Genomic DNA, 115,343 nt, shown 5'->3' on the forward strand with positions numbered 1-115,343 from the left:
CCGGCAGCGGGGTGTACGTCAGATGCGCCGGCGAGAGGTCCCCGAGATCGGTGACGAGGAACGAATGCCGCTCCACGATCTTCTCCGAGGAGCGCAGTCGCAGCACCGGCCAGGACGAGCAGTCCTCGCCGGACGGCGGCGCCGGCACCGGACCGGTGACACCGTCCTTCGAGACGTCCAGGTCCCCGGCGGGCGTGTCGGGCGCGAGCAGGTCCCGGGTCGTCGACTCGGCGATCCACGGGGCGAGGAGATAGCGCACACCGTCCGGACCACGGCTCACGACGACGGCCGCGGCCGTCGTCACGTCGGCGTCATCCGTACGGGCGAAGTCCAGGGCCGGCGCGCCGTCGCCCGACAGCGGCTCGGCGTACCGCGCGACGCGCTGACCGTCGTGCAGGAGGACCACCGCGGCGCCGCCCACCTCGCCCGCGTACAGCAGGCGCGGCGGCTGCGCGGGCGGCACCGTGCCCGTTCCCGTGGTCGCCGAGACCCGGACCGCCGGGCCCGGCCCGCCCCAGACCCGCAGCGCCCGCTCCAGCAGTGCCGCGTCGCCGGTACGGTCGCCGCGCGCCGGCCAGACGGAGAAGTCCACCCGCGAGGTGTCGGACCAGGCGTCGTCGTCCGCCCGCTCCAGAAGCGCCGGGTCCAACGCCCGCGCCAGGGCGGCGCCGTCGGCCCTGCCCGCGACGGCCGGCGGCTCCGGCCTGTCGTGGTCCGGGATGGCCAGCAGCACCGAGGCCGCCAGCGCCACGACCACGGTCGCCGCGCCCGCCACGCGCGTACGGTGCCGGCGCCGCAGCAGGTCCGTCGGCCGGGTCTGCACCGTGCACGGGTCGAACTCCGGTGCGCCCAGCAGAGCTTCGGTCCGCCCGCCGCGCTCCGACGCCAGCCGCTCGGCGGTCCGCAGGGCGCCCGCCGGGTCCCGTACCCCGGCCGCCGTCAGCAACGCGCGGACCTCGGCCGGGGCCATGCCCTCCAGCACGCGCAGCGCCAGCGCGGCGCGGGCGGCCGATCCGACGGCGAACAGCGCCTGGTCCAGGGCCAGTTCCTCGCTGCCGCCGGCGCGCGGGAACAGCCGCAGCCCCGCGACGGCGGGCAGCCGCGGCAGTCGCCGGGAGACGAACGCGCGCCAGTTGCGGGGCCGCCCGTCCCGGTCCAGGGCGTCCCGGACCACCCGTTCACGTATCCAGGCGAACGCGGCACCCGTCGTGCCGCGCTGCGCGGGAACGGGGGAGGACACGTCACCCTTGCGCGACCGGGGCAGGACACGCTGGACCACGGCGTGCGCCGCCAGAACCCGCCGGTGGCGGCCGAGACGTGGCGGGAGGGTGAGATAGGCCAGTCGTACGAGCCGTGGATAGTGCTCGACCAGGGCGGCCTCCGCCTCGTCGACGCCGGGTCGCTTCCCTGGCAGGGTGTCGTCGGTCGCTCGCCGGTGTGTCGGCATCGGGGCTCTGCCCTTCCGAGGTGCGGATGCGCGGTCACTCGACGGGGAAACGAGTGAATCGTGCGAACGTCACACCGGCCGTGCGGGCGGCTCTCGGACAACTGCCCGACATCTCACGGGAGTCGAGCGCGCTCAGCGCCCCTGACCACCCAGAAGACCGTCGACGACCCGGCCGAAGACAACACGTCCCGTCCGCGCGGTCACCCGGTCGAGGAAGCGCGGCAGGAAGCCGACACGCAGCTCCTCCGCCCAGCACACCAGCGTGCGACCCTCGGGCGCCGACGCCGACGGCGTTGCCGCCTCAGGTGCCGTCTCCGTGATCTCGATCTCGGCCCAGCCCGTGATCACACGGCCACGCTTCTCCAGCCGGCAGCGCCCGGGACTCCCCGCCCCGGGCGGCTCCCACCGCACGACCTCCATCGGGTCGTCGAACCCCAGCCGCCCGAGTCCGGTACGCGCCACGAACACCGTCCCGGTCCCGGTCGGCCCCGGCGTCTCCACGCGGATCCGCGTCAACGGCACCCGGCGCCCGTGCGCCGGCCAGTCGGTGATCCGTCGCCAGGCCTCGTCGGCGGACAGCGCCGTACGGCGTGCGACACGGAAGACGGTCACCGGTCGGCCGATTCCCCGGCGACCACCAGGCCGGGCAGATGCTCCATGATCTCCTCGCGCACCTCGGCCGACAGCCCCGCGTCCGTGACCAGGGTGTCGACCTGGTCCAGCGTCGCGAACGAACTCAGGCCCACCGTCCCCCACTTGGTGTGGTCGGCGACGACCACCACCCGGCGCGCGGAGCGCACGAAACGGCGGTTCGTCTCCGCCTCGGCCAGGTTCGGCGTGGACAGACCCGCCTCGGCGGAGATCCCGTGGACCCCCAGGAACAGCACGTCGAAGTGGAGCGAGCGGATCGCCTGGTCGGCGACCGGGCCGACCAGCGAGTCCGAGGGCGTACGGACCCCACCCGTGAGGACCACGGTGGCCGCGCCCGCGCGCTGACCGCCCGACGTACCGGCGGGCCGCGCGGCGTGGAACACGTCGGCGACCCGCACCGAGTTCGTCACCACCGTCAGATCGGGCACGTCCAGCAGATGGTGCGCCAGGGCGTACGTGGTGGTGCCACCCGACAGCGCGATCGCCCGGCCGGGCACGGCCATGGCGGCGGCCGCCCGCGCGATGTCCTCCTTCGCGCTCAGCTCCAGCTCCGACTTGGCCTCGAAGCCCGGCTCGTGCGTGCTCGCCTCCACCACCGGGACGGCGCCGCCGTGCACCTTCTCGATGACGCCGAGCCGGGCGAGCGCGTCGAGGTCCCGGCGGACCGTCATGTCGGAGACGTTGAGCTTGCGCGTCAGCTCGTTGACGCGGATACCGCCGCGCCGCCGTACCTCGTCGAGGATCAGGGCCCGTCGCTGTTCCGCGAGGAGGTTCTGGTTGTCGCTCACCACCGGGGCCTGTCCTTCCACGTCGGCGTCGTGCGCGGCCGCCGTACACAGCTGATCATCAGGGTTCCTCATCCTCCCACGCTGTTGGGCCCCGTACGCAGGTGTCGGCCCGCCCCGGCCCGGGGAGGTTCGCTGAGGGCGGCGGCCACCGCCCGCCGGACGCCAGCTGAGAGCGAGTCACCGACGTGTCCCCTGAGCCCCCAGTCCGCCGGAGCGACGGCGCCGCGCTCGAACTGCTGGTCCACGGGGTCGGCGGCGCCACCCCGCAGGAGATGCTCGCCGATCCGTACACGGTGCGGATCACGGGCGACGAGACGGCGGCCATCTACCGGCGCCCCGTCGACGAGGAGGCCGAGGCCCACCCCGAGCGGTACGAGGACGGGCCGGTGCCCGAGGCGTACTGCTGGTCCAACCTCACCTCCGGCAACGGCACCCGCGCCCTGTGGCTGCTGCTGCTTCCCTTCATGGTCGTCAACCTCGCGCACTGGATGCGCCCGGCGACCAACGGACTCGCCAGGACACAGCGGCTGTACGGAGTACTGGTACGGCTGCTCGCCCTCACGCTCACCGTGCTGCTCACGGCCGGCGCCTGCGAGGTCGCGCTCGACCTGGTGGCCTGGCAGTGCGCGGGCGCCGCCGGCTGCGCGGACGACCGGGCCTGGCTCGGCTTCCTGTCCGCCGCGCGGGACGGCTGGTGGGCGCAGCCCGGCCGCCGCCTCGCGCTGGCCGCGCTGCTGCCGGCCGCGCTGGTGGGTCTCCTCTGGTATCTGTCCAACCGGACCTGGAGCGCCTACGAGGCCCAGCGCCCGCCGACCGACACCGGTCCGGGCGGGAGCCTGCCGGGGCCGGGGCCGGGGCCGGGGCCGGAGCAGGAGGCCGCGACCGCCACCGACGCCACGGACGCCTACGAAGGACCGGCCGAGCCCACCCCCGAACCCACCCCCGAGGCAGGCCGCGCGCCGACCGTCCGCCCCGCACTCGCCAGGCCCGGCTTCTGGTACGGCCGCCGGCTCGTCGCCCGGCTGCGCGCCGCGCACACCGCCGCCGGATTCCTCACCGTCGCGGGCGCGGTCACCGGCGCCGCCGCCCGCTACGACCGCGGCACGTCGAGCGCCGCCCGCGAGAGCGTCGGCTGGCTGCTCCAGGCAACTCTCGTCGCCGGCGCGCTCGTTGTGCTCTGGGTGGTGTGCAGCAGGGGCCGCAGCGAGCGCAGGCGCGACGGCACGCTCGACAAGGCGCTCATCAGCCGGCTGCCCGCCGGCTCCCTCGTGCTGCTCGGCCTCGCGGTCGTGTACGCGGCCTGGTCCCGACCCGGCTGGCACTCCTCCGGCACCCTCCCTGGCGCCATCACGTTCCCGGTGCTCGTCCTCGCCCAGGGAGCCCTCGTCGTCGCACTCGCGGCGGCGGCCCTCGTCCTGCACCGCCGCGCCCCGCACGCCAGGATCGCGCTGTACGGCCTCGGCGGCCCCGCCGTCGCCATGCTGGCCTGCGCCCTGGCCGGAGTGATGACCGGCGGCGTGGCGCAGCGCGTCGGCGACTGGCTCGACGGGTCTGGCACCCCCGGCATGGGGGAGGGCTCGATCGCCGGACCGCCGGTGCTGCTGAGCTGGCAGGCGGCCGTCATCCCCGTGCTGCTCGTGCTCCTGCTGATCCCGGTCGTGTTCCTCGCCGTACGCACCGTGCGCACCGGCCGTCGTCTCGCGCCCGTCGTGGAGGCGGAGTACGGCTCGCGGGAGAAGCAGGTCACGCCGGACTCCGTCCGTACCCGCCGGATCGCCGGTGCCCGCGCCCGCGCCGAACTCACCGACGCGGCGCCCTGGTTGGTCGGACTCGTCTCCGGCGCGACGCTCCTGCTCGGCATCGGCGCCGTCCTCGGGGCCTGGCTGAGCGGGGACGTGCCGGGCCGGGCCGCCGAGGGCGAGCCCGCGCTGATCCAGTCGATCGCCGACACCGCGCAGGCGCTCGGCTCCTGGCTGATCGGCCTCGGTTTCATACTGTTCGTGACCTGGGGCCGCCGCGCGTACCGCGACCCCTCCGCCCGGCGCACCATCGGCATCCTCTGGGACGTCGGCACCTTCTGGCCGCGCGCCTCGCACCCCTTCGCGCCGCCGTGCTACGCGGAACGCGCCGTACCCGACCTCACCTGGCGGATGGCCTCCTGGACATCCCGCACCGGCGGACGCCTCGTCATCTCCGGCCATTCGCAGGGCAGCGTGCTGGCCGCGGCCGCGGTCTGGCAGCTGCGCGAGGGCACCCGCCACCAGGTGGCGCTGCTGACGTACGGCTCACCGCTGGAGCGGCTGTACGGCCGCTGGTTCCCCGCCTACTTCGGCGCCGCGCCGCTCGGTGACCTGGGCAGGGAGGTGCACTGCTGGCGCAACCTGTGGCGCGCCACCGACCCGATCGGCGGCCCGGTCCGCCTCGGCGGCGAGGGCGACGAGCCGGCCGTGGACCACGGGCCGCTCAAGGACCCGCTCGCCTACGGCCGCACCGAACGCCACCCGCTGCCCGAGCCGATCCTCGGCCACTCCGACTACCAGGCCGATCCCGACTTCGCCGTCGAACGCGCGGCGCTGCTCGACCGGCTGCCGCCCGCACTGCCCGCGCAGCGCGACGGAGCCGCCACGGAGCGGCGGAGTCACGGCAGTTCAGGCAGATCGTCCGCGTAGAGGAGCGTCAGGTCGTCCGTGCTGGTCTCCGGCAACTGGGCGACCCTGCTGGCGTGTTGCTCCACCATCGACTCGAACGTCTGCCGCGCCGTGCGGCCGTTGCCGAAGGCCGGCCCCTTGGGCAGCGCGGCGAAGTACTTCAGCAGCGCCTCCGGCGTGCCCGCGCCGAGCCGGTACTCGTGCTCCTCGGCCTGCCGCTCCACGATCCGCAGCAGTTCGTCGGCCTCGTAGTCGTCGAAGGTGATGGTGCGTGAGAAACGGGACGCCACACCGGGGTTGACCGCGAGGAAGCGCTCCATCTCCGCCGTGTACCCGGCGACGATGACCACCACCGCCTCCCGGTGGTCCTCCATCAGCTTCACCAGCGTGTCGATGGCCTCACGCCCGAAGTCGCGCCCCGAGTCCTCGGGCGACAGCGCGTAGGCCTCGTCGATGAACAGCACGCCGCCACGGGCCCGGTCGAAGGCCTCCTGCGTACGGATCGCGGTGGAGCCGATGTGCTCACCCACCAGGTCGACCCGGGAGACCTCCACGAGATGACCGCGCTCCAGCACTCCGAGCGAGGCCAGGATCTCGCCGTACAGCCGGGCCACCGTCGTCTTGCCGGTGCCGGGGGAGCCGGTGAAGACCAGGTGGCGGCGGGCGGAGGCGGCCTTGAGACCGGCCTGCTGCCTGCGCCTGCCGACCTCGATCATGTTGGTGAGGGCGCGGACCTCGCGCTTGACGCTCTCCAGGCCCACCAGCGTGTCGAGTTCACCGAGGACCTTGCCCGGTTCGCGTACCGGCTCGGCAGGCGGCGCTTCCGGCACCGGCGTCGCGCTCTGCGCCGGGACGGAGCCCAGCAGCCCCGTCGTCTGCGTGGCCGTCAGAGCCGCCGTCGGCTGCGGCACGGCGGCCAGCACACCGCTCTCGTCGCTGGTGCAGTCCTCCACGGTCGGCCCGGCCCCGGAGCCCTCGGCGCCCGACGGACCGCCGTCCGGGAACTCGTAACCCCCGCGCGCGCAGCGTTCGGTGCGACAGCGCGTCAGCGTCGTACGGCAGCCGTCCATCACATGGAAGCCGTAGCCGCCGCTGCCCGTCACCCGGCAGTCGTGGAAGGTGCCGCGGCCCTCGGCGGAGACGTAGAAACCGGCCTCGGCGGGCGAGGTGATCGTGCAGCGTTCGATGGTGGGGTCGGCGCCCTTGGTGACGATGACACCGGTCTGCACACCGTCGATGGTGCAGGAGTTGAGCGTGCCGCCGCTGCCGTGGTCCCGGAACCACGCGCCGGTGGACGCCTCCCTGATCCGGCAGTCGTCGAGCTGCGCCGTCGCGCCGTCGCTCACCGACACGGCCGTGTTGCGCACCTGCGACAGGTCGCTGTCCACGACGTCGGCGCGCGAGCCGCGGTCCAGGACGAACAGCGCGTCCGGTACGTCGTGCACGCGGCACGAGTCGAGGACGACGGTCGCCCCGTCGCTCACCCAGACCGCCGGGTAGTCGCCCGTACTGTCGTGGATCTCGCACTGGTTGGCGTCCACGCGGGTGCCCGGGTCCCAGACCGAGAGACCGTTGCGGCCGAAGCGCCGCACCGTGGAGCGGGTCAGTGTCAGCACGGAGCGGGAGCGCAGATCGACCGCGTTCTCCGGGATGTCGTGGATGTCGCAGTCGGAGAGCGTCAGCACCGCGTCCGTGTCGAGCGTGATGCCGTCGGCCGATGTGCGGTGGACGCTGGAGTCGGTGAGATGGGCGGCGGCGCGGGCGGCGATCTGCACGCCGGTGCCCTTGATCTCGTACACCTCGCAGCCGACGGCCTCCAGACCGCTGCCCTCGCCGGTGACGGTCAGGCCGCCGCCCGAGGCGTGGTGGATCCGGCAGCGTTCGAGCCGGGGATGTGCCCCGCCGCGTACGGAGACGCCGGACTGCCCCGCCGCGACGACCTCGCAGTCCTCGAAGACCCCGCCGGCGCCGTCGAGTACGGCGACACCGACCCCGGCCGGATTGTCGACGGTGCAGCGGCGGACGGTCGGACGCGCCGCCCCGCGCACCTCTATGCCGGCGGCCGAGCGCGTGACGATCCGCAGATCCGTCAGCTCCGGGGTGCCGTCCTCCACGAGCAGCGCGGGCGCGGTGGTGTCCTGGCCCTCCACATGCAGGTCGTGGACGGTCGCCGACGCGCGCACCGTGAGCGGTACGCCGTCCGGCGGCGCGATCCGCACCGAGCCCGACGAGCCCTCGGGTCCGCGCAGCGTGACGGCGCGCGTGACGACGAGATTCTCCCGGTAGGTGCCCGGCGCGACGGTGAGTATGTCGCCGTCGCTCGCGGCCTCCAGGGCCGCGGCGAGAGAGGCGTACTCGCCGGTACGGCGGCGCCAACGCGAGGTGCCGGTGTGCGTCACCTGGACGGTGCCCTGTGCCATGGTGTTGTTCTGTCCCCACCTCGTGCGCCTGCGCGTGCTGTGCCGACCGGACCCGCTCGGGGGTCAACTCAAGGAAGTCCCGGCCGCGACAGAGGACCGGGTCGCACCACCGTAGCGCGCGCGGCACCGGTGAGTTGACCCAAGAGCGGTTCCGGTCAGCTTCCCGCGCCCGTACGGCCCCAGTCGGGACCGGCCTGGGCCCAGGCCAGGTCGAGCCGCGCGTACCGGACTTGGTGGAGTCTCCACACCACCAGCCGTCGGACGGCCTCGACCAGACCGGCGACGCCCGCGGCCACGCCGAGCCCCGCCAGCACGGCGTGCGTACGGGCGGTGGCGAGGTCCGTCGGACGCTTGGCGAGGTGCCCGCCGCCGTCGGTCCAGACCGGGAAGGTGTCGCCGGCCCGGAGGGTCTGCGGGGCCGAGTGCACGAGCCGGGTGTGCCGACTGCCGTCCGGCGCCGTCCACTTGGCGATCACCGGCTTGCCGGAGTCGCGCTGGGTCGGGGCCTCGGGGTCGGACGCGACGCGGGTGGGCGCCTTGGCGGGGCGGATCATCATGGCTTGCGTGCGGTGCCGGTCCTCGTGCTGGGCGTGGATCGTCCGGCGGAACGCGTCGTCGGTCAGCGCACCCGAGATCCAGCCGATCGCCGGCACGGCGAGAAGCATCAGGAGCAGGGCGCCGAGCGCGACCCACGCCTCGACGAGATCGGTCTTTCTCCGCAGGGGGTTGTGCCGCCAGCGCCGGAGCCCCACGACCGCTCGCATCGTGTCGTACCCCTTCCGTCTTCCGTCCGTTCCCCTGTCCGTCTTAGCCCCACGGAGGCCCGCTCACGCACAAAAGGGCGGAAGGGAGAGCGAAATCACCCGTCCGTTCGACGGGTCGGATCCGGGTCGCCGTCGAATCGGCGGTGCCCGGGCAAGGGTACGCGGCGGTGCGCGCCGGGGCGCTCGTGCGTGTCAGCCGGACCTCCACCCCGAGGTGGCGGCTGAACCGGTCGCTCGCTGTGCTCGCCCGCGCGCGCGTCGGCGAGCGACGCGTCAACCGTGGTCCCGAAGACGTTCACCACGAGGGCATGCGCGGGTGGGTCCGAACGAGTGACGAGTGACGTCAACGCCCGTTCCCCGTGCGCCTGTTCACGGGCCGTCCGGTCCCGGGGCGCGCCGTCGCCGACGGCCTCCCCGGGCTCCCTCCGGCCTGCTCCGCTCCTCCCCGGCTCGTCGTGGCTCGTCCCGGTGTGCCCTGTGCTTCCGGTGTTCCGGGATGTCCCCGTGTGTCAGTAACCCCGGCTCTGGTAGGGCCGGTTGTACGGGTCGTCGTACTGCACCGGCGCGGGCGCCGGACGCGGGGAGGCGGGGCGCATCGCCTCGTACCCCGTCGCCGAACCCGGTCGCTGCTGCTGCTGCGGCGGGCGGGGCTGCTGGGGGCGCGGCTGCTGTTGCTGCTGCTGGGGCTGGTAGGGCTGAGCACCCTGGTATCCGCGAGGCGGCTGCGGTGCCTGCTGCGGAATGTAGGGCGCCGGGGCGTGCTGGAGCGGCACGGGGTGCTGCGCCGGCTGCGGCTGGTAGCCGCCGTAGGACGGCGTGGGCTGCGAAGGAGCCGCCGGAAGAGCGGGAAGCGCCGAAGGCAGCGCCGGCAGATAGCTGTTGCTCTGGTAGCTGCTGCCGGTGTCGTAGGCGGAAGGCACTCGGATCGGGGCGATCTGAGGCGTGCCCCGCTCCGCGACCAGGGAGTCGTAGATGGGGGTGTCCGGGAACGACGGCGCGGTGTAGTAACCGCCGCCGTAGGTCGAGCGGGGGGAGGTCATGGAACCTAAGTTAAGCCCACGATGTGCCAAGAGGGGAGTCCGATAAGGGGGTTCTTTCGGGAGCTCTGGGCCACTTCGGATCCCCAATGCGAGCGAACTTGGGAAAATCGGTCGTCCGGCAGCGTAGTGATCGTGTAAAGGGCAAGCTCCAGAGGGGTTACCGGTGGGTCCTCGTGGGTGCGATGACCTCCGCAGCGATTAGGTTTGGCGCAACAGAAAACTTTCGGTCACCCGACTCTCGATGGGGGCGAGCATGTCCATGCTTAAAGGAGCCAATGTTCCGGTGTCGGCACCCGGTGTGCGTGTCGAATTGGGATGGCGTTCGGCGCCCGGGACGCCGGATGTCGACGCCTCGGCCCTTCTGCTGAAGGCGGGAAAGGTCCGCTCGGACGCGGACTTCGTTTTCTACAACCAGGCGGCCCACGCGTCGGGCGCCGTGCGGTACGACGGGAAAGGCACCGGCCCCGGCACCGTGACGGACACCCTGTCCGTCGACCTGGCCCGGGTGGAGGCCGACATCGAGCGGATCGTCGTCGCCGCGTCGGCGGACGGCGGTAACTTCGGCCAGGTGCCCGGACTGTACGTACGCGTCCTTGACGCGGCGTCGGGCGCCGAGATCGCGCGGTACGACAGCCAGGACGCGACCGTCGAGACGGCCTTCGTCCTCGGCGAGCTCTACCGGCGGCAGGGTGCCTGGAAGTTCCGCTCGGTCGGCCAGGGCTACAGCAGCGGACTCGAAGGACTGGCAACGGACTTCGGCATCAGCGTCGACGAGCCGCAGCAGGCGGCGGCGCCCATGACCCCCGCGCCGCCGGCCCCGGTCGCGGCCCCCGCCCCGCCCTCGTACACGCCTCCCGCGCCGGCGGCGCCCCCGGCCGCGCCCGCCCCGGCTCCGGTACGGCTCAGCAAGGTCACACTGACCAAGGAAGCGCCGACCGTCTCCCTGTCCAAGCAGGGCGGGAATTCCGGTGAGATGCGCGTCAATCTCAGCTGGCAGGTGCGCAAGCAGTTCAAGGGCTGGGGCGCCAAGCTCGGCCGGGCCGTCGCCATGCACGGCGACCTCGACCTCGACCTGTGCGCCCTCTACGAACTGACCGACGGCCGTAAAGGCGTCGTCCAGGCACTCGGCAATGCCTTCGGAGCGCTTCACCAGCCGCCGTTCATCCATCTCGACGGCGACGACCGCACCGGCGGTTCGGCCAACGGCGAGAATCTCAGCATCAACCTCGACCACAAGAACCAACTGCGCCGCGTCGTCATCTTCGTGACGATCTACGAAGGCGCGCGCAGCTTCGCCGATCTCGACGCGACGGTCACGCTCCAGCCGCAGAACGGCGCCGCGATCGACTTCTCGCTCGGCGAGTGCACCGTTCCCTCCACCGTGTGCGCGCTCGCATTGATCACCAATACCGGCTCCGATCTGCTGGTCCAGCGCGAAGCGCGCTTTCTCGTGCCGGAACGCGGAGTCAGCCCGCAGCGCACCATCGACTACGCCTACGGCTGGGGCATGAACTGGACGCCCGGCCGGAAGTGACCCCGGGGCCCGGCAGCGACCCGCCTCAACGCTCCGGTGCGGCCTCCGGACGGGCGTACGTACGCCCCTTCCAGGCCGCACCGCGGCCCCGGTAGTGCCGCACGGCCGAGTCGACGGTCATCAGGAGATAGAGCAGGGCGGTGAAGGGCAGCAGGGGAGCGAGCCAGAGCGACTGCCGGTAGTACCGCAGCACCGGTACGTACGTCCCGGCCATCACCGCCCACGCGGCGCCGCCCAGCAGACCGGCCGCCGTGTCGCCGCCCGACAGGCCCGCGTACACACCGGCGGGCGGCGCCAGATACACGACCGCGAGTCCGGCCACCGTGCCGACCAGCAGCAGCGGGCTGTGCAGGAGTTGGGCGTACGCGCTCCGCGCCACCATCCGCCACAGATCGGTCAGCCGCGGATACGGGCGCACGCTGTCCACCCGCTCGGCGAGGCCGAGCCAGATCCGGCCCCCGGCGTCCTGCACCGCGCGCGCCATCGACACGTCGTCGATCACGGCCTGCCGGATCGAGTCGGGAATCCGCGCCCGCTCGGCGGTCTCCGTCCGCAGCAGTACGCAGCCGCCGGCCGCCGCCGCCGTACGCGCCCCCGGCTTGTTGACCCGGCGGAACGGATACAGCTGTGCGAAGAAGTAGACGAAGGCGGGCACGATCAACCGCTCCCACGCGGTCGCCACCCGCAGCCGGGCCATCTGGGAGACCATGTCGAGTCCGTTCGACCCCGCGGCGGCGACCAGTTCGCGCAGACTGTCCGGCTCATGGGCGATGTCCGCGTCCGTAAGGAGGAGGTAGTCGGGCCGCCCCTCCCGCGCCAGTTCGATGCCATGACGCAGCGCCCACAGCTTCCCCGTCCAGCCGGGCTCCGGCTCCGGCGGGGAGACCACCGTCAGCGGCAGCCCGCCGAACCGCTCGGCCAGCTCCCTGGCCAGGGCGCCCGTACCGTCGGTGCTGGAATCGTCGACGAGGAAGATCTCCGCCCGCCCCGGATAGTCCTGCGCCAGCAGCGACGGCAGGCTCACCGGCAGCATCTCCGCCTCGTCACGCGCGGGCACGACCACGGCGACGGACGGCCAGAGCGACGGAGCCGCACGCGGCGGCAGCCGCTGATCCGTACGCCAGAAGAATCCCTGACCCAGCAACAGAAAGCCCCACGCGGCCAGTGAGACCGCGGCGATCCAGGCGATGGCGCTCATTCGCCGCAGTCTGCCCCACATCGGCGGGACCGCAAGGGCGGTCGTCTATGGTGACCGGGTGAAGATCGCGCTGATGGACTCCGGTCTCGGGCTGCTCGCCGCCGCCGCCGCCATGCGCCGGCTCCGGCCGGACGCCGGTCTCGTGCTCTCCTCCGACCCCGGCAGCATGCCGTGGGGACCGCGTACCACGGAGGACATCGTCGGGCGCGCGCTCACGGTGGCCCGCGCCGCCGCCGAGCACCGGCCCGACGCGCTGATCGTCGCCTGCAACACCGCCTCGGTGCACGCCCTGCCCGCGCTGCGCGCCGCCCTGGAGCCCGGTCTGCCCGTCATCGGCACGGTCCCCGCGATCAAGCCGGCGGCGGCCGGGGGCGGGCCCGTCGCGATCTGGGCCACCCCGGCCACCACGGGCAGCCCCTACCAGCGCGACCTCATCCGTACCTTCGCCGACTCGGTCGACGTCACCGAGGTGCCGTGTCCCGGTCTCGCCGACGCGGTGGAGCACGCCGACGAGGCGGGCATCGACCGCGCAATCGCGGCGGCGGCGATCCGCATCCCGCGCGAGGTAAGGACCGTCGTCCTGGGCTGCACCCATTACGAACTCGTCGGCGAACGCATCCGGGCGGCCCTGCGGCAGCCCGGACTGCCGGAGGTGACGCTGCACGGCTCCGCCGACGCCGTCGCCGCGCAGGCGCTCCGCAGGCTCGGGGACATACCGGCTCCCGCGGCGGACGCCGGGCCGGGCGACCTCACCGTCCTGCTGGCCGGCCGGCGCGCCACGCTGCAGGACGCGGCACTGACCTACGCGGAGGGCCGGCTGCTCGCGGCCGTCACCCACGCGCACTAGGTCCTGTCCGGGCCGTCTGTGGCCATCGTCACTGTGGTGCGCGGGGGCGGGCGACGTAAGGGTCTCCGTGGACGTCAACATTCCGGATCCCGTCGCGGCGGTGCTCCCCGGGCGGTTCGTGAGTACGCTGCAACCATGACGGAGCACCCCCGACGAGGGGGGCCTGGCACAGTGCCCCTCCCCGAAATCTGGACCGGCCGGGCGACCAACCGCATTCAGTGGCTGTTCGCCGTGGTGGGTGTCGCCTGCGTCGCGCTCGGCGTCGAGCTGGCGATCCAATCCTCCTGGGAAGCCGGCGTCGTCGCGCTGGCCGCCTCGGTGGTCGGCTGCGTGGCCGCCGGACTGCTGATTCTCTTCGGCACGCTGGCGTTCGTACACGTGGCGGTCAAGGTCGATCACGAGCACCTGGAGGTGCGCTGCGGCCACGCCGGGCTGCCGCGCCGCCGTATCCCGCTCACCCATGTGACCGGCGCCGACTTCGAACCCAGCGTCACGCCCCGCCAATGGGGCGGCTGGGGCTACCGCTGGCGACCCGAGCAGGGCACGGCCGTGGTGGTACGGCGCGGCGAGGGTGTCGTGCTGCGCCTGGGCGACGGCAGGACGTTCACGGTGACGGTCGACGACGCCGAGGCGGCGGTCCGCGTCATCCGCGACCGGCTCCGCGCGGCGGCCACGGGCAAGGTGGGCCTCAGCAAGCAGGCCCTGGGCAAGCCCGGTCTGGGCAAGCCGACTCTCGGCAAGCCCGGTCTCGGCGAGGCGTCGGGCGGCAGAACGGTCATGGGCGGGTCCGCCGACATCTGACCGCCCCCGCCGGTCTGTTCCGCATCATCCGCACCGCCGAGATCAGCCCGGCCTGCCCTCCGGCGTCGCCCCGTCGGCCGGCCGCGCCGTCGCCAGGCCCGCGAGGAGCCCCGCGCCCGCCGTCACCGGTGTGAAGCTCAAGGCATTGCCCACGGTCGCTACAGCGGCCAGTGCCGTCAGCGCGGCTCCGGCGGTCAGTACGACGGGAGTGGCGCGCGGTGAGCGCCACAGGGCGTACAGCAGCCAGCCGAACGCGGCTCCCAGCAGCAGCGCCCCCACGACACCCTGCTCCGCCGCCAGCTGGAACAGCGCCGAGTGCGGCTTGCCGTCCGAGTTCAGCGACTCCAGCGCGGTCGGACTCAGTTCCCCGAACCGGTCGGGCCCCGCGCCCAGCAGTGGATTCGCCCGTACGAGATCCACCGCGTCCTCCCAAAGAAGCACCCGGTGCGCCGTGAGCTGCCCCTCCAGCGACGCCGCCAGCCCTTCGGGAACCGCCCGTACGGCCACGGCCCAGGACGCACCGACCATCAGACACGTCGCGCCGGCGAAACCCGCCAGCCCCAGCGATCGGTGGCGCATTCTCGCCGCCGCGAGTGCGCAGAGCAGCACCCCGACGGCGGCCACCAGCCCCGCCACGGAACCGAGCACGGGACCCGTCACGGCCGCCACCGCCGCCACCACCAGCAGCGCGGTCCGGGACCTGGGCGCTTCCGCGGCGGCCGCCGCGCAGCAGGCGGCGCCCACGGCGAGGATCAGCAGGGCCGCGACCGCGCCGGTGTCACCCGGCGCCGCCGCGCTCTCCGCCGTGTCGCCCGGTACGTCGTGGCGCGCGACGACGGCCAGGATGTACGCGGCGACGGCCAGCGTGACCGCTGTGGCGACCGGCGCCAGGGACCCCGCGATGCGTCCGCACGTATAGCCGGCGGCGACCGCGAGCAGGGCCAGCAGAACACCTTCCGGTCTGCCCTCCCGGCCGGCCGCGCTGACCAGCGCCCACACCGCGCAGCCGACGAACACCGCCGCGCCCACGACGTCGGAGGTGCCGCCCTGCTCATGCGCGACGGACCGGCTTGCCGGTACAGCCATCCCGTAGACCCCCCGACCCGAGACGGCCCTGCCGGCGACAGCCGGAACGGTCGGGGCACGACCACACCGGCCCCAGGGCTGCCGTACACGCTAGTGGCAGGGGAGGGGTTATGTGGACATCTCGCGCAGAAACGTCGCGCGGGCAGCTCCACGGCAGCTTCGCGGTGACCCCGTGGCGGCTCCCGGCGGCGTCCCGCTCGTAGCCGGACTCCCGCCTTCCTACGGCGCCACCGTAGACTCCGCCGGGTGAGCACCACCATCACCCCCGTCGAACCCGTCGAGCCCGCACCCGCGCCCGGCGGGAGGCGGTGGCCGCGCCGGTTCGTACGGCCCGGCGCCGCCGCACTGTCCGGGCTGCTGCTCTTCGCGAGCTTCCCGCCCCGCCCGCTGTGGTGGCTGGCGCTGCCCGGATTCGCCCTGCTCGGCTGGACGTTGCGTGGCCGCCGCCCACGTGCCGGGTTCGGTCTCGGCTTCCTCGCCGGTCTCGGATTCCTGCTGCCGCTGCTGAAGTGGACGGGCGAGGAGGTCGGCCCGCTGCCGTGGGTCGCGCTGGCCGCCGTGTCCGCGCTGTTCGTCGGCGCCGTCGGCGTGGGGATCGCCGCCGTGTCGCGGCTGCCCGCGTGGCCGGTGTTCGCCGCCGCCGTATGGATCCTGGGCGAGGCGGTCCGCGCCCGCGTGCCGTTCGGCGGCTTCCCCTGGGGCAAGATCGCCTTCGGCCAGGCCGACGGCATGTTCCTGCCGCTCGCCGCCGTGGGCGGCACGCCCGTACTGGGCTTCGCCGTCGCGCTGTGCGGCTTCGGCCTCTACGAGGCGGTCCGCCAGGTCCTCGCCCACCGCGCCGCGCGCGCTGCCGGGACCGACGGCGCGGCGCGGCCGGTCCGGCGTGCGGCCGTGGCCGTCGCCGCGCTGTCCGTGCTCGTCCCCGTCGCGGGCGCCCTCGCCGCGCTGCCCCTCGTGGACGACTCGGCCGAGGACGGCACCGCGACCGTCGCCGCGATCCAGGGCAATGTGCCGCGCCTGGGTCTCGACTTCAACGCCCAGCGCCGCCAGGTGCTCGACAACCACGCCGCGCGCACCGAACAGCTCGCCGCCGACGTCAAGGCGGGCAAGGAGCCGCAGCCCGACTTCGTCCTGTGGCCCGAGAACTCCTCGGACCTCGACCCCTACCGCAACGGCGACGCGCGCCTCGTCATCGACGACGCGGTCAAGGCGATCGGCGTCCCGACGGTGGTCGGCTCCGTGCTCTCGCCCGAGACCGGCAAGCTGCGTAACACCCTGATCCAGTGGGAGCCCGGGAGCGGGCCCGTCGCGACGTACGACAAGCGCCATGTCCAGCCGTTCGGCGAGTACATCCCGATGCGTTCCTTCGTACGGATCTTCAGCTCCGACGTCGACCGGGTACGACGTGACTTCGGCCCCGGAAACAAGGTGGGCGTGTTCGACCTGGCCGGGACCAAGGTCGGTCTCGCCACCTGCTACGAGGCGGCCTTCGACTGGGCGGTGCGCGACACCGTCACCCACGGGGCGCAGCTCATCACCGTGCCGAGCAACAACGCCACCTTCGGACGCAGCGAGATGACCTACCAGCAGCTGGCGATGTCCCGGGTGCGGGCCGTCGAGCACAGCCGGGCCGTCGTCGTCCCCGTCACCAGCGGTGTCAGTGCGATGATCATGCCGGACGGCAAGGTCGTCGAGCAGACGAAGATGTTCACGCCCGACGCGCTCGTCCGGGAGATGCCGCTGCGCTCCTCGCAGACGCCCGCCACCAGGATGGGCACGCTGCCCGAGGCGCTGCTGGTCGCGATCGCCGTCGGCGGTCTCGGCTGGATCGGTGTACGGGCCGTACGCGCCCGCAGGAGCCCCGCCACTGACGAGGCGAGCTGACCCACGCATAGGGTCGTGGCATGGGAACGCCAGACTTCATCCGAGAGATCCGTGCCACCGCCGGTCACCAGTTGCTGTTCCTGCCCGGAGTCAGCGCGATCGTCTTCGACGACGACGGACGCGTACTGCTGGGCAGGCGGGCCGACACCGGCGACTGGTCGATCATCGGCGGGATCTCGGAGCCCGGGGAGCAGCCCGCGGTGACGGCGGAGCGCGAGGTGTACGAGGAGACCGCCGTGCGCTGCGAGGCCGAGCGCGTCGTCCTCGTCCAGGCCCTGCCGGAGCCCGTCACGTACCCCAACGGGGATCAGTGCCAGTACATGGACATCACGATGCGCTGCCGCGCGATCGGCGGGGAGGCCAGGGTCAACGACGAGGAGTCCCTGGAGGTCGCCTGGTTCCCCGTGGACGCGCTGCCGGAGCTGCGGGAGTTCGCCCGGTTCCGTATCAAGCAGTCACTTGAGAACGAGCCCACCTGGTTCCAGCCGGGCACGGGCGGCTGAGGACCCGGTTGCCCGGTCCGGCGGGAGGGCCCCGCTACTGGAGCGCGTGGACCGCCGCGGCGAAGACGGCGGGGAGCCGGGCCGCGGCGGGCACGACCAGGCGTGCCGTGCGCGGGCTGCGGGTGGCGTACAACAGGCCCTCCGTGAGCAGACGGTGACGTCTCGTCAGCTTCGACCAGGCCGCCGGATACGACTGCGGCCGGCCATCCGCCAGCGCGCGCACCGCCGCCCCGGCCGTCGACAGGGCCAGCGCGACCCCCTCCCCGGTCAGCGCGTCCACATAGCCGGCGGCGTCGCCGACGAGCAGCACCCGCCCGGCCAGCGGCCGGCTCACCCGCTGCCGCAGCGGACCCGCGCCGCGTACGCCGCTCGCCGGGCGTTCGCCCAGTAGCGGCGTCAAGTCCGGGAATCCGGCGAGGTGTTCGCCGTACCCCCGGCGCTCGCGGCTCAGCACGGCCACGCCGACGAGATCGTCCCCCACGGGTGTCACATACGCCTCGCCGTACCGCGACCAGTGGACCTCCACGAAGTCCGACCACGGCGCCACCTGGAAGTGCCGCCGCAGCCCGTAGCGGGACGGCGCGCGGTCCGGCAGATCCAGGCCGAGGCCCCGGCGGATCGGCGAGTGCAGCCCGTCGGCGGCGATCAGCCACCGCGCGGTCCTGCCCCCGGCGCTGACCCGGTCGGCGCTCTGCCGTACCTCACCGACCTTGCCCCGGACCGTCTCCACGCCGAGGGCGTCCGCCCGCCGCCGTAGCGCGGCGTGCAGCTCCGTACGGCGCACACCCAGCCCCGCACCGTCCCGGAAGCACGCCTCGGCGCCGCGCACACCGTCCCGGTAGTGGATGCCGCGCAGTTCGCGCCCCGACACCTCGACGCCCATCGCGCGCAGCGCCGCCACGCCGCCCGGCATGATGCCCTCCCCGCACGCCTTGTCCACCGGGGTCGCGCGCGGCTCCACCACCACGGCCCGCAGCCCCGCCAGGGCGGCGTGGATCCCGGCGGCCAGACCGGCGGGGCCACCGCCGGCGATCAGTACGTCGATCACGCGGGGGCCCCGGCCGGCGCGGCCCCGAGCGCCGCGTTCTCGCACCGGATCCGGACCGTCATCAAGGCGGCGTTGAGCCCCGTGAAGGCGACGGCCGTCACCCACGCCCCATGGACCAGCGGCAGCGCCAGGCCCTCCGCGACGACGGCGACGTAGTTGGGATGGCGCAGCAGCCGGTAGGGCCCGCCGGAGACCAGCGGCAGGCCGGGCACGACGATCACCCTCGTGTTCCAGCGCGGCCCCAGTGTCCGGATGCACCACCAGCGCAGCCCCTGGGCCGCGACGACCACACCCACCATCGTCCAGCCGAACGCCGGCACGAACGGCCGTCCGGCCAGGGCCGTTTCGGCGAGCGCGCCGGCCAGCAGACCGGTGTGCAGGACGACCATCGCCGGGTAGTGCCCGCGCCCGGTCTCCGTACCGCCGCGCGCCAGACTCCAGCGGGCGTTGCGCCGGGCGACGACGAGTTCGGCGATCCGCTCGCCGGCGACAGCCAGCACCAATGCCGTGTACCACCACATGTGTTCTCCAACTCACCAGCGAAGCAGGACGAGTTCGCAGCAGAATCCGGGGCCCATCGCGATCATCAGGCCGGGGCTGCCCGGCTCCGGGGCGCGCCGGGCGAGGGTGTCACGCAGGACATGCAGAACTGATGACGACGACAGGTTCCCCACCTCGGACAGGGAGCGCCACGTGACGTCGAGGGCGCCCTCGGGCAGGTCCAGCGACTCGCCCACGGCTTCCAGGACCTTGGGGCCGCCGGGATGGCAGACCCACGCGGTGATGTCGGCGGGTGTCAGGCCGTGCTCCGCGAGGAAGGCGCGTACGTCGTCGGCGAGAAAGCGGCGGACGACGTCGGGCACCGACGGATCGAGGACGACCCGGAAGCCGGATCCCGTGACGGCCCAGCCCATGACATGGCCGGTGTCCGGGTACATCCGGCTGCGCGTGGCGACGACCGAGGGACCGGCGGCGGTGATCCCGGGTGTCGCGGGAAAGCGTTCGCCCACCGCCACGACGGCCGCCGCCCCGTCGCCGAACAGCCCGGTCGCCACCAGATTCGCCGGCGACGGGTCGTCGCGCTGGAAGGTGAGAGAGCACAGCTCGACCGAGAGCAGTACGGCCACCTGCTCCGGCCAGCCCCGCAGATAGTCGTGGAGCCGTGCGACGCCCGCCGCGCCCGCGACGCACCCGAGTCCGAAGATGGGCAGCCGCTTCACATCGGGACGCAGCCCCAGCCGCCCGACGAGGCGCGCGTCCACGGAAGGAGCGGCCACGCCGGTGACGGAGGTGAACAGCAACAGGTCCACGTCCTCCGGCCGGAGCCCCGCCGTATCGAGCGCTCCGCGCACCGCCTCGGCGCCCAGATCACCCGCGACCTCGATGAAGACGTCGTTGGCGGCGCCGAACCCGTCGATCTTGGCGTAGTCGTCCAGGGGCAGCGCCATGTGGCGCGAGCGGACCCGCGCGCTCGCGTGCAGCCGGTCCAGCACGCGCCGGTCGGACCCGGGCGGCAGACAGGTGCGCGCCACCATGTCGGTGATCTCGGACTGGGTGTGGCGGTACGGAGCCAGGACGCCGTGCACGGCGGCGATTCGGGTCATCGATTCCAGCCTGAGGATGTCATAACCCTCCCAACACCCTTAGGAAGGGATGAGACACCATAAGTCGCCCGTCCGGCTGCCACGTGAACGGAGCCCGCGCGCCTACGATCGGCGCGTGGACGCCGACAGGACAGCCGATGTGACCGCAGATGTCGACCCGGCGTCGAGCACGCGCGAGGACGGACCCGCCGACGCCCAAACCCCGCGCCCCGAGCGGCTGCTGAGAGCCGGACAGGCCCCAGGCCCTGTCCGGCGGATCTTCGGGCGCCAGGGACGCCTGGCACGGCACGTAGGCCCCAGGGGGCCACGGGAGGTGCCCCCCGCGTTGTCGGAGCCGGCCAAGTACGCCCGGTACGAGACCGATCCTCCGCCCTGCGATGCACCGCACCAGCCGCCCCGGGCCGATCCCCGAAGATCCACCGGACAGGGCCTGGCCCTCTCCTGCCATCCCGGACCCGTCGTCGCCGTCACCGGGCTCACCCTCGCGCTCGCCCTCACCGCGGGCCACGGCGCGGGCCGTTGGCCGCTGCTCGTCGCCGCGGTGCTGACCGGCCAGCTCTCCGTGGGGTGGTGCAACGACGCCTACGACGCCCGGCGCGACATCGTCAACGGCCGCCGCGACAAGCCCGTCGCCGCGGGGACGGTCGGCCAAGGGACGGTCTGGCGGGCGGCGTTCGGCGCGCTCGCGCTCTGTGTGCCGCTCTCCCTGGCGTGCGGCGCGCTCGCCGGTACCGCGCATCTGATCGCGGTGGCCGCGGCCTGGGCGTACAACCTGCGGCTCAAGGCCACCCCGCTGTCCTGGCTGCCGTACGCGATCGGATTCGCGAGCCTGCCGGCCCTGGTCTCACTGAGCCTGCCCGGCAGCCCGTGGCCTGCCTGGTGGGCCGTCACCGGCGGCGCGCTGCTCGGTGTCGGGGCACACCTGGCGGACGTCCTGCCCGACATCCGCGCTGACCTGGCCACCGGCGTACGAGGGCTGCCGCACCGACTCGGCGCCACCGGCAGCCGGTTGCTGCTCCCCGTCCCGCTGGTGGCGGCGTCGGTGGTGCTGACGCTGGGCCCGCAGGGCCGTACCGGCGCGGGTGCCGTGCTCGTCCCGCTGGCCGCCGGGGCGATCGCGGTCGCGGGCCTGCTGCTCGGCCGCCGCCGGGGGAAGGCGCCCTTCGTCGCCGCGGTCGCCGTCGCGGCGCTGGACGTGGGGCTGTTGATGGCACACGGCACCGGCGTCACCTAGGGGGTGTCGTGCCGATCTTGCCGGGCTCGCGTGCCCTGGTGCCGCGCCTCTTCCCCGTAGCCCCCGAGGGGGCCACGGGGGTGCCCCCTGCGTTGTCGGAGTCGGCATGGCTCCGCCATGTCTCCCTCCTCCGCCTTGCGATCCACGGCCCCAACGCGACACAAGCCGCTGTCGCAGCGGGCGCTCCGGCAAGACACCCCCTAGGCCTCGACGGCGACCCCGGACTTCGCCCGTCATCCGTCGAAGCGAACCTCGTCGCAGTTCCCCCGACCGCCGTGGCCGCGGACATCGTTGTCGTCGTGGCCGGGCGTCTCGCAACCACTGCCACCGGCCCGGCGTCCCCCGTCGCGCTTCCGCTCCGCCGTCTCTCTCGTGTCCCGGCGCGCGGACATCGGGCCGGCCGGCGGCACCGTCGCCTGGCCGCCGCCCACGATCGGCAGGGACTTGGGGCTGTTCGGCGACGCGTCGGTCGCCCAGTTCTGGAGCGTGGACTCGTCGCGGATCTTCGCCACGACCGACGTACCCGCCTCGGGAGTCGTCGGGACGACGGCCAACGAATCGTCCCACCGGGGGATCACATGCCCCTGGACCGTCACGTCGTAGCGCACGTCGGCGGCGTTCTCGGCGGTCGGCTCGGTGCACGGTCCGAGGATCAGGGAGCCGTCGACCGTACGGGAGTTGAGGCACAGGTCCTGGTCGGCGCCGTTGCGCAGCAGGCCGTCCTCCTCGTACAGCCACTGCTGGGTCTGCGCGGACGACGAGCAGATCGCCAGCGTCGCCTCGGACCCCGCGTGGGGCCGGGTGTCCCGGAGGTCGAGGCAGAGATCGGCGTCCGCGCTGCGCAGCGCCGTACGCAGAGGGCCCGGCGGGATGCCGGTGGAGCCCGTCGGCGGCTTCTGGCCGGGGCCGGAGACGCCCTGCGAGCCCGGGTCGGGGGAGGCCGTGTCGGTGCCCGTGCCGATGGGGGCGGCCGGGCCCATGGCCTCGCCGCCGCTGTCGCCGGCGGTGAGGCTGGAGACGGTCACGGCGAGCAGGCCGACGGTCACCAGACCGAGCCCGCCGAGCAGGACGGTCCTCGGTCTGCCCGGGGTGGCCATCACGCGCCTGGCCACCACCGTCACGCGGGGCAGCACCCTCGGGCGTCCGCCCACCGAGTGCCGTCCGCCGCGACGTACACCCGTACCGCCCGCGGCCCGCGCGCCGCCGCGTCTGCCCGGCCGCGAGTCGAGGTAGCCCCTGCCGTGCGGGCCGAGGAGCGCCTCGGCGAGCAGGACGGCCGGCCGGCCGTCGACGTGGACGAACTGCTCGGTGGCGTACGCGCAGTGCGCGCAGACCGCCAGATGCCGCTGGATGTCCGGGAGCAAAGCACCGCCGCGTCGCAGTGACACGTCCAGCAGGCGGTTGTAGTGGCGGCATTCCGGGTCCGACGCGAGTTGGATATGCGCGCGTACACAGCCGGACCGGAAGAGTTCACCCGCGTGTTCCCGTTCGGTGAGCGCGCTTTCCGGATCAATGCCGAGCAGACCGGCCGGTACGGTTATGGGCTCCGCCTCGACGTCCGTATGCCAGAGCAGGCACCGCGCGGGTGCGGGCATTGCCTGGAAGGCGTGGAAGGCCAGCCGCCGATTCTCCAGGGGTTCCGGCGCGTCGGGGCTCCCCGGGCCGGTGCCCGCAGGCCGTGCCCGGTGCTCCCAGACCGTGTCGGTCCTTTGTCCTTCGGCCGCCTTTTGTCCCTCGGTCGCCCAGGCGCTGGCCATATGGCGGGCGGTCATAAGGAATTCGGGCCGCAGGGCCGGGACGGGACCGGGGCGGCGCAGGGTGTCGAGCACCTTGCCGAAGGCCGCCGTGGCGAGCATCGAGGCGGCGTTCGCCGAGGGGGAGCGGATCTCGGCGTAGTCGAGCAGGGCCTGCCAGTGCCGGGCGAGCAACAGCGCGGTGGCGTGGTCCTCTTCGTCGCTGTCGCGGGTCCTCAGCGCGGCGACGAGATCCGCGTCCGAGCCTTCGGAGCGGGGGCCGGGCGGACCGGCCGGCGGGGGCGGGGTGGATCTGGACGTACGAGGATCCTGCATAGAGGTCCTGCCTTCCAGGGCACTGAGTGGGGGGTGTCCAGTCCCTTGACGCGAGGGTGGCGGCAGTGATTTCCGGCCGACTGAAAGGGGGGTGGTCCGTTTGGTGCGTACCTTTGGACGGGGTGGAGCCTCCAGGAATGCGACCCGTGGGCGGAGAGCGGCGGGATAACAACGGCCGGAGAGCCTTTCCGGGCGGTCGTACCGTCGCCGAATCGAACGGTTGAGCGCTCTGGGCATTGCTGCCGACCGAGCGCGTTCACCATTGCACAGCCCGTGTGGGTGAAACAAGAGATCTCCAACCGCGGCTATTCGATGCGCTGTTGAAGAACGGGTCGGGCAAGGATTTGTACCGCGGGGGTCCAATTCCGACCGTGGGAAAATACCGCGGGTAACCGGCGAATGGGGTCGCCGACGAGGCCCCGAGGGGCCGTACCGTACCAAGATCTTCGCAGTCGCACCGCATCGGCAACTCTACGGCCGGCGACGGGGCCCGGTCGACGGGGGAGTCCCTCGCCCGTCGACCGGGCGTCCCGATACGCCCCGGGCCTGCGGGGATTCGCCGGGCAGAGGTCTAGACGGGTGGCGGTGAAGCGAGCCAGCCGGCCACTGCCTCGGCGATCGGCTGCCGGGTCTGCAGCTCCACGAAGCCGAACTGGCCGCCCTGGTTGCATTCGAGAAACCACCAGGTGCCGTCGGTGTCCTCGGCGAAGTCGAAGGCCCCGTAGGCGAGATGGGCGACGCGCATGTAGCCGTACACGGCGCGGGTGATGCGGTCGGGCACCTCGACGGGCTCCCAGGCGTGGCCGGTCTCGCCGTACCGGCCGTCCACCTGGCCGGGCGAGGCGACCTTCCGCGCGGCGAACAGCTGATGGCCGACACAGGTGAGCCGGATGTCCGCGCGCTTGGATATGTAGCGCTGGAGCAGGGTGGGTCCGGCGGCGACCGACTCGAAGTCGGCGCCGGGACCCACCCGGGTGGTCGGCAGCGAGACCGGGGGATCGCCGGGCGGCGGGCCGGTGATCGACTTCACCACGATGTCCCGGTGCTCGGCGGCGAACAGCCGCGCGATGCGCGGGAAGGTGGTGACGAGGGTGGGCGGCACGGCGAACCCGCTCTGGTGCGCCACCCGCAACTGCCAGGGCTTGAGGCGTGCCTGCGCCGCCGCCTGCGGATGGTTCATCCAGCGCGCCGTCGTGGAGTAGAGCATGCCGAAGAAGGCGTGCGCGGACTCGGCGGTGAGCCAGGGCGAGGGGCTGGGCGCGTGGGCCGCGCTCGCGCCGGGCCGCCGCACCCAGATCGAGCGCAGCCCGTCCATGCTCAACAGGCGCCCTCCCGCGGACAGATGGCCGCGGAAGTCGCCGCTGACGTACTCGGCGGACATCGACGCCTCGCCCGGCAGATCGGCGGGGTCGAAGCGCACCAGCGGCGTGCCGCGCCCGTGCAGTTCGGCCACGACCAGGTCGGCGGTGACGTCCTGTTCGGCGGTCAGGATCAGCACAGTCATCGGATAGCCAGGGCGGTCAGTCGTCGAAGTGCGTCTTGGAGCCGGCCGTCGAGGTCGTGGACCCGGCGGCCAGCAGCAGCGCGCGGTCGGCTATGGCGGGTCGTCCGTCGGGCAGGACGTTCAACTGGAGCGTGGAGTCGTAGGTAAAAGGTCCGACGACCGGTGAGCTCGGAGCCGGGAAAGCGTAGTTCAACGCGAACGGTCGCATGATTCTCCTCCACTGCCCCACGAGTCTGTTTCTGTCACGGAGGTAACAATACGTGGCGAAGATGTAATGGTCTCAGCACGGAAAGTCACATATGACGAACCGTCAGGCGGAGGACGCCCTACCGTCCTCCGGACCTGGGGGGACAGCACGCCGGAAGGCGGGACCGGGGTCGCGAGAACTTCTCAAGTCCGTTGTGAAGAGGTCGAGTTCGACGGCTTCCGGGGCCGGTATTGCGACATCCTGTCTGGATTCCGCCAGTGGTCTTCACTTCCGGAGGCCGCGGATCTGGAGACGTCGGGCGGCGTCGCGGCGCCCGGACGCCGGACGGCCGGGGCGGGGGAGAATCCCCTGCCCCGGCCGCCTCCGATCGTCGGCCTCCGCAGGCCGCCGGGCGGTCCGGTGACCCGGCCGCCCGACGTCCTCAGAAGGTGAAGACGGCGCCTCTGCCCCCGTCCATGGCGCACGAGTTCGAGAAGGTGTGGACGTACTCGACGCGCTTTCCTTCCCACACGCCGTCGGCCGTCACCGTGACCGGCTCCCACTCCTTCGTACAGACGCGGTTCGTTCCGGATGCGGTGATGGAGTCGAACTTGGCGCTGTTCTTCTTGAGTTCGGAGCACGCGGCGACCGCGTCGGGGTGGCTGCCCGACGGGGTGGGCGCGCAACTGAGCGTGACCGCGCGCCGTACCGTACCGGTCTTGTGGTCAGCACCGTCTGTGACGGTCAGCACCAGCGCCGACGGCGCGTACAGGGTCTCCGCTCCGGTGGGCGAGGTGCCGCCCGGCGCCGGCACGCCTCCGATGGCTGCGCCTTCGGCGGGCGCCCCCGTCGAGGCGGCGCCGGCCGCGCCGGTGAAGGAAAGACTGCTGAGCGCCAGTACGGCTCCACAGGCCGCAGCCCTTGCGATGCTCCGCATTTCGAACACTCCCTGGGTCGATGTCTCGGACAACGGACGTGAGTCTTGCTCACGCCAGGGGTGCTCCGCCCGCTCTGTGACCGGTTTTGGTCGCTCCGCGTGTCGCTCCGATCGCGGTGTGTGTCCATAACGGCCAGGTCCGGGCCTGTGCGGGTCATGCGGCCAGTTGGGCCGAAAGTGGTTGATTCGGAGTCTGTGTCGTTGGTTGACGGTTTGATTGTAAGGTGCGGAAACTCATGAACCTTTGAATATATGATTGTCAGCGACGCAGGAGCAGCTCGGTGTTGCGCGCGTCCTTCAGGCCCGCCAGATCCTGGCGGCTCCCCGGCGCGTTGAGCGCCAGCTCCCGGTAGAGCGACGCCAGACCCGACTGGGAGAGATCCGTGAAATCGGTCTCCCGGGGCGCCGCCGACTCGATCAGCGTGGTGAACAGAGAGAGCGTGCCGTCCTTGTTGTCCGCGATCTCGATGACCCGCGCGAGCTGCGGGAAGTCGATGTGCGAGGCGGTGGAGATCTCCCAGAACGAACCGTGCGGCAGCACCACGTTGCGGTGACTGTGCCCGTTGATCCAGGCCACCGCCGAGCGGTGGCGCCGCAGCAGCGCCACGACCTCGTCCCCGTCGTGCCGCGCCTCGCCGGGCCGGGCCGGGTCGGGCCGTGTGTTGCCCATCGTCCAGCTGTTGTGGTGCGTGAACAGCACCACGTACCCGTCGCGGTGCTCCTTGAGGATCCGCTCCAGCCAGGCGAGCTGCCCCGTACCGACGGAGCCGGTGAAGTGCCCGCCGTGGTCCGTGGTGTCGAGGCTGACCCCGGTCACGTTCTCCCCCATGGGGAACGTGTAGTCGAGGGTCGCCTCCGCCAGGTTGTCCTTCGTGTAACCGTGGCCGACCGGCCCCGCTCCGGTGTGCGCGGCGTCCAGATGGGCCATCAGGTACTGGAGCGGGGTGAACGGGGCGCGGCGCGGGTCGGCGGTGACCGTCCGCATGCGCCGCTTCTCGCGCCGCAGCAGCGAGATCAGGGCGCCGCCGTGGGCGGTCTCGCCCTCGGAGATCCGGGTGAGCAGCGCCGCCGCGTCCGGGTCCGGGATGTCGTACAACTTGCGGGTGCCGACGGCGAATTCGGCGAGGAAGCCGGTCCGGTCGGCGTAGGCGCCGCTGGCGAGACTGTCGTGGTTGCCGACGGTCGAGTACCAGGGGAGGGTCAGGCCCGGACTGCGCACCGGGCGCAGGGCCGCTTCGAGGAATCCTTCGATACGGGGATAGCCCAGGCGCTTGTCGGAGTCGGGCGCGCCGTCCTCCGGGTGCCAGTACATCCGTACGCCCGAGTTCTGCACGCCCTCGTACGCCTGCGGGTCACCGCTGTTGGGAGTGACGAGCCCGCCGCTCATCAGGGTGAGGTACCAGTCGAGTTCGCACAGCGAGTTGTTGTCCGTGTTGTCGCCGGTCGTCATGGCGAAGGTCAGCGGCGCGCCGGTCGCCGGCCCGGTCCCCAGCGCGTTGACCTGCTCGATGAGCGATACGCCTCCGGCCACCGACAGCGCCTCGTGGGGGCGCCACGCGCCGGCCGACTCGCTGCGGACGTACTCGGTGCGCACCGGGTGCTGGACGTCCGTCACATGGAGGTCGGTGAGCTGGACGAAGGAGCTGAGTACCGTACGGCGGTCCTCGCGCCCGGACTTGGCGGAAGCGAACTGTTCCCGGACGACCCGGCGCCAGCCGGGTCCGTCCCCGAGTCGCCGGAAGGTGGCGTTCCGGTCGCGCGGTGCCGCGAGTGAGTGGAGCGTGGTCCGGGCGGCCGACGGGCCGGTGGGGGTGGGGGTCGGGGTGGTTGTGGGGGTGGGTCCGGCGGCGGCCGGGGTGCCGGACGCCGCGGGCGCGGGGGCGGCCGAGGCGCTGCCCGAGCCACCGCCCGAACCGACCGCCACGCCGATTCCGGCGGACAGGCCAACGGCTCCGGCGGCGGCGAGGAAGGAACGGCGGTCGACAGCGGTGACCGCGGAGCGGATGCGTGACATGGTGCGCTCTCCCCGAGTGCGTACATCGCGACAGCAAGGCCGTGTCTGGGACACCGGGGTGAGGGCCCGGCTCCCTCTCGATGCTGGGCACCCGGCGTGGCCCGTGAATGAACGAGGCCGCAACGCCCGACGCCGATCACCGCACAGGGATCACTCGCAACCGCAAACGTTCGCCGACCTCTCTCGCGGCGTGCGGAATCCGCTCATCCACCGTTCATCGGACGGGGTAGCCGACCGGCTCGCGCGCCCGAGCGGGCCGCTGCCGTGACCGGTTGGGAAAGCGCTTTCCGGTTTTGTAAGACGTATTGACGAACTAATGAGCGTGCGTCAGCATCGCCACCACATGTTCGAAGTGCCGAACGTACTTCTGTCGAGCCCTGCACCCGGGAGTAAGCGCCGCATGTCCACCCGAACCGCACCGCTGCCCGTACGCAATCCAGGAACCGGCGAACTGCTGGGCGAGATCGAGGACTTCGGACCGGAGCGCGTCACCGCCGCCCTCGCCGCCGCGGCGGACGGGCAGCGGGCGATGGCGGCGATGCCCGCACACGCACGTGCCCGACTGCTGCTCACCATCGCCGATCTGATCGAGGCCGAGGCCGACGACCTGGCGCGGCTGCTCGCCGCCGAGAACGGCAAGCCCTTCTTCCAGACGGTGGAGGAAGTCCGCGCCGCCGTCCGGATCTTCCGCGGCTTCGCCGGCGAGGCCACCCGCCTCTTCGGCCGGCAGATCCCGCTCGACGCGGTCCCCGGCCTGGAGAAGCACCTCGCCGTCACCGTCCGCGAACCCCTCGGCCCGGTCGCCGCGCTGGTGCCCTTCAACTACCCGGTCGAGCTGTACGCCCACAAGGCGGCAGCCGCCCTCGCCGCCGGCAACGCCGTCCTCGTCCACCCGCCCGCGCGCTGCCCGCTCGCCGTGCTGCGGATCGGCGAACTCGTCGAACGGGCGGGCGCGCCCGAAGGCGCCCACCAGATGCTCACCGGCGGCGTGCACATCTCGCAGGAACTCGCCTCGCGCCCCGGCGTCGCGGCCGTCAGCCTCACCGGCAGCACCACCGCGGGCCGCGAGATCGCCCGCCGCGCCGCCGACACCCTGAAGAAGGTCCACCTCGAACTCGGCGGCAACGACGCCCTGATCGTCTGCGACGACGCCGACATCGAGGCGGCGGCCGACGCCGTGGTCCTCGGCCGGCTCGCCCGCGGCAACGGTCAGATCTGCTGCGCCGTCAAGCGCGTCTACGTCCAGGACGGCGTGCACGACAGCTTCGTCGACGCGCTGCTGGCGGGCGCGGCCAAGCTCAGCGTCGGGGACCAATTGGTCGATGGCAACGATGTCGGACCACTGATCAGTGAAGAGGCCGCCGAACGGGTCGAGTCGGCGGTCGCCGCGCTTGTCGCCGACGGTGCGCGCAAGGCGGCCGGCGGCGCGCGCCGGGGTGCCTTCTACGACCCCGCCGTCCTCGTCGGAGTCCCCGAGGACAGCCCCGCGTTCGCCGACGAGATCTTCGGCCCCGTCGCACCCGTGGCCCGCTTCACCGACCCGCTCGACGCCGTACGGATGGCCAACTCGTCCCCGTACGGCCTCCAGGCGGCCGTCTTCACCCGCGACATCCAGCGCGCCTTCACCCTCGCCGGACGCCTGGAGGTCGGCGGCGTCGTCATCAACGGGTCGACCGCGCTGCGCGCCGAGAATCTGCCCTTCGGCGGCCCGAAGGACACCGGCGGTTCGGCCGAGGGCCTGCACGACACGGCCCTGGAGTTCACCCGGCAGAAGACGATCATCGTGATGGAGGCCTTCGGGTGAGCACGCCGACCCGGCCGGCCCTGCGGATACGCGGGGTGCACAAGTCGTACGGCCCCACACAAGTGCTGCACGGGGTGGACCTCACCGGCCGGGCCGGTGAGGTGCTCGCCGTGGTCGGCGCCAACGGGGCGGGCAAGTCCACGCTCATCAAGATCCTCGCGGGCGCCGAGCGGATGAGCGCCGGGGAACTCCAACTCGACGGCGAGACGGTCGAGTTGCGCTCCCCGCACGACGCCCACACGCACGGCATCCGCACCGTCCACCAGGAGCTGACCCTGGTGCCCGAACTCTCCGTCACCGAGAACCTCCTCATGGGCCACTTCCCGCGGCGCCTCGGCGGCCTCATCGACTGGAAGGCCGCGCACCGGCGGGCCCGCGCCCTGCTGGACGGCATCGGCTACGGCGCCATCGACCCGCGCGTCAAGGCGGGCCGCCTCACCGTCGCCAGACAGCAGATGGTCGAGATAGCCAAGGCCCTCGTCAGCGAGGGCGGCGAGCCCAGGGTGCTGGTCCTCGACGAGCCGTCGGCCGTTCTCGCCGGGAGCGACCTGGAGGCGCTGTTCGCGCTGATACGGCGGCTCCAGGAACGCGGCGTCCTGATCATCTATGTCTCGCACCGGCTCGCCGAGGTCACCGAACTGGCCACGTCCATCGTCGTCATCAAGGACGGCCGGGTCGTCGCCGAGACCACCCCCGACCGGACCGACGAGAACGAACTGATCCGCCTGATGGCGGGCCGGCCCGCCGGCCAGCTCTACCCGGCGCGCCGCCCCGCCGAGGGCGAGACGCTTCTCGAGGTCCACGGGCTCAGCCGCGCCGGGGAGTTCAGCGACGTCTCCTTCGCCCTGCGCGCGGGCGAGATCACCGGCCTGTTCGGGCTCGTCGGCGCCGGCCGCAGCGAACTCGCGCGGTGTGTCTTCGGCGCCGAGCCCGCCAAGGCCGGCGTGGTCTGCGCGCCGGGCAGGGAGACCGTACGGTTCCGCAGCCCGCGCGAGGCCATCGCCGCCGGTCTCGCCCTCGTCACCGAGGACCGCAAGCGCACCGGACTCGTACTCGGCCTCAGCACCGCCGAGAACATCGGCCTCACCACCCTGCGCACCACCACGCGCGGCCCGCTCCTCGACACCGCGAGACGCCGGCGCGACGTCGTCTCCATGGTCGACCGGCTGGACATCCGGCCCGCGCACTCGGCGAAGCTGCCCGTACGCACCCTCAGCGGCGGCAACCAGCAGAAGGCCGTCCTCGCCAAGTGGCTCCTCACCGGGCCGCGCGTGCTGCTGCTCGACGAGCCCACCCGCGGCGTCGACATGGCCACCCGCGCCGAGATCTACCGGATGCTCGACGAACTCGCCCGCGACGGCATGGCCATCCTGCTGATCTCCTCCGACCTCACGGAGGTGCTCGGCGCCACCGACCGGGTGCTGGTGATGCACGAGGGGCGGATCGCCGCGGAACTCCCTTCGGAAGGTACGACCGAGGACACGGTCCTCGCCCACGCGATCGGACACGCAGCATGACCGAACAGCTCACCAAGACCACCGGGCCCGGCGACCCCGGACCCCCGCCGCCACGGGGAGTCCGGCTGCCCCGGCTCACCGTCGCCGGCCACGACATCACCGTCGAGACCGGGATCGTCGCGCTCCTCGTGGTCTTCGTCGTGGTGGCGGGCTCCACCACCGAGGCCTTCCTGACCGAGGGCAACATCACCAACCTGCTCAAGCAGATGGTCACCACCGGCCTGCTCGCCTACGGGATGCTCGCCGTGATCCTCACCGGCGGCATCGACCTCTCCGTCGGCTCGGTCGTGGCCTTCTCCGGCATCGTCGCCGCGGGGCTCTCCTCCGGGCTGCCCGTCCCGGTCGCCATGGCCGTCGGTGTCGCGTCCGGCATCGGCTTCGGACTCGTCAACGGGGCGCTGGTGGCGCGCTTCCAACTGGCGCCGTTCGTGGTGACGTTGGCCGCTCTCACCACCATCAGAGGGCTCGCCTTCGTCTACTCGGAGACACCTGTCGCGCCCGAGAAGCCCGGCTTCTTCGAGCTGGGCTCCGCGGTGATCGGACCGCTGCCCGTCTCCACCCTCATCATGCTGGGGGTCTTCCTCGTCGGCGGCGTCTTCCTCAGCCGCACCCCGGCCGGCCGCTCACTGGTCGCGATCGGCGGCAGCGCGGAGACCGTACGGCTCGCGGGCATCGGCGTACGGCGCCATATCGTCCTCGCCTACACCATCTCCGGCGCCTGCGCCGGACTCGCGGGCGTCATCCTCGCCAGCCGGGTCGGCATCGCCCAGCCCAGCGTCGGCACCGCGTTCGAACTCGACGCGATCGCCGCCTGCGTCATCGGCGGGGCCAGCCTGGCCGGCGGCAAGGGTTCCGTACGGGCCACCTTCGCCGGAGTCCTCGTACTCGCACTGATCAACAACCTGCTCAACCTCTACGACGTGCAGAGCTTCTGGCAGCAGGTGCTCAAGGGCCTGATCATCGTCGCCGTCATTCTCGTCCAGCGCACCGGCCGCTTCCGCAACGCCGCCGTGAACGATCCGAATCCCGGAAAGGCAAGTCCATCATGATCACGAAACGAGCAACCGGTGTGCTGGTGGCCGGAGTTCTCACCGCGGCTCTCGCCGGCTGCTCCTCCGACTCCGGGAGCGCGGGTGAGAAGGGCGACGGCTCGTACACCGTCGGCGTCGCCAACTTCACCCTCGGCGGCCCCTACTTCAACGGCATGGACAAGGCCATCAAGGCCCAGGCCAAGAAGAAGGACGTCGAGATCCTCAGCACGGACGCGGGCGGCGACGCGGCCAAGCTCGCCTCCAACGTGGAGGACCTGCTGAGCAAGGACGTCGACGCCGTCATCATCTCCGGCGGGCCGCTGGAGTCCGCGCCCGCCGTCCTCAACTCCCTCAAGGCGGCGGGCAAACCGGCCGTCCTGGTCGACCGGAAGTTCCAGACCGGCGAGTACGCGAGCTGGGTCGGCCCCGACAACGAGGCGATCGGCAAGCAGAACGGCGAATTCCTCGTCGAGCAGCTGCCCGACGGCGGAAAGGTCGCCCTGATCAAGGGCGGACCCGCCGACAACAGCATCGGCAAGGCCCGCACGGACGGAGTGAAGGGCGCCCTCGAAGGCGCGTCGGGGATCGAACTGGTCGAGGCCCCCGACTACGGCAACTGGAGCTCCGACGGCGGACTGACCGTCATGGAGAGCCTGCTCGCCGCCCACGACGACATCGACGCCGTCTTCTGCGAGAACGACGCCATGTGCCTGGGCGCCCAGCGCGCCGTCAAGGACGCCGACCGCACCGACAAGATCGTGCTGGCGGGCGTCGACGGCCAGGCCGAGGCGCTGAAGGCCATCCTCGACGGGACCAACTACCTGGTCACCGGCCTCAACGACGCCGACGTGATCGGCAGTCTCGGCCTGGACAGGACCGTGGAGATCCTCGACGGCAAGAAGCCCGAGAAGGACACGGTCGTGCCCTCGCCGCGTGTCACCAAGGAGAACGCGGAGAAGTACTACGACCCGAAGGGCAACTTCTGATGAGCCGCATCCCCACGATTCCCCCACCTGAGGGCCGGACCGGCCGCACCCGGTCACTGCCACGGAAGAAGCGCGCGTACGCCCTGACGGCACTGCTCTGCGGCGCCCTCGTCGTTCCCCTCTCGCTCGGCTCCGCGAACGCGGCCCCGGACGACGGGACGGGCGCGGCCACGGCGGCGGACAAGGCTGGAAAGCCGGCCAAGCCGCCGAAGGCACCGGCCTGGAAGCTGCTCCACTCGGAGAACTTCAAGAAGAAGCTCGACCCCAAGCGGGCGGACTGGACCCGCGAGACGTACAGCGAGCCGTTCGACACCATCATGGAAGACAACGGCAAGTGGTACCCCAACGACTACGGGCCCGCGTGGAACACCGCGTTCAACTCCTTCGACACCTACCGCAAGGAGTTTAAGGTCGGTGACGGCGGCTGGCTCACCGCCTCGCTCTCCGCACGCGACTGGAACAAGGACGGCCAGATAGAGAAGGAGCCGTCCATCACCAACACGACGGCCGGCGGCCAGACCGTCGCCGAACTGAAGGTCCCCGACCACACCGGCGGCGCCATCTTCCGCCCCACGGAGTCCCTGCCGGACCAGTACCGCATCGAGTACAAGCTCAAGACGCTCGACTTCGGCGGCAAGCGCAACGGCACCATCGACTACGACAACCGCACCAACGGCTACAGCAAGGACGGCTGCAAGACCCAGCACCCGTGGGGCGAGGGCTCGAACAGCCCCGGCTGGGAGGGTGACGCCTCGGCGCCGTACTGCGAGTGGCAGGACGTCCGCGAGGGCAAGTACGGGTACAACGGCTTCCACTTCCTGTCGATCGTGGACTTCGCCGACCCGGCGCCCCGCAACAACCACTTCTGGCACTACCGCCGCAAGGTCCTGATGGACTCGTTCTCGCAGCACCCCGACCGGGTCGGCACGGGCACCGGCGGCCGGGTCTGCAACTCCGCGAACGACACGTACTACGACTACAAGGACAGCAGCTTCAACACGGTCAACATGTGGATCAGCGGACTGCCCAACTGGACCCCCGGCAAGGGCGGTCTCGCGGGCAACTCGCAGTGGTTCATGACCAGTTGCTCGGACGGGGTGGCCGAGCAGCAGCTGTCGTCCGCGGCCGAGCTCCAGCCGGAGCTGATGCCGAACCAGGACTACACGTTCGCCATCGAGCGTGACGCCACCGGCTACACGCTGGAGGCCAGCGGCAACTTCGCGCGCGCCGGACAGCAGACACTCCGCTTCCACCGGCCGTTCATCGTCGACGACAAGCCGATCTGGCACTACAACGTCAAGCCGGGCGAGTACGACGGGCGTTACAACAACACCCTCGTGCAGAACGACAACAACGGCAGCGCCACCTGGCCCGACCAGTGGCCCGCCGGATCCGCCTACCCGGACTCCTTCGTCATCGGAGACCTGTACACGAATGTGTACGAGGGCAGCGCGAGCCTGACCGACATCAAGATGTTCGTGCCCAAGGGGAAGAAGAAGTAGGGAAAGAAGAAGTGGTGTCGTAGGGAGTACTTCGCGGGTCAACGGGCACATGCCCTTCGACCCGAGCTGCGGCTCCCCCGCCGCAGAGTTCCAACGGCCCCACCGGTCCCCCCCCTGCCGGTGGGGCCGCCCCTTGTCCGGGGCGGCTCAGCGCTCCACGGAGATCCGTACGGGCCCGTCGCCGGCCCCTGCCCGTACCTGCTCGGTCCAGGCGGCGGACAGGCGCACCGTCCGGTTCGGGACCGCGCCCCGTACGAGCCGCTGCCGGTGCAGCACCCTGCCGTCCCGGCTGACGACCAGCGACGACCAGGGAGCGAGCTTGCTCTCCGTACGGAGGATGAAGCCGCCCGTCGCGACGCGCGGGTCCGCCGGATCGATCCGGTTGGGCGCGATCCACCGCAGGGGCGCCTCGACCTCGACCTGGACCGGCACCCGCGCGGCCGCCGGCCGGGCGCCGTCCGTCAGGTGGCGCAGTACGGGCCCGGCGGCCAGCAGACCCTCCCGCGCGGCCGTGTGCGCGGGCTCGACCCCGTGCAGCAGATTGCCCACGGCGAAGACCCCCGCCCGGTCCGTGCGGAACGAGCCGTCGACGGCCGGGCCCCGGGTACCGCCGTCGAGCGCGACGCCGCCCCGGCGGACCAGCTCGTGGTCGGGGATCCAGTCGCCGGTGAACACCACCGTGTCGCAGGCGACGGTCGTGCTCCGGCCGTCCGCCCGCCGCAGCGCCACCCCCGACAGCCGTCCCCGGCCGAGCAGTTCGCTCACGCGCGCTCCGACGAGCAGCGGGACGCCGCGCCGGAGCCGGGCGTCGAGCGCCGTGGCGGGGGAGACCTGGTGGTACGGCAGCTCCGTGACCATGGCCACCACCTCGACACCGGCCTCCCGCAGCGTCCGCACGGCGGAGTAGCTGACGGACTCGGCGCCCACGACGACCGCGCGCCGCCCGACGGGCCGGTGGTGGTGATGGACCGTCTGCTGAAGCTCACCCGTCGTGAACACCCCGGCGGGCCGGGTCCCCGGCACCAGCCGCGCGCTGCGGGGGCGTTCCCGCGCACCGGTGGCCAGGACGACGGCGCGCGCGGTGATCCGCTCCAGGCCGGCCGGGCTCGTGACATCGACCGTGAGTGAATCCGTCGACGTCATGTCCTCGCTCCAGCCGGTGACCGTGACGCCCGTACGCAGGGTCGCTCCGGCGTGGACGGCCGCGTCCGCCCAGTGGCGCGCGTAGGCCGGGCCGGTCATCGGCCGCCGGAGGTCCCGCAGCCCGAACCCGGAGTGGACGCAGTGCCGGAGGACACCGCCCGGCTCGGCCTCACGGTCGACGACCTCGACGCCGACGGGGCCGGCGGCGGGGCCGGTGGCGGCCAGCCGCGACGCCAGCGCCAGACCGGCCGGGCCGGCGCCGATCACGAGGACGTCGACGGCTCGCTGCTGCCGCCCGGGAGCGGGCGCGGGCGCGGATGTCGGCTGTTCGCTGTTCACCGTGCGGCCTCCGTGCCGGGCACCGACGTGTCGGCGCTCGACGAGTCGAACAGGGCGCGTACCTCGGCCCCGCAGTAGAACCCCTGGCACCGGCCCCCCAGCGCCCGGGTGCGCCGGCGCAGCCCCTCGGGCGAGGACGGCGGGATGTCGGCGGCGAACGCGTCCCGGATCTCACCCCGCGAGACCCGCTCGCAGTGGCACACGAGCGCCCCGTACTCGGGATCGGCCGCGATCAGGTCGGCCCGTCGGTACGGGCGGGGGTACGCCTCACCGAGGTTCGGCATCGTCACCGGTACGAGGTCGGTCGCCGCGCCGGTCTCGGCACCGGCCTCCGTCAGCAGCTCCACCACATGGGCGCCGATCGCCATCGACGCGGTCAGCCCGGTCGACCTGATCCCGCCCACCGCGACGTAACGCTGCTCCGGGTGCGAGCGGATCGCGTAGTCGCCGTGCTCGGTCGCCGCGCGCAGCCCCGCGTACACGGCGGTCACCTCCTCTTCGAGGAGGTCCGGCATGATGCGTCGGCCCTTCTCACGGAGGAACGCCAGCCCTTCGGCCGTCGAACCGGTCGCCCGCTTGTCGGTCAGGTCCTCGGCGGTCGGGCCGAGCATCACGTTGCCGTACACGGTCGGCGACACCAGGACGCCCTTGCCGGCCGCCGTGGGCACCGGCAGCAGGATATGACCGACCAACGGGCGCGCGAGCTTGTCGAAGACGATGAGCTGACCGCGCCGGGGCGTCACCGAGAAATCCGTGTGGCCGAGCAGCCGGTCGAACGCGTCGGCGTACAGGCCCGCCGCGTTGACCAGCCACCGGGTGCGCAGCGGCCCGCGCGCGGTCGCGAGCAGACGCGGCCCGTCGGGGGCGCCCTCGGTCACCTCGTGCACCCGGCAGTTGAGATGCAGGTCGACCCCGCTCCGTACCGCCTGGGTCGCGTACGCGAGCGTCGTTGTCCACGGGCAGATGATGCTCTCGTCCGGTACTTCGAGCGCGCCCAGGGCTCCCGGTCCCAGATGCGGCTCGCGTCGGCGGAGTTCGTCGGCGCCCACCGTACGGGTGCGCGGGCAACCGTTGCGCGCGGCCTTCCGGGCGAGGCCCGGGAGCGCGGCGAGCTGTTCCTCGTCCCAGGCGACGAGCAGGGCGCCGATCGGCTCGACCGGGATGCCGCACTCCTCGGCGTACGCGGCGAGCCGGGCCCGGCCCTCGCGTACGAGCCGGGCTTCGAGCGATCCCGGCACGGCGTCGAAACCGGTGTGCAGGATGGCGGTGTTCGCCTTCGACGTACCGTCGCCGACGTCGGCCGATGCCTCGACCAGGGCGGTACGCAGCGGATACCGGGCCAGCTCGCGGGCGATCGCCGCGCCGACGACCCCGGCGCCGACGACCACCACGTCGTACACCTCGTCCGGCAGCGGGCCCGAAACGGTGACGGTCATGCCGCGCCGTTCCGTCCGGCGCGTGGCATGGCGCCGACGAGCGCGTCCACCTCCGTACGGAAGACGCCCAGCCGCTCGGCGGCCTCGGCCGCCCCGATCCTCGGCTCGAAGACCTCCTTGGGCCGCCACCGGGGCGCGGCCCGCTCCACCGTCATGCCGGGGTCGAGCCCGAGCCGGGCGACGGCGCCCACCCCCAGCGCGGTGGCGTCGGGCAACGGGGAGATCTCGACGGGCAGTTGGAGCAGATCCGCCTGCGTCTGCATCAGCAGCCTCGACCGGGTCAGCCCGCCGTCGACACGCAGTGACTCCAGGGGCGTGCCGGTGTCCTCGGCCACCGCGTCCGCCAGCCCGACCACCTGCGCCGCGATGCCCTCGCACAGCGCCCGCACCAGATGCCCGGGGCCGGTCTCCAGACTGAGCCCCGTCATCGACCCCTTCGCGTCCCCGCGCCACCACGGCGCGGCGAGTCCGGCGAGCGACGGTACGAAGGTGACGCCCCCGCTGTCGGTGACGGACGAGCCCACCCGGTCGAGGTCCCCGGCGCCGGAGATCACACCGAGATCGCTCAGCCACCGCACGGCGGAGGCCGCCGTGTAGACCTGCCCGTCGAGGCAGTAGCTGGTACGACCGCCGAGCCGCCAGGCCACACAGCCGACCAGGCCGGTTCGGCTGCGCAGCGGTCGCGCGCCGGTCTGCGCGAGGAGGAACGCCCCTGTGCCGTAGGTGCACTTGGCCGTCCCCGGCTCGGTCACGTTCTGGGCGAGCAGCGCGGCCTGCTGGTCGACGAGCAGGCCCGTCAGCGGGATCGGGTCGCCGAAGGCCGTCGTGGTGCCGAACTGCCCGGCCGCGTCGACCACCTGAGGCAGCCGCTCGTCGCTCATACCGAATACGTCGAGCGCGGCGGGGGACCATTCGGCGGTGTCGAGGTCGAGCAGCTGGGTGCGCCCGGCCGTCGCGGCGTCGGTGAGATACGCGCCGGTCAGCTGGTGGACGAGCCAGGAGTCGGAGGTCGTGACGACGCCTTCGCGGGTCAGGTTCCGGCGGATCCACGCCATCTTCGGCGCGGCGAAGTACGGCTCCAGCGGCAGGCCCGTCAGCTCTCTCAACATCTCCGCGTGCGGGGCGAGTTCGGCGCAGACGGACGCGGCGCGCCGGTCCTGCCACACGACGGCGTCGGTGAGCGGCGCGCCGGTGTCGGGGTCCCAGGCGAGGACGGTCTCCCCCTGATTGGCCAGCCCGACCGCCGCGACGGGTTCACCGGCGTCGGCGAGCGCCCGGCGCCCCGCGTCGACGACCGAGGAGAGCAGCAGGGCGGGGTCGGCCTCGACCAGTCCGCCGGAGCCGTAGCGGGGAGGCGCCGGAGCGGAGCCGCTGCCGATCACCCCGCGCTCCGGACAGATCACCAGCGCTTTGGTGGACGAGGTGCCCTGGTCGACGGCGAGCACCGGCCGCGAGGCCGGGTCCGCGGCGCTGCCGGGGGAGTGCTGAACATTCGGCATGTCACATTTTTCACTCGAAGTACCGGTGATCGTCCGATCACTGAGCGAAAGGGTGGTGCAGCCTGCCTGCGACGTCAAGGTCACGACATGCACTCAGGGTTGCCTAAGATCAGCAAAGTGTTCAAAGGTCGTCGCAATGCCCCCTACACTGATCGCCGAGTAACAGCGGAGTGTCACTGAGTAGTGTGATTCTCAAGTACCGGGATGTGAACTACACCGGAAAGAGGCGGAGTTGCGGGAGAATCGGGCGGAGGGTCCGTGAGCGATCGCTTTCGTCCGCTCTATCACCCAGCAGGCCATGACAGTGAACTCCGAGCGGCCGTGCAGGAATTGCGGACCGGCCGCTGGCTGTCAATGCGTGACATGCTCGCCGGCACGCGTGGCTGGACCTTGTGGACCCAACGTACGCAGGTACTCGCCGCCGTCGCCGCGGGCTCGGACGCCGTACACACCTGGCTGACCGAGGAGCCGGACAGCACGGCGGCCGTCGTCATGCAGACGCGCGTCACGGTGGAGCGCGCCCTGCGCGCGCACCGCGAGGGCCACGCGCGTACGACCGACCTGTGGCAGCAGGCGTGGGAGGCGTGCGGTGACACGGCGCGGCTGGTGCCGGCCGACCCCGTCCCCTGGGTCTGTCTGCTCGCACTCGCCCAACTCGACGGCAAGCAGCGGATGGAGGAGAACCGGCTGGCGCCGCCGGGGCCGATGCTCTTCCCCGGCCCGTGGGCCCTGCTCGCCGAGGCCGACAAACGCGATCCGGGCAACCGCGAGGCGTACCACCGGATGCTCCAGTTCGTGTACGCCCGCAGGTCCGACGGCTCGCTGTCCGAGGCGGTCAACTTCGTCCAGTGGGCGGCCTCGTCGGCGCCCGAGGGGTCGGCGCTCCAGGCCCTGCCGCTGTTCGTGCGGGTCGAGCGGTACCGCAGGGAGGGCGGCAACGAGAAGGCGCTGGACCTGCATTGGGTCACCGAGGACGCCACCAGGGACGCCCTGCGGGCCCTGCACATCTGGTTCGACCGGTCCGAGCCCGCCGAGGCGTCGCTGCTCGACCTCAACTATCTGGCGCACGCCCTGTGGGGTTCGCTCCAACTGGCCGAGGCGGCGCGGGTGTTCGAGGCCCTGGGGCCGTACTACACCCCCCTGCCGTGGGCCTATCGGGCCCGAAGTCCGAACGACACCAGCCAGGTCGAGGAGGTGTTCGCCCGCGCCCGCGCCCGCTGCTTCACCGCCGCCGCCGATGAGCGGAAGTCGGATTCCTAGAGCCTGTCGGCACATCGGCTCTTCCGGCATCGGCTCTCCCGCCGGCCACGCCAGGTCCCCACCGCACATCCCCCTTTTCTCCTTGAATTCTCCGTACCCGGAGGTACTTCCATGTCCGTATCCCCACCGGTCTGGTCGAAATCGGAATCAGTTCCGCAGCAGGATGAAGAAGAACGGCTGAGGGAACTCGGCTATCAGCCCGTACTCGCCCGCAGGATGGGCGGTTTCGGCAATTTCGCGATCAGCTTCTCGGTGATCTCGATCCTTTCGGGATGTATGACCCTGTACGGCTTCGGGCTCATCACCGGCGGTCCCGCCGTGATGCTGTGGGGCTGGGTGGGTGTCGGACTCTTCGTGCTCTGCATAGGCATGGCGCTGGCAGAGGTGACCAGCGCCTATCCCACATCGGGCGCCCTCTACTACATGGCCGACCGGCTCGGCGGACGTAAGTGGGGCTGGTACACGGGCTGGTTGAACCTGCTCGGACTGCTGGGCGCGATCGCCGGAATCGACTACGGCGCGGCCCTGTTCACCGGCGCGTTCCTGAACCTCCAGTGGGGATTCGAGCCCACGCCCGGCTGGACCATGATCATATTCATGTGCATCCTGCTGCTGCACGCGACGCTGAACCTGTTCGGCGTCCGACTGGTCAGCGTGCTCAACTCGATCAGCGTCTGGTGGCACCTCGGCGGTGTCGCCCTGATCGTCGGCATCCTCGCGGTCGTCCCCAAGAACCACCAGTCGCCCGAGTTCGTCTTCACCCAGTTCGTCAACGAGACCGGCTGGGAGAACCCGATCTATGTCGCCGCGATCGGTCTGCTGCTCGCCCAGTACACCTTCTGCGGCTACGACGCGTCGGCCCATCTCTCCGAGGAGACGTCCAACGCCTCCGTCTCCGCCGCACGCGGCATCGTGCGCGCCATCTGGGTCTCCTGGATCGCCGGCTTCGCCCTCCTCGCCGGTCTGACCTTCGCCATCCAGGACTACGCGGCCACCAGCGGCGCGGCCGTGCCGCCCGCGCAGATCTTCATCGACGTCCTGGGGACCAACGGCGCCAGCGCGCTTCTGCTTGTCGTGATCGCGGCGCAGCTGTTCTGCGGCAACGCGGAGGTGGCCGCCGCCAGCCGCATGGTGTTCGCCTTCAGCCGCGACAACGCCCTGCCCGGATCGGCCCTGTGGCGGCGCGTCAGCAGCCGCACGCAGACCCCGGTGCCCGCGGTGTGGCTGTCGGTCGGCTTCGCCTGCGTGCTCGCCCTGCCGTCGCTGTACTCACCGACCGCGTACGGCGCCGTGACGGCGATCAACGTCATCGGCATCACGCCCGCCTACGCGATCCCGATCTATCTCAAGCTGCGCGCCGGCGACCGCTTCCAGCCCGGCCCCTGGTCGCTGGGCCGCTGGAGCAAGCCCATCGGCTGGATCGCCGTCGTCTGGGTCGCGATCGTCACCGTGATCTTCTGCCTGCCGCAGAAGAACCCGGTCACCACGGACACCATGAACTACGCCGTGATCGCGCTGGCCGTCGTGCTGGCCCTGGCCACGGCCTGGTGGTACGCGGCGCGGGGCTCGTACAGCACCCCGCAGTCGTACGGCAGCGCCCGCGAGCAGTCGGAGATCTCCGAGGGGATCGTGTAGCGCGACATCGCGCGAGGCCGTCACGAGGCCATCGCCACCAAGAATCACCAACACGAACACGAACACGAACACGAACACGATCACGTCCTCGGTACGGAGGCGGCGCCGACCTCGCCTCCGTACCGAGGACGTTCGTCAGTTCTCCCGAAGGAACTTCCCGGCCAGCTCGCCACCCAGCTTCACCGCGGCGGACCGGCTCTCGATCGGCGTGACCCTGGAGTTCTTGAACAGGATGTAGGTCACCCCCGAGGGCACTCCGCCCCGTGCCGGGTCGGGGTCGATCCCCAGCGAGCGCGCGGCGGCGTACGACGCCTCCCCGACGAGCCCGACAGGGCCGGTGTCGCCCACCACCGCGTACTCCACCCGGTCCTTGTGCACGACGGCCGCGACACCCCCGCCCCGGATGCCGGACGAGCGGTAGTCCCAGACCTCGCTCGGCGCGGGCACCACGATGTACGGCAGTTTCTCCGCGTTCAGCGGCTTGCCGTTCGACTGGTGGAAGGCCGTGTCCCCGTGGAACCAGGGGTCGGTCCCCTTGTTGCACCGGTCGGTGACCTGGCCGTCGCAGTCGATGTCCAGGTCGGCCTTCCAGAACACGGCGCCCTTCGTGCCGCACACGGGGATGTCGGCGGGCTTGCCCTGGTCGGTCCGGTACAGGCCCTTCGAGACACGTGCGCAGCCCTCGACCTTCGCCCGCAGGGCGTCCGCCGTGACCGGACCGTCGAGCCGGAACGAGCCCGCGGCGGCCGGCGGCCCCGGCGCCCCGCCCCGTGGCGCGGGAGGCGGCGGCAGGTGCGTCGTGTCGAGCGCCGCGGCGGGGTGCGCGGAGGCGGGCAGCGCTGACGCGGTGAGCAGGACCGCGACGGCGGCGGCGTAGATGTGCGATCTGTGGTGCACGGAGGTGTCTCCCTTTCCGGACTGCCGGATCTCTGCGGGCGGGCGCTACTTCTCGACGGCGCCCTTGTCGCCCTTGTCGCTCTCGTGGCCCTCACGGCCCTCGTCGTCCGCGCGGCTCTCTATGTACAGAGCCAGCCGGCCGAGAAAGATCCGCTGCCCCGTCACCAGCAGCTCCACGGCGTCCTCCAACGGGACCCAGTCGAGTCGGTCGAGCTCCGGGAACTCCCGCTCCACTCCCGACCCTCGCGGCCACTCCATGGTGAACGTGCCCGGTACGGCGACGGCGGGATCGAAGTCCGCCTCGATCGCCCATACGGTGACGGTCTTGCCGCCCGACTGACGGGTCTCGCCCAGCGGCTGCCGGCGCCCCTCGGGCGGCGGGTGGCCCACTTCCTCCTGGAACTCCCGGTCGGCCGCGTCCTCGGGCGTCTCGTCGGGGCCGTACTCACCCTTGGGGATCGACCACGCGGCCCTCGTACGCCCCGCCCAGAAGGGGCCGCCCATGTGCCCGATGAGCACGTCGGTGCCGGTGTCCGTGACCCGGTACAGGAGGAGTCCGGCGCTTCGCTTCCCTGACATCACGTCAGTCTGTGCGGGGTCGTACGGGGCCGCCATCGGGGGAGCGCATGCGGGGCAGCCCAAGCCGCTCGGCGGCGCTCGAAGGCGTTCAAAGGTAAAGGGGAGGTAATGGGAACGTAATGGGAGTCTCGGCGCGTTAGGGGGGTAGACGTAGTCCGAGGCCCTGCAGCGGGGCCGTCGGTGTCATCGAAGCGCAGGAGACGGCATGCCCGGAATCATCGACCGCATCAAGGCCTTCACCCGTAGTCCGCAGGGGCGCCGTGTGATCGGTCAGGCGCGCGCGGCCTCGTCGGACCCGAGGAAGCGCGAGCAGGCCCGCCGCCTGTTCGGCAAGCTGCGTGGCGGCAGGCGCTGACCCGGTAGAGGCCACACAGGCCACACAGTCCGGCACAGACCACGGCCCCCCGGAGACCACGGCCCGGCAGGGACCGGAGCCCGGCACAGACCGCAGTGGGTACCCGCGCAGGGCGTGGCCCGGCCTCGTAGAGAGGCCGGGCCACGCCTGCGGCGACCTGTTCCGGGTACGGCGCCTCGGAACAGATGCCGCGTCAGGGGAACTGCACCACGACCGAGGGGATGGTCGACGTCCCGGACGTGGGTTCGCCGATGTCGTTGATCACCCGCTCGTACTGGCCCTGTCCGCCGAGCGAGACCACCAGCAGATGGTGGAACTTCACGCCCGGTTTGACCGGTGCCTGGAATCCGTTGTGCTGCTGGATCGTGGGATCGACGTTGTAGTAGCAGTAACTGCCCATCCCCCAGCCCTCGTGCTGTTCGACCGAGTCGTCGACCCGGTAGGCGGCGTAGCCCTTGGTGCCGCCGTTCTGGATGGCGGCCTGGTTGGGCGCGTCGTACGCCTTCTCGTTCTGGAAGAAGATCGTCCGGCCGCGTTCGCCGTACCACTCGACGTCGTATTTGTTGAAGTGTTCGACGAACAGGCCGGTGGCCAGGACGTCGTCGCCGTTCACGCGTACACCGAAGTCGGCCCTGTTGGTCTCCCAGCCGACCCCTTCACCGTGGTCCGCCCGCCACACCCAGGTGTGGTCGACGATGGTGTCGTCGCTGTTGATGACCATGCTGGTGGTCGCCTTGCCGGGACCGGCTCCACCGATGCGGATGAAGACGTCCTGGACCGTGGTCGGATTGGCGGCGTGGTCGGCCGACGATCCCTCGGGCCCGACCTCCAGCAGCGTCTCGGAGTTGACCGGACCGGCGTCGATCAGGAAGCCGGCCAGCTTCACCCCGTCCACGTCGGCGACCTTCATCGCCGTCACCCCGTTGTCCGGGATGACCGTGGCGAGTCCGAGACCCAGGACGACGGTGTCGGCCCGGTTCACGTTGATCGTCTCGTCCACGTGGTAGACGCCGGGCGTGAACAGCAGGTTGAGCCCCTGGTCGAGCGCGGCGTTGATGGTCTGCGCCGTCGCGCCCGGCTTGACCACGTAGAACTGGTTCAGGTCGATCGACGAGCCCGCGGGCGCGCCGCTGTCCCAGGTCACCCCGCGCGCGTTGGTGCGCTTCTCGGGGACGAACACCTTGTAGGTGTCGCCGTCCAGATAGAGGAACGGCTTCTCGCGGGAGGTGGGGGTGGTCTCCAGCGTGGTGTACGGCGGGTCCGGGAAGGACTGCGCGGGCGCGCCCTCCACGCCGGAGAACGTCATGTTCCACACGGCGTTCTGCCAGCCGCCGACCGAGCTGTCGCGGGTGTACCACTGCTGCTGGGAGTACGGTCCCACGGAGCCGTCGATCTTGCTGTCGGCGATGTAGCCGCCGCTGGCCCAGCCGTAACCGTCGGGGGCCAGGTTCAGCCCGCCCTTGACGTGCATACGGCGGAACGGCGCGGCCTGCGAGACGGCCCAGCGGTTCGTCCCGTTCACCGGGTTGAGCGACAGGTTCTCGGCCGAACGCCAGAAGTTCTGGGTCGCGTTGCCGTTGAACCAGCCGGCGTCCACGGTCACGTCGCCGTTGATGTTCACGTCGTCGGGCGAGAGCCCGAGACCCGACACCGAGGTGTAGAAGCCGAGTTGGGCGTTGAGCCCGTTGTACGTCCCCGGCTTGAACAGGAACTGGTAGCGGCCGGAGCCGAACTGGGCCGACTCCTGCTGCTTGAAGACCTCGTCGAGCTTGCCCTGGATGTTGGGCGTCGAAGGGTCGAACACGATCACGTTGGAGCCGAGATCGCCGCCGCCCTCGATCGGGTCGGCGTGCGCGGGGCTGCTCGGGACGAAGGCCAGCAGGGTCGCGGCCAGGGTGGCGGCGAGCGTCGCCGCCAGTCCGCGGCGGGACGGCGGTGAGGCGCCGCGGAACGCCGGAGAGCCGATGGGGGGAGCGTGCACGGGCATCTCTCCTGTGTCGTGAACGGTGGGGGGAACGCTCGAAGAGCCCTCCGCGAATCATGAGAGAGCGCTCTCTGAGTGCACGGCTGATGCTGCTCCGCTGTTTCGTACACGTCAAGAGTTGTGAACAGATGGACCGTCACGGGTTCAGTTGTGAACAACAAGTGACCGCCGCCGAGTTGGGCCCGGCGGCGGTCACTCGGCACGAACGAGAAGGGCTCAGGAGGACGCCGAACGACTCAAGGCCGCGGAACCGCGGCTCAGACCAGTTGCCAGAGATGGTCGTCCGTGCCGTTGTCCTCGAACTGCACCACCTGCGCGCTGTTCGTCGTCGACATCCCGTCGACGCCCAGCACCTTCCCGCTGTGCCGGTTGAGGATCAGTGACCAGCCCTCGCCCCGGTCGACCAGCTGCCAGAGATGGTCGCCGCTCCCGTCGTCGTCGAACTGGACGACGCGCGCGCTGTTCGCCGTCGACCTGCCCTCGGCCCCGATGATCTTCCCGCTGTTGCCGTTACGGATCAGGAACCAGCCGCCGCCCGCCGGAGCCAACTGCCAGGCGTGGTCCGCCGTCCCCGTGTTGTCGAACTGCACGACCCGCCCGCCCGCGTCCAGGGACATCCCGTCGACACCGAGCACCTTGCCGCTGTGCTTGTTCCGTACGCGGCGGTACGGCGGCTCCGCCGTCCAGGCCCGCCCGCCGGGCGACGCGGTCGGGAAGGCGGTGATCCGCAGCCGGGCCGCGCCCATCGGGATGAGCGTCACCGGCTCGGGCGGCGCCGTGCTGCGGGCCGGGCTGTCCTGGAGGGGGGCGACGACGCGCTGTTCGTCGGCCACCCACTCCTCGATGCGGCGTGCCGATGTGGTGATCCGTACCGGCGACCCCTCATGGGTGAAGGGATTCGCGGCGAGCGGTCCGCTGTCCGCCGTGAACCGCAGTCCGCGGAGCGGGTCGGGCGCGAGGCCGACGTTCCACGGGGTGGTGGGGTGCACCGACAGTTCGGGGAAGTCCTCGGTGCCCGCGTACCGTTCGTACCGCTCGCCGATCTTGAGGGAGTACGTGAGCGGTCCGTGGTCCACGCTGACGGAACCGTGGTTGTCGTCCCACGTCCGCACGGTGGTGCGCTGCGGCAGCCGCAGGGTCACCCGGTCGCCGTCGCGCCACTCGCGCTCGACCTTGACGAACCGAGGCCCGCCGCGAGCGGCCACGCGCCGCCCGGCGACGGTGAGTTGGGGGTCCGCGCACCAGCCGGGGATCCGCAGGTAGAGCGGGAAGGTGATACGCCGGGGGGTATTGACGGTGAGGGTGACGGTCTCCTTGAACGGGTAGTCCGTGTCCTCCGTGACCGTGACCTCCGTGCCGTCGGCGACCTTCGCGCGCACCTGGCTCGGCGCGTACATCGCGGCCGCGAGGCCCCGGTCGGGGGTGGCCAGCCACAGCTCCTCGGTGAAGTAGGGCCAGCCCATGCCGTAGTTGTGCGGGCAGCAGCGGTAGGGGACGATGCCCGGCTTGTACGCCTGCATGGCGAAGCCGTTCTGGAACTGGCCCTGGTTCTTGGCGGTGTTGTCGAGCTCGACGCTGTTCGCGCTGGTGATGTAGTGGATGCCCCTGCCCTGCGGGTCGGTGGCCGCCGGCAGCAGGTTGAAGGCCAGCTCCTCGCACCGGTCGGCCCACACCGGGTCGCCGGTGATCCGGGTGAGTAGTTCGTGGCTGGCCATGAACTCGACCGTGCCGCAGGTCTCGAAGCCCTGCCGGGGGTCGTCGAAGCCGGGGCGGGAGTTCTCGTCACCGGCGAAACCGCCGCCGGGGAACTGCCCGTACGTGCCCATGACGGAGGCGTAACTCCGGTACGTGGCACGGGTCAGCTCCGCCGAGCCGGACCGCAGCGCGTACTGGGCCGGCTCGCGGAAGCCCTGCGCGATGTTGACGTTGTGCAGGTCGGGGAAGTTGTCCACCCAGTTGGCGCCGTGGGTGTGCATCTTGTCGGCGAGGTCGAGGAGGAAGGACTCGCCGGTGCGGTTGTAGAGCCAGAAGACGATGTCGAGACCGTCGCCCCAACGCTTGGACACCCAGCTGGAGTTGAAGGCGCCGGGCCCCTGCGCGTTCATGTAGCGCAGGAACGGGACGGCGAACGGCACGATGCGCTCGTCCCCGGTGAACTCCTCGTGCGAGCGCAGCGCCTGAAGGAGCGGCAGATACGGCCAGAAGTCCGGTCCGCCGTTCAGCGCCGTACGCAGCCGGGTGGGACCGAAGAATCCGTCGGGCTGCCGGGTGGCGAGGATCGCGTCGATCCAGCGGCGGGCGGTGGCGAGGGCCGCCTCGTCGCCGGTGAGGGCGGCCAGGTCCACGTAACCGCGCAGCCAGTAGGTGACTTCCTCCCAGCCGGCCTTCTCCGGGTGCACCCAGCCGGAGTCGTCGAACCGCAGGAAGTGCGAGACCTCGGCGTACCGGCCGAACAGCCCGTCGAGCAGCAGGCGCAGCTGGCCGGTGAGCCAGCCGCGTGGGGTGACGCTGCCCAGCGGCAGCTTCTGGAAGGCGGTGGGGGCGAGCGGCGCGGCGTTCGGCGTGTACCAGCCGCCGCGCGCCGGCGGTACGGCGGCGGCCGTCGGCGCCAGTGGCCCCAGCAGGCCCGCACCACCGATCGCGAGGGCGCCGGTGCCGAGGAAGTGTCGTCGGTCGAGCGTCATCGGGTCTCCCGTCCACGAGCATCGACAGAGGTCTGTGAAACAAGGCTGTGCAGCAAAGACGTGCAGCAAGGCCCTGCAACGAGGCTGTACATCGAGGCTGTACAACGTTGGAAAGAGCAGCAGTTGGCATCACAGCACGGCGCCCTCGTGGTGTCCAGGTACATGACACGGCGAGGGCGAAGCGGCTCAGGCGTCAGGCGTCAGGCGGGACGTTCTGCGAGGAGATGTGAGGAAAGTTAGGCTTCTTACACAATCTCTACTCCCGGAGCGGGCACATGGCAGGACGGAACCGCCCGGCCATCGGTGCGGACAAGCGGCTCGCCCTGAACCGTATGGGCAGTTTCGACTGGGACCTGATGCGCAGGACCCTCGATCTCGATGCGGCGGGGCTGGCTGTGTTCGACCTGCGCCCGGGGGAGTACGACGGATACCCCGAGTCCCTGAGCGAGCGCGTCCCTCCTGAGGAGGGCCTGCGCCTCGACGCCACCGTGGACCGGGCGATCCGCACCGGACGGACGTCGTACGGCGCGTACTTCCAGGTCACCCGCCGTAACGGAATCCGCCAGTGGACCCATGTCCGGGCCCGTATCCTGCGGGACGACCGGGGATCCCCGCACCGCATCATCGGCATCGTCCGCAACGCGACCACCGAGCTGACCGAATTCGCCGAGATCAGCCCCCAGGAAGCCGGCCGACGACGGCTGACCACCATGGTCCAGGGCACCACCGAGGCCCTTTCCCACGCGGTCACCGTCGATGACGTCATCGCCGTCCTGAGTGACGCCGGCGGCCTGGAGCGCTTCGGCGCCGACGGGCTGGCGCTCGGTCTCGTCGACGGCGGCTCCGTCAGACTCGTGGCCGTGTCCGGAGAGTCCCTGGAGGCGCCGGGGGAGCGGCCCGTCGCCCCGCTGGACGACGCCATGCCGCTCGCGCGGGCGGCCCTCACCCAGCGTGCCCGCTTCTCCACGTCGCTCCCCGAAGTCCCCGAAGTCGCCGACCTCCCCGGACTCGCCGACCCCTCCGGTCTCGCCGACCTCTCCGACGGCGCGACCCGGCCGCGCCCGTACGCCGACGGACACGGCTTCGACGCGGCGGCCTTCCTCCCGCTCGTCGCGCAGGCGCGCTCCGTCGGCGGTCTCGCGCTCTTCTACCGGGGCCGCACCCACTTCACGGCCGAGGACCGCAACGTCTGCCTCGGACTGGCCGGCATCGTCGCCCAGTCGCTCCAGCGCGCGATCCTCTTCGACCAGGAGCGGGAATTCGCCACCGGGCTTCAGTCGTCCATGCTGCCGCGCGACATCCCCGCCTTCACCGGCGTCGAGATAGCGGTGCGCTACCACGCCGCCTGGAGCGGCAGAGAGGTCGGCGGCGACTGGTACGACGTGATCGCCCTGCCACGCGGCCGGGTCGGCGTCGTCGTGGGCGACGTCCAGGGACACGACACACACGCCGCCGCGGTCATGGGCCAGCTGCGGATAGCGCTGCGCGCCTTCGCCGGCGAGGGCCATCCGCCGGCGACCGTACTCGCGCGGGCCTCCCGGTTCCTGGTGGAGCTGGACACCGAGCGCTTCGCCACCTGCACCTACGCACAGCTCGACCTGTCCACCGGAGCCGTACGCGCGGTACGCGCCGGACATCTCGGCCCGCTCGTGAGGCACGCCGACGGCAGAACCGGCTGGCCCAATCTGCGCGGCGGACTGCCCCTCGGCCTGGCCACCGACTTCGGGCAGGAGGACTTCCCCGAGACCCGGCTCGACCTGGTGCCCGGCGAGACCTTCGTGCTCTGCACCGACGGTCTCGTGGAGGAGTCCGGGCTCGACATCGAGGACGGCATGGCGGAACTCGCCCATGTCGTGCGCACCGGCCCCGGCCGCGCGAGCGCGCTCGCCGACCATCTCGCCGACCGGCTGTGGCACCGCTGGGGGACCGGCGACGACGTCGCGCTGCTCGTCCTGCACCGGGCACCCGACCCCGGCACCCGCCAGGCGCCCCGCATCCACCAGTACATCCACCAGGCCGACCCGGAGGGCCTGGCCGAGACCCGCGCCGTGCTGCGCCAGGCACTGGAGGACTGGAACCTGGCCACCCTGGTGGACGACGTACAACTGGCCGCCGGAGAGCTGCTGGTGAACGTGCTGCTGCACACCGAGGGAGGCGCCGTCCTCACCCTGGAAGTCGTACCGGGACCGGTACGACGGGTCCGGCTCTGGGTGAAGGACCGCTCCAGCGCCTGGCCGCGCCGACGGTGGCCGGGCGAGTCGGCGACATCGGGGCGCGGGCTGCTGCTGGTCGACGCGGTATCGGCACGGTGGGGGGTGGAGCCGCGCGGGGACGGCAAGGCGGTCTGGTGCGAGTTCACCCCACCGGAGCGGCGGGCCGCCTGAGGGCCTGGCACGCAGGGTCCGGCCCGGCCGGGCCCTGCGGCGGGCGCGGGCAGCTCGTGGGGCGGGGACAATGGGGTCGTGACCTACCGCTACGACGTACTCGGCACGACCAGGGCCTTCGGCCCGGACGGCGCCGAGGTGCCGATCAGTGGCGCGAGGATGCGCGCGCTGCTCGTCGCGCTCGCCGCCGCCGGTGGCCGTACGGTCTCCGGCGACCGGCTGGCCGCCCAGGTGTGGGACGACGCGCGGGAGCCGCCCGCCGACGAGGCCGCCGCGCTCCAGGCCCTGATCGGGCGACTGCGCAGGGCACTGGGCGGCGGCGCGATCGACTCGGTCCCCGGCGGCTACCGGCTGACGGCGGAGCGCGACGACATCGACCTGTTCCGCTTCGAACGGCTCGCGGCCGAAGGGGCGTCGGCGCTCGACGGTGGCGACGGCGCCCGCGCCGCCGCCCTGCTGGACGAGGCGCTGGCGCTGTGGCGCGGGCCGGCCCTCGCGGATCTGCCGGGCGGTGACACCGACCCCCTGGCCGTACGCGCGCGGCAACGGCACACCGAGGCGCGCCGCACCCGGCTGACGGCCGACGTCCTGCTCGGCCGCCCCGAGCGCGCCCTGCCGGGGCTCGCCTCGCTGGCCGCCGAGTCACCGCTGGACGAACCGCTGCAGGCCACGAGGATCGAGGCGCTTCGCTCGGCGGGGCGCCGGGCCGAAGCCCTTGAGGCGTACGAGGAGGTACGCGCCCTGCTGGCCCACCGTCTCGGCACGGGGCCGGGCAAGGAACTGCGCGCCCTGCACGCGGAGTTGCTGTCGGACGACGCGACCGACGCCCGGCTCCACCAGGCCGACGCCCCGAGCCTCCCGACCACCGCCGTCCCCGGCAATCTCTCCGCCCGGCTCACCTCCTTCGTCGGGCGGGAGTCCGAACTGGACCTGCTCCCGGTCGAGTTGCGCGCCCACCGCCTCATGACACTCACCGGGCCCGGCGGCGCCGGCAAGACCCGGCTCGCCTTCGAGACCGCCGAGAGCGCGGCGCGGACGAGCGGTCACTGGCCGGACGGTGTCTGGGTCGCGGAACTCGCCTCCGTACGAGAGCCCGCCGCCGTGGCCGAGGCCGTACTGACCGCGCTCGGCGCCCGCGAGACGGCGGTGCGCGGCCCCGGTGGCGCGGAGGGCGCCGTGCCCGACCCGCTCGCCAGGCTCGTCGAACACTGCGGCTCCCGGCGCCTGTTGATCGTGCTCGACAACTGCGAGCAGGTGATCGACGCCGCGGCCGAACTGGCCGAGACCGTCCTCACCCGCTGCCACCACGTGACCGTCCTGGCCACCAGCCGTGAACCGCTGGGTGTGCGCGGCGAGTTCCTGTACGGGGTCGGCCCGCTGGGACCGGGCGCGGCGCTGCGCCTGCTCGGCGAACGCGGCGCCGCAGCCCGGCCCGGTTTCCGTACGGACGACGACGCGGCGGCCTGCGAGGAGATCTGCCGCAGACTCGACGGACTGCCGCTCGCCGTCGAACTGGCCGCCGCCCGGCTGCGGTTGCTCACCCCGCGTCAGCTCGCCGACCGGTTGGACGACCGTTTCCGGCTGCTGGGCGCGGGCAGCGGCAGCCGGACCGTACTGCCGAGGCAGCAGACCCTGCGTGCCGTCGTGGACTGGTCGTGGGAGCTGCTGACGGAGACCGAACGGGCGGTGCTGCGCAGGCTCTCCGTCTTCGTGGGCGGCTGCGCGCCGGGCGAGGCCGAGGAGGTCTGCGCCGACGGCGACGTACCGGTCTTCGAGGCACTCGCCTCCCTGGTCGACAAGTCGCTTCTCGTCGCCGTGCCCGGCGGCCCGGACGGCATGCGCTACCGGCTGCTGGAGACCGTCGCCGAGTACGCGGCCGGGCGGCTGGACGAGTCGGGCGAGCGGGTGGCCGTCGAGCTACGCCATCTGCGCGCCTACCGCGAACTGGTACGCGTCGGTGAACCCGAGCTGCGCGGCCCCCGACAGGCGTACCGGCTCGCGCAGTTCGAGCGGGAGCACGACAACGTACGGACCGCGCTGCGCACCGCGCTCCACCACGACGACGTACCGTCGCGCGAACAGGACGCGCTGTGTCTCGTGCTCTCCATGAGCTGGTTCTGGCAGCTTCGCGGCCATCAGCGGGACGCCCGCGACTGGTCCACGGCCGTCACCGCCCTGGGGCCCGACCCGTTCGAGGCGCCGGTCCGTCCCGCCGTACCGCTCGCCGATCCGTGCATCGACCTCTCGCCGCCCTGGTCCGAGGAGCAGGTGTGGGAGGCCCGGCGCGGTGTGCGGCTGCTGAGGTTCGCGAGCGGCGCGGGCATGGGCGGCGACGAGAGCGAGGGCGGGGGCGAGGGCGGGGGCGGGGGCGGTGGTGACGGCGGCGGCCAGGTATGGGGAAGCGCCGGCACCCGCGCACACCTGGCCCGGATCGTGGCCGCCTACCGCGCCGACCTGCCCCAGGTCTGCCGGCAACCCGGTGTCATGTGGTTCTTCGCCGGGCTGCTCGTCGGCGAGTGGCGGAGCATGGGCCAGACGCTGGACGCCCTGGTGGACGCCTGCCGCGCCCGGCCCGGCCGGGGCTGGGACCTCGGCCTCGCGCTCACGCTGCGGGGAAGAATGCTCGACCCCGGGCCCGGCAACGAGGACCGGGCGGCGCGGGACGCCGACGAGGCGGTGTCGCTGCTCGAACGGACCGGTGACGTGGTGATCCTCGCCGAATCCCTGTCCGCCCGGGGCGAGTCGTTCGAGCGGCGGGGCCGCTACGAGGAGGCCGCGGCGGACTTCGAGCGGGCCATGGAGGGCTGTGCGCGTATCGGCATGGCCACCCAAGTGTCGCTGTTCAAGGCGCGGTTGGCCTCCGTACGGCTGGAGGCGGCCACCGGCCCGGCCGCGGAGGAGGCCGCCGAGCTGCTGCTGCGTGAAGCGGTCGAGGAGTCCCGCGGTCACGCGGGACGCACGGGCGGGACGGCCCGGCTGCTGCTCGCCGGACGCTACGGCCGCACCGGACGTACCGCCCTCGCGCGGGACCAACTGACCACGCTGGAAGAGGAACCGGGCTTCGGGGATCACGGCCTCCAGGTGGGTCTCACCGAAGGACTGCACGGCTGGCTCGACTGCCTCGACACCGAGTACGGGCGTGCGTTGGGTCATCTGCGCGAGTCGGTACGCCTGTTGGACAGTCTGGCGCACCTTGTCGCACCGCAGCTGATCGTCAGTCAGTTCCTCTGCGCCGCGTGGGCGAAGACCGGGACCGGCGAAGCGACCGACGGCGCACGGCTGTTGGGTGCGTACACCCGGAACACCGGGCTCGCCGAGAGGTTCCTCTTCCATCCCTATCCGGCCGGCTACGAGAGGGAGATCGCCCGGCGGGCGGAGGACGAGGTCCGGGCCGCGCTCGACCCGGACACCTGGGCCGACGCGTACGCCGAAGGCGGTGCCCTCTCCGTGAAAGAGGCCGCCACCCTGATCTGACGGCGACCGGCTCGGCGGGCAGTTGTGTGCGCGCCCGCGCAACGACCGCGGAGGTGGGCTTCGGTCCCATTCTTCCGGGGGGTTTGCCCCACAGGCATGGCGGAGCGGCCACACGCTCCCCATAGCCTTACTCACGGCAGCCGATTGGCTACTTTGAGTGAAAGGAAGTTGCGATGCGTCTCGACTCTGCGGGCCGAGTGGCGATCCTCGCCTCGACAACTCTGATGCTGGTCGGCGCGGTGAGCGCCGGCGCGGCCCAGGCCCAGGAATCCAGCGGGCCCATCACCTACTCGATCGACTTCTCCAACCCCCGGGAGAGCGACGACAACGACCTGCCCGAACCCTACGGCGAAGTCGTCGTGAGGGCCCCGTGGGGCCAGCAGACCGCCCTGTGGCAACATCCGGACCGGGACATCAACACCCCCACCCTGCCCCGCTATCCGCTGTTCGGCGGCGCCGAGCACAGGTTCGTGCCCCACCCGGTCAGCGAGGTGTGCGCCTTCGTGGGGGAGGACGACACCGGCATCAACGCCGACGACATCCTCGCCGACGGCTGCGTCCCCTACACGGGCCCCGGCCCGTACACCATCAGCGCCGAAGGCGGATCCGTGACCGTCACCGTGTACGACTTCGGCTGAGCCCGGTCCTTCTGACCAAGCCCTGACCCCCCGCCACAGCTGCCCCGCTGTCCCGGAAGGCCTGTCCTTCCGGGACAACGGGGCGGGGCCATGACCGACACCCCCTAGGACCGGTCGGCCAACCGCTCCCGCGCCTCCGCCAGGTCCGCCTCCGTCGGCGCGTCGTCCTGGGTCAGACTGCGGCGCCAGTAGCCGGTGAAGTGGACCGAACGCTTGTCGAGGCCGCGTCCGCCGACCAGATGCCGCCGCAGCGCCCGTACCGCGCTCGCCTCCCCGCCGAGCCAGGCGAACACCGAGCCCGCCGGGAACTCGGCCGCGCGCACGGCCTCCACCAGCGGCGAGCCGTCCGTCGTCGCGGCACGGTGCAGCCAGTGCACCGTCACCTCGCCCGCCGACTCGAACCGCTGCTCCTCGGCGGCGTCCCACACCTCCACGTACGCCACCGCACGCGCCCCCTCGGGCAGCGCCTCGATGATCGTGCCGATCGCGGGCAACGCCGACTCGTCACCGGCCAGCAGCATCCAGTCGGCGGTCCCGAGCGGTACGGGCTCCGCGAAGTACGCGGACGGGCCGAACATACCGAGCACATCCCCGGGCCCGGCCGACCGCGCCCACCGGGTCGCGGGGCCTTCACCGGAGCCCGCGCCGTCACCCGCCTCGTCAGCCGACCCGTCGTGCAGGACGAAGTCGACGTCGACGGTGCCCCGCGCCGGGTCGTGCGACCGGATCGTGTAGCTGCGCGTCCAGGGCCGTTCGTCCTCCGGGATCGCCTGGAACGCCCCGTACCAGCGCATCACATCCCCGTCGGCGCCTGGTTCGGGGAGCCGGGGTACGGTCTGCCCCGGCCGGGGGAAGTAGAGCTTCACCTGCTGGTCGGGGGCGTCGTAGCTGAAATCGGCCAGTGCGGGACCGCCGAGGGTGACGCGGACCATGCGCGGCGAGATCCGACGTACGGCGGAGACCTCCACGGTCCGTACCGGCAGGGCCGGCGCGGCGGGGCGTCCGGCAGTCGTGTCCGTGTCCGCGGGCGTGTCTGGGTGACGTGTCATGCCGGAACGGTCGCAGCCGCCACCGATACGCGACCGACACGCCACCTACACGGCGCCCCGGCGGCGCCGACTACAGCGCCGCGGCCACCGCGTCCACGAAGCGCGCGTGCCCCCGATGACTGCACGGCGCCTCCGGATTCCATGCCACGGTGCGCACCCGCTCCTGGAGCGCGCGCCAGTGGCGGTCGCTCCGCAGCGCGTCGGGCGTGGCCGCGTTCGCCCGTACGTCCCCGAGCACGACGTCCGGATCGAGCGCGAGCGCCTGTGCCCAGTCCGTCGTACGCCAGTTGCCGCCCGCCCCCTGACCGGGATCGAGCAGATCGACGCCGAGCGCCGACAGCGCCCGCAGGTCCGGCCAGGTGCCGGGCCGTGCGAGATGTACGGTGCCGGGCCCGGCGGCCGACAGGGCGAGCACCCGGGCCGCGGCGGGCCGCGCGGTGAGCGTACGCAGCCGGGCCTCCGCCCACTCCAGGTCCTGCGCGTCGGGCTCTTGCGGTGCGCCGAGCGAGCGGGCGAGCGCCGTGAACCGGTCCCTGATCCCGTCCAGCGGCCGGTCCTTGCCCACGTCGATGACGACCACGGGCACCTGCTCCTCCAGATGCTTGGCCGCCTCCGGATCGATGCCGTAGATCTGGCCGCCGCCGTAGCTGACGGCGACCAGCAGGTCCGGTTCGGCGGCGAGGACGGCGTCCGGATCGACCGAACTGCCCGCGGCGAAGTCCCGGACGGCGCCGAGCGGCAGTCCGCCCGCTTTCGCGGGGTCGGGGGAGTCGCCGTCGTGGTGGGACCCGAAGATGCCCAGGGGGCGCAGGCCGTGGTCCCACAGGGTCGCGCCCGCCTGTATGTAGGCGACCACCCGGTCCGGGCGGCGGGGCGCGACGGTGAGATGGCCGCGATCGTCCGTGAACTCCCAGCTGCTGTGCGGGGACATGGTGTCGCCTCGTTCCGCTCTCGTGGTGAGGTGCGTGAGTGTGACCCTGCCCGGCGGATGGCGCCGGAAGTCCAACCGTACGCCGGTCAGGGCTCGATGAGGCCGGCCCTGATGGCGTATCGAGTCAGTTCCACCCGGTCCTTCAGCCCCAGCTTCTGGAGCAGATTGGCCCGATGGCGCTCGACCGTCTTGGCGCTGATGACGAGCAGTTCGGCGATCTCCTTCGACGAGTGGCCCTCGGCGACGAGTTTCAGGATCTCCTCCTCCCGCGCGGTCACGGCCTTCTCCGGGATGCTGTCGCCCCGCCGTACCCGGTCCAGGTAGTTGCGGATGAGGGCGGTGACGGCGCCGGGATAGAGGAACGGCTCGTCGCGCATCGCCGCCCGGCACGCCTCCAACAGATCCCGGTCCGCGACCGACTTGAGCACGTAGCCGCTCGCGCCGCACTTCAACGCCTCGAAGAAGTACTGCTCGTTGTCGTACATCGTCAGGATCAGGATGCGTGTGTCCGGGAGCAGCCGGGAGAGTTCGCGAGCGGCCTGGAGGCCGGTCAGCCTCGGCATCGCGATATCCAGAATGGCCAGATCGGGGCGGTGTTCGCGGGCCATCTCGATGGCCTCGGCGCCGTCGCCGGCCTCCGCGACCACGGTCAGGTCCGGCTCGCCGTCGAGGATCAGCCGCACCCCGCGCCGTACGAGGGCGTGGTCGTCGGCGAGCAGGATGCGGGTCGGAACCGGCTCGGCAGTGCTGGTGGGACCGGAGTTCGGGTAGGTCATGGCGGTCAGTGGCTCCCGTTCGTGAGAGGCGCGGCCGGTCCGAGGTGCGTGGCGGGGACGTGCAGCCGTACCTCCGTACCGCCGCCCGGCGCGTCGCCCAGCGACACCTCGGCGCCGATCAGCAGCGCGCGCTCGCGCATGCCCCGGATGCCCGCGCCCTCCGGGGCCGTACCGATTCCGTGTCCGTCGTCCCTGACCAGCAGTTCGAGTCCGAGCGCGCCGTGGTGCAGGGCCACACCGACCTGCTGGGCCCGTGCGTGCCGGACGATGTTGGTGAGCCCTTCCTGGGCGACCCGGTAGAGGACCAGCTCGACCTCCTGGTCCAGTGCGGGGAGATCGCCGTCGAAGCTGCGCCTGAGGTCGAGATCGGTGTGGGCGGTGGTCTCGTTCGTCAGCGCCTTGAGCGCGCTGATCAGCCCCAGCTCCTCCAGCACCCCGGGGCGCAGCCGGCGGGCGATCCTGCGGATCTCGTCCAGGCTGTCCCTGGTGGTCTCCTGCACCTGGCGCAGTTCGTCCCGCAGCGGCTCGGGCGCCCGGTCGGCGACGTGCTTGAGTTCGAGCAGCACGGCGGTCAGGGTCTGGCCGATCTCGTCGTGCAACTCCTGGGCGATCCTGCGCCGTTCGGCCTCCTGCGCGGAGAGCGCGAGCGCGCTGCTGGCCGCGCGTTCGGCCTCCAGACGGTCCAGCATCGTGTTGAACGTCCTGATCAGTTCGGCGATCTCCCCGTGTCCCGACACGGCCGGCCGGGGGCCCGGACGCAGCAGATCGGTGGTGGTCATCGCGCGGGTGAGCCGTTGCAGCGGTCCGAGTCCGATCCGCAGCAGCGCGGCGTTCGCGATCAGCATGGCGACCAGACCGGCGGCCATGATCATCGCCTCGGTGAGCAGGACCGGCGTGGAGACCGTGACGGGGCCGAGCAGCAGCAGCGCGGTCGCCGCGAACAGCACGGCGGCGTTGAGCAGGAAGATGCGCCAGAACAGGGACAGGGACACGGACGCGGACACGGAGTACGGCCTCCTCGGGGTGGACCTCCCCACTATCGCCCGTAGGGCCCGCGACCCCTCGCCACCCCGGGGCGTCCGCATGTCCCACACCCCCGGGATACATGGTCCACACCCCCGGACATGGGTGTCGGCACCGATGGTGACGGCACGGGGCGCCGGGTGATCGTGGACACAGACATCCCGGGGGAGGAGGTCCCATGCACGCCCCCGACGAAGACCGGCTCCTCGACGATCTCGCCGACCGGCTGCGGCACGACGATCCGCGCTTCGCCGCCGCGTTCGAACGTGGCCTGCCCCGCCGCCCCCGGGAGTACCGCCACGGCGTGGCGTGGCTGACGCTCGCTGTCGGGCTCGGTCTGCTCGGGCTGGGCATCGCGCTGGGACACGGGCTCCTGCTCGCGGGCGGGCTCGTGGTGTCCGGGGCGGCCGGGCATCTCTTCGACCCGAACCGGGAGCACATCCGGCGCGGCACGCCGCCGCCCACCTGACCCACAGCCGTCAATACCCGGACCAATCACCGGAATCGGCCCATTTTCTTTTACGTTAAAATGGATGACGAGTTGCCGCCGCTCGGTTGAGCGTTGGGCTGCTCGTTGCCGATCGGTGGTCGAGGCGGAGGGGCGGCTCATGGACGAGCGCAGCCGTACCGCCTTAGCGCCCCGGCCGGCCGCCGGCGACTGACCGGCCCCGCCTCGCCGCATGGTGGAGAATTCCCCCGGCCAGGGGCCCCGCGGCCCACACACCGCCAACGCATGCCCGCATGCCCGCATGGAGCGCCTTCCTATGGAGCACACCGCTCACGTCAGCAAGACCGCCCTGCCCGGGGTCGGTACCCGCTACGACCTCAACACCGACTCGGGCCGTCATATCTCGGTCGTGGTGCACCAGGACGGGCGCCGCATCGTCGCCTTCCACGATCCCGAGGACGACGACAACTGCAAGGACTCCACCCCGCTGGCCCCGTACGAGGCGACGGCACTCTCCAAGCTCCTGATGCCGGACCCGGTCGGGCACCTCCACCAGCACCTGGAGATCGACCTCGTCACGGAGCACATCCCGATCACCAAACGCTCCCCCTTCGCAGGACGCACGCTCGGCTCCACCCAGGCCCGTGCCCGCACCGGCGCGTCCATCGTCGCCGTCCTGCGCCGCACCGACGCCGTCCCCTCGCCCACCCCGGACTTCCGCTTCGCACTGGGGGACACGCTCGTCGTCGTCGGCACCAGGGAAGGCGTGGACGCCGTCGCCGAACTGATCACCGGAGGATAATCGCCCGTGCACGACACGACCGCGCTGCTCATCGAACTCGGGGCCGTCATCCTCGGCCTGGGCCTGCTCGGCCGGCTCGCCGGGAGGGTGGGCTTCTCGCCCATCCCGCTCTATCTGCTGGCGGGACTCGCCTTCGGTCATGGCGGCCTCATCCCCATGGCCGCCAGTGAGGAGTTCATCGCCACGGGCGCCGAGATCGGTGTCATCCTCCTTCTCCTCCTGCTCGGGCTGGAGTACAGCGCCTCAGAACTCGTCACCAACCTCAAGACCCAGTACCCCTCCGGCATCGTCGACTTCGTACTCAACGCACTGCCCGGTGCGATCGCCGCGCTCCTCCTCGGCTGGGGCGCCGTCGCCGCCGTCGCGCTCGCGGGCGTCACCTGGATCTCGTCGTCCGGCGTCATCGCCAAGGTGCTCGGCGACCTCGGCAGGCTCGGCAACCGCGAGACCCCCGTCATCCTCGGCGTCCTGGTCATCGAAGACCTCGCCATGGCCGTCTATCTGCCGCTGCTCACCGCGCTGTTGGCCGGACTGAGCCTCGCGGGCGGCAGCCTCACGCTGCTCATCTCGCTCGGCAGTGTGGGTGCCGTGCTGTACGTCGCGCTGCGCCACGGCCGGCTGATCAGCCGTGCGGTCTCCTCCGACAACCCGGAGATGCTGCTGCTGGTCGTCCTCGGACTCACCGTGCTGGTCGCGGGCGTCGCCCAGGAACTCCAGGTCTCCGCCGCCGTCGGCGCGTTCCTCGTCGGCATCGCGCTCTCCGGTGAAGTGGCCGAAGGCGCCCACAACCTGCTCGCGCCGCTGCGTGATCTCTTCGCCGCCGTCTTCTTCGTGTTCTTCGGTCTGAACACCGATCCCGCCGCCATCCCGCCGGTGCTGGTGCCCGCCCTGATCCTGGCCGTCGTCAGTGCGCTGACGAAGATCGCCACGGGCTGGTACGCGGCACGCAGAGCGGGCGTCAAGACGGCCGGCCGCTGGCGGACGGGCGGCACCCTCGTGGCGCGCGGCGAGTTCTCCATCGTCATCGCGGGTCTCGCCGTCGGCGTGGAGCCCCGGATCGGGCCACTGGCCACCGCGTATGTGCTGATCCTGGTCATCCTCGGGCCGCTGGCGGCCCGTTGGACCGAACCGCTGGCCCGGCGCTTCACCCGCAAGCCGCCCCCGAAGGCGCCGCCGGTCACCGAGAAGTCCGGCGCCGAGGAGTCCGGCGCCGAGGAGTCCGCGACGGAGGCGCCCGCCACGGAGGCCCCCGTCCTCCCGGGGCCGGGGGCGACCGACACGGCTCCTTCGCACGGCTGAGACTCGTCCGAGGTCCGGACACGCCGAAGGGGCACGGAGCGCGAGTCGCGCGCGCCATGCCCCTTCGGGTGTGCGGGTGTGCCGATGCGGTACGAGTCGTCAGACCCCGACACCGAAGTCGGCGGCGATGCCGGACAGGCCACTCGCGTAACCCTGGCCGACGGCGCGGAACTTCCACTCGGCGCCGTTGCGGTACAGCTCGCCGAAGACCATCGCGGTCTCGGTCGCCGCGTCCTCGCTGAGGTCGTAGCGCGCCAGCTCGGCGCCGCCGTCCTGGTTCACGACGCGGATGAAGGCGTTGCGGACCTGGCCGAAGCTGTGGCCGCGGCTCTCGGCGTCATGGATCGACACCGGGAAGACGATCTTGGTGATCTCGGCAGGCACGGCCGCCAGGTTCACCTTGACGACCTCGTCGTCACCCTCGCCCTCACCGGTCAGGTTGTCACCGGTGTGCTCCACCGAACCGTCGGGGCTCTTGAGGTTGTTGTAGAACACGAAGTTCTGGTCCGTGCCGACCTTCCCGGCCTCGTTGACCAGCAGGGCGCTGGCGTCCAGGTCGTAGTCGGTACCGGTCGTCGTGCGGACGTCCCACCCGAGACCGACCAGGACGGCTGTCAGCCCCGGCGCCTCCTTGGTGAGCGAGACATTGCCGCCTTTGGACAGGGAAACTCCCACGCTGCTCCTCCTGAGTTGAGCTGGTGACCGTAACAAAAATCTACAACACTGTAGAAGTGTGTGCGGGGCGGCGGAGCTGCCACGCCGGAGCCACGCCGGACGTGCGCCGGATGGACCCAGGCCGCACGTCGGGAACGGAGGGAGACGGTGTGAGGGAACAGGTCGGTGGGGACGGCGGCCCGGACGGGCGCCCGCGTCGGCGCGGTCAGGGCGAGCTGGAGGCCCAGGTGCTCGCCGTACTGCGGCAGGCGCCCGGACCGGTCAACGCGGGCTGGGTGCTCGACCGGCTCGGCGGGGACCTGGCGTACACGACGGTCATGACCATCCTGACCAGGCTCCAGGCCAAACGGGCGGTCACCCGCGAGCGGGTGGGCCGGTTCTTCGAATGGTGCGCGACCTCCGACGAGGCGGGACTCGCCGCCCTGCGGATGCGGCGCGTACTGGACGCCGAGTCGGACCGCGAAGCCGTACTGGCCCGGTTCGTCACCACCCTCTCGCCGGACGACGAACGGCTGCTGCGCGACCTCCTCGGTCTCCCCGAGGACGGGGCGGAGGACTGACCGGGATGGGAGTGTTCGTCCTGCTGCCGCTGCTGCTGCCCCTGACCGCGCTGCCGATCGCGCGCCTCGCCGAGCGGCATCTCCATCCGCGCGTCGCCACACGGCTGTTGTCGGCGCTGGCCGCCGTCCTGGCGGTGTGCAGCACGGTGTGCCTGGGGCTGCTGGTGGTCGTCGGTACGGTGCAGCTGCCCGGTCATCCACTGCCGGACGCCTGGGCCGACCGGGAGGCCCGTACCACCGCGCCGTACGAGGAGGCCGCGGGCAAGGGCGCCGTCGTCGCGCTGCTCGCCGTGGCCGTGTCGTGGTCGACCGCCGTCCGCAGGCACCGGCGCGTCCGTCGGCAGGCGGAGCACGCGCTGGCCGGGGTGCCGGACGGTGAACTCGCCGTGCTGGCCGACGAGGCGGCGTACGCGTACGCGCTGCCGGGCGTACGGAGCCGGCCGCCCCGCGCCTCGTCGACGGCTCCGTCCATGGCCCGGTCCAAGGCTCGTTCCCGGGCTCGGCGCACGGCATGGTTCACGCGGCGGCCGGTCGTGCGCGACGGGATCTCCGGGGGCCGGATCGTTGTCTCCACGGCCATGCTCGCGTGTCTGGACTCCGGCGAACGCGCGGCACTCTTCGCCCATGAACGGGCCCATCTCGCGGGACACCACCACCGCTATCTGCTCGTGGTCCGCTTCGCCGCGCGGGCCAACCCGCTGCTGCTGCCGTTGCGGTCGGCCGTTGCCTACACGACCGAGCGGTGGGCGGACGAGGAGGCGGCCCGGGTGACGGGCGAGCGGCGGGTGGTGGCGCGGGCCATCGGCAAGGCGGCCCTCGTCACGCGTGGCACGCCCACCCCGACGCTGGCGGGCTTCGCCGCGCCGGGCCCGGTGCCGCGCCGGGTGGCCGCGCTGCTGGAACCCGCGCCGTCGGCAGTCAGCTGGCCGCCGGTCTTCACCGCGGTGGGTCTGGCCGCCTGGACGGCGGCGGCCGGAACGCTCGGATCGGCGCTCTCCTCGGCGAACGCGACGGTCACGCTGTTCCTCGTACTGAAGGCGGGCCCACTGTGAAAGCGCCGGCCGGGCCGACCGTGCGGCCCGGCCGACGCCGGAGAAGAGCGCGTGTCGCGTAGCGCGTCCTAGACGTCGAACTCCTGCGGCTGGAGGTCGAGCGCGAAGCACGCCTCACGGACGACGGCCCGCTCCTGCGCGTCGAAGTTGCCGTCGGCGCCGCCGATGACGATGCCGATCTGGATGACGGCACGCGCCTCGGTCGGCTTCTTCTTCGCCTTGGCGACTTCCTGGAGCACATTGACCTTGCCGAGCGACGGGTCGGCGATGAGCTTGTTCAGGTAGTCGTCGAAGCGCTTCTGCAGATCGGCGGGCGGGAAGTTCCGCAGCACGTCGTTGCTCGTGATCAGCTGCGTGACGCGCTGACGCTCGGCCGGGTCGATGGAGCCGTCGGCCGCCGCGACCAGGGCGCACATCGCCATGCTGGCGTCGCGGAACGAACCGCTCTTGAGGTCGTTCTTCTTCGCCTCCAGCTGGGTCTGCATCGTCTGGGCGGATTCCTTGATGCGATCCCACAGGGCCATGAGTGCTCCGTATGTCTCGGGCTGCCCGTACCGGGGGAAGGGGTGGCACGGACAGTGTCTGTTTCTACAGTGATGTAGAAGTTATCAGGTCTCCGAGGCGCGACCGTGCTCCGAGGTACCACCGTCGGACTCCCGCCACATCGGCGGCTCGACGGGGCCGCGCGGCGCCGGCCGGAACAGCACGGCACGTACGACACGCGGCGCGAACAGCACACTCAGCGGCGCGGTGAGATGCAGCGCGGCACGGAACGCCGTACCGACGACCGGATCGCCGCCCGCCCGCTGCTCCACCCGCGCCAGGTACCAGGCCGCGGGCCGGTCGGCCGCGCGGGTCCGGGCCGCGTCGCCGATGGCCCCTGGCATCTCCCTGTCCGCCCCGGCCGCGATGTCCCAGGCCTGTCGCGAGGCGGCGAGAAGCGCCCGCTGTACGCGCAGGGTCGTGGGTGTACGGCGCCGGTCCGCCAGCGCCTCGCGCAGCGCGACGGCGCCGAGCGCGGCGACGGTCATGCCGTGACCGTAGACGGGATTGAAGGTGCACAGCGCGTCGCCGGTGACGAGGAAGCCGGCCGGGCGGCGGCCCGGCCGGTCGTACCGACGGCGGACGTTGGCCGTGCCGCGGAACGAGCGCACGGGCGAGTCCGGCCGTGCCCGCGTCAGCCAGTCGTGCAGGAACGGGTGCGGGAGCAGCGCGGCGAAGTCGGCGAACTCCTCCTCGTTCGAAGGGGGTTCGCTTCCGCGCAGCCCGGAGAAGGTGACGAGGTAGCGGCCGTCCTCCATGGGCACCGCGACACCGCCGTGCACCTGGGTGGGGTTGGGAATGACGAAGTAGCCGACGGTGTCGGTGGTGCCGTCGTCCTCGCCGGGGCGGTAGACGCGGGTGGCGTAGGCGAGTCCGCTGTCGAGCGTCTCCTCCCGCGGCGGCTCGGCGCCGACGGCCGCGAGCCAGTCGGGCGCCCGCGAGCCGCGGCCGGAGGCGTCCACGACCAGATCGGCGGTCAGCGCGCGGGTGACGACGCCGCCCCGGGCCTTGGCGGCCTCCTCGGCCTTGGAGCCGGCCTTCGCACCGGCCCCGGCCCCGCGCTCCCGGAGCAGTACGCCGGTCGTCCGGACCGCGTCACCGAGCAGGCCCACGACCTCCGTACCCTCCACGGTCCGGATCCGCGGATCCGCCAGGACCCTGCGGCGTACGAGCCATTCGAGCAACGGGCGGGAAGGGGTGAGGAGATGGGCGGTGTCCGGCGTACGGCGATACCACCTGCCCGCCTGCCACTGGACCATGTCACCCGGCATTCCGATCCGGGGCGCGCCGTGCTGCCGTAACTCGGCGACGATGCCGGGGAGCAGGGTCTCCAGCGCCAACTGGCCCCCGGCGACCAGCACATGGATATGACTGCCCTGCGGCACACCGGACCGTGGCCGCGCCCCGTCGGGGAACCGGTCGCGCTCGACGATCGTCACCCGGTCGGCGTGCGCGGCGAGCACGTGCGCCGCGAGCAGGCCGGCGATGCTGCCGCCGATCACCACCGCGTGACGCGCCGGCCGGCCCGTGTGCCGGTAGGGAGGAGTTCGCTCCTGGGGGCCGGATTCCCGGCCGTATGCCTCGTCGTCCATGGCCACTTCTCCGGTTCCGTACGGCAGTTGATCGCAAGGGCCAGTATGTCGGAGGTGACGCACGGTGCCGGACGGTGTTCGGACGGTGAGTGGGACGTCTTCGGCCGGATCCGGTCCTACGGGCCGTCGGATCCGGCCGGAGCGGCGCTCGCCCCGCGCAGCGCCTCGGTGAGCCATTCGACCCACATGCGCTCCAGATCCATCCCGGCGCGCAGCACCAGATGCCGCAGCCGGTCCGCCTCCGTCCTCCCGGCCGTGCCCGATGCCTCCGTCCCCTCCGTCCCTTCCGTCCCCTCCGTGGGCTTCGCGGCGAAGTCCCGGGCCTCGATGTCCGTGTACTCGGCCAACTGCCGCTCATGGAGGGCGAGATGGCGCCGCAGCTCGTCGGGGAGCCCGTCGGTGCCGACCACCGCCGCCGCGCGCATCCTCAGCAGCAGGGGATCCCGGACAGGCTTGGGATCCTCCCTGCCCGACACCCAGCCGGTCAGCTCCTCGCGACCGGCCGGCAGCACCTCGTACTCCTTCTTCCGCCCCCGGGCCGGCTGCGCCGACGTCAGGGCGCGGATGTAGCCGGACTGCTCAAGTCTCCCCAGCTCCCGGTAGATCTGCTGATGCGTCGCCGACCAGAAGTAGCCGATCGAGCGGTCGAAGCGGCGGGTGAGTTCCAGGCCCGAGGAGGGTCTTTCGAGGAGGGCGGTGAGGATGGCGTGGGGGAGGGACATGACGGCATCCTAAAAGTTCGGACCGTCGGTCAGATCGTGGCGGCCAGCCGCGTCCCCTGGTCGATGGCCCGCTTGGCGTCGAGTTCGGCGGCGACGTCCGCGCCGCCGATGAGATGTACGGAGGCCCCGGCCGCGCGGAGCGCGTCGTACAGCTCGCGCCGTGGCTCCTGCCCGGCGCACAGGACGACGGTGTCCACGGGCAGGACGGTGGGTGAGCCGTCGACCGTCAGATGCAGTCCTTCGTCGTCGACACGCTCGTAGACGGCGCCCGCGATCGTGGTGACTCCGCGGTGGCGCAGCTCGGTGCGGTGGATCCACCCGGTGGTCTTCCCGAGCCCGGCGCCGACCTTCCCCGTCTTTCGCTGGATCAGATGAACCGTCCTCGGCGGCTTCGGCCGGACGGGCTCCCGCAGTCCGCCGGGGGAGCGGTAGTCGGTGTCGACTCCCCACTGCCGGAAGTAGGCGTCCGCGTCCAGGCTCGCGTGCTCGCCGCTGTCGGTGAGGAATTCGGCGACGTCGAATCCGATGCCGCCCGCGCCGATGATCGCGACGCGCTCGCCGACGGCGGCGTCGCCGCGCAGGACGTCGAGATAGCTGACCACACGGGCGTGGTCGATGCCGGGGATCCGCGGCGTACGCGGTGTGACACCGGTCGCCACGACGATCTCGTCGAATGCGGCCGCCGTGCCGTGCGCCAACTCCTCAACCGTGGCACGGGTGTTGAGCCGTACGTCCACCGCCAGGTGTTCGAGCCGGCGCCGGAAATAGCGCAGCGTCTCGTTGAACTCCTCCTTGCCGGGGATCCTTCTCGCGACGTTGAGCTGTCCGCCGATCTCGTCCGCCGCGTCGAACAGCGTGACCCGGTGCCCGCGTTCAGCGGCGGACACGGCGCACGCGAGACCGGCGGGACCGGCCCCGACGACGGCGATCCGCTTGGCACGCCGGGTGGGGGAGAGGACCAGCTCGGTCTCGTGGCAGGCCCGCGGGTTGACGAGACAGGAGGTGATCTTCCCGCTGAACGTGTGGTCCAGACAGGCCTGGTTGCAGCCGATACAGGTGTTGATCGTGTCGGCCTGCCCGTCGCGCGACTTCACGACGAAGTCGGGATCGGCCAGGAAGGGCCGTGCCATGGAGACCATGTCGGCGCGCCCGTCGGCGAGCAACTGCTCCGCCACCTCAGGGGTGTTGACCCGGTTGCTGGTGATCAGCGGCAGGGAGACCGACCCCATCAGCGCCTTGGTCACCCAGGTGTACGCGCCGCGTGGCACGGACGCGGCGATCGTCGGTATCCGGGCCTCGTGCCAGCCGATACCGGTGTTGATGAGCGTCGCGCCCGCCGCCTCGACCTCCTTGGCCAGCGTGACGACTTCGGCGAGCGAGGAGCCGCCCGGCACCAGGTCGAGCATCGACAGCCGGTAGATGAGGATGAAGTCGGGACCCACCCGCTCCCGGATCCGGCGGACGATCTCCAGTGGGAAGCGGACGCGGTTCTCGTAGCTGCCGCCCCACCGGTCCTCGCGCCGATTGGTACGCGCGGCGATGAACTCGTTGATGAGGTAGCCCTCGGAGCCCATGACCTCGACGCCGTCGTACCCGGCCAGCCGCGCCAGCTCCGCCGCCCGTACGAAGTCCTCGACCGTCTCCTCCACCTCGTCGTCGGTGAGGGCGTGCGGGACATAGGGGTTGATGGGGGCCTGGAGCGCGCTCGGCGCCACCAGATCCGGATGGTAGGCGTACCGCCCGAAGTGCAGGATCTGCATCGCGATCCGGCCGCCCGCGGCGTGCACCGCCGCGGTCACCCGCAGATGCTGCTCGGCCTCCGCCTCGGTCGTGAGCCGGGCACCGCCCTCGTACGGGCGCCCCCGGTCGTTTGGCGCGATGCCGCCGGTCACGATGAGGCCGACGCCGCCGCGCGCACGGGTGGCGTAGAAGGCGGCCATGCGGGCGAAGCCGTTCTCGGCCTCTTCCAGGCCGACGTGCATCGAACCCATCAGGACCCGGTTGGGGAGGGTGACGAAGCCCAGGTCGAGCGGGCTGAAGAGACGGGGGTACGGGCTCGGGGACGGGCTCATGGGGGGGGCTCCTCGCGCGGTGGTTACCCACTAGTAGTAGACCCGCCGGGACACTTTGTGCAACCAGTTGCACAAAGTGTGGTCCGTCTCTCCCCGCGTACCGCTCCTGTCCGACAGCGTCCGATCTCTGGTGGGTGCCCTTGCGCTACTCAGACCTTGCGGTAGCTGTACGCCTCCACGGCCGCCGCCTCCACCGCGTCCAGGTCCCCGCCCGCCGACGCCGTGACCACGGCCGCGACCGCGCCCTCCACGAAGGGCGCGTCCAACAGCCGGGCGCCCTCGGGCAGTTCGTCGCCCTCGGCCAGCAACGACTTGACGGTCAGCACGGCACTGCCGAGATCCACCAGAAGCGCGACGCCCGCGCCCCGGTCCACCTCGGCGGCAGCCCCAGCGATCAGCTCGGAACTCGTACCGAGCCCGCCGTCCGGAGTGCCACCGGCTGCGGCCACCGGTGCGGTCGTGCCGCCGCCCGCGAGCCCGGCGGCCAGTTCGGCGACAGCCTCCGCGACCGCCCGGCTGTGCGACACGAGCACGATGCCGACCGGCTTCTCGACGCTCACTCGCCCGCCACACCTTCGCCTGCCACGCCTTCGCCCGCCGTCGCCGCGAGGGCCGCGATCAGCAGCGCGGCGGACGTGGCGCCCGGGTCCTGATGCCCGATGCTGCGCTCACCGAGATAGCTGGCCCGGCCCTTGCGGGCCTGGAGCGGCACGGTCGCCACCGCGCCCTCGTCAGCGGCCGCCGCAGCAGCGGCGAACGAGGTGCCGAGCGCCGCCACCGCCGGCTCCAGCGCGTCGATCATCGTCTTGTCCCCGGCCTTCGCGCCGCCCAGCTGCGCCACGGCTGCGACCCCGGCGCCCAGGGCCTCGGCCAGCTGCGCGGGCGTGACCTCGGTGGAATCGCCGAGCGCCTTGCCCGTGCGCCGCAGCAGCGTCCCGTACAGCGGCCCGGAGGCGCCGCCCACGGTGGAGATCAACTGCCGCCCCGCGAGGACCAGTACGGCGCCGGGCGTCGCCGGCGGCTCCTTGTCCAGCACCGCCGTCACGGCCCGGAAGCCGCGCTGGAGATTGCTGCCGTGGTCGGCGTCGCCGATCGCCGAGTCGAGCTCGGTGAGATGGTCGGCCTCCCGTTCCACGGAGGTGGCCGCCGTCGTCAGCCAGCGGCGGAAGAAGTCGACGTCGAGCACCGGCTCGGAATCCTGGTCGGACACAAGGTCTCCTCGAAGAGCGTCGGGCGTACGGGTCTGCGTCTCTGCGTCGCAACCGGGTCAGCGGCCCCAGCGCAGTGCGGGCGTCTGCACCGGCGCGTCCCAGAGCCGCAGCAGATCCTCGTCGACCTGGCAGAGCGTCACCGAGCACCCGGCCATGTCGAGCGAGGTCACATAGTTTCCGACGAGCGTACGGGCCACCGCGACGCCGCGCTCGGCAAGCACCCGCTGCACCTCGGCGTTGAAGCCGTACAGCTCCAGCAGCGGAGTCGCCCCCATGCCGTTGACGAGCGCGATCACCGGGCCCGACGGGCGCAGGTCCTCCAGCACCGCGTCGACGGCGAAGTCCGCGATCTCGTGCGAGGTCATCATGGCGCGCCGCTCGCGCCCCGGCTCGCCGTGGATCCCGATGCCCAGCTCCAGCTCGCCGTCCGGCAGATCGAAGGTCGGGCTGCCCTTGGCCGGGGTCGTGACGGCGCTGAGGGCGACACCGAAACTGCGCGCGCTCTCGTTCACCTGCCGCCCGATCGCCTCGACCCGCTCCAGCGGCGCGCCCTCCTCGGCGGCGGCGCCGGCGATCTTCTCGACGAAGAGCGTGGCACCCGTACCGCGCCGGCCCGCCGTGAACAGGCTGTCCGTCACGGCGACGTCGTCGTTGACCAGCACCTTGCCGACGCGGATGCCCTCGTCCTCGGCCAGCTCGGCGGCCATGTCGAAGTTGAGGACGTCGCCCGTGTAGTTCTTGACGATGAACAGCACACCCGCACCACTGTCGACAGCGGCGGCGGCCCGCACCATCTGATCGGGTACGGGGCTGGTGAACACTTCACCCGGACAGGCGGCGGAGAGCATCCCGGGCCCCACGAAGCCCCCGTGCAGCGGCTCATGCCCGGAACCGCCGCCCGAGACGAGCCCCACCTTTCCCTCGACGGGTGCGTCGCGGCGTACGACGACACGGTTGTCCACATCGACGGACAGCTCGGGATGCGCGGCGGCCATCCCACGCAGCGCGTCGGCGACCACGGTCTCCGGGACATTGATGAGCATTCTCAACGGATCCTCCTCGAAAGGTTGCCGGCCAGGCTTCTGAGCCGGGTTCTACCTGGTCGGCCGATGTGGGGTGGGCCGTACGCCTTGGCGGTGGGTGACGATCGACGGCGCTCCCTCGCGGGGGTGTTGCTGACTTCGCACTGACTGTCCTGACGGACTGTCAGGTCCGCTTCGGCCTGTCCATGTCCGTCTCCGGCGCACTCAGTATCGAAGAGGCAGGCGCGATCGTGAAGCCTGGCGCGCGGGCATCGAGTGGACTGTAGGCGGCGCTCCCGGCTTCGGGGGGCCTCGGCGCGAGGGAGTGGCGGCGGGAGCGGGACGTGCTCGGGGCCGAGGGGCACGCGCTGTGTTTCCGGTCCGGCCCCCGTCATGGCTGCGCCATCCGGCGACTTCGGCCCGTGGCCGGGCACGGCCGAGCGATATGGGTCGGCTCGTGCCGGGGCGGGTCGGTGCGGGCCGGCGGTTCAGCTCGACGTGAGTGTGCGCCGGTGATTCCTGGTCAGCGGCGGCCGGTGGCCAGGGTGACGAGGAACTGGCCGCCGCCCGGCTCGATGCCGGCGGTCACCGGCAGCCCCGGTACGAGTCGGGAGAACCGGTCCACCAGCCAATCCGCCGCCTCCTGGGCGTCCCGCATGGTCGGACAACGGCACACCATCTCGCGGCCCCCCTTGCGCTCCAGCCTCGCGGCAACGGTGATCAGCGGCGCGGGTTCGACCACGTACAGGCTGTCCGGCCAGGCGATGACCACCTTGACCGCACCCTTGCGGGTGTTGCATCCGCGGTGCGCGAGCCGCTCGGCGACCTTGGCCTTCCGGTCGGCGGTCCGGCTGTCGACGCTGGGCCCCCGCGGGTCGTTCACCGACTCGTCGGGGTCGACCGCCTCGTCACACACCCAGCATCGCCAGCCGTCGCGCTCGGCCACATCATCAAGGAGACTCATCCGAGCAAACTAGCCTGCCCGGCCGCCACCCCGCGCACGAGGGCCGCATCGACGGGGAACTCCTCGCGCGCGACGGCGGATGGTCACCGCCCACGCGACGATGTCGGTGGCCGACGCGGCGAAGACAGGGCACTGTTCCATGCCCGGCTCTCAACTGGACCGCGTATCGAGGGAGTTGAGGCCGCGTCGGCGACCCGCACGAGAGGGCCCTGGTGCCAACGCCGTGGTGACAAGGCCCTCAGGTGCGTCGGTCGTCCGGTTACTCGGCCTCTTCGTAGACGACCCACACCTGGCCGCGGTCGAAGGCCATCGGTTCGCCGTTCGCCCGGGTGAAGGTGGTGCCCGCCTCCGCGGTGGGCCGGTCCCAGGTGGTCTCGTACGCCCGGCCGTCGCGCAGCACGGTGGCCGAGCCGGTGCCGACCGTCTTCTCGTACGGGGTCTCGCCGCTGGAGTCCGGCGGCATGGCGACCTTCTGGACCACGATGGTCTTTCCGCCGAGACGGTCGCCGTCGCCGCTCATCGCGGGGGCGTCGTCGAAGGACGCGAGCCAGCGGTCCTCCTCAGCCGACCAGGTGAAGGAGGTGAGGGCGGCGCCGTAGTTCACGGCGCGCTCCGTGGTCGGGGTGCCGCCCGCAGGCGCGTCGTCCCCGAAGCGGAAGCCGATGTCGTCACTCGTGCTGGCCTCGGGAGCCTCTTCGAGGATCTTGTCGGGGTACCCGTAGAGGTTGTGGGGAGCCTCGTGGTCGGTGCCCCGGTAGTAGTCGTCGGGGAAGTCCTCGTGGGACACGCCGTAGAGCGTGGACGCGTTGATCATGTCCACGACCTCGGCCCGTGCGCCGGAGTACGCGAGCGCGGGCCGGTCGAACATGCGGAGCTGCTCGATGTTGTACTCGCGAGCGCTGCGGACGGGCCCCACGGCGGCGGGCAGTTTGCTGGAGTAGAGGCCGAGCAGTCGGCTCAGGCCGCCCTCGACCTTCTCGACGAAGACGATGTCCGCGTCCTCCAAGGCGGTCTGCGGCCGGGCGCCCTTGTGGTTGTCGATCTTCACAGCCAGGACGGGGGCCGGCTCGGCAGGCAGTCCCGTGAAGGGCGAGGTGGCTTCCGCGGGCGCGGAATTTCCGCGCGGGGTGACCTCTCCCGCCCAGGAGGTCGTGGCCTGCCCCGCTGCCAACGCGCCCACCACGGCCAGAGAGGCCAGCAGGCGTGGGGTCATCCGCGCACCTCGGGTTTTTCCGGTGGGGGTCGGTGAGGCGGTGTTGCCCAGCATGAACGGCCTTCCGTCGTGGGGGAGTCGGATGGACCGCTACCTCATCTCGTCGGGACCGCGGGCGTCAATACCGTTGTATGACATGTTCGCGCTTCGCGAACGCGACTGCCGGCGGACGCTCTCGCCCGTACGGGCGAGGACATCCACCATCACCCGGTGAGCCACGCCGCCGGGAAATCAGGTCGATTCGCGCACCACGAGTTCGTTCGGCATGATCACCGGCCCTGTGGGGCCGCCGTCGATCAGGCCGAGGAGCAGGTGGACGGTGGCGGTCGCCTGGTCGGCCATCGGGCTGCGCACCGAGGTGAGCGCGGGACTGGTGTAGGACGCGGCTTCTATGTCGTCGAAGCCGATGACCGCCACGTCTTCGGGGACACGCCGCCCCGCCTGATGGAGGGTACGCAGGGCTCCGATCGCCATCAGGTCGTTGGCCGCGAACACCGCGTCGAGACCGGGATCGTCCTCCAGGAGCTGCCGCATGGCTTCGGCGCCGGAGGCTCTGGTGAACTCGCCCAGTGCCACGATGGACCGACGGCCGGTGTCCCGCAACGTCTGACGGTAGCCGTCGAGACGCTCACGTGCCTCGTACAGTTCGAGCGGCCCGGTGATGGTGGCGATCCGGCGCCGACCGCGCTCCAGAAGATGACGCACCGCCAGTGCCGCACCGCCGGCGTTGTCCAGCGCCACGTACGGGACGTCCTGTGCGGAGGTGCGGTTGAAGGACACGACGGGCAGGCCCTGCCGGGCCAGTGCGGCCGGCAGGGGATCCGTACCGTGCAGGGCGACCAGGAGCACGCCGTCCACATGCCCGCCGGCGATGTACTCCACCACTCTGGTCCGGCTCTGGTCCGATTCCGCGAGCATGAGTACGAGCCGTTTGCCCGTCTTCTCAAGCTCTCTGCTGACGGCGCGGACGACGGCGGAGAAGAGGGGGTCGTCGGAGACGACTCCTTGAGGCGGATCGGAGACCACCACGGCGAGCGTGTCCGTGCGGCGGGTGACGAGATTGCGTGCCGCCCCGTTGGGCACGTAGCCCAACTCCTGTACGGCGCGCATGACGACGTCCCGGATCTGCGGGGCGACCGTCGTCTCGCCGTTGATGACACGGGAGACGCTCGATTTGGACACGCCCGCTCGGGCGGCGACCACTTCGAGAGTGGGGCGTTTCATACCTGTCCGTCCCCTGTGCTGCCGCCCGGATTCGTGCGCGGAGCGGGTTTTCTCATCGGGGCGACCTCCGGCTCTGCGTCATGACGATGTGAGCAGCGTATCCGCAGGCCGGGGCGGCATGAGCAGGCCCCCGAGCCCGTCCTCCTCAGCGTCGCCCCCATGCGGCTGACGGTGTGTCACTCGGCTTGTGAGAGACCGCTCCCTTCGTTTGTCGTAGGCGTTACATCGCTGTTTTTTCAAGGTGAAACAGCTCTTGACAGCCCCTGCCAACCCCTCCATCCTCCCTCTCAGGGAGCGCTCCCTCACCCTCCCCCTCGTCTGAGGAGTCGCCCATGCAATCGCTGCTGCGCCGCTTCAACTTATTCCTGGCCCTCGCGGCCTCACTGCTCGCTTTCATCGCTCTCCCCGCCCCTTCCGCCCAGGCGGCGGAGGTCCTGCTCTCCCAGGGAAAGTCCGCCACCGCGTCGAGTACCGAGGGAGCCTTCACCGCTCCGAGCGCCGTCGACGGCGACCCCGGGACGCGCTGGTCCAGCGCCTTCGCCGACCCGCAGTGGATTCGGATCGACCTCGGGGCAAGTGCCGAGATCAGCCGGGTCGTCCTCAACTGGGAAGCCGCGTACGGCACGGCGTTCAGGATCGAGGTGTCGACCGACGCCCAGAGCTGGACAACCGTCCACCAGACGGCCACGAGCACGGGCGGCACCCAGAACCTGACCGTTTCCGGCACCGGCCGCTATGTGCGCATGTACGGGACACAGCGGGCCACCGCTTACGGCTTCTCGCTGTGGGAGTTCCAGGTGTACGGCACCGCCGGTTCCGGCGGTCCGGGCGGTGACGCCGGGAGGCTGCTCTCCTACGGCAGGCCGGGCGCGGCTTCCTCCTCCCAGGCCGACGGGAACTGCTGGGAGTGCACGCCCGCCAGGGCCTTCGACCGGGACCCGGCCTCTCGCTGGGCCACCAGCGCCACCACGGGATGGACCGATCCCGGCTGGATCTCCATCGATCTCGGCGCGACGGCGCAGATCGACAAGGTCGTCCTGCAGTGGGATCCCGCGTACGCCAAGTCCTTCCAGATCCAGGTCTCGTCGAACGGAACCGACTGGACGCCGATCTATTCGACGACGTCCGGCACGGGCTTCAAGCAGACACTGGCCGTCTCCGGCACCGGCCGTTATGTGCGCATGTACGGGACCGAGCGTGCCACCCCTTACGGCTACTCGCTGTGGGAGTTCCAGGTGTACGGCACCGGCGGCGCTCCGATCCAGCCTCCGCCCCTGCCCAGCGACCCCGCGAACCCGCCGCGGCTGGTGTGGGGCGACGAATTCGACGGCGCCGCGGGCGGCAGGCCCGACGCCTCGAAGTGGCGGCCCGATCCGGGCACCGGCCCGAACAACGAGCTGGAGTACTACACCGACAACCGCAACGCCGCACTCGACGGGGCGGGCCACCTGGTGATGGAGGCACGTAAGGAGGTCACCGCCGGATCGTCGTGCCCGCGTGACCCGTTGAGCGGCAGCACCACCTGTCAGTACACCTCGGCGCGGATGAACACCGGCGCGACGTTCCAGTTCACCTACGGGCGCGTCGAAGCACGCATCAAGGTGCCCAAGGGCAACGGTCTGTGGCCCGCGTTCTGGATGATGGGCGCCGACTTCCTGACGGGCCGGCCGTGGCCGTACAACGGCGAGATCGACATCGTCGAAGTCCTCGGCAAGGACGTGAAGACCGCCTACTCGACCGTCCACGCGCCCGCCTACAACGGCGGAGGCGGAATCGGCGCGCCGTACAACCTGCCCGGGAACGCCGACTTCTCCGACGACTTCCACACCTGGGCCGCCGACTGGAACAGCAGAGGCATCACCTACAGCCTGGACGGCCGGACCGTCTTCACCCTCGACAAGGACGAGGTGGAGCGGACACGCGGACCGTGGATCTTCGACCACCCCCACTACATGATCCTCAACCTGGCGGTCGGAGGTGACTGGCCGGGCCCGACAGACGCCAGTACCCCCTTCCCCTCCAAGATGCTCGTCGACTACGTGCGGGTCTACCAGTAGCCCCGGCCGCCCCGGCGTTCGCGAAATTCCCGGGCCGCTCGTTCTCCCCCTCCTCCCCCTCGCTCCACTCCGGCAAGAAGAACTTTCACCCCCCCGATGCTCGTGAGGACGTGAGATGCGCAGACATCCCGCACATCTGTACACACTGTTGGTGAACGCCTTGGTGGTCGTGCTGGCCGCCGCCCTGAGCCTGACCGTCTCGACCCAGCAGGCGCAGGCCGCGACAGTCACCGTCCAGGCCGAGTCCTACGCGGCCCAGTCAGGTGTCACGCTGGAGGCGACCTCGGACACCGGAGGCGGGCAGAACGCCTCGTATCTCGCCGACGGCGACTGGATGCGCTTCGACAACGTCGACCTCGGCGCGGCCGGCCGGCTGACCGTGTCGGCCCGGATCGCCTCCGCCGTCGGCTCGGGCACGTTGGAGTTACGCACCGCCGGACTGACCGGACCGCTGCTCGCCGTCATACCGATCGCCCCGACCGGCGGTTGGCAGAACTGGGCGACCAGGGCCACCCAGGTCACCACCCACCCCACCGGCTCCCAGACGGTGTTCGCCGTGCTGCGCGGCACGACACCCGGTGACTTCGCCAACATCAACTGGCTTTCCTTCGTCGGCGAGGGGGACAGCGCGGCGGCCGGCTGGATCCCCATCGACCAGGCCAAGTGGAACGCTCAGTTGGCACAGTTCCGTGCGATGACACCGGCCGCGGTGCCCGCCGGTGTGGTCCGGGTTCCGGAGTTCAACGCCACCTGCGTCTACAGTCACTCCAAGCCGGACGACCCCATCGTCTTTCCGGGCCTTCCCGGCGCGTCCCACATGCACAGCTTCTTCGGCAACAAGAGCACCGACGCGTTCTCCACGACCGATTCGCTGCTGGCCAACGCGCCGACCAGTTGCACCCCCGCCGACGATTTCTCGGCCTACTGGATCCCCACCCTCTACGAGAACGACAAGGCCGTCGAATCCGAGGGCATGATCGTCTATTACGGTTCCCGGCTCCCCGACCCCTCGGTGACCGTGCCGTTCCCGCAGGGATTCCGCATGATCGCGGGTGACGCCAGGGCGCAGGCGCCCACCCCGGCAGGATCGCCGGGCCAGTTCTGGTGCGCCGGCGCGGGCGGTGAGATCGGCAGAAGCGCCGACGGCAACTGGCCGGTCTGCGCGCCGGGGGCCCACCTCACCCACCAACTCGTCTTCCCCGACTGCTGGGACGGCAAGAACCTCGACAGTCCCGACCACAAGTCGCACGTGGCGTTCACCTACGACGGCAAGTGCAGCGGCGCCTACCCCGTCGCCATCCCGAACCTCTCTTTCGTCACCAGCTACCCGACCAGCGGCAGCACTCAGGGCTTCCGGCTGGCCTCGGGCCTGCCATCGTCCATCCACGGTGATTTCTTCAACGCCTGGGACAACGCCGCTCTCGGACACCGCGTGAAGGACTGCATCACCCAGAAGGCCAAGTGCAACTCCGCCGGTACGTTCTGACCCTGTGATCGGCATGCGCCGTGGCCACGGCGCGGCGTGGTAGGTACAACTGGTGCGTAAGGACGTCCTGCCGGCCCGGCCCTGACCCTTGTGGCCGGGCCGGCGGACGGCCCGTACGGGAAGCGGCTTGAACGCGGCCCGCGCGGCCCACGGCTGACAGCACGCACCCGGACACCGGCCCCCACCCTCTCTTTCGCACCTTCCGCCAGGCGAAGAAATTCGCGGGTGTGGAGCCGGGCGGGCCGGCCGGCTCGTCGAACTCGATCGCCACCTCGGCCCGCACCACACCCGCCGTGGCAGCGGGGACCGGCCAGTTCTCGATCAACGCGAGGCCCTGCAAAGACATGCCGACGAGCCTGAGCGGTCCCGCGGCCCGGCAGCCCAGGAGTGCTGCCGCCGCCCCGCGGGAGCAGCCTGCCGATTTCCTACCTGTTCCGCTTGCTTGGAGTGCACTCCAAGGCCATAACGTCGAGGGCATGCCTGTATCGAGAGGGTCTCGCCGGCGTCCCGGAAGACTGCCCGACCTCGATACCGGCTCCCGGCCAAACACGAAATAAGCGGGAGCCAGACGACCGATATCCCAGGAGCATCTCTCATGCAACAACGCAAGCTAGGGCAACACCTCGAAGTTTCGGCTCTCGGGCTCGGCTGCATGGGCATGAGTTTCTTCTACGGTCAGCCACAAGACACAGCCGAGATGACGAAGCTGCTGCGGGCGGCCGTCGACCACGGCGTGACTTTCTTCGACACTGCCGAGGTCTACGGCCCCTTTACCAATGAGGAGTTGGTCGGTCAGGCGCTGGCACCGGTCCGCGACCAGGTGGTGATCGCCACCAAGTTCGGAATCAAGCACGGCGAGCACGGGCCGACCCCGATGTCCGGGGTCGACAGCAGACCCGAGCAGATCCGCCAAGTGACCGAGGCCGCGCTCAAGCGTCTTCAAACCGAAAGCATCGACCTGCTCTACCAACACCGCGTCGACCCCAACGTGCCCATTGAAGACGTGGCCGGCACGGTCAAGGAGCTGATCGCCGAAGGCAAGGTAAAGCACTTCGGCTTGTCCGAGGCCGGTGCCGCGACGATTCGTCGCGCCCACGCCGTGCAGCCAGTAACGGCACTGCAGAGCGAGTACTCGCTCTGGATGCGCGAGCACGAAACCGAAATCATTCCGACGTTGGAGGAACTGGGCATCGGTCTGGTGCCCTACAGCCCGCTCGGCAAAGGATTTTTGACCGGCACGATCGATTCCAGCACGTCGCTGGCCGACAACGACCTCCGCCGCCTGCTTCCGCGCTTCAGCCCTGAAGCACGGCAAGCCAACCAGGTGTTGGTCGACCTGCTGCGGCAGATTGCCGACGACAAAGAAGCCACGCCGGCCCAGATCGCTCTCGCCTGGGTGCTGGCGCAGAAGCCGTGGTTCGTGCCGATCCCCGGCACCACCAAGCTGCACCGCCTGGAAGAGAACCTGGGCGCACTCGACGTCGAGCTCACAACCGGCGACCTACATCGGATCGAAGAGGCCGCGGCCAACATCCGGATCCAGGGCGAACGTCTCCCTGAGCAGTTGCAGTCAGGGTTCGGCCGCTGAACCCCGCCCGACTTTCCGGGCGGCGTGATGTCGCGGGGCTTGGGCGATGTTGGTCGCGCCGCGCAGGCGATGCGTAGACCGTTGCCTGTGCGGATCTGGGTTCGGTCCTCGTCGAAGGTGGGGTCGCGGACCCGGTGCAGTCGGTTTTCGATGCGCCAGTGGCCGCGTACCCGCTTGCCATCCACCGCGATCAACCGCCGGGCGGCTCCGACCGGTTCGGTTCGCGCGTCCGCCCAGCAACCGATGGCGAGGTCCAGTTGATCGCCGTCCAGTCGCGCAGCACGCGGCGGACGGTCGGCTCACAGGGCACGTCAGCGCCGGCTCGGAGTTCGTACGTTCCCCACTGCAAGTGCCGTACGTACCCTGCGCTTTGGACCCTCGCTTCTGCTCACGGACGACGAGATCGACCGTGCTCGCCGAGACGGTCCCGGACGCGTGGCGGGCCGGGCGCCGCGGCCGTGGTCCGGACATCGGACAGCCGCCCGACCACCCGTGGATTCGTCTCGGCCGCACGGCCAGAACGCAGAAGTCACGCTGTCAGTCTGGAGCAGGCCTTAACGGACGGCCGAGGACGCGAAACCGAAGCCGCCGTGGTTGCGCATCCGGTAGTTGTCCCCCTCGACGCTGATGATCTCGGAATGGTGGACGAGGCGGTCGATCACGGCCGAGGCCACCGCGGTGCCGCTGAGGACGAGGTCCCAGCCGCTCAGGGGCTTGTCGCTGGTGACGATCAGTGAGCCGCGCTCGTAGCGGTGCGCGACGAGGCAGAAGAAGAGCTGGGCCTCCTCGGCCTGCAGGGGGAAGTAGCCCAGTGCGTCGACGATCAGCAGGGGATATCGGTCCAGCAGGGCCAGTTCCTCGGTGAGGCGGCCCTCGGCCTTGGCGACGGCAAGCCGGGCGGCCCATTCGACAACGGTGGCGAACAGAACCTGGTGGCCGGCCTGGCAGGCGCGTGTGCCGAAGGCGACGGCGAGGTGGGTCTTGCCGGTGCCGGATGGGCCGATGACGAGCACGTTCTCCTTGGCGGTGATGAAGTCCAGCTTGCCGAGCATCGCCACGGCCTCCCGGTCGAATGACCGGGGGTAGCCGTGGTCGAAGTCCTCCAGCGCCTTGGGGGCGGGGAAGCCCGCGGCGCGGATACGGGACTCGGCGCCCGAACCTCCACACGACGAAGCCGACGTCGAAGTCCGAGCCGACATCGCTGCTGAGGCGGAAGACGCCGCCCGACCTACTGACGTGGCATCGTCGTGCCACCCGGCGGACGGCTTCGGGATCAGCGGTGTGTTCCCTTCCCCGTGACTGTCCGCATGGCCACCGCCCTCATGGCCACGGCACCCGTGATCGCTCTTCCGCGACTCCAGCATGGGGCCCGACATATAGGCCAGAATCCCGGCGGACAGGATGAAGGCCATGTGGATCACGGTTCCCCACAACAGCGCGTGCTGAGAAGTGTGATGCACGTCGACGAACATCTGCAGCAGATGGACGGACGAAATGCCCACGATGGCGGTGGCGAGCTTGACCTTGAGCACGTTCGAGTTGACGTGGGAGAGCCATTCCGGCTGATCGCGATGGCCCTGGAGGTTGATGCGCGAGACGAAGGTCTCGTAGCCGCCGACGATCGTCATGATCAGCAGATTGGCGATCATCACGACGTCGACCAGTTTGAGGACGGCGAGCATGACATGCGTCTCGTCGGCGTGACCGTTGATGACATGAACGATTAATTTCCCAAGCTCGTTGAAGAACTTGTAGACATAGACGCCCTGTGCGGCGACCAGGCCGAAATAGAGCGGGGCCTGGAGCCAGCGGGTGGCGAAGAGGGCGTATCCGAACGCGGCGGGCGCGAAACTTGTGACTTCCCTGGAGGGGCGGAACGAGCCCGGTGCCGAAGTCGGGGATGAACGGCTGTGCTCGTGGGCGGACGTGCCATGACTGGGCAACGGCATCTCCAACGACTGCGACGAAGGGTGGCTCCATCATTCTGATGCGCCCTCGCCGACAATTTGAATTCGATGCACTCGTTGGGATGAATAGAATTTCATTAGGACAAGATCCACTTCGTGCAGTTGCGCGTCGCAATAGGAATGGGAGCCGCATTGCGCAATCGGTGAAGGGGAGGGGTGCGGATAATTTTTCGGTCTGCCACGTCGCCGTTCGGCGCCGAACCCACCCAGGACAGCTTCCCTTACGAGCAGTTGGGCGCGGGGGAACGTTCCGCCGGATTCGGCGTGAGTCCGGCTTCTGCCGTGACGAGAAGCCGGTGGCCGATCCCGTCGACCCACGGCGGTCGGGCGAGAGTGCCGGCGACCGGCCCTACCGGCACGAGGATGTCGAGTCGGGCAAACCGTCGTCGAAGCCGATGGGCTGCCCCGGGCACACGTTCAAAACTGGGAGTACCACAAGCACAAGACCGACCCGGCGCGCTCGGCGTGGAGTGTGTCGCGGTCCAGCTGCGCGACGGCAAGCCGCAGGCGGTGACGTTCGCGAAGCACGGCAAGACTCCGTGCCGCGTGAAGTGGGCGGACCTGAACCCGAGCGACGGTCATCCGACGGTCAACTCGGCGCTCGGTCGACCGGACGTCGGACAACGTCCGCCCCGTCGACGGACCCGAGGTGGCCGGGCCCGCGGCGAAGCAGGCCGGGGACCAAGGGTTCGGCGTCCGCCGTCAGGTGGGGCGTGGAACAGAGCTGTCCTGGCCCGTAGCGGTGGCACCGCTCCCTACCGCGGGTTGGACGCCTGGACGCGCGTGACGACCGCGTCGATCGCGAAACTCACGGCGTACGTGAACTCCGCCTCCCTGTCGAAGCGCGCGAGGTGCGGAGCCACTTCGGCGAGAACGGGGAATCCCGACCGTTCCAGTGCCTCCTGACGGGCGGCGATCCCGGCGTTGTCGCCGACGCCGAAGGCCGTGCCCGCCGAGAGTTCCCGGAGCAGGGTGCCGATCAGAGTGGCGAGGAGTACGCGCAGAAGGTGGACCGCTTCCCCGGTGGGACAGCCTGCTCCGCGCAGGACGCGCAGGACCGTCGCCACCGGCGCGAGCCCTTCGAACGACGCGAGTTGCCGGGTGAGGACGAGTGACGCGGCCTCGGGGTGGCGGAGTGCGCGGTCGCGGAACGCGCGGGCGATCGCGTGCAGGTCCCGGCGTACGTCGCCGGTCGGTTCGGGAAGGGCCAGGCCCCCGAGGATGTGTTCGGCGAGGGCGTCGAGCAGCCCGTCCTTGCCCTCGACGTGGTTGTAGAGGCTCTTGGCGTCCACGCCGAGGGAGCGGGCCACGGATCGCATGCCCACCGCGCTCACACCTTCGGCGTCCACGACCCGCAGAGTCGCCTCGACGATGGACTCACGTGAGAGCTGCGCGGCGCCTTTGGGCGGGCGGCCGCGGCGGTTGGGGCGCGGAAGTGCGTCGGGAAGTGCGTCGGGGCGGGCCTCGGTCATGGGCCCATTGTGCGCATGCCGCTTGTTCAAAACCACACCGTGGGTATACCTTCACCCCTGATAATCCACGGCGTGGGTAAATGCGGCTTGGGTGGCCCGAGCAGCCCGAGCAGCCCGAGCAGACGAGAGGACACACCGATGTCGCGCTTCACCCTGCCCCCGGAGGACGTACTGCGCGTCCGGGAGAAGCTCGTCCTGGACCACTTCCGTGACGAGGTGCTCCAGGACTGGGACGCCACCCTGTCGACGTTCCCGCATCCTCACTACGAACTGATCGCGCAGATGCTCGTCCACGACGGCGAGGGGGACGTACGCGAGTACTACCACGACACACGCGTGGCGTTCCCCGACCAGGACCACGAACTGATCGCTCTCCGCCACAGTCACGACGCCGTGATCGTGGAGTTCTGGCTCCTGGGCACCCACAACGGGCCGCTGGGGAAGATCCCGCCGACCGGCAGCCGCCACCGCACCCGTATGACGGCGTACTTCGTCTTCGACGAGCACGAGAACCTCGTCACCGAGCGCGTCTACTTCGACCAGCTCACCATCCTCAAGCAACTCGTCGGGGGGCTGGACAGGCGCAAGCCCGGAGACCTGCTCAAACTCGCGCAGGCCGTCAAGGGGGCGTTGTCCATGGCCGGTTCCGAACCCGACCCGAGGCTCCTGAACACCGCCGAACCCGACCTCGGTGACTGACACCGGCGGTGCGGAATAGCTGATCCGTCACGTTGTTGGACAACGGCATGACGTCTCTTACCAAGCTGGGCCGGTCCGACCTCGAAGTGTTCCCGCTCGCCCTCGGCGGCAATGTCTTCGGCTGGACCGCCGACCTCGAACAGTCCTTCGCCGTGCTCGACGCGTACACCGCGGCGGGAGGCAACTTCGTGGACACCGCCGACTCCTACTCGACATGGGTGGACGGAAACTCCGGTGGTGAGTCCGAGACGATCATCGGCCGGTGGCTGAAGGCGCGCGGCAACCGCGACGAGGTCGTGATCGCCACCAAGGTCGCCCGCCACCCCGAGTTCCGGGGCCTCCGCGGCGACACCGTCAAGGCTGCCGCCGACGCGTCGCTGAGCCGGCTGGGCACCGACCGCATCGACTTGTACTACACCCACTTCGACGACGATCCGACCATCCCGGTCGAGGAGATCATCGGTGCCCTCGACCAACTGGTGAAGGCGGGCAAGGTGCGGGCCATCGCCGCCTCCAACATCTCCGCCGAACGCCTCCAGGAGTCCCTCGACTTCTCCGACCGCGAAGGACTCGCCCGGTACGTCGCACTCCAGCCGAAGTACAGCCTGGTGTCCCGGCACACCTACGAGGGTCCGCTCCAGGAGGTGGCCGCCCGCTCCGGTCTGGCCGCCGTGCCGTACCACGTACTGGCTTCGGGCTTCCTGACCGGCAAGTACCGCCCAGGCGCGCAGGTGGACAGCGCACGGGCCGAGGGCGCCGGCGAGCATCTTCGGACGGACCGGGGTGTACGTGTCCTCGCCGCCCTGGACGAGGTGGCGCGGGCACATGACGCCGAGGTCGCGACGGTGGCACTGGCGTGGGCCGCCGCGCAGCCGACGGTGGCGGCGCCGATCGCTTCCGCCCGGACCGTGGATCAACTGCCGTCCCTGGTCGCGGTGGCGGACCTGAAGCTGACCGACGCGGATCTCGCCCGGCTCACGGCCGCCGCGGCGTAGCGCGCCTCACGACAGAGCGCCCCGGTCCTCCCTGGAAGCGCTGCCTAGACCTCTGGAAGGGAAGGATCGGGCGTCCAGGGGGATGGCGCGGCGATGGCCCAGCGTTCGTGGTCGCGCCAGGCCCCGTCGATGTAGAGATAGGCGGGCGACAGCCCTTCGTAACGAAAGCCCAGGCGCTGGACCAGGGCCAGGGACGCCTTGTTGTCGGGCTGGATGTTCGCCTCCAGCCGGTGGAGCCGCAGGTCGTCGAAGGCGTGGCGCAGGGTGGCGGTGAGCCCTTCGGCCATGTAGCCCCGTCCCGCGGACGGGGCGAAAGCCGCGTAACCGAGGGACGCGCCCTGGTAACGGCCCCGGATGACCGAGTTGATGTTGACCATGCCGGCGGCCGCACCGGTCTCCCGGACGCGGACCAGGAAGCCGCGGTTGGTGCCGTCGTCGAAGCGGCGCATCCACCCCTGGAACTCCTGCGCCGCTGCGGGCAACTGGATCCACGGCGTATGAAGCTCGGCGCTGGCCTTCACGAGCGAGCAGAACTCGTCCTGGTCGGTGGTGGTGAGCGGGCACAGTTCGACCCGGGACGGCGTAGTGGACATGGGCCGATGCTAGACCCGAGCTGTCGGCGGGCGGTGGCCGGACCTTCGTCGCCCGTGCGCTCCGAGCCGCCACGACCTACGGGTGGTCCGGCCCCGGTCCGCGGAGCACCACCAACTCCTCGCGCACGTCTGCCAGTTCGGTGTCCAGCTCGACACGCTGAGCGCGGATGGAGAAGTTGAGCGCAAAAGGTCTTCGCTTTGCGAAAGTGATCGCTCGATTTCGGACAGTAGGCATGAACTCCGTCCGGGCGGTCTCCGCAACCATCCCCGTCGAGTGGTGCCGGGCCCTGACCGACGGTGCGGGGCGACGGGGTGAGGGGTGGCCGTGGCCTCGGCGTTCGCATGGTCGAGCGCAATAAACGTACGGCCCCGTTAATAATCAAAGTCGCCGCTCACGCCATGTCGTTATTTAGTTCAGAACTAAAAAACTTCGCTTTGCTGGAAGGGCTGAATTCTTCGCTCTGGCTGGCTGGATTCAGGTGGGTGTTGGATTGTGACGCACGCCACATCGGCGTCTCATCAAAAGGTGCCAAGTGGGTCATTCTGTACGGGAGTTGAGCGGAATGAATCATTCAGGTGGCGAGATTTCGATGGCCTCGCATTGCCTCACTATTACCCCTACTTGACCTTCATCTGTCGATTTCCATAGCCTCCGGGTCGTGCTCCCGCCGCTTAGAGCGGTGCGTCAGTTCCTCAAACCAAATTGATGGGGGATCTATGTACGACGTCATCGTTGTGGGTGGACGCTGCGCCGGCTCGCCGGTTGCGATGCTGCTGGCGAAGGAGGGGCACCGGGTTCTCGTCGTGGACCGGGCCTCGTTCCCCAGTGACGCGGTTTCGACCCACTACATCCACCAGGCGGGGCTGCTGCGGCTCCAGGCCTGGGGTCTGCTCGACGAGATAATCGCGGCCAAAACCCCGGCGCTCCGGAAGATGAACTACTCCTACCGGGGCATAGAACTCAACGGGTTCGCCGAGCCGGTGGACGGCATCGACGCCGTCTACTGCCCGCGACGCACCGTGCTGGACGAGATCCTCATCAACGCCTCCCGCCGCGCCGGCGCCGAGGTGATCGAAGGGTTCACCGTCTCCGACCTGGTCTTCACCGACGGCCGCGTGACGGGCATCCGAGGGCGCGAAGGGGACGGGCAGGAGCGGGAGTTCCGCGCCACCGTCGTCATCGGCGCCGACGGCTTCCACTCCACGGTCGCCAAGAAGGTCGGCGCGGAGCTGTACAACGTGCGCCCCGCCGCGGGCTTCATCTACTACTCGTACTACAGCGGTCTCGACTGGGGCCTGCACCACAAGACCGGCTTCAACGAGAAGTGGTTCGGCACCTGGCCGACGAACGGCGACGTGAGCATGCTCGCCGTCATCTGCACCAAGCGCCACCTCAAGGAGTTCCGCCAGGACGTCGAGGCAGGCTTCCAGGGCGTGTTCGACGACGTGTCGCCGGAGATGGGCGTGCAGCTGCGCGAGCAGGGCAGGCGCGAAGAGCCCTTCAAGCCCATGCGCTACCCGGACAACTACTATCGCCGCGCCTACGGCCCCGGCTGGGCGCTGGTCGGCGATGCCGGGTACCACAAGGACCCCTACACCGGATGGGGCATCACCGACGCCTTCACGCACGGTGAACTCCTCGCCGAGCGCGTCCACCAGGGCCTGGCCGGCGAGCGGCCGATGGAAGAGGCGCTGGCCGAGTACAACAAGCTGCGCGACGAGGAGAGCGCGGGCGTCTACGACTTCACGACGACGCTCGGCGAACTCACCGAACTCCCGCCGTTCTTCGAGGCGACGATGTCCGCGATGAGCGCGACCCAGGAGTGGACCGACAGGATGCTCGGCCTGATCGGCGGAGTCGTACCGGACTACGAGGTCTACGCGCCGGACGCCCTGGAGCGTCTCTACGACTCCGCGAACGTGCCGGAGGAGAAGCGGATCTACGACCCGGCAGCCGGATAACGGTCGGAGGGGGTTCGCCGCACCCGCTGCCCCAGCCGGGGACCCACCAAGCCGAGCACGCCGGTCCGGCGTGACGTCACCTGCTCTCGCTCCGGCGCTACGCGCGTACACCTGGCACGGAGCCGGTACGTACTCCGGTGAGCCGTCTCCGAGTTCCCTTCGAAGGCGACCGGCCCGTCCGTCCCTGCCCCTTCGACAGCCGCCCGCCGGCCGGCCCCCGCGCCTCACCCGGGCCGGCCGGCCTCGCTTCTCAGCCATCGCTCGTCACGCAGTCCCACCATTGCCGAGGCTCGGTGCGGCCTTCTCGCGGGCCCCGACGCCTTGGTGTTCCCGCACCGCATTCCATGCGCTTGACCCTCTGAGGGAGACCAGCAGATGACGCGTGCGTCCAGCATGTTCGATCTCATCAGCGACCAGGGCGAGGAAAGGCCATACTTCGAGACGGGCGGCATCGGCAGGTCACACGGGTTCTACACCGGTGAGGAGCAGTACCGCCGGGAGATGTCCCGTATCTACGGCCGACGTTGGCTCCCGGTGGACCACGTCTCCCGGCTGAAGGACAAAGGCGCCTACACCACGCTGAACATCGGCACCGGCTCCGTTCTGCTCATCCACGGGGACGACGGGATCCAGGCGTACCACAACTACTGCCGGCACCGGGGCTACAAGCTCGTGGAGGAGGCCACCGGCAAGCGCCAGAGCCTGGTCTGCCTCTACCACTGCTGGGTGTACGACCGGAACGGCAAGCTCAAGAGCCTCAACGGCACCTACTTCGACCACTTCTTCGAGAAGGAGAAGAACGGTCTGCTGCCGGTGCGGACCGAGGTCCGGTTCGGAGTCGTGTTCATCGCACTGTCCGACGACGCCCCGGATCTCGACGCCTCACTGGGCGAGTTCGGCGAGTTCGCGCGCGTCTACGAACTCGCCGACCTGGAGTGCGTCGAGGCGAAGGACTACCCGGTCGCCTCGAACTGGAAGCTCGTCGCGCACAACGTCAACGAGAGCCTGCACTTCCCCACGGCCCACAAGGACCTTCACCGCATCACCGACTTCGACGACGCGGGCACCTACGACCTCAAGGGCGACATCGTCGGGGCGTGGCAGGGGATCCGGAACGCCTACAACTCCGTCTCCATGACGGGACGCAGCGGCCGGACGCCGATGGAACTGGTCCCCGAGGCGGACCGGCAGAAGATCAACTGGATCACGATCCTGCCCAATCTCTTGTTCGGGTTCACGGCCGACTACGTGATGATGCAGTGGGTCTGGCCCGAGAGCCCCGGCACGTGTTTCGTCCGGCACTTCTGGCTCTTCCACCCCTCCGAGACCGCCAAGAGCGACTTCTCCCACGAGGCGGTGTTCGCACTGTGGGACAAGGCGAACTACGAGGACTGGGAGATGTGCGAGCGGACTCACCGCGGCCTGTCGAACCCGCTCTGGACGCCCGGTCAGCTCTCGCTCGACGAGGAGGTCGTCTCGCAGATCGACGCCTGGGTCGCCGTCGAGACGGCGGAGGCCGAGAGCCCGGACACCGCCTCGAACGGCGCGTACGCCGAGAGTGGCGCGAAAGCCGAGAACGACGCGTACACGGAGAAGGGCGCCTACACCGAGAACGGTGCCTACGCCGACAACGGTGCGAAAGCTGCGAACGGCGCGTCCACCACGAACGGCGCGTCCACCGCGACCGGCGCGTCCACCTCCGAGACCGGGAAGGCCACGGAGTGAGCATGCCAGCCAACTGCTTCGTCATCGGCGGCACCCGGGTCCTCACCCAGTGCGCCACACAACTCCTCGACGCGGGCGTACGGATCGAGGGAGTCTTCAGCGACGACCCCGCCGTGGCGGCCTGGGCGGACACGCACAAGATCCCCGTGCTCGACCCGCACGGCGATCTGCGGGCGACGCTCTCGGCGCAGCCGTTCGACTACCTGTTCAGCATGGTCAACTTCCGGATCCTGCCCGCCGACGTCCTCGCCCTGCCGACAACGGCCGCGATCAACTTCCACGACGGGCCGCTGCCCCGCTACTCCGGCAGCCACGTTCCCGCTTGGGCGCTCTACGAGGGCGCGTCCCGGCACGCGGCGACCTGGCATCGGATGACGGAGGCCGTGGACGCCGGCGGTGTGCTGCTGGAACGCTGGTTCCCGGTACGCGACCACTCCACCGCCCTGTCGCTGACGTACGAGACGGCCGAGGTGGGCATCGACCTCTTCGCCGATCTCGTACCCCACGTGGTGGCGCGAACCCTGCCCGAGCCGGTCGACACGAGCGACCGCGAGCGACGGTTCTACCGACGGTCCGCCCGCATGGCGTCCGGCGGCGTCATCCACGCTGGCACCACCGCCGTCGAGGCCGTCCGGATCTCCAAGGCCCTGGACTACGGCTCCTTCCCGAACCCGCTCGGAGTACCGACCCTCGTCACCGAGCGGGGCGCGGTCTTCACCCGGCAGGTCAGACTGATCCCGCGCGAGGACCCCCGTACCGAGACCACCGTGCTGTCCGTGACCACATCGGCCATCACCCTGGCCGCCCCGGACGCCGACCTCGTACTGAGCGACTGCACCGCCGTCGACGGCAGCGCCCTGAGCGGCCAGGCCGCCGCGCAGCGGCTCGGCATCACGCCGGGCTCGCCGCTGCCCGCCGTCTCGGCGGAGCGGCTGGCGGACATCGCCGCCGCCCAGAAGACGCTACGGGTACACGAACCGTGGTGGCGCGCACGACTGGAGAGGCTGCGCCCCGCCCCGCTGGCCGCCGACGACTTCTCCGCCGCGGGGGCCCACTACGGCCGCTACGAACTGGCCCTCACCCCCGGCTCACGGGAGGAGGCCGTCGCGGTCGTCCGCGCCTTCCTCACCGTCGTGGCCGAGCGCACCGGCGAGCGGACCTTCGACTTCGCCTGGTCACCGGCGGCCGCGCGGGTCCTCGCCGAGCAGACCCATGGCATCGCCGCCACGCGATTCCCCGTACGGTTCGACGGCGACACCTCCCGGTCCCTGCAGGAGAAGCTGGACGAAGCTGCCGCACACCAGGGCTACGCCGGCGACCTCGAACTCCGGCTCGGCCTGGCCGGTCGCCCGCTCGGTTCCGACGAGCCGAGCTTCACCGCCGTCATGGTGCTGGACCGGGACGCGGGGGAGGAGGCGTCCGCCGAACCGCACACCGAGATCGCTCTGCTGTGCCTGCGGGACGGTCCGCCCACCGTGTTCGTACGCGAGACCGCGATGGGGGAGGAGGAGGCGCTGGAGTTCACGGAGCAGGTCGAGGACCTGGTCCTGACGGCCCTGCTCCACGGCGAGGAGCCGCACCCGGAGCCCCACTCCGAGCCACGGCCCGACCCCGAGCCTCACGTCGCGGCAGAGCCCGAGGCACCGTCCGATGGGGCGTCCCCGGAGCCGCTCACGGTGCGGCCGGACGACACCTCCGCCACCCCGGCGGCGGCCGTGACGGTACTGGACCTGTTCGCGGCCACGGTGGCCGACCGGCCGCAAGCGACCGCTGTCCGCAGCGGCGCCCGCACGCTGGACTACGCCGGCCTGGACGCCTGGGCCGACGCCGTCGCCGCCCGCCTGCACGACCAGGGCATCGAGTCCGGTTCGGTGGTCGGCGTACTGATGGAGCGGGACCTCCCGCTGCTCCCGGCCATGCTCGGCATCCTGCGCGCCGGGGCGGCCTTCCTGCCTCTGGACCCGGGATACCCGGTGGAGCGGCTGCGGCGGTACGTGGAGGTCTCGCGGTGCGACCTGATCCTCACCGACTCCCGTACGCATGAGCTGGGTTCTTCGCTCGGTGACGCGCGTAGCGTGCCCATGCCGGACGGCTCGGCGCAGGCGGTGCCGCCCCAGGTCGCCGCCTCCGATCTGGCCTACCTCCTCTTCACCAGCGGATCGACCGGCGACCCGAAGGGCGTGGAGGTCGAACACGGGGCACTGGCCAACTTCCTCACCGGAATCGGTGAGCGCCTGGGCGTCTCGCCCGACGACACCGTGCTCGCACACACCACCGTGGCCTTCGACATCTCCCTGCTGGAGCTGCTCCTCGGGCTGACGGTCGGCGCGACGGTGGTACTGGCCTCCCGTGAGACAGCGGCCGACCCGTCCCGACTGGCCGAACTCACCGCTGATGTGACGGTGGCTCAGGCGACACCGAGTCTGTGGCGCCTGCTGCTGGGCACCGGCTGGACTCCGCACGCGGAACTCACCGTGCTCTCCGGCGGCGAGGCCCTGCCGCCGTCCACTGCCGAGCCTCTGCACGGACCGGCCCGCGCCCTGTGGAACCTGTACGGCCCGACCGAGGCGACGATCTGGGCCTCGTGCCACCAGGTCACCTCCGTGGGCTCGTTCCTGCCGTTGGGCGAAGCCCTGCCGAACATGGAACTCCACGTCCTGAACGGAGAGTTGGAGCCGTGCGAGGCCGGGGCGACCGGCGAGCTGTATCTCTCCGGCACCGGACTCGCACGGGGCTACACCGGCCGGCCGGATCTGACGGGGGACGTCTTCATCGTCCACCCGGTGACCGGTCTGCGGCTCTACCGGACCGGCGACGAGGTACGTCGGCACGCGGACGGCGCGATCGAATGGCTCGGGCGCGGCGACGCCCAGGTGAAGGTGCGCGGTAACCGCATCGAGCCCGCGGAGATCGAGCGGGTGCTGGAGAAGTTCGACGGCGTCACCGCCGCCGTGGTCGTCGCGGCGCGGTTCGAGGGACGCGGCGAACCGAGGCTGACCGCCTACCTGGTGGGCGACGGTACGCCGACGAAGTCCCTGCTCGACGCGTTCGTCGGCAGCTCCCTGCCCCGCTACATGGTGCCCGACGCCTATGTCGCCCTCGACGCCCTGCCGTTGACCGCCAACGGCAAGGTGGCGCGCGCCGCGCTGCCGGTGCCGACGAGGGACACCGTCCTCCTCTCGGCGCCCGAACCCGCCGCGACGCAGGCGGAGTCCGTGGAACCGTCGGAGTCCTCGCAGCCCTCGCAGTCCTCGGAGCCTTCGGAGTCGGCTGTGGCTCCGGAGTCGGCCGTGGGCGTGACGGTGGAGGCGCTGGCGGAGTCGATCGCCGGGGTGTTCGCGGCCACGCTGGGCCACTCAGGCTTCGACGTGCACGCCAACTTCTTCGACCTGGGCGGCGATTCGGCCAACGTCACGTTCGCCGCCGTACAACTCGGCCGTGAGCTGGGTGCGACCATCACCACACCGTCGATCTTCGCCACCGGTACGCCGGTGAAGCTGGCCCGGCTGCTGGGTGCGGAGGGCGTGGTACGGCTGCTCGCCCCGGAGACCGAGGAGGCCGCCACCGTACAGGCGTCGGCCGTGCCCGAGCATGAGCACGAGCCCGTGCCCGAGTCCGAGTCCGGCCACGAGTCTGTGGTGACCGTCTCCGACGTATCGACCCCATCCATATCGGCCCCCGCGCTGTCGACCTCTGCGGAGTCCGCGCCCGCGCAGCCCGCCCGGCCGGCCGACGACGGCGCCCTGGCCGTCATCGGCATGGCGTGCCGGTTCCCCGGCGCCGCCACGCCGGACGAGTTCTGGCAGAACCTCGTCGGCGGGGTGTCCAGCGTCCGGCAAGCCCCGGAGGGGAAGCGCGGCTGGGCCCACCTGTGGTCCGAAGCCGACGCCGCAGCCGCAGCCGCCGACGATGTACCGATGGCCTGGGTGGACGGTGTCGAGTACTTCGACGCCGCCCGCTTCGGACTGACCGACCGCGAGGCCCGCCGCATGGACCCCCTGCAGCGGACCTTGCTGAGCGTCACGGCCGAAGCTCTGGAGAGCTGCGGCCACGACCACACGTCCCTCGGCGCCGCCACCGGCGTCTTCATCGGCTCCATCGCGAGCGACTTCCCGGAGATCGTGGCGCGGAGCATCGGGCACCGCGACCCGCACGTGGCGACCGGCACCGCCGCCTCCATGGTCGCCAACCGGCTGTCGCACGTCTTCGACTGGTCGGGGCCGAGCTTCGTCGTCGACACGGCCTGCTCCTCCTCCCTCGTCGCCCTGCACCAAGCGGCCATGCATCTGCGGGCGGGCGACGTGGACGCCGCCGTGGTGGGGGCCGCGAACCTGGTTCTCACCCCGACCAAGTCACGCTCGTTCGCCCGCAACGGGATGCTCTCCCCGCAGGGCACGTGCCGCACCTTCGACGACGCCGCCGACGGCTATGTACGAGGGGAGGGCACCGGCGCCGTCATCCTCAAGCGGCTCGCCGACGCCGAACGCGACGGCGACCCCGTCCTCGCCGTCATCCGAGGCACCGCCGTCAACCACACAGGAGGCAGCGCCGGTTTCCTCACGGCACCCAGCAGGCCGGCGCAGGAAGCGGTGCTTCGGAAGGCGCTGGCCGGCTCCGGGCGTACGGCGGCCGACATCGGCTACGTCGAGGCGCACGGCACCGGAACGCAGCTGGGCGACCTCATCGAACTCGAAGCCCTGCACGCGGTCCTGGGCGAGCCGGCCGGCCGACGGCCGGTCGCGGTGGGCTCGGTGAAGACCAACATCGGTCATCTGGAGCCCGCCGCGGGCATCGCCGGACTGATCAAGACAATCCTGGCGCTCCAAGCGGGACACATCCCGCCGTCGTTGAACTTCAGCATCCCGAACAAGTCCTTCGACTTCGACCGCTCGCCGCTGTTCGTGGCCGACCGGCTGCTGCCGTGGGGCAGCGGCCCGCGCGTCGCGGGAATCAGCAGCTTCGGCTTCGGCGGCGCGAACGCCCACGCGGTGGTCGAGGCGGGACCAGTCGGCGCACCGGACGGTACGGCACCGGACGGCACGGAGCCCGGTCCGCGGCTGCTGATCCTCTCCGCGGGATCGGACGAGGCGCTGCGTACCCTGGCCCACCGGCTCGTGCTGATGCTGCGCTCCGCGTACTGCCCGTCCCTGGACGAGCTGAGCGAGGCGAGCCGACGGCGGCCCGCCGCCGCACACCGGCTGGCCTGCGTGGCGGACAGCGTCGAGCAACTGGAGGACAAGCTGCGGCTGTTCCTGGCCGGGGTCGCGGACATCCGTTCCCTCAGCGTGGGGGTGCCGTCCGAGGCCGGTGCCACGGAGCCGATCGGTGCCACAGAGCCGATCGGCGCCGGGGCGAGCCGGGAGACCCTCGCCGAGGCCGCCCGCGCGTTCGTCGCCGGTGCGGCTCTGCCCGCCGGGCGGCGGAGTCGGGCGGGCGTACGGTTCCCGACCGCGCCGCACGCGGAGAAGTACCTCTGGCTGGAACCCGCCGAGCAGCCGAACACGCCCGTCCACGACGGCGCGTCCGGCCGTACGAAGAGCACGTGGACACAGCACCCGGAGGCCGCCGAACACCTGGTGCTCGGCAAGCCGACACTGCCCGGCGCCGGGTACCCCGGCAAGGTGGCCGAGCTGATCGGACAGGATCGGTTCGGTCTGCGGGACCTCACCTTCCGGGCGGCTGTCGAGGCCCCCGCAACGCTCACCGCCGAACGCGACAACACCACGGTCGCCTTCCGCGACGGCACCGGCGCCCTCGTCTGCACCGCCGAGGTAACCGGCCCCGAGCAGGCGACACTCGCCCCCGCGGCCACCACCGACGGCTTCACCGCCGTCGCGCTCGACGCGATGTACGACGCGTTCGAACGCGCCGGACTCAGCTACGGCGTCGGCTTCCGGACCGTATCCGCGCTGTCCGTCGCGCCCGGTCAGGCGACGGGTGTGCTGCGCGGCGACGCGCGGACCGCCGATGCGCGGACGGCCGACACGGTGGACGCCCGGCTCCTCGACGGCGCCTTCCAGATCGCGCTCGCCGCGTGCGGCGCGCAGGGACTGTATGTGCCGTTCACCATCGAACGGCTCACCGTCCTCGGCCCTCTTCCGGACACCGCCCGGGTGTACGCCCGGCGGGACCGGGACTCCGGGCCGGACTCCGGTCTGCTGACCGCGAGCCTGGTGATACTCGACGGCGACGAACCCGTACTGGAGGCCCGCGGGGTCACCTGGAAGCGGCTCTCGCAGGCGCCGCCGTCGGAGGCCACGGGAGGCGACACGCGGAGCGGCCACCGTGCCGCGACGCCTTCGTCGCCGACCTCGACCCCGGCACGGACCCCCGCGTACGTGTCCAACGGTCACCGTCCCGTGCCGTCCCCCGGCCGCCCGGCGGCCGGCGGGCTCGACGCGGCCGTGGCCCAATGGGTGGCAGCCGCGCTGGAGTTGGACGTCGACGACCTGGAGACGGACCGACCCCTGCAGGAGCAGGGGCTCGATTCGATGCTCGCGGTCTCATTGGCCCAGGACATCCGGGCCAAGCTGGATGTGGACATACCCGTGACGCTGGTCCTGGAGGTCGGCACCGTCGATCGCCTGGCCGCCGAGCTGAGGGACGAGTACGGGGCCACCGCGGCGCCCGCCGAGGAACTCCCTGAGCCCGCCACGGTCCCGGAGCCGGACCGGGTGCCGGAAGCGGCTCCGGAGCCGGTTCGGGTGCTGGACGCGCCCCAGGTCCCGGCCCCGGTGCAAGTGATCGAGCGGGTGGTCGAGCCGCCTGTTGCCCCGGTGCGCGACGACGCGGATCCGGACGCGGACCTGCACGACATCGCCATCATCGGCTTCGACGGGGTGTTCCCGAACGCCGCGAACACCGAGGAGCTGTGGCGGGTACTGCTGGAGGGCGTGGACTGCCTGAGCGAGGTGCCCGCGTCCCGCTGGGACATCGACTCGTACTACGGCACGGAGGGCAAGCCCGGCACCGTCTACCTCAGACGCGCCGGCTTCATCGAAGGGCTGACCGACTTCGACGCCGGGTTCTTCCGGCTGTCGCCCGCGGAGGCGGAGTGGATCGACCCCCAGCAGCGTCATCTCGTCCAGTCCGCCTGGCGGGCAATGGAAGACGCGGGCCTGGCGGGAAGCGGCCAGCGGTCCACCGGTGTGTTCGTGGGCGCCAGTTACCAGCACTACCGCGACATGGTCGTCGGGGACGTCGTACAGACGGCGGCGGGCCTGGGCAACCACAACGCGATCCTGGCCAACCGGGTGAGTTACTTCCTGGATCTGCACGGGCCGAGCATGACGATCGACACGTTGTGTTCGTCGTCGTTGGTCGCGTTGCATACGGCGGTACGGAGCATCCGCGACGGCGAGTGCGAGCAGGCCATCGTCGCCGGTGTGCACCTGGCGATGTCACCGCAGTACTTCCAACTGGGCGCACGACTCCGGTCGTTCTCTCCCTCCAATGCCCTGCGGCCGTTTGATGCGGGGGCGGATGGGTTTGTGCCGGGGGAGGGTGTGGTGACGGTGGTGGTGAAGCCGTTGGGTGCTGCGTTGCGTGACGGTGACCGGGTGCGGGGTGTGATTCGGGGGAGTGCGGTCAACCATGGTGGTCGTACGAGTGGGTTGACGGTGCCGAGCAGTGCGGCGCAGCAGGAGGTTGTGTCTGCGGCGTTGGGGGATGCGGGGGTGTCGGTCGAGTCGATCGGGTTGGTGGAGGCTCATGGGACGGGGACGAGTCTGGGTGATCCGATCGAGGTGGAGGGGCTGACGCGTGCGTGGCGTGGGGTGACGGACAGGTCGCAGTTCTGTGCGATCGGTTCGCTGAAGGGGAATGTGGGTCATCTGGAACCGGCGGCCGGGTTGGCCGGACTGGTCAAGGTCCTCCTGGCCATGGAACACGAGACGGTTCCGCCGTCGTTGCATGTGGTGCGGCCGAATGACCACATCCGGTTCGAGGACACGCCGTTCTATCTGGCTGACCGCGCGGTGGAGTGGCCCCGGAACGGAGTGCCGCGGCGTGGGGCGGTCAGTGCGTTCGGTATGGGTGGGGTGAATGCCCATGTGATTGTGGAGGAAGCTCCTGTGGTGCCGGTGCGTGAGTCGTCGGTGCAGGAGTCGTATGTGGTGCGGGTCAGTGCGGGGGACGAGACCGCGCTGCGCACCCTCGCCGACGCCTACGCCGAAACTCTGATCGACACTCCGGATGACGAGGTCGGAGACTTCGCCTTCACCGCCAACACCGGCCGCGCCGCGCACCGTTATGGGGTGGCGGTGCAGGGTGCCGATGCCCGTGCACTCGCCGCCGGGCTGAAGGAAGTAGTAACGGGTCGCGGTGCCCTGTCCCGGAAGGGCGGCAAGGCACAGCCTTCGGCCTTCATGTTCACGGGTCAGGGTTCGCAGTATGTGGGTATGGGCCGTGGTCTGTATGAGGTCGAGCCGGTGTTTCGGGCGGCGTTGGATGAGTGTGCGGGGTTGTTGGCCGGGCATGTGGATGTGCCGTTGCGGGAGTTGTTGTTCGGTGACGGTCCTGCGGGTCGGTTGGATCGGACGGGGTTTGCGCAGCCGGCGATTGTGAGTGTGCAGGTGGCGTTGGTGCGGTGGTTGGAGTCGGTGGGGGTGCGTCCGGATGTGGTGGTGGGTCACAGTCTGGGTGAGCTGACGGCGGCCTGGGCGGCGGGCGTGCTGGATCTGGGGAATCTGCTGGAGTTGACCGCGGTGCGTGGGCGGTTGATGGAGTCGCAGCCGGGTGAGGGTGCGATGGCGGTGGTGCACGCGGAGTCGGAAGCTGTTCTCGCCGCTGTTGCTGATCATCCCGGGGTGGAGATCGCGGCGTTCAACGCGCGTCGATCGGTGACAATCACGGGCCCGGCGGATGCGGTTGCCGGCTTCTGTCAGGGGTCGGGTTTGCGGACGCAGATGCTGACGGTGAGTCATGCGTTTCATTCGGCGGCGATGGAGGGTGCGGTGGCGCCGTTCGCCGGGGCGGTGGCGGGGAGGTCGTTGTCGGCTCCGGTGATCGGGTTCGCGTCGACGGTGTCGGGTGGGTGGCATTCCGCCGAGACGGCGTCCGACCCCGATTACTGGGGGCGGGCCATTCGTGAACCGGTGCGTTTCTCCGAGGCTGTTGCCGCGCTGGCCGAGTTCGGTGCGGGGTCGGTGTGGGAGATCGGTTCCCATCCTCAGCTGACCTCGCTCGCCAAGGCGTCGTGGGGCGAGAAACAGCCGGTGTGGCTGAGCACGTTGCGACGTGACCGCACCGACCAGGTTCAACTACACGCGGCGGTTGCCGAGCACTACAACCACACCCGCACCGACCTCGACTGGGCCGGTCTGCACGAGGGCAGGGGCCGGCGCACCACCACCATCCCCACCTACCCCTTCAACCGACAGGAGCTGGCCGCGCCGCCCGTTCGCCGCAGCGGTACTGGGACGAGCACCCTCAGCCACCCGCTGTTCGACCGTCACTACGAGCACCGGAGTGAGGGACAGTGACGTACCCCGGCGAGACCTACGAGAAGACGTTCACGGGCCAGGAGCCCTTCATCGCCCAGCACCGCTCCGCGGGTACCGGGCTGCTGCCCGCCGCTGTGCAGCTGGAGATGGCGATGGTGGGGGTCGCCCAACGTCGGCCGTTCACCCCGCTGGAGCTCACCGATGTGACATTCCTGCGACCCCTCACCATCGCCGACGACGCGGCGGCGCCGGTCCGGCTCGACGTGTCCTTCGGCCCGCAGATCCGCTTCGAGCTGAGCACCGTGGTGGCCGGTGACCGCAAGCCGCTGTCCACCGGAACCGGCCGACTGCTCGCCGGCGCCGTCCAGGCCCCACTCGCCAATACCGCCTGGCAGGTGACAGGCACGCGGACGATCACTTCGGAGCGGCTGTACGAGAGTTGGGCGCGTGAGGGCCTGCAGTACGGTCCCGACTTCCGTACCGTCAGGGAACTCGCCGTCGGAGAGGGCGGCGTGGCGCGGGCCACGTTGCGGTCCGACGCCGAGCCCATGCCCTGGTACGCCCATCCGCTGCTGGTGGACGGCGTGTTCCAGGTCGTCAGCTGCGCGCTCCAGGACCTCACGGGAGACGTCGGCCCGTATCCCATGCTGCCGATCGGCGTCGCTCGGTTCGCGGTCCTCGCGGATCTCTCGGTTCTGTCTGCCGGTGTGACCGTCCTGGTGCGCCGGACCGGCGTCGACGGCGCGTACGCGACTGCGGACGCCCAACTGCTCGGGCCCTCGGACGAGGTCGTGGCGGAGTTCGAGGGGCTGCGGATGCGTCGCACGGCCGCCATGTCGCGACCGCCCGTCGCCCCGGCCGCCCCGCCGCGGGCCGCCATGCTGCCCATCACCCGGATCGACTGGCGGCCCGCGCCGGCGACCGACGAGCGGCACGATACGGCGACCGGAACCTGGGTGGTGCTGCACAACGGCGGTACGGGCAGCCTGGGTGAGCGCGCCGCCCGGCAACTCCGGGCCGAGGGAGCCCGCGTGGTGGAGGTCGGCGTCGGACCGACCGGCGCACAGGCACAGGCACAGGCACAGGCGCTCGACCGTGATCGGCTGATGCTCGCGCAGCCGGACGAGGAGGCGTTCCGGCGGCTCTGGGAGGACGTCGGGGACCCGGTCGCGGGTGTGGTGCACCTCTGGAACGCCGACGACGCGCCCGACGACGGCGCTCCGGCGGAGGAGGGGGAGAAGGCGGAGTTCCGCCTCGGCCTGTACGGCTGCCTGGCCGCCCTCCGTACCCTCGGCGAGCGGCAGCGCAAGTCCCGCTTCTTCCTGGTGACCAGGGACGGGCAGCCGGTCGCGAACGGCGACCGGCCGGTGCCCGCGCGCTCCGCCCTCTGGGGTTTCGTCCGCACCGCCGCCATCGAGTACCCGGGCTTCCACCCCCGCCTCCTCGACATCGACCAGCCCTCCGACGACACGCTCCGCGCCGTCCTGGTGGAGCTCGGCGCCGCCGGCGGCCCGACCGAAGTCGGCTATCGGCAGGGAGTGCGCCACGTACCCGTCCGGGTGCGCGACCGGTCGGCGTACGCCCCGGTTCATGGCGGGAATGGGCCCATCAGGCAGGGCGGCCGCTACCTCGTCCTCGGTGGACACGGCGGGCTCGGCCTGGAGGTCGCCGACCGGTTCGCACGGGAGGGCGCCGGAGTCGTCGCGCTGGTCAGCCGTTCCGGAGCGGCCGGTGCCGACCACGACCGGACGGCCGCGATCGGCGCGCGGGGATGCGAGGTCGTGTCCTACAGCGCGGACGTGACCACCCCCGGCGCCCTGGCGGCCGTGGTGGAGCGCTTCCGTGCGGAGTTCGGCGAGTTGCACGGCGTGGTCCACGCGGCCGGCACGCTCAAGGACGGACTGATCCGCAGCGCCACCGCCGAGGACATCGCGGCGGTGATGCGGCCGAAGGCCGACGGCGTTCGGGAGCTGGCCGCCGCCGTGGTCGGGCACGACCTGGACTTCGCCGTGCTGTTCGCGTCGGTCTCCGGCACGTTCGGCAACCTCGGCCAGGGCGGATACGCCGCGGCCAACGCCTACCTCGACGCTTTCGCGCACGCGCACGGCTCGCCGTGGCTGAGCGTCGACTGGGGCCTCTGGGGCGAGGTGGGCATGGGCACGGCCGTCGCGGAACAGCTGCGGCGGCGCGGAGTCCGGCCGTTGGACACCGCGGAGGGCCTGGACGCCCTGATTGCGCTACTGGGGGCGGAGGATGGCCTCCACCAGGTGATCGTCGCCCACCCGGACGCCGGCGACGTGGTCGTCGAACTCGAACCCCAACTCGAAGACGCCGGGCCGAAGTTCGGCGCGCCTGCCAGCGAGCAGGACGCCACCGGCGCCACGGGGGAGGGCGACGGGGAGCACGTCGCGGACGCGCTGGAGCGCTTCCTTGCGGAGCGACTGGGCGTCACATCCTTCGACCGCGACACCCCGCTGTCGGACTACGGCATGAGCTCGATCATGAGCGTTGAGCTGTCGGAGGACCTGTCCGGCAAGTGGGGTATCCATCTTCCGGCGACGCTCTTCCTGGAGTACGGCGAGTTCGCCGAACTCGTCGAGGCCCTGACCGGCCGTTACGGCGCGGCCGTCGCGGTCACGGCGCCGGAGGCCGCCGAGCCTGCAACCGTCGGGAGCAGCGAAACGGCCGAGACCATTGAGCCGACGCCAACCTCGCCCCCGGCCCCCTCCCCGAACCCCCCGCGCCCGCGCCCGCGACGGCACACAGCGGCCGGTCGCGACGCGGACGTCGCGATCGTCGCCGTGTCCGGTGATCTCCCGGGCGCGGTCGGCGGGGTGACGGAGCTGTGGCCCCTGCTCCGCTCCGGCGGTCACGCGTTCACCGAGGTGCCGGCCGAACGCTGGGACATCGACGCCCACTTCGAGGAACGCGGTCCCCGTATGACGGGCACCTACTGCCGTACCGGTGCCTTCGTCACCGGTATCGACCGCTTCGACCCGGCCTTCTTCGGTATCTCCGTACGCGAGGCCGACGAGATGGACGTACAGCAGAAGCTGCTGCTGGAGCACGCCTGGACGGTGCGGGACGACAGCGGTCTCGCCGGCCGCCGCGACATCGGCGTCTTCGTCGGCGCCACCTACACCCATCACCGCGACGCGCAGGGGCTGGAGACCGTCGGACCGCACACCGCGCTCGGCTCCATGAACGCGGTACTGGCCAACCGGATCTCGTACGCGCTCGACCTGACCGGCCCATCGCAGACCGTCGACACCCTGTGCTCGTCGTCCCTCGTCGCCATCCAGCAGGCGGTCGCCGCGCTGCGCGCGGGACACTGCGGCGCGGCGATCGTGGCGGCCTGCCAGGTCGGTCTGACCCCGTGGTACTACCGCAGCCTGAGCCAGCTCGGTGCCCTGTCCGGCACCCGGCCGAGGCCCTTCGACGAGCGGGCCGACGGATTCCTCCCCGGCGAAGGCACGTTGGCCGTGATGCTGAAGCCGCTCGCGGACGCCGAACAGGACGGCGACCGGATCTGGGGCGTCATCCGGGGTACGGCCGTCAACCACGGGGGCCGAGGCAGCGCCCTCCCGGTGCCCCGAAGCGAGGCCCAGGCCGCGGTCGTTCGGGCGGCGCTGGACGACGCCGGACTGGCTCCGGCGGATGTCTCCCTGATCGAGACGCACGGCACGGCCACCCGGCTCGGCGACCCGATCGAGATCGCCGCGCTGACCGAGGTGTTCGGCGGTGACCCGGACCGTGGCGAGCCGTGTCACATCGGGACCGTGAAGGGCAACATCGGTCATCTGGAGCCCGCGGCGGGCCTCGCCGGCCTGGTGAAGGTCCTGCTGTGCCTGCGGCACGGGGAGATCCCGCCCGTCGCCGGTTTCGAGACCCCCAGCAGCCATCTGGACCTGTCCGCCGGGCCGTTCGTGATCCCCGTCGAGCCGCAGCCGTGGACCTCGGACGGGCCGCGCCGGGCGGGAATCAGCTCCTTCGGCATGGGAGGGACCAACGCCCACATCGTCGTGGAGGAGTACGTCGGGGGGTCCCGGCACGAGGCGTCCGGCGAGCAGAGCAGTACGGCCGCCGCCGCCGTACCGGACGAGCACCTGCTGGTCCTGTCCGCGCACACTCCGGACACCCTGACCCGGCGCATGGCGGACGTCCGGTCACTCCTGCGGCAGGAGAACGCGCCGAGCCTGAGCGCCCTGTGCCGTTCCAGCGCCGTCGGACGCGACCACCAGGCGTACCGGGTCGCGGTCCTGGGAGCCACGACCGACGAGCTGAGCGCCGGGCTGGCCGAGGCGCTGCGCCTGGCGGACCGGGCGCCCGGCACTGTCGTACGCGGCGGAAGAGTGCTGGACAGCGCGTCGACCGGGCTCAGCGGCCCGGCCTTCCGCTACGTCGGCGGCGGCACCGTTGACTGGACCACGGTGTACCCCGGGCGGCCGGCGGGCCGAGCTGCCCTCCCGCCCTATCCGTTCGGCCCACGATCCGAGGAAGTCGCGACGCCCGCCGCGACGCCGACCCGGGCCACACGGAACGCACCGGACACGACCGAAGTCGTACGGCGACTCTCGCGCGCCCACCGTGTCCTGGGCGAGGAGACCGTACCCGGAGCACTGCCGGTGGCCCTCGGTCTGCTGACGAGCGGTGCCCTGCGGCAGATCACCTTCACCGGTCGGGGGACCGGAGACCATCCCCTCACGAGCGATCTGGACGACCCCACCCGTACCGGACCGGCCTTCTTCCGGCACGCCGACCGGGTCATCGCCCGGCTCACCACCACCGAACCCCCGGCCACGCCGCCCGCCGCCGTGGACCTCGACACCCTGCGGGCCGTCCTCGACCGGACGCTGGAACCGGCAGGCCTCTACGCCTGGTTCGCGGCGAAAGGCATGGAACTCACCGCGCCGCTGCGGTCCGTAGCCGAGGTGCACTACGGGTCCGGCCGGGTACTCGCGCGGATCGACGTGCCGGTAGGCAGCACCCTGGAGGCCGAGGCGGTGGCACTCGACGCCGCTCTCCAGGCCATGGCCGTACTCACGTTGGCGGATCCCGCGGCACCGTCGGCCACCTATCTGCCGGTCTCCATCGGCCGGGCGGTGCGCTGGGCGGACGCGGCGCGGGCGGAGTTCGTACTGCTCGAAGGCGCCGAGCCCGACAGCGACGGCACGCGGCGCGGCGACGCGTCCCTGCTCGCCGCCGACGGCCGGGTGTTGGTCCGGCTGGACGACATCGAGTACCGGACCGTGGCCGCGAACGACACCGCACCATCCGCTCCTCCCACCCGCCGCGCACCGAGGGACGCGGCGGCGGAGGCGGCGATCGTCGCGGTGGTACGGGACGTGCTCCGCGCCCCCGGTGTCACGGCGACCACCTCGCTGTCCACGGTGGGTCTTGACTCCATGCTGGCCACCGCCATCGCGGCCGACGTCGAGGCGGCGTACGGGGTGAAGTTGAGCCCGACGGACGTCCTGGACACCGCGGACTGCCGCACCCTCGCCGCGCATGTCGCCGAACTGGCCGACGACGAAGGCGTGTTCGCCCCGGCCACGGTCCGTGATACGGCGACCCCCCGCGATACAGCCACAGTCCGGGAGCCGGCTCCCGGCAGCACCGCTGGCGACCGGGAACAGGACATCGCCGTCATCGGGCTGGCCCTGGCGCTCCCCGGCGCCCCGGACCCGGAACGGCTCTGGTCGCTGCTCGCCGACTCGGGCCAGGAGATCCGTCCGGCGCCGGCCCACCGCTGGGGCCGGTACGCCAACGGACACGAGCCCGATGTCGGCGGATTCCTCGACAACGTCGAGGAGTTCGACGCCCGGTTCTTCGACTTCTTCCCCAAACAGGCCGAAGTGCTCGACCCCCAGGCCCGCTGGCTGCTCCGCTCGACCTGGGAAGCACTGGAGTCGGCCGGCCTCCCACCGCGCCAACTGTCCCCGTCCACCGGTGTGTTCGTGGGCGCCAGCTATCAGCACTACAAGGACTACAACATCGAGCCGGAGCTGGACGCGCCCAGCGGCCTGGGCAACCACAACGCATTCCTGGCCAACCGGGTGAGTTACTTCCTGGATCTGCATGGGCCGAGCATGACGATCGACACGTTGTGTTCGTCGTCGTTGGTGGCGTTGCATACGGCGGTGCGCAGCATCCGCGACGGCGAGTGCGAGCAGGCCATCGTCGCCGGCGTCCGGGTCGCTCTGTCACCCCTGCACTACGTCGCGATGAAGAACCTGCGCGCGCTCTCTCCCTCGGGCACATCCCGGCCGTTTGATGCGGGGGCGGATGGGTTTGTGCCGGGGGAGGGTGTGGTGACGGTGGTGGTGAAGCCGTTGGGTGCTGCGTTGCGTGACGGTGACCGGGTGCGGGGTGTGATTCGGGGGAGTGCGGTCAACCATGGTGGTCGTACGAGTGGGTTGACGGTGCCGAGCAGTGCGGCGCAGCAGGAGGTTGTGTCTGCGGCGTTGGGGGATGCGGGGGTGTCGGTCGAGTCGATCGGGTTGGTGGAGGCTCATGGGACGGGGACGAGTCTGGGTGATCCGATCGAGGTGGAGGGGCTGACGCGTGCGTGGCGTGGGGTGACGGACAGGTCGCAGTTCTGTGCGATCGGTTCGCTGAAGGGGAATGTGGGTCATCTGGAACCGGCGGCCGGGTTGGCCGGACTGGTCAAGGTCCTCCTGGCCATGGAACACGAGATCGTTCCGCCGTCGTTGCATGTGGTGCGGCCGAATGACCACATCCGGTTCGAGGACACGCCGTTTTATCTGGCTGACCGCGCGGTGGAGTGGCCCCGGAACGGGGTGCCACGGCGTGGGGCGGTCAGTGCGTTCGGCATGGGCGGCGTGAACGCCCATGTGATCGTGGAAGAACCGCCGTTGCTGCGTACGCGGGGCACACCCGCGCAGGACTCGCATGTCGTACGGGTCAGCGCCGCCGACGAGACCGCACTGCGAACCCTCGCCGACACCTACGCCGATCGGTTCGACACAGCCCGCGACGCCTGGGAGACCGCCGACCTCTGCCACACCGCCAACACCGGCCGCTCCCCACTGGAGTTCCAGACCGCGGTGCGTGGACGTGACTCCGCCGAACTCGCCGCCGCACTGCGCTCCGTCGCCGCCGGGAACACCCCGGTGGCGCGCGTCGACATCGACCTGACGGCCGAAGAGGCGGCGCCCCGGGCCGCCGACGTCGTGGATCTGGTCAGGTCGGGGTACGCGCACACCGACTGGGCCGCGCTCTCCGCCAAGGGCGCCCGCGTCTCGGACCTCCCCACCTATCCGTTCGCGCGAGGGTCATACTGGCGCACCACCGACCCCGACCCCACGGTCGTGCCGGGTCCCACGGTCGTGCCGGGTCCGGCACCGTCCGGGAGTGAGGCGGTACGTATCGAGTGGCGCGCCAGGAAACTGGCCCCCGCGCTCGTGGCCGGCCCGGCCACGGTACGCGTGGTCGCCGCCGACCCCGAGATCGGGCGTGCGCTGACCACGGCCCTCCGGGACCGGAGCGTGACCGTCGTCGAGCCCGGTCGACAGTCGGACGCGACCATCGTGGTCGACGCCCCGGGCAGTCGGCGGAGCCAGGTCGGCCGGCCCCTCGAACTGAGCGAGTTCTGGGCCGAGTTGGGCGGCCTGATGAAGGCGCTGCCCGCGCACGGGAAACTGCTCTGGGCCGGATTCCACGATGTGGCCGTACATCCCGACGAGCGTGGCGACCTGTCGCCCGAGCGGGCTGCCATGGCCATGGCCGTACGGGCCGCCGGAGCGGAGAACCGTAAGCCCATCTCGGTTGTCCATCTGGACCCGGCCGACCCCGCCGAGGTGCAGGCCGTCCGCCTGGCGGCCGAGTACGCCGCCCTGAGCGCCGGCCCGTCGGCCGGGGCCGACTCCGGCACGGTGGTCGCCGTCTACCGGCGAGGCGTCAGGTACACCCCGGAACCGGTGCCCGCGCCGGCCGGCCCGTCGTACGCCCTGCCCGCCTCCGGGTACTACCTGGTCACCGGAGGACTGGGCGCCGTAGGGCTGCGGCTGACCGAACGGCTGATCGACCGGGGAGCCAGGCGTATCGGCATCATCGGCCGGTCGGTCGTCGATGCCGCGACCTCCGCCCCGCTGCGGGAGCTGGCGAGGCGCGCCGAGGTCGAGTATCTGGCCTGCGATGTGTCCGACCCGGCGGCGCTCGCCGCCGTGGCCGGGCAGTTCGGCCGGCGCTGGGGTCGACTGGTCGGCGTAGTGCACTCCTCCGGCGGGGTCAACCCGTTCGGGGCGATGCACCGCCGGGCATGGGGTGACGCCGAGAAGGTGCTCGCGCCCAAGGTTCCCGGCTCGCTCAACGTCGTACGGCTGGCCAAGGAACAGGGCGCCGACTTCACCGTCCTGGTGTCCTCGATCGCGGGCACGCAGGCATCGGCCGGCCGGGGCCTGGTCGACTACAGCCTCGCCAACGCCTACCAACTGGCCCTGGCCGAGCGGGAGAACGACGCCGTCACCACGGTCACCGCACACGCGTGGCCGAACTGGACGGGCATCGGCATGCGGGCGGACGAGTCCTTCTCCGCCGCGTACTCGGTCAGCGCCGATCAGGCGCTGGACGCCTTCTTCGACCACCTGCGGTCGGGTGGCGCCGTGATCTTCCCGGGAAGCGCTCCCGCGACCCCGCCGAAGACCCCGCCGAAGACCGCGGAGTCGGCCGTGCCTGCCGTGCCCGCCGTGCCCGCCGACTCCGTGCCGTCGCCGGTGCGGACCGGGGGTGACGTCGTGGGGATGCGCGCACGGGTCCGGGACGCCTTCGTCCAAGTGCTCGGGGAGGACCCGGGAGACCGTCCGCTCCAGACACTCGGCCTGGACTCTCTGGTGATCGCCGAGCTGACCACGGCCCTTGAGCAGCGCAGTGATCGAACCGTCGATCCGTCGCTGCTGATGCGGGCGCGTACGGCCGACGAGATCGCGGCGGACCTCGCCACCCATGAGGCGACGACCCCACACCATCCGCCCACGCCCACACCCACGCCCACGCATGAGAACGAGCACGAGCACGACCACGAGTCCGTACCCACCTCCGCCTCCGCTCTGAGCGCCTTGCTACGTCCTCTGCTCGTGCACGACGGACACCGGGGACGGGGACAGGCATGACCCGAGAGCCGAACGAAAGGACCGCTGTGAGCGAGCTCGACACCCGCATCGCCGTGATCGGCCTCGCGGTACGGCTCCCCGGCGCCGAGGACGTCGTCGACCTGACGGCCCTGCTGGGCCGTGACGGGGTCGAGGTCGGTGAGGTCCCGCCGAGCCGGTGGGCCCGCGAGCTGTACCGGGGCGAGGGGCCCCACCAGGGCACGCACCACCGCGGCGGCTTCCTGGTGGACCCGTTCTCCTTCGACCACGAGGCGTTCGGCATGACCGCCGAGGACGCCGTGCTCCTCGACCCCCAGCAGCGCGTGATGCTGGAGGTCGGCGCGCGGGCCCTGGAGGACTCCGGGTATCTGGGGGTACGCCGTCGCCTCGACGCCGCCGTGTTCATCGCCGCGCGCATGAACGCGTACGGCTTCGACCAGGGCCGGGGCACGGTTCAGCCCGGCCCGGCCGGCCCCGTGGGCATACCCGGGCCGGCCGCCCTGTGGGGGCGGTCGCAGAACTTCATGGCGGCCTGGCTGTCCGACCGTTTCGACCTGGCGGGCCCGAGCCTGGTGGTCGACACCGCCTGCTCGTCCTCGCTGTCGGCGGTCTGGCTCGCCTGCCAGAGCCTCGCGGCCGGGACCTCCGAGCTTGCCCTGGTCGGCGCGGTCGACCTGCTGATCGACCCGCTGACGTTCGTACTCCTCTCCCGCACCGGCGCGCTCTCGCCGGACGGGCTGTGCCAGACCTTCGACAGCAAGGCCAACGGCTATGTGCCCGGGGAGGGAGCCGCCGCCCTGGTGCTGAAGCCGATGCCGGCGGCGCTGGCCGACGGTGACGTGATCCTCGGAGCCATCAGCGGGGTCGTGGTCAACAACGACGGCCGCACCATGGGTGTCACCACACCGAACCTGGAAGCCCAGATCGACCTGCTGGGCAAGGTCTACAAGACCATCGACCCGGCGACCGTCCAGTACGTCGAGGCACACGGCACCGGCACCGCCATCGGCGATCCGATCGAAGTGCGGGCGCTCACCGAGGTGTTCGCCGGGCACGGCGTCGCCCGGAACTCCGTCGCGCTCGGTTCGATCAAGCGCCGGATCGGCCATCTGCACTCGGCGTCGGGGCTTGCCGGACTCGCGAAGATCATCGTCGCGATGCGCGAGGGTACCGTCCCGGCCGTGGCGGTGGAGTCACCCAACCCGCGCCTCAACCTCGCCGGCAGTCCCTTCCACCTGCCCGAGACGCACCTCCCCTGGCCGGACGCTCCGGTGCGCCGGGCCGCGGTGAGCGGCTTCGGCTTCGGCGGCACCAACGCCCATGTGGTGGCCGAGGCCGCTCCCCGCACGGACAGCACCCGCGCCGGGTCGGTTGGGGCCGGCAGACAGCCCGTACCGGTTCAAGTGCTGCCGCTGTCCGCCGACAGCCCGTACGCGCTGCGCGAACTGGCCGCCCAGTGGCTGGAGTTCCTGCCACCTCTGGCGGACGGGCGACCCGGCCGGCTCGGCGAGTTCGGCGACGTATGCGCCACGGCCCGGCTGGCCCGGCCGCACCGTACGGAGCGGCTGGCCGTTGTCGGCGCTGACGCGCATCAACTTGCCGCCGGTCTGCGCGCATGGCTTCTGCGGGCCGGTGCGCAGAAGGCCCGTACCGTCGGCGGCCCCCGTACCACCGTGTCCGTACGTCCCCGGGCGACCGAGGCCCCACCCGCCTGGCTGACCGCTCTCGACCGCTCCGCGCCGGCCGTTCACGAGGTCGTCGGCCAGTTCGAAGCGGCCACGGGCACTCAACTGGCCACGTTCTCAGGAGAGTTGCTGCGGATCGTGTCCGGGGTCGCGCTCGCCGTCGCGCTACGCGATCTGGGACTTCCCGAGGGTGCGGTCGATCTGCCCCCAGGCTGGGAGGCGGTCGGGGACTTCGTACGAGGACGCGTCCCGCTGGAGCAGGCGCTGGCCGACGTCCTGCGGAGCGACAACGAACTCGCGCGCGACGACCAGGACCACGCCGCCGAGAGTCATCCCGCCGACCGTCATCAGGCCGGCCGCCACGACGTCGACCGCCACGACGTCGGCGCACGGCTGGCCGAGGCCCGCGACGGGCGGGAGGTCAACCTGGTGCTCGCCGCGATCGCCGCCGAGCTTTTCCAGGAGGGCCAGGAGATCGACTGGTCGGCGTTCCAGCAGACCACAGGCGCGTCGTGGAGCAAGCGCCTGCTGCCCTCCGCCCAACTGCGCGGCCCCGCACTGAACTTGGCCGAGCCCCAGCGCTCGGCCGAACCCGGAGCGCCTGCGGAGCTGGTGTCGGACGAGGGGGCGGCCGGGTACACGTTCTCGCGCGTGTTCGGTCCGGCCGAGTCACCCATCGCACAGCACGCGGTGTACCGCACGCTCATGCTCCCGGGCGTGGCGTGGTTCGACTTCCTGCGCGAGGGCGCCGCGCTGCGCGGCGAAACCTTCCACGGGGCCCGGGACATCCTCTTCCACCGCCCGCTCATCCCGTCCGGGGCCCACCGGGTCGTCGGCCGGGTGGACGCGGAGAACCGGTTCAGGGTGGAGGACCCAGAGAGCGGGGAACTCTTCGTCACCGGCCGGCTCGTCACCGGCCGCCCGCCCGAGCCGCCACTGCCGGTGCCCCTGGCCGCCCTGCTGACCGACTGCGCGGGCTCCGCCGTGCACGCGGGCTCGGGCCTCTACCGGTGGCTGCGGCGCATCGGCTACCACCACGGCCGCTACTACCGGAACATCTCCTGGGTGGCGAGCCTGCCGGACGGCGGCACCCTCGCCCGTATCGAAGGCGCCCGTCAGCGGGAGATGAACCCGCCCGGCGTGGAACTGTTCCCCGGGCTCCTGGACAGCGTGACGGTCGCGGCGATCGACCCGGCCAACCCGGTGTTCGGCGCGGCGGACGCGTCCGCGTTCATCCCGCTCTCGGTGGGCCGACTGGATGTCCTCGGACCGCTGGCAGAGGCCGCCTTCGTGCGCACGGAGATCGCCTTCTGGAACGACGAAGCCTGCCGGGTCACCCAGACCGTGACCGATGAGGCGGGGACGCCGCTGCTGGTCTTCGGGGACATGGCGTCCAAGCGGGTTCCCGTCCAGGCGTTCAGTGCGGGGGAGACGCCGGCGCCGGTGGTGCCTGCCGCGCCTGTCGTGGAGCTGCCTTCGGAGCCGACCCCGACCCCGACCCCGACCCCGACCTCGCTCGCGCCGACGCCGACGCCAACTCGACTCGCAGCCCCGGCGAACCCCGCCCCCGCCCCCGCCGCCTCACGCTCCGCGCTGGCGCTCACCTGGTTCCTGGCATTGACGGAGACCTCCGAGGAGCACACCGACACCGAGTTCCTGTCCGCCGGGTTCGACTCTGTGGGCCTGGTGGCGCTGAGCGAGCGCATCTCCCAGGAACACGGCCTGTCCCTCTACCCGACGGTCTTCTTCGAGTATCCGACGCCCCGCCAGTTCGCCGACTTCCTGGCGGACGAGGCACCGCAGCTCGTCGACACGCTGGCGGCCCCGGCTGCGGCGGAAGTGCCCGCACCGGAAGTGCCCGCACCGGTGGCGCGGACAACCGCCACCTCACGAAGCCCCGAACCCGAGCCCGCCGAGCCCCCCGAGGCTGCCCCGGCATCACGGCCGCGCGATGTCGCAGTCGTGGGAGCGGCGGTCAGGCTGCCCACCGCGGGCAACCTGACCGCCTTCGCCGAACTGCTCGCCGAAGGCCGTGACACGGTTCGCCCGCTGCCCGAGGGGCGTTGGGACAAGGAGGCAGGGCCGGCCCCGTACGCCTCGTTCCTCGACAGCGTGGACGAGTTCGACCCGGCGCCCTTCCGGATCTCGGCCCGCGAAGCTCCTCTGATCGATCCCCAGGCGAGGATCGTGTACGAGACGATCTGGGAGGCCCTGGAGGACGGCGGCCGGATCGGCGGACGGGCCGACGGCGGCAAGACCGGCCTGTGGATCGCGTACAGCCACGATCACTACCACGAGGAGCGAGTACGTCACGGCGTACCCGACGGACGTGGCCTCGGGCTTGAGGCGATGATCGCGAACCGGTTGTCCTACCTGATGGACTGGCACGGCCCGAGCGGACTCGTCAACACCCTCTGCTCGTCGTCCCTGGTCGCCATCCACTCGGCACTCCAGCACCTCCGCACCGGCGACATCGACACGGCGGTCATCGGGGCCGTGCACGCCGGCATCAGCCCGGAGTACTTCCGGTCGATGGGGGACCTGAGGGCCCTGTCGCCCCGGCATCGCAGCCGTGCGTTCGACAGCACCGCGGACGGGTTCGTCCCGGGGGAGGGCGCCGTGGCCGTGGTGCTGCGGCGGTACGACGACGCCCGGCGGGACGGCGACCGGATCCGGGGTGTCATCAAGGGCGCCGCCGTCAACCACGGCGGCCGCACCACCCGCTACTCCGCACCCAGCCCCCGGGCCCAAGCTGCCGTCATCTCAGCCGCGTTGGGGGATGCGGGTGTGTCGGTCGAGTCGATTGGGTTGGTGGAGGCTCATGGGACGGGGACGAGTTTGGGTGATCCGATCGAGGTGGAGGGTCTGACGCGTGCGTGGCGTGGAGTGACGGACAGGTCGCAGTTCTGTGCGTTGGGTTCGTTGAAGGGGAATGTGGGTCATCTGGAACCGGCGGCGGGGTTGGCGGGGCTGGTGAAGGTGTTGTTGGCGATGGAGCATGAGGTGGTTCCGCCGTCGTTGCATGTGGTGCGGCCGAATGATCACATTCGGTTCGAGGAGACGCCGTTCTATCTGGCTGATCGTGCGGTGGAGTGGCCTCGGAACGGGGTGCCTCGACGTGCGGCGGTGAGTGCGTTCGGTATGGGTGGGGTGAATGCCCATGTGATCGTGGAGGAAGCTCCTGTGGTGCCGGTGCGTGAGTCGCCGGTGCAGGAGTCGTATGTGGTGCGAGTCAGCGCGGGGGACGAGACCGCGCTGCGAACCCTCGCCGGCTCGTATGCGGAGGCTGTGGCGGAGACGTCGCAGGAGGATCTCGGGGACTTCGCGTTCACGGCCAACACCGGCCGCGCCGCCCATCGCTTGCGTGCTGTCGTGCACGGTGGCGACGCACATGAACTGGCCGCCGGCTTGAGGGATGTTGCCGCAGGCCAGGTCTCCGGATCACGACGAGGCGGTACCCCCGCACCGACCGCCTTCATGTTCACGGGTCAGGGTTCGCAGTATGTGGGTATGGGCCGTGGGTTGTATGGGGTGGAGCCGGTGTTTCGGGCGGCGTTGGATGAGTGTGCGGGGTTGTTGGCCGGGCATGTGGATGTGCCGTTGCGGGAGTTGTTGTTCGGTGAGGGGCCCCCGGGTCGGTTGGATCGGACGGGGTTTGCGCAGCCGGCGATTGTGAGTGTGCAGGTGGCGTTGGTGCGGTGGTTGGAGTCGGTGGGGGTGCGTCCGGATGTGGTGGTGGGTCACAGTCTGGGTGAGCTGACGGCGGCGTGGGTGGCTGGTGTGCTGGATCTGGGGGATCTGCTGGAGTTGACGGCGGTGCGTGGGCGGTTGATGGAGTCGCAGCCGGGTGAGGGTGCGATGGCGGTGGTGCACGCCGAGTCGGAGGCTGTTCTCGCCGCTGTTGCCGCGTATCCGGGTGTGGAGGTCGCGGCGTTCAACGCGCGTCGATCGGTCACGATCACGGGTCCGGCGGACGGGATATCGGGTTTCTGTCAGGATTCCGGTCTGCGGACCCAGCAGTTGACGGTCAGTCACGCCTTCCACTCGGCCTCGATGCAGGGCGCCGTCGCCCCCTTCGTCCAGGCGATCACCGAAAGGAGACTGGCAGCTCCGGTGATCGGCTTCGCTTCGACGGTGACCGGTGGTTGGCATTCCGCCGAGACGGCCGCCGACCCCGAGTACTGGGGCCGTGCCATCCGCGAGCCCGTCCGTTTCAGCCAGGCCGTAAGCGCGCTGAGTGAGATCGGTGCGGGATCGGTGTGGGAGATCGGCTCCCACCCTCAACTCACCTCGCTCGCCCGCGCGTCATGGGGCGAGACGCAGCCCGTCTGGCTCAGCACCCTGCGCCGCGACCGCACCGACCAGGCCCAACTGCACGCCGCGGTCGCCTCGTACGTCAACCAGACCTCCGCCGAACTCAATTGGGCCGGGCTGCACCAGGGCACGGGCCGGCGCACCACCACCATCCCCACCTACCCCTTCAACCGACAGCGGTTCTGGATCTCCTCCAGTCCGCACGAGACCACGTCGAACCACGAGAAGTCGAACCACAAGAACGAGACGAAGAGGCACCTGAACCATGGCTAGCGAATACGGACTCAAGCGACACTTCAACGGCGACGCGGCACGCCTGATCGGCGACAGGATCCGGGCCGTCCACCCCGAGTTCGACGTGGAGGGCTACGCGGCCGAGGTCGAGTCGCGCATCCCCGACAGAGAACTGAAGGACCGCGTCCTCGTCCTGGCCGAGGGCCTGCGCACCCGCCTGCCCGCCGACTACACCCGCGCCGTACCGATCCTCCTCACCGTCCTCGGCGACGAACTCGCCGAAGGGGAGGGCATGTTCAACTCCAGTTGGTTCCTCATGCCGGTCGCACGATTCGTCGAGGAGTACGGCCTCGACCACCCCGACCTGTCGCTGGACGCCATCGAGGAGATCACCAAGCGGCACACGGGCGAGTACGCGATCCGCCCCTACGTCGAACAGCACTACGCGCCGACGATGGAGCGCGTCGCCCAGTGGGCACAGAGCCCGAGCCACAATGTGCGGCGCCTGGCCACCGAGGGAGTCCGCTCCCGACTGCCCTGGGCCCGGACCCTGACCGTGTTCGTCAAGGACCCCCGGCCGGTCCTGGAAATCCTCGAACCACTGCGCAGCGACCCGTCGGAATACGTGCGCAAGTCCGTCGCCAACAACCTCAACGACATCTCCAAGGACGCCCCCGATCTCGCACTCGACACTGCGCTGCGGTGGCTCGCGGAGAGCCCCACCCCCGAGACCAACTGGATCGTCAAGCACGGACTGCGCACCCTGGTGAAGAAGGGCGATCAGCAGGCCCTCGCCATTCTCGGTGCCACGGGTGGCGAGCATGTCCGCGTACCCCGGCTGAGCATCACTCCCCAGACGGTGACCATCGGGGACACCCTCGTCATCAGCTTCGACATCGAGAACACCGACGACCGGGTGCACAGCATCGCGATCGACTACGTGGTGCATCACGTGCGCAAGAACGGGCGCAGCATCCCGAAGGTCTTCAAGCTGACCACCCTCGAACTCGGCCCCGGAGAGCGGCGATCCCTGGAGAAGATCCACGCGATCAAGGAGGTGCAGACCCGGAAGTACTACGCGGGTGAGCACACCGTCGACATCCAGGTGAACGGCCTCGTCCAGGCCACCGAGAGATTCGGCCTCCTCACATGACCGGCGTCAGGTCCGTCCTCAGCGCTGCCGATCCGCTGGTCTCCCACCACCGGATCGGCGGCATCCCGGTCTTACCCGCCGCCGCGCAGATCGACGCCATGCTGTCCGCGTGCGACGCCCGCCGCCCGGACTGCTGGTGGACCTTGGAGCAGATCGCCTTCCGGGTGCCGCTGCTCGTCGCGGGCCCCGAGGCGGAGATCGAGGTCCACACGGCCGAGGACGGCGACTGCGCGTTCCGTTCCGTACGGCCCGGACACGGCGTACCGGTCGTGCACAGCACCGCCCGGGTGTCCGGCAGCCAACTGCCGCCGCCCCGCTACGTCGATG

Annotated in this window: 75 protein-coding genes and 2 pseudogenes (2 of these 77 running past the window's edge); 35 read left to right on the forward strand and 42 right to left on the reverse strand. The window is 71.2% G+C overall.

The features are described from left to right. The 3 genes from ACFT9I_RS13935 to ACFT9I_RS13945 form a co-directional block, all read right to left on the reverse strand. A protein-coding gene (locus ACFT9I_RS13935) for a hypothetical protein (protein ID WP_382563892.1) crosses the window boundary here: on the reverse strand, nucleotides 1-1,447 show its 5' portion. 521 nt of this gene lie to the left of the window's left edge; 1,447 of the gene's 1,968 nt are visible here — the first part of the coding sequence; the start codon lies at nucleotides 1,445-1,447; the stop codon falls past the left edge of the window. A 132-nt stretch (nucleotides 1,448-1,579) separates the two neighbouring features. Further along, entirely contained in the window at nucleotides 1,580-2,059 is a 480-nt protein-coding gene (locus tag ACFT9I_RS13940) for an SRPBCC family protein (protein ID WP_382563894.1), read from the reverse strand. Then, entirely contained in the window at nucleotides 2,056-2,886 is an 831-nt protein-coding gene (locus ACFT9I_RS13945; RefSeq protein WP_382564035.1) for a DeoR/GlpR family DNA-binding transcription regulator, read from the reverse strand. Before ACFT9I_RS13945 ends, ACFT9I_RS13940 begins: the two co-directional genes overlap by 4 nt. Before the next feature lie 185 nt (nucleotides 2,887-3,071). On the opposite strand from ACFT9I_RS13945, the gene ACFT9I_RS13950 reads away from it, so the two are divergent. Further along, a complete protein-coding gene (locus tag ACFT9I_RS13950; RefSeq protein WP_382563896.1) occupies nucleotides 3,072-5,555 on the forward strand; it encodes a hypothetical protein in 2,484 nt (827 codons plus the stop codon). On the opposite strand, the gene ACFT9I_RS13955 is transcribed toward ACFT9I_RS13950, so the two are convergent. From ACFT9I_RS13955 to ACFT9I_RS13965, 3 genes are all read right to left on the reverse strand, one after another. Next, nucleotides 5,525-7,954 carry a right-handed parallel beta-helix repeat-containing protein gene (locus ACFT9I_RS13955; protein WP_382563898.1) on the reverse strand — a complete coding sequence of 810 codons (2,430 nt, stop codon included), beginning with the start codon at nucleotides 7,952-7,954 and terminating at the stop codon, nucleotides 5,525-5,527. The two genes, ACFT9I_RS13950 and ACFT9I_RS13955, sit on opposite strands and share 31 nt — an antisense overlap. Nucleotides 7,955-8,109: 155 nt before the next feature. Then, nucleotides 8,110-8,718, reverse strand: a complete 609-nt coding sequence (locus ACFT9I_RS13960; protein ID WP_382563900.1) for a hypothetical protein — start codon at nucleotides 8,716-8,718, stop codon at nucleotides 8,110-8,112. A 509-nt stretch (nucleotides 8,719-9,227) separates the two neighbouring features. Further along, complete coding sequence (locus ACFT9I_RS13965; protein WP_382563902.1) at nucleotides 9,228-9,758, reverse strand: DUF6643 family protein; 531 nt, start codon at nucleotides 9,756-9,758, stop codon at nucleotides 9,228-9,230. A 253-nt stretch (nucleotides 9,759-10,011) separates the two neighbouring features. On the opposite strand from ACFT9I_RS13965, the gene ACFT9I_RS13970 reads away from it, so the two are divergent. After that, entirely contained in the window at nucleotides 10,012-11,292 is a 1,281-nt protein-coding gene (locus tag ACFT9I_RS13970) for a TerD family protein (RefSeq protein WP_382563904.1), read from the forward strand. Between the two features lie 25 nt (nucleotides 11,293-11,317). Here the strand turns inward: ACFT9I_RS13970 and ACFT9I_RS13975 are convergent, their stop codons facing one another. Beyond that, complete coding sequence (locus ACFT9I_RS13975) at nucleotides 11,318-12,490, reverse strand: glycosyltransferase (protein WP_382563906.1); 1,173 nt, start codon at nucleotides 12,488-12,490, stop codon at nucleotides 11,318-11,320. A gap of 58 nt (nucleotides 12,491-12,548) precedes the next feature. On the opposite strand from ACFT9I_RS13975, the gene ACFT9I_RS13980 reads away from it, so the two are divergent. After that, nucleotides 12,549-13,337, forward strand: coding sequence for a glutamate racemase (locus tag ACFT9I_RS13980; RefSeq protein WP_382563908.1), 789 nt, complete (start codon nucleotides 12,549-12,551; stop codon nucleotides 13,335-13,337). Between the two features lie 135 nt (nucleotides 13,338-13,472). Beyond that, nucleotides 13,473-14,015, forward strand: a pseudogene (locus tag ACFT9I_RS13985) (hypothetical protein); the annotation flags it as partial. A gap of 165 nt (nucleotides 14,016-14,180) precedes the next feature. On the opposite strand, the gene ACFT9I_RS13990 reads toward ACFT9I_RS13985, so the two are convergent. Then, a complete protein-coding gene (locus ACFT9I_RS13990) occupies nucleotides 14,181-15,224 on the reverse strand; it encodes an O-antigen ligase family protein (RefSeq protein ID WP_382563909.1) in 1,044 nt (347 codons plus the stop codon). Nucleotides 15,225-15,470: 246 nt separating this feature from the next. Between ACFT9I_RS13990 and lnt the strand changes: the two genes are divergently transcribed. Beyond that, a complete protein-coding gene (gene lnt, locus ACFT9I_RS13995) occupies nucleotides 15,471-17,108 on the forward strand; it encodes an apolipoprotein N-acyltransferase (protein ID WP_382563911.1) in 1,638 nt (545 codons plus the stop codon). A gap of 20 nt (nucleotides 17,109-17,128) precedes the next feature. Next, a complete protein-coding gene (locus tag ACFT9I_RS14000) occupies nucleotides 17,129-17,611 on the forward strand; it encodes an NUDIX domain-containing protein (protein WP_382563913.1) in 483 nt (160 codons plus the stop codon). A gap of 34 nt (nucleotides 17,612-17,645) precedes the next feature. Here ACFT9I_RS14000 and ACFT9I_RS14005 read toward each other — a convergent pair whose 3' ends face one another. Genes ACFT9I_RS14005 through ACFT9I_RS14015 form a run of 3 tightly spaced genes read right to left on the reverse strand, consistent with a single transcriptional unit; the run spans nucleotide 17,646 to nucleotide 20,263 of the window. Next, nucleotides 17,646-18,659 (reverse strand): NAD(P)/FAD-dependent oxidoreductase, encoded by a 1,014-nt coding sequence (locus ACFT9I_RS14005; protein WP_382563915.1) that lies wholly within the window; start codon nucleotides 18,657-18,659, stop codon nucleotides 17,646-17,648. Beyond that, nucleotides 18,656-19,180 (reverse strand): isoprenylcysteine carboxyl methyltransferase family protein, encoded by a 525-nt coding sequence (locus ACFT9I_RS14010; RefSeq protein ID WP_382563917.1) that lies wholly within the window; start codon nucleotides 19,178-19,180, stop codon nucleotides 18,656-18,658. Before ACFT9I_RS14010 ends, ACFT9I_RS14005 begins: the two co-directional genes overlap by 4 nt. Nucleotides 19,181-19,192: 12 nt before the next feature. After that, on the reverse strand, nucleotides 19,193-20,263 hold the full coding sequence (locus ACFT9I_RS14015) for a type III polyketide synthase (RefSeq protein WP_382563919.1): 1,071 nt from the start codon (nucleotides 20,261-20,263) through the stop codon (nucleotides 19,193-19,195). 430 nt (nucleotides 20,264-20,693) lie between these two features. Here ACFT9I_RS14015 and ACFT9I_RS14020 point away from each other — a divergent pair, with 430 nt between their 5' ends. Beyond that, nucleotides 20,694-21,497, forward strand: coding sequence for a UbiA family prenyltransferase (locus ACFT9I_RS14020; RefSeq protein ID WP_382564037.1), 804 nt, complete (start codon nucleotides 20,694-20,696; stop codon nucleotides 21,495-21,497). Nucleotides 21,498-21,730: 233 nt separating this feature from the next. On the opposite strand, the gene ACFT9I_RS14025 is transcribed toward ACFT9I_RS14020, so the two are convergent. The 5 genes from ACFT9I_RS14025 to ACFT9I_RS14045 form a co-directional block, all read right to left on the reverse strand. Then, the gene (locus ACFT9I_RS14025) at nucleotides 21,731-23,566 is read right to left on the reverse strand and encodes an RICIN domain-containing protein (RefSeq protein ID WP_382563921.1); all 1,836 of its coding nucleotides are present in this window, start codon (nucleotides 23,564-23,566) and stop codon (nucleotides 21,731-21,733) included. Between the two features lie 571 nt (nucleotides 23,567-24,137). Then, a complete protein-coding gene (gene tgmB, locus ACFT9I_RS14030; RefSeq protein ID WP_382563923.1) occupies nucleotides 24,138-25,070 on the reverse strand; it encodes an ATP-grasp ribosomal peptide maturase in 933 nt (310 codons plus the stop codon). Nucleotides 25,071-25,086: 16 nt separating this feature from the next. Continuing rightward, nucleotides 25,087-25,278 carry a putative ATP-grasp-modified RiPP gene (gene tgmA, locus ACFT9I_RS14035; protein WP_330177187.1) on the reverse strand — a complete coding sequence of 64 codons (192 nt, stop codon included), beginning with the start codon at nucleotides 25,276-25,278 and terminating at the stop codon, nucleotides 25,087-25,089. 421 nt (nucleotides 25,279-25,699) lie between these two features. Beyond that, entirely contained in the window at nucleotides 25,700-26,194 is a 495-nt protein-coding gene (locus tag ACFT9I_RS14040) for a subtilase-type protease inhibitor (protein WP_382563925.1), read from the reverse strand. 259 nt (nucleotides 26,195-26,453) lie between these two features. After that, a complete protein-coding gene (locus ACFT9I_RS14045; protein ID WP_382563927.1) occupies nucleotides 26,454-28,208 on the reverse strand; it encodes a TIGR03767 family metallophosphoesterase in 1,755 nt (584 codons plus the stop codon). Between the two features lie 400 nt (nucleotides 28,209-28,608). Between ACFT9I_RS14045 and ACFT9I_RS14050 the strand changes: the two genes are divergently transcribed. The 5 genes from ACFT9I_RS14050 to ACFT9I_RS14070 are packed head-to-tail and all read left to right on the forward strand — an operon-like array spanning nucleotide 28,609 to nucleotide 35,048. Further along, nucleotides 28,609-30,012, forward strand: coding sequence for an aldehyde dehydrogenase family protein (locus tag ACFT9I_RS14050; RefSeq protein ID WP_382563929.1), 1,404 nt, complete (start codon nucleotides 28,609-28,611; stop codon nucleotides 30,010-30,012). Beyond that, nucleotides 30,009-31,529 carry a sugar ABC transporter ATP-binding protein gene (locus ACFT9I_RS14055; RefSeq protein WP_382563931.1) on the forward strand — a complete coding sequence of 507 codons (1,521 nt, stop codon included), beginning with the start codon at nucleotides 30,009-30,011 and terminating at the stop codon, nucleotides 31,527-31,529. Before ACFT9I_RS14050 ends, ACFT9I_RS14055 begins: the two co-directional genes overlap by 4 nt. Continuing rightward, the gene (locus ACFT9I_RS14060) at nucleotides 31,526-32,578 is read left to right on the forward strand and encodes an ABC transporter permease (protein ID WP_382563933.1); all 1,053 of its coding nucleotides are present in this window, start codon (nucleotides 31,526-31,528) and stop codon (nucleotides 32,576-32,578) included. Before ACFT9I_RS14055 ends, ACFT9I_RS14060 begins: the two co-directional genes overlap by 4 nt. Continuing rightward, complete coding sequence (locus ACFT9I_RS14065; protein ID WP_382563935.1) at nucleotides 32,575-33,546, forward strand: sugar ABC transporter substrate-binding protein; 972 nt, start codon at nucleotides 32,575-32,577, stop codon at nucleotides 33,544-33,546. The genes ACFT9I_RS14060 and ACFT9I_RS14065 overlap by 4 nt, the downstream gene beginning before the upstream one ends. Beyond that, a complete protein-coding gene (locus tag ACFT9I_RS14070) occupies nucleotides 33,546-35,048 on the forward strand; it encodes a mucin-5B (protein WP_382563936.1) in 1,503 nt (500 codons plus the stop codon). The genes ACFT9I_RS14065 and ACFT9I_RS14070 overlap by 1 nt, the downstream gene beginning before the upstream one ends. Nucleotides 35,049-35,195: 147 nt before the next feature. Here ACFT9I_RS14070 and ACFT9I_RS14075 read toward each other — a convergent pair whose 3' ends face one another. From ACFT9I_RS14075 to ACFT9I_RS14085, 3 genes are read right to left on the reverse strand one after another with little or no spacing between them, the layout of a single operon-like run. Next, the gene (locus ACFT9I_RS14075; RefSeq protein WP_382563938.1) at nucleotides 35,196-36,530 is read right to left on the reverse strand and encodes an NAD(P)/FAD-dependent oxidoreductase; all 1,335 of its coding nucleotides are present in this window, start codon (nucleotides 36,528-36,530) and stop codon (nucleotides 35,196-35,198) included. After that, nucleotides 36,527-37,966, reverse strand: a complete 1,440-nt coding sequence (locus ACFT9I_RS14080; RefSeq protein WP_382563941.1) for an NAD(P)/FAD-dependent oxidoreductase — start codon at nucleotides 37,964-37,966, stop codon at nucleotides 36,527-36,529. The genes ACFT9I_RS14075 and ACFT9I_RS14080 overlap by 4 nt, the downstream gene beginning before the upstream one ends. Next, nucleotides 37,963-39,465, reverse strand: coding sequence for an FGGY family carbohydrate kinase (locus ACFT9I_RS14085; protein WP_382563943.1), 1,503 nt, complete (start codon nucleotides 39,463-39,465; stop codon nucleotides 37,963-37,965). The genes ACFT9I_RS14080 and ACFT9I_RS14085 overlap by 4 nt, the downstream gene beginning before the upstream one ends. Before the next feature lie 363 nt (nucleotides 39,466-39,828). Here ACFT9I_RS14085 and ACFT9I_RS14090 point away from each other — a divergent pair, with 363 nt between their 5' ends. Together ACFT9I_RS14090 and ACFT9I_RS14095 are read left to right on the forward strand one after the other, a co-directional pair. Beyond that, nucleotides 39,829-40,725, forward strand: a complete 897-nt coding sequence (locus ACFT9I_RS14090) for a hypothetical protein (protein WP_382563945.1) — start codon at nucleotides 39,829-39,831, stop codon at nucleotides 40,723-40,725. Nucleotides 40,726-40,836: 111 nt separating this feature from the next. Then, nucleotides 40,837-42,360 (forward strand): amino acid permease, encoded by a 1,524-nt coding sequence (locus ACFT9I_RS14095; protein WP_382563946.1) that lies wholly within the window; start codon nucleotides 40,837-40,839, stop codon nucleotides 42,358-42,360. 135 nt (nucleotides 42,361-42,495) lie between these two features. On the opposite strand, the gene ACFT9I_RS14100 is transcribed toward ACFT9I_RS14095, so the two are convergent. Together ACFT9I_RS14100 and ACFT9I_RS14105 are read right to left on the reverse strand one after the other, a co-directional pair. After that, on the reverse strand, nucleotides 42,496-43,257 hold the full coding sequence (locus ACFT9I_RS14100) for a glycoside hydrolase family 75 protein (protein WP_382563948.1): 762 nt from the start codon (nucleotides 43,255-43,257) through the stop codon (nucleotides 42,496-42,498). A 45-nt stretch (nucleotides 43,258-43,302) separates the two neighbouring features. Continuing rightward, nucleotides 43,303-43,836 (reverse strand): NUDIX domain-containing protein, encoded by a 534-nt coding sequence (locus ACFT9I_RS14105; RefSeq protein WP_382563950.1) that lies wholly within the window; start codon nucleotides 43,834-43,836, stop codon nucleotides 43,303-43,305. Nucleotides 43,837-44,041: 205 nt separating this feature from the next. Between ACFT9I_RS14105 and ACFT9I_RS14110 the strand changes: the two genes are divergently transcribed. Then, nucleotides 44,042-44,191 (forward strand): hypothetical protein, encoded by a 150-nt coding sequence (locus ACFT9I_RS14110; RefSeq protein ID WP_382563952.1) that lies wholly within the window; start codon nucleotides 44,042-44,044, stop codon nucleotides 44,189-44,191. A gap of 193 nt (nucleotides 44,192-44,384) precedes the next feature. On the opposite strand, the gene ACFT9I_RS14115 is transcribed toward ACFT9I_RS14110, so the two are convergent. After that, nucleotides 44,385-46,172 (reverse strand): coagulation factor 5/8 type domain-containing protein, encoded by a 1,788-nt coding sequence (locus ACFT9I_RS14115; RefSeq protein WP_382563954.1) that lies wholly within the window; start codon nucleotides 46,170-46,172, stop codon nucleotides 44,385-44,387. Nucleotides 46,173-46,432: 260 nt separating this feature from the next. Further along, the gene (locus ACFT9I_RS14120; RefSeq protein ID WP_382563956.1) at nucleotides 46,433-48,859 is read right to left on the reverse strand and encodes a beta-L-arabinofuranosidase domain-containing protein; all 2,427 of its coding nucleotides are present in this window, start codon (nucleotides 48,857-48,859) and stop codon (nucleotides 46,433-46,435) included. A gap of 275 nt (nucleotides 48,860-49,134) precedes the next feature. On the opposite strand from ACFT9I_RS14120, the gene ACFT9I_RS14125 reads away from it, so the two are divergent. From ACFT9I_RS14125 to ACFT9I_RS14135, 3 genes are all read left to right on the forward strand, one after another. Further along, nucleotides 49,135-51,243: a SpoIIE family protein phosphatase gene (locus ACFT9I_RS14125; protein WP_382563958.1), complete on the forward strand. Its 2,109-nt coding sequence runs from the start codon at nucleotides 49,135-49,137 to the stop codon at nucleotides 51,241-51,243. 78 nt (nucleotides 51,244-51,321) lie between these two features. Continuing rightward, the gene (locus tag ACFT9I_RS14130; RefSeq protein WP_382563960.1) at nucleotides 51,322-54,717 is read left to right on the forward strand and encodes a BTAD domain-containing putative transcriptional regulator; all 3,396 of its coding nucleotides are present in this window, start codon (nucleotides 51,322-51,324) and stop codon (nucleotides 54,715-54,717) included. Between the two features lie 173 nt (nucleotides 54,718-54,890). After that, complete coding sequence (locus ACFT9I_RS14135) at nucleotides 54,891-55,355, forward strand: hypothetical protein (RefSeq protein WP_382563962.1); 465 nt, start codon at nucleotides 54,891-54,893, stop codon at nucleotides 55,353-55,355. Between the two features lie 104 nt (nucleotides 55,356-55,459). On the opposite strand, the gene ACFT9I_RS14140 is transcribed toward ACFT9I_RS14135, so the two are convergent. From ACFT9I_RS14140 to ACFT9I_RS14155, 4 genes are all read right to left on the reverse strand, one after another. After that, complete coding sequence (locus ACFT9I_RS14140) at nucleotides 55,460-56,404, reverse strand: siderophore-interacting protein (protein ID WP_382563964.1); 945 nt, start codon at nucleotides 56,402-56,404, stop codon at nucleotides 55,460-55,462. 70 nt (nucleotides 56,405-56,474) lie between these two features. Further along, entirely contained in the window at nucleotides 56,475-57,335 is an 861-nt protein-coding gene (locus ACFT9I_RS14145) for an ABC transporter substrate-binding protein (protein WP_382563965.1), read from the reverse strand. A gap of 86 nt (nucleotides 57,336-57,421) precedes the next feature. Further along, nucleotides 57,422-58,111 carry a response regulator gene (locus tag ACFT9I_RS14150; protein ID WP_382563967.1) on the reverse strand — a complete coding sequence of 230 codons (690 nt, stop codon included), beginning with the start codon at nucleotides 58,109-58,111 and terminating at the stop codon, nucleotides 57,422-57,424. Between the two features lie 5 nt (nucleotides 58,112-58,116). Further along, nucleotides 58,117-59,097 carry a HAMP domain-containing sensor histidine kinase gene (locus ACFT9I_RS14155; RefSeq protein WP_382564039.1) on the reverse strand — a complete coding sequence of 327 codons (981 nt, stop codon included), beginning with the start codon at nucleotides 59,095-59,097 and terminating at the stop codon, nucleotides 58,117-58,119. Nucleotides 59,098-59,312: 215 nt separating this feature from the next. Here ACFT9I_RS14155 and ACFT9I_RS14160 point away from each other — a divergent pair, with 215 nt between their 5' ends. From ACFT9I_RS14160 to ACFT9I_RS14170, 3 genes are all read left to right on the forward strand, one after another. Further along, complete coding sequence (locus ACFT9I_RS14160) at nucleotides 59,313-59,603, forward strand: DUF3040 domain-containing protein (protein ID WP_382563969.1); 291 nt, start codon at nucleotides 59,313-59,315, stop codon at nucleotides 59,601-59,603. Nucleotides 59,604-59,898: 295 nt separating this feature from the next. Further along, nucleotides 59,899-60,384, forward strand: a complete 486-nt coding sequence (locus ACFT9I_RS14165) for a cation:proton antiporter regulatory subunit (protein ID WP_078078737.1) — start codon at nucleotides 59,899-59,901, stop codon at nucleotides 60,382-60,384. Between the two features lie 6 nt (nucleotides 60,385-60,390). Continuing rightward, a complete protein-coding gene (locus ACFT9I_RS14170) occupies nucleotides 60,391-61,683 on the forward strand; it encodes a cation:proton antiporter (protein WP_382563972.1) in 1,293 nt (430 codons plus the stop codon). A gap of 99 nt (nucleotides 61,684-61,782) precedes the next feature. Here the strand turns inward: ACFT9I_RS14170 and ACFT9I_RS14175 are convergent, their stop codons facing one another. Beyond that, a complete protein-coding gene (locus ACFT9I_RS14175; protein WP_382563974.1) occupies nucleotides 61,783-62,358 on the reverse strand; it encodes a TerD family protein in 576 nt (191 codons plus the stop codon). 110 nt (nucleotides 62,359-62,468) lie between these two features. Between ACFT9I_RS14175 and ACFT9I_RS14180 the strand changes: the two genes are divergently transcribed. Together ACFT9I_RS14180 and ACFT9I_RS14185 are read left to right on the forward strand one after the other, a co-directional pair. Then, nucleotides 62,469-62,918 (forward strand): BlaI/MecI/CopY family transcriptional regulator, encoded by a 450-nt coding sequence (locus ACFT9I_RS14180; protein WP_382563975.1) that lies wholly within the window; start codon nucleotides 62,469-62,471, stop codon nucleotides 62,916-62,918. Nucleotides 62,919-62,923: 5 nt separating this feature from the next. Beyond that, complete coding sequence (locus ACFT9I_RS14185; RefSeq protein WP_382563977.1) at nucleotides 62,924-63,970, forward strand: M56 family metallopeptidase; 1,047 nt, start codon at nucleotides 62,924-62,926, stop codon at nucleotides 63,968-63,970. A 68-nt stretch (nucleotides 63,971-64,038) separates the two neighbouring features. Here the strand turns inward: ACFT9I_RS14185 and ACFT9I_RS14190 are convergent, their stop codons facing one another. The 10 genes from ACFT9I_RS14190 to ACFT9I_RS14235 all read right to left on the reverse strand — a co-directional run bounded on the left by ACFT9I_RS14190 (nucleotide 64,039) and on the right by ACFT9I_RS14235 (nucleotide 74,533). Then, complete coding sequence (locus ACFT9I_RS14190) at nucleotides 64,039-64,494, reverse strand: tellurite resistance TerB family protein (protein WP_382563979.1); 456 nt, start codon at nucleotides 64,492-64,494, stop codon at nucleotides 64,039-64,041. Between the two features lie 84 nt (nucleotides 64,495-64,578). After that, nucleotides 64,579-66,105 carry an NAD(P)/FAD-dependent oxidoreductase gene (locus ACFT9I_RS14195; protein ID WP_382563980.1) on the reverse strand — a complete coding sequence of 509 codons (1,527 nt, stop codon included), beginning with the start codon at nucleotides 66,103-66,105 and terminating at the stop codon, nucleotides 64,579-64,581. A gap of 116 nt (nucleotides 66,106-66,221) precedes the next feature. After that, the gene (locus ACFT9I_RS14200) at nucleotides 66,222-66,827 is read right to left on the reverse strand and encodes a PadR family transcriptional regulator (protein WP_382563982.1); all 606 of its coding nucleotides are present in this window, start codon (nucleotides 66,825-66,827) and stop codon (nucleotides 66,222-66,224) included. Between the two features lie 29 nt (nucleotides 66,828-66,856). Then, nucleotides 66,857-68,899: an FAD-dependent oxidoreductase gene (locus ACFT9I_RS14205; protein ID WP_382563984.1), complete on the reverse strand. Its 2,043-nt coding sequence runs from the start codon at nucleotides 68,897-68,899 to the stop codon at nucleotides 66,857-66,859. A gap of 149 nt (nucleotides 68,900-69,048) precedes the next feature. Further along, a complete protein-coding gene (locus ACFT9I_RS14210) occupies nucleotides 69,049-69,459 on the reverse strand; it encodes a PTS-dependent dihydroxyacetone kinase phosphotransferase subunit DhaM (RefSeq protein WP_382563986.1) in 411 nt (136 codons plus the stop codon). Beyond that, nucleotides 69,456-70,085 carry a dihydroxyacetone kinase subunit DhaL gene (dhaL, locus tag ACFT9I_RS14215; RefSeq protein ID WP_382564041.1) on the reverse strand — a complete coding sequence of 210 codons (630 nt, stop codon included), beginning with the start codon at nucleotides 70,083-70,085 and terminating at the stop codon, nucleotides 69,456-69,458. Before dhaL ends, ACFT9I_RS14210 begins: the two co-directional genes overlap by 4 nt. Before the next feature lie 81 nt (nucleotides 70,086-70,166). Beyond that, nucleotides 70,167-71,159, reverse strand: coding sequence for a dihydroxyacetone kinase subunit DhaK (gene dhaK, locus ACFT9I_RS14220; RefSeq protein WP_382563987.1), 993 nt, complete (start codon nucleotides 71,157-71,159; stop codon nucleotides 70,167-70,169). Nucleotides 71,160-71,655: 496 nt separating this feature from the next. Next, nucleotides 71,656-72,096: a hypothetical protein gene (locus ACFT9I_RS14225; RefSeq protein ID WP_382563989.1), complete on the reverse strand. Its 441-nt coding sequence runs from the start codon at nucleotides 72,094-72,096 to the stop codon at nucleotides 71,656-71,658. A gap of 259 nt (nucleotides 72,097-72,355) precedes the next feature. Beyond that, nucleotides 72,356-73,309, reverse strand: coding sequence for a DUF3048 domain-containing protein (locus ACFT9I_RS14230; protein WP_382563991.1), 954 nt, complete (start codon nucleotides 73,307-73,309; stop codon nucleotides 72,356-72,358). 231 nt (nucleotides 73,310-73,540) lie between these two features. Then, nucleotides 73,541-74,533: a LacI family DNA-binding transcriptional regulator gene (locus ACFT9I_RS14235; RefSeq protein WP_382563993.1), complete on the reverse strand. Its 993-nt coding sequence runs from the start codon at nucleotides 74,531-74,533 to the stop codon at nucleotides 73,541-73,543. Nucleotides 74,534-74,865: 332 nt separating this feature from the next. On the opposite strand from ACFT9I_RS14235, the gene ACFT9I_RS14240 reads away from it, so the two are divergent. Further along, a complete protein-coding gene (locus ACFT9I_RS14240) occupies nucleotides 74,866-76,590 on the forward strand; it encodes a discoidin domain-containing protein (RefSeq protein ID WP_382563995.1) in 1,725 nt (574 codons plus the stop codon). Between the two features lie 115 nt (nucleotides 76,591-76,705). Beyond that, nucleotides 76,706-78,076 carry a DUF1996 domain-containing protein gene (locus tag ACFT9I_RS14245; protein WP_382563997.1) on the forward strand — a complete coding sequence of 457 codons (1,371 nt, stop codon included), beginning with the start codon at nucleotides 76,706-76,708 and terminating at the stop codon, nucleotides 78,074-78,076. A 208-nt stretch (nucleotides 78,077-78,284) separates the two neighbouring features. Here the strand turns inward: ACFT9I_RS14245 and ACFT9I_RS14250 are convergent. Next, nucleotides 78,285-78,422 (reverse strand): annotated as a pseudogene (locus ACFT9I_RS14250) (serine hydrolase); the annotation flags it as partial. Between the two features lie 249 nt (nucleotides 78,423-78,671). Between ACFT9I_RS14250 and ACFT9I_RS14255 the strand changes: the two are divergent. After that, nucleotides 78,672-79,664: an aldo/keto reductase gene (locus ACFT9I_RS14255; RefSeq protein ID WP_382563999.1), complete on the forward strand. Its 993-nt coding sequence runs from the start codon at nucleotides 78,672-78,674 to the stop codon at nucleotides 79,662-79,664. A 554-nt stretch (nucleotides 79,665-80,218) separates the two neighbouring features. On the opposite strand, the gene istB is transcribed toward ACFT9I_RS14255, so the two are convergent. Together istB and ACFT9I_RS14265 are read right to left on the reverse strand one after the other, a co-directional pair. Then, nucleotides 80,219-81,607: an IS21-like element helper ATPase IstB gene (istB, locus tag ACFT9I_RS14260; protein WP_382564001.1), complete on the reverse strand. Its 1,389-nt coding sequence runs from the start codon at nucleotides 81,605-81,607 to the stop codon at nucleotides 80,219-80,221. A gap of 779 nt (nucleotides 81,608-82,386) precedes the next feature. Continuing rightward, nucleotides 82,387-83,103, reverse strand: a complete 717-nt coding sequence (locus ACFT9I_RS14265; RefSeq protein WP_382564003.1) for a TetR/AcrR family transcriptional regulator — start codon at nucleotides 83,101-83,103, stop codon at nucleotides 82,387-82,389. Nucleotides 83,104-83,241: 138 nt separating this feature from the next. On the opposite strand from ACFT9I_RS14265, the gene ACFT9I_RS14270 reads away from it, so the two are divergent. Both ACFT9I_RS14270 and ACFT9I_RS14275 read left to right on the forward strand, forming a co-directional pair. Further along, nucleotides 83,242-83,802: an ester cyclase gene (locus ACFT9I_RS14270; protein WP_382564005.1), complete on the forward strand. Its 561-nt coding sequence runs from the start codon at nucleotides 83,242-83,244 to the stop codon at nucleotides 83,800-83,802. 47 nt (nucleotides 83,803-83,849) lie between these two features. Beyond that, the gene (locus ACFT9I_RS14275) at nucleotides 83,850-84,797 is read left to right on the forward strand and encodes an aldo/keto reductase (protein ID WP_382564006.1); all 948 of its coding nucleotides are present in this window, start codon (nucleotides 83,850-83,852) and stop codon (nucleotides 84,795-84,797) included. A 44-nt stretch (nucleotides 84,798-84,841) separates the two neighbouring features. Here the strand turns inward: ACFT9I_RS14275 and ACFT9I_RS14280 are convergent, their stop codons facing one another. Next, a complete protein-coding gene (locus tag ACFT9I_RS14280) occupies nucleotides 84,842-85,390 on the reverse strand; it encodes a GNAT family N-acetyltransferase (protein WP_382564008.1) in 549 nt (182 codons plus the stop codon). A 717-nt stretch (nucleotides 85,391-86,107) separates the two neighbouring features. Between ACFT9I_RS14280 and ACFT9I_RS14285 the strand changes: the two genes are divergently transcribed. The 7 genes from ACFT9I_RS14285 to ACFT9I_RS14315 form a co-directional block, all read left to right on the forward strand. Continuing rightward, on the forward strand, nucleotides 86,108-87,352 hold the full coding sequence (locus tag ACFT9I_RS14285) for an NAD(P)/FAD-dependent oxidoreductase (protein WP_382564010.1): 1,245 nt from the start codon (nucleotides 86,108-86,110) through the stop codon (nucleotides 87,350-87,352). Between the two features lie 375 nt (nucleotides 87,353-87,727). Continuing rightward, nucleotides 87,728-89,077 carry an SRPBCC family protein gene (locus tag ACFT9I_RS14290; protein WP_382564012.1) on the forward strand — a complete coding sequence of 450 codons (1,350 nt, stop codon included), beginning with the start codon at nucleotides 87,728-87,730 and terminating at the stop codon, nucleotides 89,075-89,077. A 2-nt stretch (nucleotides 89,078-89,079) separates the two neighbouring features. Continuing rightward, nucleotides 89,080-98,559 (forward strand): amino acid adenylation domain-containing protein, encoded by a 9,480-nt coding sequence (locus tag ACFT9I_RS14295; protein WP_382564014.1) that lies wholly within the window; start codon nucleotides 89,080-89,082, stop codon nucleotides 98,557-98,559. After that, a complete protein-coding gene (locus tag ACFT9I_RS14300) occupies nucleotides 98,556-107,651 on the forward strand; it encodes an SDR family NAD(P)-dependent oxidoreductase (RefSeq protein ID WP_382564015.1) in 9,096 nt (3,031 codons plus the stop codon). Before ACFT9I_RS14295 ends, ACFT9I_RS14300 begins: the two co-directional genes overlap by 4 nt. Before the next feature lie 26 nt (nucleotides 107,652-107,677). Further along, nucleotides 107,678-113,902 carry a beta-ketoacyl synthase N-terminal-like domain-containing protein gene (locus ACFT9I_RS14305; protein WP_382564017.1) on the forward strand — a complete coding sequence of 2,075 codons (6,225 nt, stop codon included), beginning with the start codon at nucleotides 107,678-107,680 and terminating at the stop codon, nucleotides 113,900-113,902. Continuing rightward, a complete protein-coding gene (locus tag ACFT9I_RS14310; RefSeq protein ID WP_382564018.1) occupies nucleotides 113,895-115,016 on the forward strand; it encodes a DNA alkylation repair protein in 1,122 nt (373 codons plus the stop codon). Before ACFT9I_RS14305 ends, ACFT9I_RS14310 begins: the two co-directional genes overlap by 8 nt. Next, nucleotides 115,013-115,343, forward strand: partial view of a bifunctional SDR family oxidoreductase/pyridoxal phosphate-dependent aminotransferase family protein gene (locus tag ACFT9I_RS14315; protein ID WP_382564020.1) — the 5' end (the start) only. The gene runs 3,638 nt beyond the window's last position; only the first 331 of its 3,969 coding nucleotides appear in the window; its start codon is at nucleotides 115,013-115,015; its stop codon lies off the right edge, out of view. Before ACFT9I_RS14310 ends, ACFT9I_RS14315 begins: the two co-directional genes overlap by 4 nt.

Source organism: Streptomyces sp. NPDC057137, assembly GCF_042670825.1.
GTDB lineage: Bacteria > Actinomycetota > Actinomycetes > Streptomycetales > Streptomycetaceae > Streptomyces.

What these genes read in the sequence shown, in the direction of transcription:
- ACFT9I_RS13955 (WP_382563898.1), bottom strand. Translation starts at nt 7,954, where the DNA reads ATGGCACAGGGCACCGTCCAGGTGACGCACACCGGCACCTCGCGTTGG.
- ACFT9I_RS13960 (WP_382563900.1), bottom strand. Translation starts at nt 8,718, where the DNA reads ATGCGAGCGGTCGTGGGGCTCCGGCGCTGGCGGCACAACCCCCTGCGG.
- ACFT9I_RS13965 (WP_382563902.1), bottom strand. Translation starts at nt 9,758, where the DNA reads ATGACCTCCCCCCGCTCGACCTACGGCGGCGGTTACTACACCGCGCCG.
- ACFT9I_RS13970 (WP_382563904.1), top strand. Translation starts at nt 10,012, where the DNA reads ATGTCCATGCTTAAAGGAGCCAATGTTCCGGTGTCGGCACCCGGTGTG.
- ACFT9I_RS13975 (WP_382563906.1), bottom strand. Translation starts at nt 12,490, where the DNA reads ATGAGCGCCATCGCCTGGATCGCCGCGGTCTCACTGGCCGCGTGGGGC.
- ACFT9I_RS13990 (WP_382563909.1), bottom strand. Translation starts at nt 15,224, where the DNA reads ATGGCTGTACCGGCAAGCCGGTCCGTCGCGCATGAGCAGGGCGGCACC.
- ACFT9I_RS14000 (WP_382563913.1), top strand. Translation starts at nt 17,129, where the DNA reads ATGGGAACGCCAGACTTCATCCGAGAGATCCGTGCCACCGCCGGTCAC.
- ACFT9I_RS14010 (WP_382563917.1), bottom strand. Translation starts at nt 19,180, where the DNA reads ATGTGGTGGTACACGGCATTGGTGCTGGCTGTCGCCGGCGAGCGGATC.
- ACFT9I_RS14015 (WP_382563919.1), bottom strand. Translation starts at nt 20,263, where the DNA reads ATGACCCGAATCGCCGCCGTGCACGGCGTCCTGGCTCCGTACCGCCAC.
- ACFT9I_RS14025 (WP_382563921.1), bottom strand. Translation starts at nt 23,566, where the DNA reads ATGCAGGATCCTCGTACGTCCAGATCCACCCCGCCCCCGCCGGCCGGT.
- tgmB (WP_382563923.1), bottom strand. Translation starts at nt 25,070, where the DNA reads ATGACTGTGCTGATCCTGACCGCCGAACAGGACGTCACCGCCGACCTG.
- tgmA (WP_330177187.1), bottom strand. Translation starts at nt 25,278, where the DNA reads ATGCGACCGTTCGCGTTGAACTACGCTTTCCCGGCTCCGAGCTCACCG.
- ACFT9I_RS14040 (WP_382563925.1), bottom strand. Translation starts at nt 26,194, where the DNA reads ATGCGGAGCATCGCAAGGGCTGCGGCCTGTGGAGCCGTACTGGCGCTC.
- ACFT9I_RS14045 (WP_382563927.1), bottom strand. Translation starts at nt 28,208, where the DNA reads ATGTCACGCATCCGCTCCGCGGTCACCGCTGTCGACCGCCGTTCCTTC.
- ACFT9I_RS14050 (WP_382563929.1), top strand. Translation starts at nt 28,609, where the DNA reads ATGTCCACCCGAACCGCACCGCTGCCCGTACGCAATCCAGGAACCGGC.
- ACFT9I_RS14060 (WP_382563933.1), top strand. Translation starts at nt 31,526, where the DNA reads ATGACCGAACAGCTCACCAAGACCACCGGGCCCGGCGACCCCGGACCC.
- ACFT9I_RS14065 (WP_382563935.1), top strand. Translation starts at nt 32,575, where the DNA reads ATGATCACGAAACGAGCAACCGGTGTGCTGGTGGCCGGAGTTCTCACC.
- ACFT9I_RS14070 (WP_382563936.1), top strand. Translation starts at nt 33,546, where the DNA reads ATGAGCCGCATCCCCACGATTCCCCCACCTGAGGGCCGGACCGGCCGC.
- ACFT9I_RS14080 (WP_382563941.1), bottom strand. Translation starts at nt 37,966, where the DNA reads ATGACCGTCACCGTTTCGGGCCCGCTGCCGGACGAGGTGTACGACGTG.
- ACFT9I_RS14085 (WP_382563943.1), bottom strand. Translation starts at nt 39,465, where the DNA reads ATGCCGAATGTTCAGCACTCCCCCGGCAGCGCCGCGGACCCGGCCTCG.
- ACFT9I_RS14090 (WP_382563945.1), top strand. Translation starts at nt 39,829, where the DNA reads ATGCTCGCCGGCACGCGTGGCTGGACCTTGTGGACCCAACGTACGCAG.
- ACFT9I_RS14095 (WP_382563946.1), top strand. Translation starts at nt 40,837, where the DNA reads ATGTCCGTATCCCCACCGGTCTGGTCGAAATCGGAATCAGTTCCGCAG.
- ACFT9I_RS14105 (WP_382563950.1), bottom strand. Translation starts at nt 43,836, where the DNA reads ATGTCAGGGAAGCGAAGCGCCGGACTCCTCCTGTACCGGGTCACGGAC.
- ACFT9I_RS14110 (WP_382563952.1), top strand. Translation starts at nt 44,042, where the DNA reads ATGCCCGGAATCATCGACCGCATCAAGGCCTTCACCCGTAGTCCGCAG.
- ACFT9I_RS14120 (WP_382563956.1), bottom strand. Translation starts at nt 48,859, where the DNA reads ATGACGCTCGACCGACGACACTTCCTCGGCACCGGCGCCCTCGCGATC.
- ACFT9I_RS14125 (WP_382563958.1), top strand. Translation starts at nt 49,135, where the DNA reads ATGGCAGGACGGAACCGCCCGGCCATCGGTGCGGACAAGCGGCTCGCC.
- ACFT9I_RS14135 (WP_382563962.1), top strand. Translation starts at nt 54,891, where the DNA reads ATGCGTCTCGACTCTGCGGGCCGAGTGGCGATCCTCGCCTCGACAACT.
- ACFT9I_RS14140 (WP_382563964.1), bottom strand. Translation starts at nt 56,404, where the DNA reads ATGACACGTCACCCAGACACGCCCGCGGACACGGACACGACTGCCGGA.
- ACFT9I_RS14145 (WP_382563965.1), bottom strand. Translation starts at nt 57,335, where the DNA reads ATGTCCCCGCACAGCAGCTGGGAGTTCACGGACGATCGCGGCCATCTC.
- ACFT9I_RS14150 (WP_382563967.1), bottom strand. Translation starts at nt 58,111, where the DNA reads ATGACCTACCCGAACTCCGGTCCCACCAGCACTGCCGAGCCGGTTCCG.
- ACFT9I_RS14160 (WP_382563969.1), top strand. Translation starts at nt 59,313, where the DNA reads ATGCACGCCCCCGACGAAGACCGGCTCCTCGACGATCTCGCCGACCGG.
- ACFT9I_RS14165 (WP_078078737.1), top strand. Translation starts at nt 59,899, where the DNA reads ATGGAGCACACCGCTCACGTCAGCAAGACCGCCCTGCCCGGGGTCGGT.
- ACFT9I_RS14180 (WP_382563975.1), top strand. Translation starts at nt 62,469, where the DNA reads ATGGACCCAGGCCGCACGTCGGGAACGGAGGGAGACGGTGTGAGGGAA.
- ACFT9I_RS14185 (WP_382563977.1), top strand. Translation starts at nt 62,924, where the DNA reads ATGGGAGTGTTCGTCCTGCTGCCGCTGCTGCTGCCCCTGACCGCGCTG.
- ACFT9I_RS14190 (WP_382563979.1), bottom strand. Translation starts at nt 64,494, where the DNA reads ATGGCCCTGTGGGATCGCATCAAGGAATCCGCCCAGACGATGCAGACC.
- ACFT9I_RS14195 (WP_382563980.1), bottom strand. Translation starts at nt 66,105, where the DNA reads ATGGACGACGAGGCATACGGCCGGGAATCCGGCCCCCAGGAGCGAACT.
- ACFT9I_RS14200 (WP_382563982.1), bottom strand. Translation starts at nt 66,827, where the DNA reads ATGTCCCTCCCCCACGCCATCCTCACCGCCCTCCTCGAAAGACCCTCC.
- ACFT9I_RS14205 (WP_382563984.1), bottom strand. Translation starts at nt 68,899, where the DNA reads ATGAGCCCGTCCCCGAGCCCGTACCCCCGTCTCTTCAGCCCGCTCGAC.
- ACFT9I_RS14225 (WP_382563989.1), bottom strand. Translation starts at nt 72,096, where the DNA reads ATGAGTCTCCTTGATGATGTGGCCGAGCGCGACGGCTGGCGATGCTGG.
- ACFT9I_RS14230 (WP_382563991.1), bottom strand. Translation starts at nt 73,309, where the DNA reads ATGACCCCACGCCTGCTGGCCTCTCTGGCCGTGGTGGGCGCGTTGGCA.
- ACFT9I_RS14235 (WP_382563993.1), bottom strand. Translation starts at nt 74,533, where the DNA reads ATGAAACGCCCCACTCTCGAAGTGGTCGCCGCCCGAGCGGGCGTGTCC.
- ACFT9I_RS14240 (WP_382563995.1), top strand. Translation starts at nt 74,866, where the DNA reads ATGCAATCGCTGCTGCGCCGCTTCAACTTATTCCTGGCCCTCGCGGCC.
- ACFT9I_RS14245 (WP_382563997.1), top strand. Translation starts at nt 76,706, where the DNA reads ATGCGCAGACATCCCGCACATCTGTACACACTGTTGGTGAACGCCTTG.
- ACFT9I_RS14255 (WP_382563999.1), top strand. Translation starts at nt 78,672, where the DNA reads ATGCAACAACGCAAGCTAGGGCAACACCTCGAAGTTTCGGCTCTCGGG.
- ACFT9I_RS14265 (WP_382564003.1), bottom strand. Translation starts at nt 83,103, where the DNA reads ATGACCGAGGCCCGCCCCGACGCACTTCCCGACGCACTTCCGCGCCCC.
- ACFT9I_RS14270 (WP_382564005.1), top strand. Translation starts at nt 83,242, where the DNA reads ATGTCGCGCTTCACCCTGCCCCCGGAGGACGTACTGCGCGTCCGGGAG.
- ACFT9I_RS14275 (WP_382564006.1), top strand. Translation starts at nt 83,850, where the DNA reads ATGACGTCTCTTACCAAGCTGGGCCGGTCCGACCTCGAAGTGTTCCCG.
- ACFT9I_RS14280 (WP_382564008.1), bottom strand. Translation starts at nt 85,390, where the DNA reads ATGTCCACTACGCCGTCCCGGGTCGAACTGTGCCCGCTCACCACCACC.
- ACFT9I_RS14285 (WP_382564010.1), top strand. Translation starts at nt 86,108, where the DNA reads ATGTACGACGTCATCGTTGTGGGTGGACGCTGCGCCGGCTCGCCGGTT.
- ACFT9I_RS14290 (WP_382564012.1), top strand. Translation starts at nt 87,728, where the DNA reads ATGACGCGTGCGTCCAGCATGTTCGATCTCATCAGCGACCAGGGCGAG.
- ACFT9I_RS14295 (WP_382564014.1), top strand. Translation starts at nt 89,080, where the DNA reads ATGCCAGCCAACTGCTTCGTCATCGGCGGCACCCGGGTCCTCACCCAG.
- ACFT9I_RS14310 (WP_382564018.1), top strand. Translation starts at nt 113,895, where the DNA reads ATGGCTAGCGAATACGGACTCAAGCGACACTTCAACGGCGACGCGGCA.